This window comes from Acinetobacter portensis, from assembly GCF_009372215.1.
GTDB classification, from domain to species: Bacteria; Pseudomonadota; Gammaproteobacteria; order Pseudomonadales; family Moraxellaceae; genus Acinetobacter; species Acinetobacter portensis.
On the sequence record NZ_LWRV01000002.1, the window covers coordinates 1 to 111943 of the forward strand.

General features: G+C 36.9%; 113 protein-coding genes, 1 tRNA gene and 1 pseudogene. 74 read left to right on the forward strand and 41 right to left on the reverse strand.

Features of this window, described 5'->3' with window-relative positions; translation table 11 throughout:
- Nucleotides 1-140 precede the first annotated feature (140 nt).
- The 5 genes from A6M14_RS00015 to A6M14_RS00035 all read left to right on the forward strand — a co-directional run bounded on the left by A6M14_RS00015 (nucleotide 141) and on the right by A6M14_RS00035 (nucleotide 5445).
- The gene (locus A6M14_RS00015; protein WP_152872732.1) at nucleotides 141-845 is read left to right on the forward strand and encodes a fimbria/pilus periplasmic chaperone; all 705 of its coding nucleotides are present in this window, start codon (nucleotides 141-143) and stop codon (nucleotides 843-845) included.
- A gap of 8 nt (nucleotides 846-853) precedes the next feature.
- Nucleotides 854-3442 (forward strand): fimbria/pilus outer membrane usher protein, encoded by a 2589-nt coding sequence (locus A6M14_RS00020; protein WP_152872830.1) that lies wholly within the window; start codon nucleotides 854-856, stop codon nucleotides 3440-3442.
- Between the two features lie 11 nt (nucleotides 3443-3453).
- The gene (locus tag A6M14_RS00025; protein WP_152872733.1) at nucleotides 3454-4461 is read left to right on the forward strand and encodes a fimbrial protein; all 1008 of its coding nucleotides are present in this window, start codon (nucleotides 3454-3456) and stop codon (nucleotides 4459-4461) included.
- A gap of 13 nt (nucleotides 4462-4474) precedes the next feature.
- Complete coding sequence (locus A6M14_RS00030) at nucleotides 4475-5008, forward strand: fimbrial protein (protein WP_163121154.1); 534 nt, start codon at nucleotides 4475-4477, stop codon at nucleotides 5006-5008.
- Between the two features lie 131 nt (nucleotides 5009-5139).
- On the forward strand, nucleotides 5140-5445 hold the full coding sequence (locus A6M14_RS00035; protein WP_152872735.1) for a hypothetical protein: 306 nt from the start codon (nucleotides 5140-5142) through the stop codon (nucleotides 5443-5445).
- A 65-nt stretch (nucleotides 5446-5510) separates the two neighbouring features.
- Here A6M14_RS00035 and A6M14_RS00040 read toward each other — a convergent pair whose 3' ends face one another.
- Nucleotides 5511-6503 carry a TauD/TfdA family dioxygenase gene (locus A6M14_RS00040; protein WP_152872736.1) on the reverse strand — a complete coding sequence of 331 codons (993 nt, stop codon included), beginning with the start codon at nucleotides 6501-6503 and terminating at the stop codon, nucleotides 5511-5513.
- Between the two features lie 87 nt (nucleotides 6504-6590).
- Entirely contained in the window at nucleotides 6591-7865 is a 1275-nt protein-coding gene (locus A6M14_RS00045; protein WP_152872737.1) for a flavin-containing monooxygenase, read from the reverse strand.
- Between the two features lie 320 nt (nucleotides 7866-8185).
- On the opposite strand from A6M14_RS00045, the gene A6M14_RS00050 reads away from it, so the two are divergent.
- Nucleotides 8186-9301, forward strand: coding sequence for an S-(hydroxymethyl)glutathione dehydrogenase/class III alcohol dehydrogenase (locus tag A6M14_RS00050; protein WP_152872738.1), 1116 nt, complete (start codon nucleotides 8186-8188; stop codon nucleotides 9299-9301).
- Nucleotides 9302-9468: 167 nt separating this feature from the next.
- On the opposite strand, the gene A6M14_RS00055 is transcribed toward A6M14_RS00050, so the two are convergent.
- Complete coding sequence (locus A6M14_RS00055) at nucleotides 9469-10260, reverse strand: phytanoyl-CoA dioxygenase family protein (protein WP_152872739.1); 792 nt, start codon at nucleotides 10258-10260, stop codon at nucleotides 9469-9471.
- A 461-nt stretch (nucleotides 10261-10721) separates the two neighbouring features.
- Between A6M14_RS00055 and A6M14_RS00060 the strand changes: the two genes are divergently transcribed.
- Genes A6M14_RS00060 through A6M14_RS00070 form a run of 3 tightly spaced genes read left to right on the forward strand, consistent with a single transcriptional unit; the run spans nucleotide 10722 to nucleotide 13538 of the window.
- Nucleotides 10722-12035, forward strand: a complete 1314-nt coding sequence (locus tag A6M14_RS00060; protein ID WP_152872740.1) for an MFS transporter — start codon at nucleotides 10722-10724, stop codon at nucleotides 12033-12035.
- Nucleotides 12035-13240 carry an acetyl-CoA C-acetyltransferase gene (locus tag A6M14_RS00065; protein WP_152872741.1) on the forward strand — a complete coding sequence of 402 codons (1206 nt, stop codon included), beginning with the start codon at nucleotides 12035-12037 and terminating at the stop codon, nucleotides 13238-13240. The genes A6M14_RS00060 and A6M14_RS00065 overlap by 1 nt, the downstream gene beginning before the upstream one ends.
- 16 nt (nucleotides 13241-13256) lie before the next feature.
- Complete coding sequence (locus A6M14_RS00070; protein ID WP_152872742.1) at nucleotides 13257-13538, forward strand: muconolactone Delta-isomerase; 282 nt, start codon at nucleotides 13257-13259, stop codon at nucleotides 13536-13538.
- 35 nt (nucleotides 13539-13573) lie between these two features.
- Here A6M14_RS00070 and A6M14_RS00075 read toward each other — a convergent pair whose 3' ends face one another.
- Both A6M14_RS00075 and A6M14_RS14375 read right to left on the reverse strand, forming a co-directional pair.
- The gene (locus tag A6M14_RS00075) at nucleotides 13574-14314 is read right to left on the reverse strand and encodes a LysR family substrate-binding domain-containing protein (protein ID WP_421705703.1); all 741 of its coding nucleotides are present in this window, start codon (nucleotides 14312-14314) and stop codon (nucleotides 13574-13576) included.
- A pseudogene (locus A6M14_RS14375) lies at nucleotides 14291-14392 on the reverse strand (LysR family transcriptional regulator); the annotation flags it as partial. The pseudogene A6M14_RS14375 and the gene A6M14_RS00075, both read right to left, overlap by 24 nt.
- Nucleotides 14393-14576: 184 nt before the next feature.
- On the opposite strand from A6M14_RS14375, the gene pcaD reads away from it, so the two are divergent.
- From pcaD to A6M14_RS00095, 3 genes are read left to right on the forward strand one after another with little or no spacing between them, the layout of a single operon-like run.
- Nucleotides 14577-15326 carry a 3-oxoadipate enol-lactonase gene (pcaD, locus tag A6M14_RS00085; RefSeq protein WP_152872744.1) on the forward strand — a complete coding sequence of 250 codons (750 nt, stop codon included), beginning with the start codon at nucleotides 14577-14579 and terminating at the stop codon, nucleotides 15324-15326.
- Between the two features lie 54 nt (nucleotides 15327-15380).
- A complete protein-coding gene (locus A6M14_RS00090) occupies nucleotides 15381-16067 on the forward strand; it encodes a 3-oxoacid CoA-transferase subunit A (RefSeq protein WP_152872745.1) in 687 nt (228 codons plus the stop codon).
- A complete protein-coding gene (locus A6M14_RS00095; RefSeq protein WP_152872746.1) occupies nucleotides 16064-16705 on the forward strand; it encodes a 3-oxoacid CoA-transferase subunit B in 642 nt (213 codons plus the stop codon). The genes A6M14_RS00090 and A6M14_RS00095 overlap by 4 nt, the downstream gene beginning before the upstream one ends.
- 189 nt (nucleotides 16706-16894) lie before the next feature.
- On the opposite strand, the gene A6M14_RS00100 is transcribed toward A6M14_RS00095, so the two are convergent.
- The 4 genes from A6M14_RS00100 to A6M14_RS00115 are packed head-to-tail and all read right to left on the reverse strand — an operon-like array spanning nucleotide 16895 to nucleotide 20954.
- Nucleotides 16895-18085, reverse strand: coding sequence for a CaiB/BaiF CoA transferase family protein (locus A6M14_RS00100; protein WP_152872747.1), 1191 nt, complete (start codon nucleotides 18083-18085; stop codon nucleotides 16895-16897).
- 1 nt (nucleotide 18086) lies between these two features.
- Nucleotides 18087-18935 carry an HTD2 family dehydratase gene (locus A6M14_RS00105; RefSeq protein ID WP_152872748.1) on the reverse strand — a complete coding sequence of 283 codons (849 nt, stop codon included), beginning with the start codon at nucleotides 18933-18935 and terminating at the stop codon, nucleotides 18087-18089.
- A gap of 29 nt (nucleotides 18936-18964) precedes the next feature.
- Complete coding sequence (locus A6M14_RS00110) at nucleotides 18965-19777, reverse strand: HpcH/HpaI aldolase/citrate lyase family protein (RefSeq protein WP_152872749.1); 813 nt, start codon at nucleotides 19775-19777, stop codon at nucleotides 18965-18967.
- A 16-nt stretch (nucleotides 19778-19793) separates the two neighbouring features.
- On the reverse strand, nucleotides 19794-20954 hold the full coding sequence (locus A6M14_RS00115) for an acyl-CoA dehydrogenase family protein (RefSeq protein WP_152872750.1): 1161 nt from the start codon (nucleotides 20952-20954) through the stop codon (nucleotides 19794-19796).
- Nucleotides 20955-21066: 112 nt separating this feature from the next.
- Between A6M14_RS00115 and A6M14_RS00120 the strand changes: the two genes are divergently transcribed.
- The 4 genes from A6M14_RS00120 (at nucleotide 21067) to A6M14_RS14195 (ending at nucleotide 24264) form a co-directional block, all read left to right on the forward strand.
- Nucleotides 21067-21999: a LysR substrate-binding domain-containing protein gene (locus A6M14_RS00120; protein WP_152872751.1), complete on the forward strand. Its 933-nt coding sequence runs from the start codon at nucleotides 21067-21069 to the stop codon at nucleotides 21997-21999.
- A 256-nt stretch (nucleotides 22000-22255) separates the two neighbouring features.
- A complete protein-coding gene (locus A6M14_RS00125; protein ID WP_152872752.1) occupies nucleotides 22256-23569 on the forward strand; it encodes an MFS transporter in 1314 nt (437 codons plus the stop codon).
- An 82-nt stretch (nucleotides 23570-23651) separates the two neighbouring features.
- On the forward strand, nucleotides 23652-24056 hold the full coding sequence (locus A6M14_RS00130; RefSeq protein ID WP_152872753.1) for a GFA family protein: 405 nt from the start codon (nucleotides 23652-23654) through the stop codon (nucleotides 24054-24056).
- A 97-nt stretch (nucleotides 24057-24153) separates the two neighbouring features.
- On the forward strand, nucleotides 24154-24264 hold the full coding sequence (locus tag A6M14_RS14195; RefSeq protein ID WP_241678013.1) for a hypothetical protein: 111 nt from the start codon (nucleotides 24154-24156) through the stop codon (nucleotides 24262-24264).
- A gap of 58 nt (nucleotides 24265-24322) precedes the next feature.
- Here the strand turns inward: A6M14_RS14195 and A6M14_RS00135 are convergent, their stop codons facing one another.
- The 3 genes from A6M14_RS00135 to A6M14_RS00145 form a co-directional block, all read right to left on the reverse strand.
- Entirely contained in the window at nucleotides 24323-25252 is a 930-nt protein-coding gene (locus A6M14_RS00135) for a tRNA dihydrouridine synthase (protein ID WP_187349127.1), read from the reverse strand.
- A gap of 149 nt (nucleotides 25253-25401) precedes the next feature.
- A complete protein-coding gene (locus A6M14_RS00140; RefSeq protein ID WP_152872754.1) occupies nucleotides 25402-26160 on the reverse strand; it encodes a hypothetical protein in 759 nt (252 codons plus the stop codon).
- Nucleotides 26161-26312: 152 nt separating this feature from the next.
- On the reverse strand, nucleotides 26313-27122 hold the full coding sequence (locus A6M14_RS00145) for a cytochrome C assembly family protein (RefSeq protein WP_152872755.1): 810 nt from the start codon (nucleotides 27120-27122) through the stop codon (nucleotides 26313-26315).
- Between the two features lie 139 nt (nucleotides 27123-27261).
- On the opposite strand from A6M14_RS00145, the gene ffh reads away from it, so the two are divergent.
- Entirely contained in the window at nucleotides 27262-28662 is a 1401-nt protein-coding gene (gene ffh, locus A6M14_RS00150; protein WP_152872756.1) for a signal recognition particle protein, read from the forward strand.
- Nucleotides 28663-28725: 63 nt separating this feature from the next.
- On the opposite strand, the gene A6M14_RS00155 is transcribed toward ffh, so the two are convergent.
- Nucleotides 28726-29463: a type III pantothenate kinase gene (locus tag A6M14_RS00155; protein ID WP_152872757.1), complete on the reverse strand. Its 738-nt coding sequence runs from the start codon at nucleotides 29461-29463 to the stop codon at nucleotides 28726-28728.
- Nucleotides 29464-29473: 10 nt separating this feature from the next.
- The gene (locus tag A6M14_RS00160; RefSeq protein ID WP_152872758.1) at nucleotides 29474-30253 is read right to left on the reverse strand and encodes a biotin--[acetyl-CoA-carboxylase] ligase; all 780 of its coding nucleotides are present in this window, start codon (nucleotides 30251-30253) and stop codon (nucleotides 29474-29476) included.
- A gap of 29 nt (nucleotides 30254-30282) precedes the next feature.
- Between A6M14_RS00160 and A6M14_RS00165 the strand changes: the two genes are divergently transcribed.
- The 7 genes from A6M14_RS00165 (at nucleotide 30283) to ftn (ending at nucleotide 40617) form a co-directional block, all read left to right on the forward strand.
- The gene (locus A6M14_RS00165; RefSeq protein WP_152872759.1) at nucleotides 30283-31092 is read left to right on the forward strand and encodes a sulfite exporter TauE/SafE family protein; all 810 of its coding nucleotides are present in this window, start codon (nucleotides 30283-30285) and stop codon (nucleotides 31090-31092) included.
- A gap of 140 nt (nucleotides 31093-31232) precedes the next feature.
- Nucleotides 31233-31928 (forward strand): GntR family transcriptional regulator, encoded by a 696-nt coding sequence (locus A6M14_RS00170; protein ID WP_152872760.1) that lies wholly within the window; start codon nucleotides 31233-31235, stop codon nucleotides 31926-31928.
- Nucleotides 31929-31938: 10 nt separating this feature from the next.
- Complete coding sequence (smc, locus tag A6M14_RS00175) at nucleotides 31939-35388, forward strand: chromosome segregation protein SMC (protein ID WP_152872761.1); 3450 nt, start codon at nucleotides 31939-31941, stop codon at nucleotides 35386-35388.
- Nucleotide 35389: 1 nt separating this feature from the next.
- Nucleotides 35390-36370, forward strand: a complete 981-nt coding sequence (locus A6M14_RS00180; protein WP_152872762.1) for a cell division protein ZipA C-terminal FtsZ-binding domain-containing protein — start codon at nucleotides 35390-35392, stop codon at nucleotides 36368-36370.
- Nucleotides 36371-36459: 89 nt separating this feature from the next.
- Entirely contained in the window at nucleotides 36460-38499 is a 2040-nt protein-coding gene (gene ligA, locus A6M14_RS00185; RefSeq protein WP_152872763.1) for an NAD-dependent DNA ligase LigA, read from the forward strand.
- 228 nt (nucleotides 38500-38727) lie between these two features.
- On the forward strand, nucleotides 38728-39702 hold the full coding sequence (gene rlmF, locus A6M14_RS00190; protein ID WP_152872764.1) for a 23S rRNA (adenine(1618)-N(6))-methyltransferase RlmF: 975 nt from the start codon (nucleotides 38728-38730) through the stop codon (nucleotides 39700-39702).
- A gap of 450 nt (nucleotides 39703-40152) precedes the next feature.
- Entirely contained in the window at nucleotides 40153-40617 is a 465-nt protein-coding gene (ftn, locus tag A6M14_RS00195; protein ID WP_152872765.1) for a heteropolymeric bacterioferritin subunit Ftn, read from the forward strand.
- Nucleotides 40618-40674: 57 nt separating this feature from the next.
- Here the strand turns inward: ftn and phoA are convergent, their stop codons facing one another.
- Complete coding sequence (gene phoA, locus A6M14_RS00200) at nucleotides 40675-42126, reverse strand: alkaline phosphatase (RefSeq protein WP_152872766.1); 1452 nt, start codon at nucleotides 42124-42126, stop codon at nucleotides 40675-40677.
- Nucleotides 42127-42297: 171 nt separating this feature from the next.
- Between phoA and A6M14_RS00205 the strand changes: the two genes are divergently transcribed.
- The 5 genes from A6M14_RS00205 (at nucleotide 42298) to bioD (ending at nucleotide 46967) form a co-directional block, all read left to right on the forward strand.
- Nucleotides 42298-43029 carry a YqiA/YcfP family alpha/beta fold hydrolase gene (locus A6M14_RS00205; RefSeq protein WP_152872767.1) on the forward strand — a complete coding sequence of 244 codons (732 nt, stop codon included), beginning with the start codon at nucleotides 42298-42300 and terminating at the stop codon, nucleotides 43027-43029.
- A gap of 81 nt (nucleotides 43030-43110) precedes the next feature.
- On the forward strand, nucleotides 43111-44406 hold the full coding sequence (gene bioA / locus A6M14_RS00210; RefSeq protein ID WP_152872768.1) for an adenosylmethionine--8-amino-7-oxononanoate transaminase: 1296 nt from the start codon (nucleotides 43111-43113) through the stop codon (nucleotides 44404-44406).
- Nucleotides 44403-45560: an 8-amino-7-oxononanoate synthase gene (locus tag A6M14_RS00215; protein WP_152872769.1), complete on the forward strand. Its 1158-nt coding sequence runs from the start codon at nucleotides 44403-44405 to the stop codon at nucleotides 45558-45560. Before bioA ends, A6M14_RS00215 begins: the two co-directional genes overlap by 4 nt.
- A gap of 14 nt (nucleotides 45561-45574) precedes the next feature.
- A complete protein-coding gene (gene bioC / locus A6M14_RS00220) occupies nucleotides 45575-46324 on the forward strand; it encodes a malonyl-ACP O-methyltransferase BioC (protein ID WP_152872832.1) in 750 nt (249 codons plus the stop codon).
- A gap of 1 nt (nucleotide 46325) precedes the next feature.
- On the forward strand, nucleotides 46326-46967 hold the full coding sequence (bioD, locus tag A6M14_RS00225; protein WP_152872770.1) for a dethiobiotin synthase: 642 nt from the start codon (nucleotides 46326-46328) through the stop codon (nucleotides 46965-46967).
- A gap of 65 nt (nucleotides 46968-47032) precedes the next feature.
- Here bioD and rluB read toward each other — a convergent pair whose 3' ends face one another.
- From rluB to A6M14_RS00250, 5 genes are all read right to left on the reverse strand, one after another.
- Nucleotides 47033-48028, reverse strand: a complete 996-nt coding sequence (gene rluB / locus A6M14_RS00230) for a 23S rRNA pseudouridine(2605) synthase RluB (protein ID WP_152872771.1) — start codon at nucleotides 48026-48028, stop codon at nucleotides 47033-47035.
- 40 nt (nucleotides 48029-48068) lie between these two features.
- Nucleotides 48069-48659: an SMC-Scp complex subunit ScpB gene (gene scpB, locus A6M14_RS00235; protein ID WP_152872772.1), complete on the reverse strand. Its 591-nt coding sequence runs from the start codon at nucleotides 48657-48659 to the stop codon at nucleotides 48069-48071.
- Nucleotides 48656-49450, reverse strand: coding sequence for a segregation and condensation protein A (locus tag A6M14_RS00240; RefSeq protein WP_152872773.1), 795 nt, complete (start codon nucleotides 49448-49450; stop codon nucleotides 48656-48658). The genes scpB and A6M14_RS00240 overlap by 4 nt, the downstream gene beginning before the upstream one ends.
- 245 nt (nucleotides 49451-49695) lie before the next feature.
- Entirely contained in the window at nucleotides 49696-50313 is a 618-nt protein-coding gene (locus A6M14_RS00245; protein WP_152872774.1) for an L-threonylcarbamoyladenylate synthase, read from the reverse strand.
- Nucleotides 50314-50396: 83 nt separating this feature from the next.
- The gene (locus tag A6M14_RS00250) at nucleotides 50397-51059 is read right to left on the reverse strand and encodes an elongation factor P hydroxylase (RefSeq protein WP_152872775.1); all 663 of its coding nucleotides are present in this window, start codon (nucleotides 51057-51059) and stop codon (nucleotides 50397-50399) included.
- Nucleotides 51060-51156: 97 nt separating this feature from the next.
- On the opposite strand from A6M14_RS00250, the gene A6M14_RS00255 reads away from it, so the two are divergent.
- From A6M14_RS00255 to lysM, 6 genes are all read left to right on the forward strand, one after another.
- Entirely contained in the window at nucleotides 51157-51714 is a 558-nt protein-coding gene (locus A6M14_RS00255; protein WP_152872776.1) for a YceD family protein, read from the forward strand.
- Between the two features lie 76 nt (nucleotides 51715-51790).
- On the forward strand, nucleotides 51791-51973 hold the full coding sequence (gene rpmF, locus A6M14_RS00260) for a 50S ribosomal protein L32 (RefSeq protein WP_152872777.1): 183 nt from the start codon (nucleotides 51791-51793) through the stop codon (nucleotides 51971-51973).
- Between the two features lie 189 nt (nucleotides 51974-52162).
- Nucleotides 52163-53149, forward strand: a complete 987-nt coding sequence (fabD, locus tag A6M14_RS00265) for an ACP S-malonyltransferase (protein ID WP_152872778.1) — start codon at nucleotides 52163-52165, stop codon at nucleotides 53147-53149.
- Complete coding sequence (gene fabG / locus A6M14_RS00270; protein WP_152872779.1) at nucleotides 53146-53880, forward strand: 3-oxoacyl-ACP reductase FabG; 735 nt, start codon at nucleotides 53146-53148, stop codon at nucleotides 53878-53880. The genes fabD and fabG overlap by 4 nt, the downstream gene beginning before the upstream one ends.
- An 86-nt stretch (nucleotides 53881-53966) precedes the next feature.
- Nucleotides 53967-54203 (forward strand): acyl carrier protein, encoded by a 237-nt coding sequence (gene acpP, locus A6M14_RS00275; RefSeq protein ID WP_163121076.1) that lies wholly within the window; start codon nucleotides 53967-53969, stop codon nucleotides 54201-54203.
- 191 nt (nucleotides 54204-54394) lie between these two features.
- Nucleotides 54395-54862: a peptidoglycan-binding protein LysM gene (lysM, locus tag A6M14_RS00280; RefSeq protein ID WP_152872781.1), complete on the forward strand. Its 468-nt coding sequence runs from the start codon at nucleotides 54395-54397 to the stop codon at nucleotides 54860-54862.
- 63 nt (nucleotides 54863-54925) lie between these two features.
- Here lysM and A6M14_RS00285 read toward each other — a convergent pair whose 3' ends face one another.
- Nucleotides 54926-55126, reverse strand: coding sequence for a hypothetical protein (locus A6M14_RS00285; protein ID WP_152872782.1), 201 nt, complete (start codon nucleotides 55124-55126; stop codon nucleotides 54926-54928).
- Between the two features lie 309 nt (nucleotides 55127-55435).
- Here A6M14_RS00285 and sbmA point away from each other — a divergent pair, with 309 nt between their 5' ends.
- Both sbmA and A6M14_RS00295 read left to right on the forward strand, forming a co-directional pair.
- Complete coding sequence (gene sbmA, locus A6M14_RS00290) at nucleotides 55436-56632, forward strand: peptide antibiotic transporter SbmA (protein WP_152872783.1); 1197 nt, start codon at nucleotides 55436-55438, stop codon at nucleotides 56630-56632.
- Between the two features lie 175 nt (nucleotides 56633-56807).
- Nucleotides 56808-57326 carry a hypothetical protein gene (locus A6M14_RS00295; protein ID WP_152872784.1) on the forward strand — a complete coding sequence of 173 codons (519 nt, stop codon included), beginning with the start codon at nucleotides 56808-56810 and terminating at the stop codon, nucleotides 57324-57326.
- A gap of 90 nt (nucleotides 57327-57416) precedes the next feature.
- Here A6M14_RS00295 and A6M14_RS00300 read toward each other — a convergent pair whose 3' ends face one another.
- On the reverse strand, nucleotides 57417-58322 hold the full coding sequence (locus A6M14_RS00300; RefSeq protein ID WP_152872785.1) for an NADP-dependent oxidoreductase: 906 nt from the start codon (nucleotides 58320-58322) through the stop codon (nucleotides 57417-57419).
- Between the two features lie 444 nt (nucleotides 58323-58766).
- Between A6M14_RS00300 and A6M14_RS00305 the strand changes: the two genes are divergently transcribed.
- Nucleotides 58767-59633, forward strand: a complete 867-nt coding sequence (locus A6M14_RS00305; RefSeq protein WP_152872786.1) for an RES domain-containing protein — start codon at nucleotides 58767-58769, stop codon at nucleotides 59631-59633.
- A gap of 31 nt (nucleotides 59634-59664) precedes the next feature.
- Here the strand turns inward: A6M14_RS00305 and gatB are convergent, their stop codons facing one another.
- Genes gatB through gatC form a run of 3 tightly spaced genes read right to left on the reverse strand, consistent with a single transcriptional unit; the run spans nucleotide 59665 to nucleotide 62981 of the window.
- On the reverse strand, nucleotides 59665-61137 hold the full coding sequence (gatB, locus tag A6M14_RS00310; RefSeq protein ID WP_152872787.1) for an Asp-tRNA(Asn)/Glu-tRNA(Gln) amidotransferase subunit GatB: 1473 nt from the start codon (nucleotides 61135-61137) through the stop codon (nucleotides 59665-59667).
- Nucleotides 61137-62615: an Asp-tRNA(Asn)/Glu-tRNA(Gln) amidotransferase subunit GatA gene (gene gatA / locus A6M14_RS00315; RefSeq protein WP_152872788.1), complete on the reverse strand. Its 1479-nt coding sequence runs from the start codon at nucleotides 62613-62615 to the stop codon at nucleotides 61137-61139. Before gatA ends, gatB begins: the two co-directional genes overlap by 1 nt.
- A gap of 51 nt (nucleotides 62616-62666) precedes the next feature.
- Nucleotides 62667-62981 carry an Asp-tRNA(Asn)/Glu-tRNA(Gln) amidotransferase subunit GatC gene (gene gatC, locus A6M14_RS00320; protein WP_152872789.1) on the reverse strand — a complete coding sequence of 105 codons (315 nt, stop codon included), beginning with the start codon at nucleotides 62979-62981 and terminating at the stop codon, nucleotides 62667-62669.
- Nucleotides 62982-63115: 134 nt separating this feature from the next.
- Between gatC and A6M14_RS00325 the strand changes: the two genes are divergently transcribed.
- The 6 genes from A6M14_RS00325 to A6M14_RS14045 all read left to right on the forward strand — a co-directional run bounded on the left by A6M14_RS00325 (nucleotide 63116) and on the right by A6M14_RS14045 (nucleotide 67868).
- The gene (locus A6M14_RS00325) at nucleotides 63116-64162 is read left to right on the forward strand and encodes a rod shape-determining protein (protein ID WP_163121057.1); all 1047 of its coding nucleotides are present in this window, start codon (nucleotides 63116-63118) and stop codon (nucleotides 64160-64162) included.
- A gap of 16 nt (nucleotides 64163-64178) precedes the next feature.
- Complete coding sequence (gene mreC, locus A6M14_RS00330) at nucleotides 64179-65036, forward strand: rod shape-determining protein MreC (RefSeq protein ID WP_163121055.1); 858 nt, start codon at nucleotides 64179-64181, stop codon at nucleotides 65034-65036.
- Nucleotides 65023-65514 carry a rod shape-determining protein MreD gene (mreD, locus tag A6M14_RS00335; RefSeq protein ID WP_152872790.1) on the forward strand — a complete coding sequence of 164 codons (492 nt, stop codon included), beginning with the start codon at nucleotides 65023-65025 and terminating at the stop codon, nucleotides 65512-65514. Before mreC ends, mreD begins: the two co-directional genes overlap by 14 nt.
- Complete coding sequence (locus A6M14_RS00340) at nucleotides 65502-66068, forward strand: Maf family nucleotide pyrophosphatase (RefSeq protein ID WP_152872791.1); 567 nt, start codon at nucleotides 65502-65504, stop codon at nucleotides 66066-66068. The genes mreD and A6M14_RS00340 overlap by 13 nt, the downstream gene beginning before the upstream one ends.
- 38 nt (nucleotides 66069-66106) lie before the next feature.
- The gene (rng, locus tag A6M14_RS00345) at nucleotides 66107-67561 is read left to right on the forward strand and encodes a ribonuclease G (protein ID WP_152872792.1); all 1455 of its coding nucleotides are present in this window, start codon (nucleotides 66107-66109) and stop codon (nucleotides 67559-67561) included.
- 136 nt (nucleotides 67562-67697) lie between these two features.
- Complete coding sequence (locus tag A6M14_RS14045; RefSeq protein WP_171500216.1) at nucleotides 67698-67868, forward strand: PA1571 family protein; 171 nt, start codon at nucleotides 67698-67700, stop codon at nucleotides 67866-67868.
- A gap of 38 nt (nucleotides 67869-67906) precedes the next feature.
- Here the strand turns inward: A6M14_RS14045 and A6M14_RS00350 are convergent, their stop codons facing one another.
- Together A6M14_RS00350 and A6M14_RS00355 are read right to left on the reverse strand one after the other, a co-directional pair.
- A complete protein-coding gene (locus tag A6M14_RS00350) occupies nucleotides 67907-69283 on the reverse strand; it encodes a WS/DGAT/MGAT family O-acyltransferase (RefSeq protein ID WP_152872793.1) in 1377 nt (458 codons plus the stop codon).
- A 176-nt stretch (nucleotides 69284-69459) separates the two neighbouring features.
- Nucleotides 69460-70194: a phosphoadenylyl-sulfate reductase gene (locus A6M14_RS00355; RefSeq protein ID WP_152872794.1), complete on the reverse strand. Its 735-nt coding sequence runs from the start codon at nucleotides 70192-70194 to the stop codon at nucleotides 69460-69462.
- Between the two features lie 198 nt (nucleotides 70195-70392).
- Here A6M14_RS00355 and thrH point away from each other — a divergent pair, with 198 nt between their 5' ends.
- Nucleotides 70393-71010 carry a bifunctional phosphoserine phosphatase/homoserine phosphotransferase ThrH gene (thrH, locus tag A6M14_RS00360; RefSeq protein WP_152872795.1) on the forward strand — a complete coding sequence of 206 codons (618 nt, stop codon included), beginning with the start codon at nucleotides 70393-70395 and terminating at the stop codon, nucleotides 71008-71010.
- A gap of 57 nt (nucleotides 71011-71067) precedes the next feature.
- Here thrH and A6M14_RS00365 read toward each other — a convergent pair whose 3' ends face one another.
- From A6M14_RS00365 to A6M14_RS00390, 6 genes are all read right to left on the reverse strand, one after another.
- Nucleotides 71068-72183 (reverse strand): OmpP1/FadL family transporter, encoded by a 1116-nt coding sequence (locus tag A6M14_RS00365; RefSeq protein ID WP_152872796.1) that lies wholly within the window; start codon nucleotides 72181-72183, stop codon nucleotides 71068-71070.
- 314 nt (nucleotides 72184-72497) lie between these two features.
- Entirely contained in the window at nucleotides 72498-73685 is a 1188-nt protein-coding gene (locus tag A6M14_RS00370) for an OmpP1/FadL family transporter (RefSeq protein WP_152872797.1), read from the reverse strand.
- Between the two features lie 534 nt (nucleotides 73686-74219).
- Nucleotides 74220-74783, reverse strand: a complete 564-nt coding sequence (locus A6M14_RS14290; protein ID WP_152872798.1) for an outer membrane protein transport protein — start codon at nucleotides 74781-74783, stop codon at nucleotides 74220-74222.
- Nucleotides 74741-75355, reverse strand: a complete 615-nt coding sequence (locus A6M14_RS14295; protein WP_152872799.1) for an outer membrane protein transport protein — start codon at nucleotides 75353-75355, stop codon at nucleotides 74741-74743. The genes A6M14_RS14290 and A6M14_RS14295 overlap by 43 nt, the downstream gene beginning before the upstream one ends.
- Before the next feature lie 353 nt (nucleotides 75356-75708).
- Nucleotides 75709-75781, reverse strand: a tRNA-Arg gene (locus A6M14_RS00385).
- Between the two features lie 85 nt (nucleotides 75782-75866).
- Nucleotides 75867-77252 carry an amino acid permease gene (locus A6M14_RS00390; protein ID WP_152872800.1) on the reverse strand — a complete coding sequence of 462 codons (1386 nt, stop codon included), beginning with the start codon at nucleotides 77250-77252 and terminating at the stop codon, nucleotides 75867-75869.
- Between the two features lie 309 nt (nucleotides 77253-77561).
- On the opposite strand from A6M14_RS00390, the gene prpF reads away from it, so the two are divergent.
- Both prpF and A6M14_RS00400 read left to right on the forward strand, forming a co-directional pair.
- A complete protein-coding gene (gene prpF / locus A6M14_RS00395; RefSeq protein ID WP_152872801.1) occupies nucleotides 77562-78752 on the forward strand; it encodes a 2-methylaconitate cis-trans isomerase PrpF in 1191 nt (396 codons plus the stop codon).
- Between the two features lie 208 nt (nucleotides 78753-78960).
- The gene (locus tag A6M14_RS00400) at nucleotides 78961-79869 is read left to right on the forward strand and encodes a farnesyl diphosphate synthase (RefSeq protein WP_188110825.1); all 909 of its coding nucleotides are present in this window, start codon (nucleotides 78961-78963) and stop codon (nucleotides 79867-79869) included.
- Nucleotides 79870-79958: 89 nt separating this feature from the next.
- On the opposite strand, the gene A6M14_RS00405 is transcribed toward A6M14_RS00400, so the two are convergent.
- Nucleotides 79959-80315: a hypothetical protein gene (locus A6M14_RS00405; protein WP_152872802.1), complete on the reverse strand. Its 357-nt coding sequence runs from the start codon at nucleotides 80313-80315 to the stop codon at nucleotides 79959-79961.
- Between the two features lie 476 nt (nucleotides 80316-80791).
- Here A6M14_RS00405 and ndhC point away from each other — a divergent pair, with 476 nt between their 5' ends.
- The 16 genes from ndhC (at nucleotide 80792) to A6M14_RS14300 (ending at nucleotide 97773) form a co-directional block, all read left to right on the forward strand.
- Nucleotides 80792-81340, forward strand: coding sequence for an NADH-quinone oxidoreductase subunit A (gene ndhC, locus A6M14_RS00410; protein ID WP_152872803.1), 549 nt, complete (start codon nucleotides 80792-80794; stop codon nucleotides 81338-81340).
- Nucleotides 81341-81347: 7 nt separating this feature from the next.
- Nucleotides 81348-82025, forward strand: coding sequence for a NuoB/complex I 20 kDa subunit family protein (locus A6M14_RS00415; RefSeq protein WP_152872804.1), 678 nt, complete (start codon nucleotides 81348-81350; stop codon nucleotides 82023-82025).
- An 86-nt stretch (nucleotides 82026-82111) separates the two neighbouring features.
- The gene (gene nuoC / locus A6M14_RS00420) at nucleotides 82112-83899 is read left to right on the forward strand and encodes an NADH-quinone oxidoreductase subunit C/D (protein WP_152872805.1); all 1788 of its coding nucleotides are present in this window, start codon (nucleotides 82112-82114) and stop codon (nucleotides 83897-83899) included.
- 14 nt (nucleotides 83900-83913) lie between these two features.
- Complete coding sequence (gene nuoE, locus A6M14_RS00425; protein WP_152872806.1) at nucleotides 83914-84423, forward strand: NADH-quinone oxidoreductase subunit NuoE; 510 nt, start codon at nucleotides 83914-83916, stop codon at nucleotides 84421-84423.
- Nucleotides 84420-85748 carry an NADH-quinone oxidoreductase subunit NuoF gene (gene nuoF, locus A6M14_RS00430; protein ID WP_152872807.1) on the forward strand — a complete coding sequence of 443 codons (1329 nt, stop codon included), beginning with the start codon at nucleotides 84420-84422 and terminating at the stop codon, nucleotides 85746-85748. The genes nuoE and nuoF overlap by 4 nt, the downstream gene beginning before the upstream one ends.
- An 11-nt stretch (nucleotides 85749-85759) precedes the next feature.
- Complete coding sequence (gene nuoG, locus A6M14_RS00435) at nucleotides 85760-88441, forward strand: NADH-quinone oxidoreductase subunit NuoG (RefSeq protein ID WP_152872808.1); 2682 nt, start codon at nucleotides 85760-85762, stop codon at nucleotides 88439-88441.
- A gap of 3 nt (nucleotides 88442-88444) precedes the next feature.
- Nucleotides 88445-89461, forward strand: coding sequence for an NADH-quinone oxidoreductase subunit NuoH (gene nuoH / locus A6M14_RS00440; RefSeq protein WP_152872809.1), 1017 nt, complete (start codon nucleotides 88445-88447; stop codon nucleotides 89459-89461).
- Nucleotides 89462-89479: 18 nt separating this feature from the next.
- A complete protein-coding gene (gene nuoI / locus A6M14_RS00445) occupies nucleotides 89480-90022 on the forward strand; it encodes an NADH-quinone oxidoreductase subunit NuoI (RefSeq protein WP_152872810.1) in 543 nt (180 codons plus the stop codon).
- Nucleotides 90022-90540 (forward strand): NADH-quinone oxidoreductase subunit J, encoded by a 519-nt coding sequence (gene nuoJ, locus A6M14_RS00450; RefSeq protein WP_171500219.1) that lies wholly within the window; start codon nucleotides 90022-90024, stop codon nucleotides 90538-90540. Before nuoI ends, nuoJ begins: the two co-directional genes overlap by 1 nt.
- Nucleotides 90540-90848: an NADH-quinone oxidoreductase subunit NuoK gene (nuoK, locus tag A6M14_RS00455; RefSeq protein ID WP_005007970.1), complete on the forward strand. Its 309-nt coding sequence runs from the start codon at nucleotides 90540-90542 to the stop codon at nucleotides 90846-90848. The genes nuoJ and nuoK overlap by 1 nt, the downstream gene beginning before the upstream one ends.
- Complete coding sequence (gene nuoL / locus A6M14_RS00460) at nucleotides 90845-92734, forward strand: NADH-quinone oxidoreductase subunit L (RefSeq protein ID WP_152872812.1); 1890 nt, start codon at nucleotides 90845-90847, stop codon at nucleotides 92732-92734. Before nuoK ends, nuoL begins: the two co-directional genes overlap by 4 nt.
- A 7-nt stretch (nucleotides 92735-92741) precedes the next feature.
- Nucleotides 92742-94349, forward strand: coding sequence for an NADH-quinone oxidoreductase subunit M (gene nuoM, locus A6M14_RS00465; RefSeq protein WP_188110828.1), 1608 nt, complete (start codon nucleotides 92742-92744; stop codon nucleotides 94347-94349).
- A 3-nt stretch (nucleotides 94350-94352) separates the two neighbouring features.
- Nucleotides 94353-95846: an NADH-quinone oxidoreductase subunit NuoN gene (gene nuoN, locus A6M14_RS00470; RefSeq protein WP_152872814.1), complete on the forward strand. Its 1494-nt coding sequence runs from the start codon at nucleotides 94353-94355 to the stop codon at nucleotides 95844-95846.
- A gap of 120 nt (nucleotides 95847-95966) precedes the next feature.
- A complete protein-coding gene (gene upp, locus A6M14_RS00475; RefSeq protein ID WP_163121031.1) occupies nucleotides 95967-96602 on the forward strand; it encodes a uracil phosphoribosyltransferase in 636 nt (211 codons plus the stop codon).
- Between the two features lie 82 nt (nucleotides 96603-96684).
- A complete protein-coding gene (locus A6M14_RS00480) occupies nucleotides 96685-96978 on the forward strand; it encodes a cold shock domain-containing protein (protein WP_152872815.1) in 294 nt (97 codons plus the stop codon).
- Nucleotides 96979-97083: 105 nt separating this feature from the next.
- The gene (locus A6M14_RS14300; RefSeq protein WP_152872816.1) at nucleotides 97084-97773 is read left to right on the forward strand and encodes a cold shock domain-containing protein; all 690 of its coding nucleotides are present in this window, start codon (nucleotides 97084-97086) and stop codon (nucleotides 97771-97773) included.
- Nucleotides 97774-98068: 295 nt separating this feature from the next.
- Here A6M14_RS14300 and gigC read toward each other — a convergent pair whose 3' ends face one another.
- Nucleotides 98069-98947: a LysR family transcriptional regulator GigC gene (gene gigC, locus A6M14_RS00490; protein WP_152872817.1), complete on the reverse strand. Its 879-nt coding sequence runs from the start codon at nucleotides 98945-98947 to the stop codon at nucleotides 98069-98071.
- A gap of 84 nt (nucleotides 98948-99031) precedes the next feature.
- Here gigC and A6M14_RS00495 point away from each other — a divergent pair, with 84 nt between their 5' ends.
- Nucleotides 99032-99793, forward strand: coding sequence for a ferredoxin--NADP reductase (locus A6M14_RS00495; protein WP_152872818.1), 762 nt, complete (start codon nucleotides 99032-99034; stop codon nucleotides 99791-99793).
- Nucleotides 99794-99914: 121 nt separating this feature from the next.
- Here the strand turns inward: A6M14_RS00495 and A6M14_RS00500 are convergent, their stop codons facing one another.
- The gene (locus A6M14_RS00500) at nucleotides 99915-100337 is read right to left on the reverse strand and encodes a hypothetical protein (protein WP_152872819.1); all 423 of its coding nucleotides are present in this window, start codon (nucleotides 100335-100337) and stop codon (nucleotides 99915-99917) included.
- 206 nt (nucleotides 100338-100543) lie between these two features.
- Here A6M14_RS00500 and A6M14_RS00505 point away from each other — a divergent pair, with 206 nt between their 5' ends.
- Together A6M14_RS00505 and A6M14_RS14050 are read left to right on the forward strand one after the other, a co-directional pair.
- A complete protein-coding gene (locus A6M14_RS00505) occupies nucleotides 100544-100771 on the forward strand; it encodes a hypothetical protein (protein WP_152872820.1) in 228 nt (75 codons plus the stop codon).
- On the forward strand, nucleotides 100761-100913 hold the full coding sequence (locus A6M14_RS14050) for a hypothetical protein (RefSeq protein ID WP_171500217.1): 153 nt from the start codon (nucleotides 100761-100763) through the stop codon (nucleotides 100911-100913). The genes A6M14_RS00505 and A6M14_RS14050 overlap by 11 nt, the downstream gene beginning before the upstream one ends.
- Nucleotides 100914-100953: 40 nt before the next feature.
- On the opposite strand, the gene A6M14_RS00510 is transcribed toward A6M14_RS14050, so the two are convergent.
- The gene (locus A6M14_RS00510) at nucleotides 100954-102153 is read right to left on the reverse strand and encodes a BaiN/RdsA family NAD(P)/FAD-dependent oxidoreductase (RefSeq protein WP_152872821.1); all 1200 of its coding nucleotides are present in this window, start codon (nucleotides 102151-102153) and stop codon (nucleotides 100954-100956) included.
- A 60-nt stretch (nucleotides 102154-102213) separates the two neighbouring features.
- Nucleotides 102214-103083 (reverse strand): 1-aminocyclopropane-1-carboxylate deaminase/D-cysteine desulfhydrase, encoded by an 870-nt coding sequence (locus A6M14_RS00515; RefSeq protein WP_152872822.1) that lies wholly within the window; start codon nucleotides 103081-103083, stop codon nucleotides 102214-102216.
- Nucleotides 103084-103250: 167 nt separating this feature from the next.
- Here A6M14_RS00515 and A6M14_RS00520 point away from each other — a divergent pair, with 167 nt between their 5' ends.
- The 6 genes from A6M14_RS00520 to A6M14_RS00550 all read left to right on the forward strand — a co-directional run bounded on the left by A6M14_RS00520 (nucleotide 103251) and on the right by A6M14_RS00550 (nucleotide 107410).
- Entirely contained in the window at nucleotides 103251-103433 is a 183-nt protein-coding gene (locus A6M14_RS00520) for an NF038215 family lipoprotein (RefSeq protein WP_152872823.1), read from the forward strand.
- A 133-nt stretch (nucleotides 103434-103566) separates the two neighbouring features.
- Complete coding sequence (locus A6M14_RS00525; protein WP_152872836.1) at nucleotides 103567-104148, forward strand: LysE family translocator; 582 nt, start codon at nucleotides 103567-103569, stop codon at nucleotides 104146-104148.
- A 107-nt stretch (nucleotides 104149-104255) separates the two neighbouring features.
- Entirely contained in the window at nucleotides 104256-104930 is a 675-nt protein-coding gene (locus A6M14_RS00530) for a CsgG/HfaB family protein (RefSeq protein WP_152872824.1), read from the forward strand.
- Between the two features lie 13 nt (nucleotides 104931-104943).
- Entirely contained in the window at nucleotides 104944-105318 is a 375-nt protein-coding gene (locus A6M14_RS00535; RefSeq protein WP_152872825.1) for a DUF4810 domain-containing protein, read from the forward strand.
- Nucleotides 105315-105980: a DUF799 domain-containing protein gene (locus tag A6M14_RS00540; RefSeq protein WP_152872826.1), complete on the forward strand. Its 666-nt coding sequence runs from the start codon at nucleotides 105315-105317 to the stop codon at nucleotides 105978-105980. The genes A6M14_RS00535 and A6M14_RS00540 overlap by 4 nt, the downstream gene beginning before the upstream one ends.
- Before the next feature lie 458 nt (nucleotides 105981-106438).
- A complete protein-coding gene (locus A6M14_RS00550; RefSeq protein WP_152872827.1) occupies nucleotides 106439-107410 on the forward strand; it encodes a DUF3644 domain-containing protein in 972 nt (323 codons plus the stop codon).
- Between the two features lie 285 nt (nucleotides 107411-107695).
- Here the strand turns inward: A6M14_RS00550 and metG are convergent, their stop codons facing one another.
- Complete coding sequence (gene metG / locus A6M14_RS00555; RefSeq protein ID WP_188110826.1) at nucleotides 107696-109753, reverse strand: methionine--tRNA ligase; 2058 nt, start codon at nucleotides 109751-109753, stop codon at nucleotides 107696-107698.
- A gap of 173 nt (nucleotides 109754-109926) precedes the next feature.
- On the opposite strand from metG, the gene A6M14_RS00560 reads away from it, so the two are divergent.
- Complete coding sequence (locus A6M14_RS00560) at nucleotides 109927-110724, forward strand: hypothetical protein (RefSeq protein WP_152872828.1); 798 nt, start codon at nucleotides 109927-109929, stop codon at nucleotides 110722-110724.
- 73 nt (nucleotides 110725-110797) lie between these two features.
- On the opposite strand, the gene A6M14_RS00565 is transcribed toward A6M14_RS00560, so the two are convergent.
- Nucleotides 110798-111019, reverse strand: a complete 222-nt coding sequence (locus A6M14_RS00565; RefSeq protein ID WP_378226831.1) for a DUF6500 family protein — start codon at nucleotides 111017-111019, stop codon at nucleotides 110798-110800.
- 152 nt (nucleotides 111020-111171) lie between these two features.
- On the opposite strand from A6M14_RS00565, the gene A6M14_RS00570 reads away from it, so the two are divergent.
- The gene (locus A6M14_RS00570) at nucleotides 111172-111558 is read left to right on the forward strand and encodes a hypothetical protein (RefSeq protein ID WP_152872829.1); all 387 of its coding nucleotides are present in this window, start codon (nucleotides 111172-111174) and stop codon (nucleotides 111556-111558) included.
- A gap of 119 nt (nucleotides 111559-111677) precedes the next feature.
- Here the strand turns inward: A6M14_RS00570 and A6M14_RS00575 are convergent.
- Nucleotides 111678-111943 (reverse strand): transposase family protein (locus tag A6M14_RS00575; protein ID WP_081310355.1); only part of this gene is annotated, 266 nt, incomplete at its 5' end.

Sequence of the window (111943 nt, forward strand, 5' to 3'; positions counted from 1 at the left end):
AATTGATGACACGCCCTAGAATAATAACTATTTCAAAATAATATAAAAAAACTTTATGGCGATTTATATCGCCGTAAAGTTTTAATAAAAATCTTAATTTTAACGTGTGTAATCTGTAAGCTATTCAAGAGATTAATATAATGTCAAATTTATTTAGAAAAAGCCTTATTGTTTTAGGTTTAATTTTATCATGTCTTACCACTGTTTCTTATGCAAGTAATACGGCTATTGGTGGTGTTTCTTTAGGTGTTACTCGCGTTATTTACCCTATTGATGCAAAACAAGTTTCTTTACCTGTTATTAATCATAGTAAGAATGATCGATATTTAATAAATTCTTGGATAGAAACTGATTATCAAAAAAAATCTAAAGATTTTTTAATTACTCCGCCTTTATTTGTTGCTGAAGCAAATACCGAGAATACTCTTAGGATTGTAAATGTTGCTAATAATTTACCATTCGACCGCGAATCTGTTTTTTGGGTAAATGTAAAATCAATTCCATCAGTAAATAAAGAAGACTTAGAAAGTAAAAATCTTTTACAGCTTGCAGTTTTATCGCGAATTAAATTATTTGTTCGTCCAAATGATTTGCCATATAAATCTGAAAAAGCTTTAGAGATGATTTCTTTCGAGAAAGGTTCTAATGGGATTGTGGTAGATAATAAGTCACCGTACTTTATTTCATTTGTGAATGTTTATATTGGTGATAAAAAGCAACCAAATGTTATGGCAGCACCATTTGAAAAAACTACAATTTCTAGTGTGTTTGGTAAAAACTTTAGTTATCAAACCGTTAATGATTTCGGCGGATTAACACCGAAAACTGAAATTAACTTACATTGATATTTATGATGACTACTCATTTTAAAATACATCAAATCAATATTACATATGTGAAAAGTAAATATTTTACATATCCTGTATCGGTTGTATTGAGTTTATTTATTACGACTAACCTTCATGCCGAGCAGGTATTTAATCCTGCATTTTTGAGTGATGGTTTATCTGGAAGTCAAATTTCTGACTTGTCAAAATTTGAGAATACGACACATCAGTTGCCTGGTATATATCGTGTTGAAGTCTCAGTTAATAATGAATTCATGTTTACACAAGATGTAAATTTTATTGAGAAGCCTGATATTAATGACCCTACAGGATTATTTCCGTGTTTTAATTTAAAAACATTGGAGCAATTTGGCATTAATATAAATCAGTATGAAGAATTAACTATCGCTGGAAATTCGACTTGTATTGATTTTCTTTCTATTATTGAAGACTCTACATCTAACTTTCAATTTGATAAACAAAAATTATCTGTAACTTTTCCTCAAATATCTCTTAAAAACCAGGTTCGTGGATATATTCCACCAGAACAATGGGATAATGGTATTTCAAGTTTATTTACTAACTATAATTTGTCGGGATACAATAATTCAAATGACAAAAGTCAGAGCATTTTTTTAGGCTTAGACAGTGGATTTAATTTGGGTTCTTGGCAATTTCGTAACTCAAGTAGCTTTAGTTATAATTCTAATAAAAATAGCTCATCTAAAAGTTGGACTAATTTAAATACATATGCTCAAAAAACATTAGTACCGATCAGTAGCCAATTAACCATTGGTGATAGTTCATCCAATAATGATATTTTTGATAGCTTTAGCTTTCGTGGTGTTCAGCTATCATCGTTAGATAATATTTATCCAGATAGCCTACAAGGTTATGCTCCTACCGTACGAGGTATTGCAAAAACCAATGCCAAAGTCGTAATCAAACAAAATGGAAATATTGTTCAGCAAGTTACTGTTCCGCCAGGTCCTTTTACAATTAATGATTTAAATCAGACAAATACCAGTGGTGATTTAGACATTACTATTGAAGAAAATGATGGAACTAAGCAGCGCTATATTATCCCATATTCAACATTACCTATTTTTCAACGCGAAGGTAGGACTAAATATAATGTGATTGCTGGACGATTCAGGAGTGGGCATAAATTTCAAGAAAATCCAACTATTGTTCAATCAACCCTAGCACATGGTTTAGGTGGCGGATTCTCTATATATTCTGGAACACAGCTATCCGATAGATATCAAAGTTTTTTATTAGGTCTAGGTAGTAACTTAGGTCAGTATGGTGCTGTGTCTTTTGATATCACGCATGCGAATAGTACATTGGCCGATAATTCTACCCATGATGGTCAGTCAGTCCGATTTTTATATGCAAAATCATTAATTAATACAGGTACAACTTTTAGGTTGTTAGGGTATAGATATTCAACTAGAGGATTCTATACGTTAAATGATACTGCCTATAATAAGATGAGTGATTCAGGATCTACAAACCCGAGTATTACAGATTACTATAATTTAAATAATACAAAAAAAGGGCGTTTTGAGGCGAATATTTCTCACTCTTTCGGTAAAAAGTATGGATCTATATATTTATCTGGCAACCAACAGACATTTTGGGGAACCAAAAACAAAAATACATGGTTTCAAGCTGGTTATGCCAATTCTTGGAATGATTTTAACTTTTCATTGGCTGCAAGTTATGTTCGATCATCTGAAGTTGATCAGAGTGACACACAGTTTACTGCAAATGTATCGTTTCCTTTAGATAAGTTATTTTCTAAGGCGTATAGAGATAAAAATCAACGTAGTAGATCTTATGTTACAGCATCAACAAACCAAGGGCCTCATGGTAATACCTCATATAATACAAGCATTAATGGCACATTATTAGAAGATCGTAATTTAAGCTATAGCCTTAGTCAGGGCTATATTAATGATCGAGATAGTAATGGTTCTGTGAGTGTCGGTTATCAAGGTGGGTATGGTAATGTCGGTGCAAGTTATAGTTATGATAAAGATAATAACCAATTTTCATATAATGCATCTGGTTCAGCGCTTGTCCATGCGAATGGCATTACATTTGGTCAGGTAATAAGTGATACAGCTATTTTAGTAAAAGTTCCTGGTGCTAAAAATATTAAAATTGAAAACTATACTGGTGTAAAAACAGATTGGAGAGGCTATGCGATTGTTCCTTATGCAAGTGCATATAGACAAAACCGTATTGCACTAGATACAAATAGTTTTGGCGACAATGTGGAAATTAATAATAACGTTGAAAATGTAGTTCCAATACAAGGTGCTATTTCCCGAGCGACATTTACAGCAAATGTGGGTGTACGAGCATTGGTTACTTTATCTAAGAATGGTGAGTTTATACCATATGCAAGTAGTGTTATTGAAACTGAAAGTTCTTCACAAGGTTTTGTTGCCGATGAGGGGCGCGTTTATTTAACAGGCTTGCCTCATAAAGGAACCTTAAATGTTACATGGGGAAGTGATAGTAACTCGAGTTGTTCAATTCCTTATGATATTTCTGAAGCTGATCTTTCTCAATCTATCATTCAGTTTGAACTTGAATGTGAATAGGTAAACAAGAAATGAAATTTAACTTTTTAATATTTGCTTTATTGTTCGGTTTTTCTGTTCAAGCGAATGCACATATATGTTGGAATTCAAAAGGACAAGGGGTAGTGGATGAAGTATTTTATGACTTATCAAATACCTTCACTAGCTCAAATAATAAGCCTGGAGAAATCGTAGAGCTTTTAAAACAGTTTAATTATAGAGTTACCGCTGTTTGTCCGAAGCACAGTTCTAGTGAGAGTAATAATAGAACAAGACGTAGCTATGTAACAGAGTTTCCTATTGTAGAGACGCTTGGAGGGTATCAGTATCTTAAACTCAATGATTATTTATTGGGTGCAATGGCGATTACAGACTCTTATGCTGGAACTTTTTATCCTCCTGTTGACCATAAACAAATGGGATCTCATCCAAATGTTTCCAAAGGGACTGCTTTTCCAGTTACAGATTCGAACTTTAGATTTCGCTTAAAAGTGATTAAGCCTTTTATTGATTTTATTCCAATACCTAAACGTACGCTATTTAAGGTGTATGTCACTACTGGATATGATGCGCTAACGACTCCTGTTTATGAAATTTCTTATAGTGGTAGTGTTACTGTGCCTCAAAGCTGCGATATTGGAGTTGGGGACACTCTGGACATTGATTTTGGTAAAATTTCATCTCAGGCTTTTGTTCAAGCTGGTGCTGGTAATAAACCAGTGGGTACAAATGAACAAGTTAGAACTTTAGCTATTCAATGTAAGAATATTAATTCGTATGCTGCTTTAACAATTCGACTAGAAGCAGAATTAGTCTCTGGCGAAATCATGCAAACGAGTAATCCTGATATTGGGGTTAAAATATCAGATAATAAAGGAAAGGTTTTAATACCAAATAATATAAATAGTACTATTCCATTTATATTTAATAATCCTCCTGTAAATGTTGTTATTAAAGCTTGGCCAATTAGTCTTACTGGAAAAGCACCTGAAGTTGGACCTTTTAGAGCTCGTGGTTATCTACGAGTTGATTTTGAATAAGAGGTTTATTTATATGAATTTATTTATAAAAACGGGGCTGTTATTTGTTTGTATAGGTTTTAGCCATATAGGCTATGCCGCTCTGACTGAACTTGCACGAATTAATGTGGAATTATTTGGTGAGGTCACTACATCTACATGTGGTGTATTAGAATCAGAGCAACATAAGTATATTGACTTAGGTGTTCACTCTATTAAGAGTTTGAATGGTGTTGGCACTAAAACAAAACCTGTACCTATTCCTTTTACTTTGAGTAACTGTCATCCTAATAGCCCAATAACATTAACGTTTAGTGGCACTCGAGATGTTTCAAACCCTGAATTTTTAGCACTTGAGAGCTTGCCTAATATGGCGAAAAACGTAGCAATTGAGCTTCTTGATCATGATAAAAAAAGACTTCCTCTTAATACGAAAAGTCAGACTTTAACTGCTGATCAAGATGGTCGGATTGTTACAAACTTTTATGCTAATTATATTGTTACTCGTGATTCAGTAACCCCAGGTGTTGCCAATGCTAATGCACAATTTACAATTCAATATGATTAAATAAAGTATAGCTTCTAAGTGTTCATTTAGTTTTAGCTTTAAACACCGCATAAAGAAATTTATGCGGATTTTTTAGATCTTTAGATGTTAAAATTTTATAATCAATAATTAGAATTAAGCACTTAACAAATATGAAACTAATAGAAATTGAGCCTTATTTCTGGGAGTTATATCAAGATGAAAGTGCAATGTATCTCCGTATTGCTATTCACAATAGTTTTGTGACTTGGGATAAATCTATCTACTTAGATGAGGACGCCATCAATCATTATTTTAAGGAAGGTAAACTTAGTGTTGATGCATTAGCGAAAAGAATTGAAAGTAGTATAATTAGAAAGGATTATGATCTATTCTATTCTTATCAAATTGTAAATAAAGAACAAAAACAAAGAATGGATGGAGCATTTATGGCTTGGAAAAACACTAATCAGGCATAAAGTAAAAAATTATATAAATCTTAGAGTAATAAAAGAGGCATTAAGCCTCTTTTTAAGCAAATAATCTAAGCTGCTTGACCTAATCCTTTTGGAATACCATTACGACCAGGGAAGTCTTTCGCTAGTTTTCGAGCATTTGGCATTTGTAGCCATAAACGTAATAATTTACGACGTTTTTCAACCTCATCATAATCTTCAAAAGAGGAGCGAGAGTGCATAACACAATAATTATTACAGAATTGAATATCACCAGGTTCAAGCATCATATCAAGTCTAAGATCTGATTCTTGGCTGATTTTATCAAAAATATTTAAGGCATCCGTTTGAACTTGTGAAAGCGGAACTTGACGACGATCATGCCCAAGTTCAATGTAATAACGTAAATATCGGCATGCTAATTTTCCCTCAAAATAACTAAAAATAGGGGATAAAGAAGGTTCAACTTCACCTAAATGGTCATACCAAGCAGGATGATAAAAATAGCCTAAGTATTCAGGATATTTTTCTAGAATTCGATTATAAACCGTAGATGAGCTGACAATGCTGCTTAAACCACCTTGTTTAGCTTTACGAATTGAAAGTAAGCCTACAACATCGCTTAGGTCTGCATGGTAAGGCAAATAATCATTGGTTTCATAAACACGCGTCATTTTCTGGGTTTTATCACCAATATTTTCGACATAACCAATAAGATCACCACGTGCATTTTGAGTAACGGAATTACCCATATGCAAACCTAAAATATAATAAATATTTGCCAGTTGGTTTTCATTGTATTTATTGGCATCTAAACCACGAATCACAATGAATCCGTAACCATTTTCGAGTTCATTTGTAATGTAATCAATTTGGAATAAAAATTCAGTATCGTCAATCAATGCATCTTCTTTAACAAAATTGGGTGCAACTAAATTTCGAGCTTCTAGTTTTGCTTGTACAGCATCAAGAACATTTAAAACATGTGGGGTGAGGTGGTAAATCCAATCGGTATTATTTGCGATTTCACTTCCAACCCATGCGCATTTATCGGTAATTTTTTCTTTCAATATTGTATTCATTGTCCCCAATCCTCATGAATGTGTTTGTTTGTCATACATAAACATGCACATATTCCAAAGGTGAATATGTGCATGTTGAGTTAAGATTTAGGCTGTGTTTTTCAGCAGATTTTTATCTGTGGTGTATTCAAGATACTTACGCTGAATGTCGATGTGTTCTGCAATGTGTTTTGCATCGTGCCAAACACCCCAAATGAAGCTTGAACCACGACCTGTTAAATAGGGCAAACCTAAGAAATAAACGCCACGCTCAGGTGAAATTCCTTGTTTATGTTTTGGTTTATTGAACTCATCGAATGCATTCACTTGTAGCCAGTTAAAGTCATAACTAAAGCCTGAAGCCCAAATAACAGAGGTAATATTTGCCTCTGCCATATCCAATTCTAAAATTGGATTAAGCACACATTCTGGGTTTGGGAGTTGATGTCGTGCTTGTGGTTCTGTTGGTAAATCTAAACCATTTTTCGCCACATATGCATCTGCTTCATCATAAAAAGCCATGAGTACAGCATCACCATCTTCTAAATTTTTCTTTAAATCTGCTTTAAATTTAATGATGTTGTTGTCAAAAGATTCAGTCATACCAACAAGAGTAATCCCTTGTTTTTCTAAAGCGCGAAAATCGATATTGATACCGCCATGTGCACCACTAACAGCCAAGCCTTTAAGTGGTCCATTGTCTGTACGCATAAAGTCCCATCCGCCTAAAACACCTAACCACCATACGTTGTCACGGTTACGATAAGTACGCGGTGGACGCTCATGTTGACCAACAGATAGATAGACTTTTTTACCTGAACGATTAATTTCATCTGCAATTTGAACGCCAGATGAACCTGCACCAATTACTAAAACAGCACCTTCAGGAAGTTGTTGTGGGTTTTTATATTGGTCTGAATGAATTTGATAAAAAGATGGATCTTTTGCTGCTACAGGCGGAATGACTGCTTTTTGGAAAGCACCTGTCGCAGAGACAATACGTTGTGTATAAATCGTTCCTTCAGATGTTTCTACGGTAAAACCTAAACGTTTTTCAGATTTATATGCTTTATTTACCGACACACCTGTATGAATTGGTAAGTTAAATTTTTCGGCATACTTTTCAAAATAATCGGCAACTTTATCGTGGTGAACAAAACTATCAGGATCTGCATCAAATTCTAGACCAGGGAAACAATCGTGCCAGCAAGGGCCATTGGCAACAAGTGAATCCCAACGACGTGTACGCCAAGCTTCAGCAATTCTATTTTTCTCAAGCACAACATGTGAAATACCTAAAGTTGTTAGATGTTCACTCATTGCTACGCCCGCTTGACCTGCACCGACTACAACAGTATCGACATTTAAATTATCTAATTTCATTTTATAAATCCTTCTTGCCAAAGCTTGCTATCTAAATTCGCTGTTTTATCTTTTTATATTTTTGAAATATTGAAACTCCAAAAATTAAAAATCTGTTTCGATGGATTCAATATAAGTAGCTCTGTTGAATAGCGAAAATCATATAAGCAGAACGCTTGCATCAAAAAAACCGAATTGCTTAAGGCGCTTGAAGTTCATATAAAAGTGAAGAGATTTTTGAGCTTAAAAATTTATTGTTTGTTCTATTTTTTGTGGTGAATTGGGACTTTTCATTCACAAGTGAATGCATCAATAAAGTCATTTTATAAAAAGGGTATGACATGAAATCACGTGCAGCGGTTGCATTTGCGCCAAACGAACCATTACAAATTGTGGAATTAGATGTTGAAGCACCTAAAAAAGGTGAAGTATTGGTAAAAATTACTCATACAGGCGTTTGCCATACCGATGCTTTTACATTGTCAGGTTCAGATCCTGAAGGAATTTTCCCTGCGGTACTCGGGCATGAAGGTTCAGGTATTGTCGTTGAAGTTGGTGAAGGTGTGACAAGCGTTCAAGTGGGTGATCATGTTATTCCGCTTTATACTGCGGAATGTGGAGAATGCTTGTTCTGTAAATCGGGGAAAACCAATCTTTGTGTGTCTGTTCGTGCTACACAAGGTAAGGGGGTAATGCCCGATGGTACAACACGTTTTTCTTATAATGGTCAGCCAATTTATCACTATATGGGTTGTTCAACTTTTTCTGAATATACCGTTGTTGCAGAAGTTTCTTTAGCAAAAGTAAACCCTGAAGCAAACCCTGAACATGTGTGTTTATTAGGATGTGGTGTAACGACAGGTATTGGTGCTGTACATAACACAGCGAAGGTTCAAGAAGGGGATTCTGTCGCGGTGTTTGGATTGGGCGGAATTGGATTAGCTGTAGTTCAAGGCGCACGTCAGGCAAAAGCAGGACGCATTATTGTGGTAGATACCAATCCTGAAAAATTCAAATTAGCAGAAGAATTTGGCGCAACCGATTTCGTAAATCCAAAAGACTACGACAAACCTGTGCAAGAAGTGATTGTGGAAATGACGAGTTGGGGCGTAGATCATTCATTTGAATGTATTGGCAATGTGAATGTAATGCGTTCTGCGCTTGAATGTGCACACAGAGGTTGGGGACAATCGATTATTATTGGTGTGGCAGGTGCAGGTCAGGAAATTTCAACACGTCCGTTTCAATTAGTGACTGGGCGAACTTGGAAAGGTACTGCATTTGGTGGAGTTAAGGGGCGTACGCAATTACCAAAAATGGTTGAAGATGCAATGAAAGGTGAAATTCAGCTTGAACCATTTGTTACCCATACTATGGGCTTAGATCGAATTAACGAAGCTTTCGATTTAATGCATGAAGGAAAATCAATTCGTACAGTTATTAATTTCAAAGATTAATCATCTCAATAAGAAACTAAAAAAGTCCCATTTATTGGGGCTTTTTTTATAATTGGAATAAATTTTTTAAATGATAGATATAAAAAAACCAATGTTCTAAACGGGTGAACATTGGTGAAAGCAAATTGAGGGAATGTCTGCTTAAAAATTTAAAATGACAATGAGTATTAAGCTACAAATGGAAATTCATCTTCAGGCAATGGATCACCTGTAGACAAAACATCAATTAAATGAGGATATTGTGGGGATGTTTTCCCACCTCTATTCACATAAACAGCTTCATCACCTAACCAACGAAAAGATACTGCACGACGTGAATGTTCTTTTGATAAATTTCCTGGTGCGCCGTGAATGGTTAAATAGTTAAATGCAATTGCATCGCCAGGTTCAAGTTCCCAACCTAAAATATTGTAATCATTTCGGTTGCTGTCGATATCGGGTAAAACCTCTTCTTTAGAACCTGCATGATCGTAATATTCGCCATTAAAACTAAGTGGCTTAAAATGTTTGCCCCATTTATGTGAGCCTGCAATAAATTCAATAGCAGATTCACGAGAAATAGGATCAAGTGGAATCCATAAACTCAGTGTTTGTTTGGCATCTACAGGATAATACGGAGCATCGTGATGCCAAGGTGTGACTTTGGCTGAACCTGTTCCTTTGACAAGCACATGCTCGTGGAACATACGTACAGATTGAGAGCCCATAATAGACTTTACAATTTCAGCAGCAGGACTTTCTTTCACAAAGGTGTTGAAAGCATCAATGCGTTGCCAATTACAATAATCTGCCCAAAAACGACCTTGAGTTTGTCCTGGTGTGTAATCACGGAACCATTGACCGGGTTGTTGTTCATTGGTATTTACACCAGATTCAAGCAGGGGAATCCAATCTTTAAACAATCCACGGATGATGACTACGCCATCACGTTCAAATAATTCGTGTTCAGTTTCCAACATGTCAATCACTCCTTAAAATGAGGTTTGCATCAGGTCTGTTGTTTGATGTTAAAACGACTATAAGGAGAGTTAGGTTTTAGTGAAATACGTGCTTTAGAAAGCTATGATTTTGTTTTTTTGAATTAATACTTTTTTTGTACTGTACAAATGTCTTAATCATATTCAGTGAAGATTAAGATTATTCTGAATAGTAATTAAAAAACAAGGAGAAGTAATCTGAAATAGATACAATTTTATAGAGTTGATGTGAGTATTTATTTCTTAATAATAACAATTATTTATGTTTTTTAAATTAAATTAAATTTCAAAAAAAATATTTGATACAAAAATAGTATAAGCGAAATATTTAAATGGTATTAGACAGATAAGATGGTTTCGATAATTCTAACTCCTGAGATTAATTTAAAAAATCAAGTTTTTCTTATCCATAGGATTTGGGTTTTAAAATTAAGGAATTTAGTATGCAAAAAATAATAGATGAAAAAGCACGGAAAAAAGCCATCACAGCCGCAGGGATTGGCAACTTCGTAGAATGGTTTGATTTTGTATTATATGCACAATTTGCAGCAGTCATTGCGATGCATTTTTTCCCATCAGATAACCCAACGACAGGTTTACTAGCAACATTTGCTGTTTTTGCTTTAGGTTTTTTTGCTCGCCCAATTGGAGGCGTTATTTTTGGTCATTATGGCGATAAACATGGGCGTAAAAAAGCATTATCTGCAGCGGTTTTACTCATGAGCATCGCTACTTTTGCAATTGGTCTAACACCAACATTTGAGTCTATTGGCTTAATGGCACCTATTTTATTAGTTGTTTGGCGTGTTTGTCAGGGATTATCTGCTGGTGGTGAGTATGCAGGTTCAAGTTCATTTGTAATTGAGTTTGCACCTAAGGGTAAAAAAGCACTTTATGGAAGTATTAATCCAATTGCCACAGCGCTTGGGATTATTGGTGGTGCATTAGTTGGCTTATTCATGACACAAGTAATGGATCCTGAAGTGATTAATTCTTGGGGGTGGCGTATTCCATTTATGATTGCTGGACCGCTTGGAATTATTGGTTTGTACCTTCGTAATAAAGTAGAAGAAACACCTGAATTTCAGTCAATTCAAGCACGAGTAAAAGAAGAAAAGCATGCACCATTGGTTGAAGCATTTAAAGCATCGAAAATGAATATGCTGACTTTATTTGGATGGGCTTCATTGAATGGTCTAGGTTTTTATATGCTAACAGGCTATATGCTAACTTTTATGACTAATTCAGCACAAATGGCTAGACCACAAGCTTTGTCTGTGTATGTGATTGCACTTATTCTATTTTCATTTTCATGTTTCTTTGCTGGGAAATTAATTGACCGAATCGGAATCCAAAGAGTAGCAATAACATCTGCAATTGTAATGTCTATTCTAATTGTTCCAGCCTTTAAGCTATTAAGTACTGGTGAAGTTGCAACAGCAATTATTGGCTTAAGTATATTCGGCATTGTTATGGGGTTTATTTGTACTGTAACTCCTTTACTAATGGTTGTTTTATTTCCTGCACATATTCGTTATAGCGCGAGCGCATTGGCTTACAATTTAGCGTATGGTTTATTGGGTGGAACAGCCCCATATATTGCTACCTATTTGATATCAGAAACAGGTAATAATTTATCTCCAGCTTACTATGTTGTAATTGTTACAGTTATTGGTTTAATACTCACGATTAATGGTTTCAGGTTTAATAAAAAAACTGAGCAAGAAAATTCAATTTCTAATCTGGTTAAGTCTTAATGAGTATAAATAAAGTTTATATATGCGATGCTATTCGTACACCAATTGGTAGATTTGGTGGTGTGTTTAAAAACTTGAGCCCATTAGATTTAGCCGTACCTCTTATCCAACATTTGGTTTCTAAAAACTCAGAAATTCCCAAATATTTAGATGAGCTAATTGTTGGACAAGGCTATGGGACACCTGAAGCTGCGAATATTGGTAAGGCTTTGGCTTTAGATGCAGAGCTACCAGATCATGTTTGTGGTTATACCGTAGATCGTCGTTGTGCATCTGGACTTCAAGCAATTATTGATGCGACTATGATGATTCAAACAGGTAAAGCAAATTTAATTATTGCTGGTGGTGCAGAATCATTAAGCCAAGCTCCATTTTATAGTTCAAAAATACGTTGGGGCAGTTTTGGTGATTTGACACTGAAAGACTCATTGAAGTACGGAAGGATTTATGCAAATGGGCAGAAAAATCCAATTCTTGGCGGAATGTTAGAAACGGCTGAAAACTTAAGACGTGAATATCAAATTAGTCGTCAAGAGCAGGATGAACTTGCTTATCAAAGTCATATGAAAGCATGTAAAGCAATTGAACAAGGTAAATTTAAAAAAGAAATTTTACCTATTTCTGTCAAGGGGAGGCTAATTGAACAAGATGAGCACCCAAGACAAGATACAACGCTTGAGCAACTTGCTAAATTAAAACCAATTTTAGAAAAGGACGATGCTGAGGCAACAGTTACAGCTGGTAACTCATCTGGGCAAAATGATGCGGCAGCATTTTGTTTAATTGCTAGTGAAGAGATGGCTAATCAATTAGGTTTACAACCAATTGCTGAAATTATTGATTGGGCTGTTGCTGGTGTACCAAGTGCAGTAATGGGTATTGGACCCGTACCCGCAATTCAAAAAGTGTTAAAAAATACAGGACTAAGCTTATCAGATATAGACCGAATTGAAATCAATGAGGCATTTGCTGTACAGCTAATTGCTTGTACAAAAGCACTTAATTTTAGCGAACGAGAACTGCAAAAATTAAATGTAAATGGATCAGGAATTTCATTAGGTCATCCGATTGGGGCAACAGGTGCTCGTATAATGACCACGCTAATCAATGAATTAAATTCAACAAGTAGTCATTATGGTCTTATTTCAATGTGTATTGGGGGAGGACAAGGAATGGCTGCAATTATTAAGAGCATAAACCACTAAGGAAGAGAGGTATAAAATGTTATATATGGTTCAAATGACGGTTAAAAAACCACATGATATTGATCCAAATGTTTGGGCAGACATTATTGTTAAAGAGCGTGAATATGGGCAAACCTATATGAAAAATGGAAAATTTGTACATATTTGGAGAACTGTAGGGAAGTTCGCCAATGTGAGCATTTTTGATGTTGAATCGAATGATGAATTACATCAAATTTTATCTGGATTTCCATTATTTCCATATATGGACATGGAGGTAACAGCACTTGCCGAACATCCATCAGCATTAAAGAAATAACAAAAAAGCCTATTCAACATGAATAGGCTTTTTTTTTAATTTGAAAATGTAATAGGTGAAAGTGTACTTAATGCATTTTTCAGTAGTATGGAAGGATTACCTTCGCGCCATACAATAGCTAAATCAACATAATGTTCAGATTCTTCTAATGGAATATAGTTAATTGTAGATGGCTGTATATATTCAAGAGATTCAAGTGACAATGTAATTCCAAATCCTGCTGCAACTAAAATTAAAATAGAGTAGGTATCATCTGCCTCTTTGACTATGTTTGGATTGAAGCCCGCTTTTCTACATGCAGATACGAATACTTCACGAATGACAGAACCTTTATATGCATGATTTGTAATAAAATGCTCATTTTTTAATTCGTTTATTGATATAGATGGTCGATGTGCAAGAGGGTGGTTTTTTGGAAGTGCTACGATTAAGCGGTGACGACTAATCAACTTTTGTGAGATACCAAGTGTAGAAATTGGTAGCAAAACAACTCCTGCATCAATATCACCATTTGCAACACTTTCTAAAACCAAATTGGAATTTGCTTTGCGATGAATTTGAAAATCAATATTTGGATATAGTTTTTCAGTTTGTAAAAATAATTCAGGTAAAACAACACTGGGTAAGGCTCCAGAAAAACCAATATTTAAAGTTCCGAGGCTTCCTAAATTTGACTTACTTACAGCTGCAACTGCGTTATCTAAAGAAAGTTTAACTTTTCTTGCTTCAATAACTAATGTTTCACCCTCAGGTGTTAGTTTTAAGCCCTTTGGAATCCGTTCAAAGAGTTGACAGCCTAATTCTTCTTCTAATTGCTGAATTTGTTTAGATAAAGGAGGTTGAGCTATAAATAATCTTTTGGCAGCTCATCCAATATTCAATTCTTCTGCAACAACTAAAAACGAACGTAAGAGTCTAAATTCCATTTCATACACTCTCTAACTATGATGATGATATAAAAAAAGTATTTGAATATATATCACAAAAATTCAAAATCATACTTACAGAATATACCAAAGATCTTTAAGTGAGGAATACATGATTTTTTATAAAACATTTGGAAAACAAGGAAGTAAGGCATTGGTTCTAGGTAGTTCTTTAGGTACGTCTTCAAATATGTGGAATAATATTATTGAGGATTTATCTGAAAAATTTTATGTAATAGCTTTTGATACACGTGGACATGGGAAGTCACAAGAACAAGGTCTTGAATTAAACTCAGTTGAGCAATTTGCACAAGATGTTATTGAAATTGTTGATTCATTAAAAATTGATAAATTCTCATATGCAGGTCTATCACTTGGTGGTGCTATAGGGCAAATGCTTGCAATTAAATATCCAGAGAGAGTTGAAAAACTTATCTTATGTTGTACTGCAGCAAAATTTGGTGAACCTGCTTTCTGGCAAGATCGTGCCAATTTAGTATTAGAAAAAGGTATAGATGCTATATTAGATGCTACAAAAAATCGCTGGTATAACCCAGGTTTTTCGGATGCAAATGAGTTTGCACAAAGTTTATTAGATGAGCTTCTTACATTTAATCCTAAAGGATATGCAAATACATGTAAGGCGGTTGCAGATTTTGATGTACGTAGTCGATTAAAAGAAATCAAATGTCCAACATTAGCTATTGCTGGTACAGAAGATTTGTCCACTCCAGTTGCAGTAATGCAAGAGCTTGTAAATGGAATTCCAAATGCTGAATTGATTGCAGTAAAAGGTGCTGCACATATTGGAAATGTAGAAAAACCGGAAGAGTTTAAAACAGCAATTCTCAATTTTGCATAAATAAAAATAGGGGAAATTAGCTTTTATATTTCCCCACACTCTATGGAAAGATAAATGATTTCTAAAATTGTAGATGATATTAATAAGGCAATATCGGTAATTCAAGATGGCGCAACCATTGCAATTGGTGGATTTGGTGGAGCAGGGCAGCCTGAAGATTTAATAGATGCTTTAATTCAGCATGGTGCTAAAGATTTAACACTTGTGAGTAATAATGCGGGAAATCATGAAGAAGGAATTGCAGCCTTATTAAAAGCAAGACAAGTAAAAAAAATAATATGTTCATTTCCTCGTATGAGTCATTCTTATGTATTTGATGAATTATATAAGGCAGGAGAGTTAGAGTTAGAGCTTGTACCACAAGGAAACTTAGCTGAACGACTGCGTGCTGCAGGGGTTGGATTAGGTGCGATTTATACTCCAACAGGTTATGGAACATTGTTAGCAGAAGGTAAAGAAACGAAAGAAGTTAATGGGCGGAATTATGTATTGGAATATCCTATCCATGTAGATGTTGCTTTGATTAAAGCTGAGAAAGGTGATCGTTGGGGAAATATTACCTACAGAAAAGCTGCACGTAATTTTGGACCAGTTATGGCAATGGCTGCAAAACATACAATTGTGTCGGTGGAAAAAGTTGTTGAGCTTGGGGGGTTAGACCCTGAGTTAGTAATTACACCTGGTATATTTGTGAAATCTATTGTCTGTCGTAACTCTAATTTAGGAGAGTGTACCGTATGAGCTTTCAAGTGCGAGATCAAATTGCGGCACGTGTAGCTAAAGATATTCCAGAAGGTGCATACGTAAATTTAGGAATAGGTTTACCGACAATCGTTGCGAATCATTTTGATCCAGAAAAAGAAGTATTTTTACATACTGAGAATGGAATTCTTGGACGTTGGATTGCTGCAGAGGAAGGAAATGAAGATTGGGATTTAATTAATGCAGGGAAGGAACCTATTCAATTATTACCAGGTGCTTCTTTTTTTCACCATGCTGATTCTTTTGGAATGATGAGAGGTGGTCATTTAGATATTTGTGTTCTTGGTGCTTATCAAGTATCTGAAACTGGTGATTTAGCAAATTGGCATACTGGTTCATCTAATGCGGTTCCAGCTGTTGGTGGTGCAATGGACTTGGCTGTTGGCGCAAAAAAAGTTTTTGTTGTTATGGAGTTACTTAACAAGTCTGGACAGTCAAAGCTTCTTAAAAAATGTACTTATCCTCTTACGGGATTAGGCTGTGTAAGTCGGATTTATACAGATTATGCAACATTTGAGATAACAAAAGAGGGCGTTGTGGTGTTAGAAATTATAAAAGATATAACGTTTAATGAATTGCAAAAATTAATGGATGTAGTGTTAATTCAAAATATATAACGTTACATTTACCGTTTTAAGGGTGCTATTGTTTAGCGCCTTTTTTATAGCGGAAAAATATAGATTTTATATTATGAAATTCAATCTAAAGTTGAGCAAAAAAAGATTTGTGGAGGAGCTAAAAATATATAACAATCAGCATTAGAAGAGGCCCTCTAATGCTGTAAAAGGACATAGTAAAGGGAATGTTTAGATGACTGAGCGATTGGCTAGGTCTTGTATAGCATCCGCGTTATAGCCTAATTCTTTTAAAATTTCTGATGAGTTTTGTCCTAAATCAGGAACTGGCTTAATGATGAAATCCTCTTCTTTCTTTAAACCAACAGGTTTTAGTGTTGGAACTTTTCCAATAGGTGTATCGATTTCTGTCCAGCGGTTACGTGCTTTTAGTTGTGGATGATTCCAAACATCTTGCATTTCATTCACACTTGCATTGGCAATTTTTGCTTGTTCAAGACGTTCAATGATTTCGGTTTGTGTAAGTGAATTGAAAATATTTTCAATAATTTGACGTAAAGGCTCTCTGTTTTTAGAGCGTTGAGTATTGTTTACATACTCATCTTGTTTTGCCAGTTCAGGTTGTTGTAAAACAATTTCGCAGAAAGCTTGCCATTCACGTTCATTCTGAATACCTAGCATCACTTTCTTTTGATCACCTGTTGGAAATGGACCATAAGGATAAATTGTTGCATGAGATGAACCTGTACGTGGTGGCGCAGATTCACCACGAAGCGTGTAATACAGAGGATATCCCATCCATTCCGTCATACTTTCAAGCATGGAAATATCAATACGTTTGCCTTTTCCTGTTTTTTGACGCTCTAATAATGCAGCAAGAATATTAGTATAGGCATACATACCTGCTGCAATATCTGCAATTGAGCAACCTGCTTTTACATAAGAATCTTCTGTACCTGTAATAGACAAAAAGCCAGATTCACTCTGAATAAGTAAGTCATACGCTTTTTTATTACGATATGGACCAGGATTCTCTAAGTCATCGCCATAACCTGAAATATCACAAACAATAATTTTAGGATTAATCTTATTTAATTCCTCATAAGAAAGCCCAATGCGTGAAGCTGCTCCTGGTGCAAGGTTTTGTACTAAAACATCTGCTTTTTCAATAAGCTGTTTTAAAATGTCTTGTGCAGGCTCAGCTTTTACATCTAAGGTTAAGCTTTCTTTCGAGCGATTTGTCCAAACAAAATGCGATGACATACCATCAACACGTTCATCATATTTACGGGCAAAATCACCAACTTTAGGTCGTTCTATTTTAATGACACGCGCACCTAAATCTGCCAACTGACGAGTACAAAAAGGTGCTGCAATTGCATGCTCTAAAGTAACTACAGTAATGCCTTCTAGTGGAAGCATATTATTCTCCTGTAAATGTTACGGTGGCTTTCATTGCAACTAAACCATCTGATTTTTCAATCCACAAGTCACCTTTGTCTGAATGAATATCACCACAAATTGAAAACTCGTTGAAATCGAAAACTGGATTCACTGCTCTAAATTCAAATGATGAAACTGTTTTTGTAGGATTTTCTTGTTCAAAAGTATGCAACAACAAAGTTGCTAGTAATGGACCATGAACAATTAAACCTGGGTATCCTTCAACTTCAGTTGCATATGCACGGTCATAATGAATTTTATGCCCGTTAAATGTGATTGCTGAATATCTAAATAGCGTTACCGTATCAACAGGAAATTGCTTTTTATATGTGTAAGGTCTGCTTTCAATTTTAATTTGTGAACTTTGATTATTTTCTTGTGTTTGAACTCGATTAGAGGCTTCTCTGTAAACGATGTCGTGTTCTTCAATAATGGCAAGCGTGTCGTCTGCATAAATAGAATGACGCACAGTAACAAAATACATGTTGCCACTTTTACCTTGTTTTAGCTCAACCTTTAAAATTTCAGATTCACGTTTAATATTTTGATTAATTTGAATAGGATTTAAAAACTCTAAACGCCCACCAGCCCACATTCTTTTAGGAAAGGGGATAGGGGGAAGGAAATTCCCTTTTTTAGGATGTCCATCTTCAGCAAGTTCTTGACCATCAACTAAAGGTAAAAAATAAAACCAATGATGCAAACTTGGTAAAACTTGTGGTGCTTTATTTTTTTGATTTAATAAAGCTTGCATCATAGATACTGGGCGTATATCACTAAAATCGGCTGTTATTTCTTTTTTACCAATCCATGCATTAAAATTTTCCATATCTGAAAGTCCTAATTTTATTATTTGTTTTAATTTGCTTGTTTTAGAATTTTTTCAGCACGAAGAATGACTGGTAAATCAATCATTTTTCCCTCGAGACTGATAGCTTGACCTTGTGCTTCATTTACAGCATCTAAAACTTTATTTGCCCATGCAATTTCAGCTTCTGTTGGAGTAAATGTAAGATTTACAATATCGACCTGATTGGGATGAATACAAAGCTTGCCTGTAAACCCAAGGTTTTTAGCTTGTTGTGTTTCTAGTTTCACAATTGCTTCATTTTTAAAGTCGACAGTGACACCATCAATAGGAGCTTCTATTCCTGCAAGTTTAGAAGCAAGTACAAACTCATTTCTAAATGAAAGAAGCTCTTCATACCCACCTTGCATATTCATTTCTAGTTGAAAATCTATTGAGCCAAACATTAGGGCATTCACATTTTCAGCTTGTGCAATTTGACGAATATTGGCAAAACCTAAAGGTGTTTCAATAAGAGCATATGTCGCAATTTTTTTGACAGCATGAATTGCTTTAATATCTTCTACAGATTCAGTTTTAGGTAAAATAATAGCAATGACGTTATCTAATTTGGCTAATTGAATATCTTCAGAGAACCATTCGGTATTTATAGCGTTTGTACGAATCATCACCTGATATTGAGGATGTTCAATCAACCATTGTTTTAAGCTTTCTCTTGCCGATATTTTTAAATCTGTAGGAACTGCATCCTCCAAATCTATTATTACTGCATCTGCTTGGGTGTTGAGCGCTTTTTCAAAGCGCTCAACACGATTAGCAGGAACAAATAAGTAAGAACGTGCAGATTTATTTACTTTTTTCATTATTCATTCCTTCTACTTAAAAAGAACGTGGTAAATCAAGTAAATGCTCTGCAACATAACTAAAAATTAAGTTTGTTGATATAGGTGCAACTTGATATAAACGAGTTTCACGGAATTTACGTTCAATATCATATTCATTGGCAAAGCCGAATCCACCATGAAATTGTAGACAGTTGTTAGCGGCTTCCCAACTTGCTTTTGCTGCTAAATATTTCGCCATATTGGCTTCGGCACCACATTTTTCACCACGGTCAAACATTTCACATGCACGGAAGCGCATTAAGTTTGCAGCTTCAATTTCAATGAAATTATCAGCAAGGGGGAATTGAACACCTTGGTTTTGACCAATTGGACGACCAAATACAACACGATCTTTCACATATTGAGTAACACGATCCATAAACCAGTAACCATCACCAATACATTCAGCAGCAATTAAAGTACGTTCGGCATTTAGACCATCTAGAATATATTTAAAGCCTTTACCTTCTTCACCAATCAGGTTTTCTTCCGGAATTTCTAAATTATCGAAGAAAATTTCATTTGTTTCATGGTTCACCATATTGGGAATAGGGCGAACAACCATGCCATTTTTTTCTGCTTCTCGAAGGTCAACCATGAAAATAGACATGCCTTCAGACTTTTTAGTTACTTCAGCTAAAGGTGTTGTACGAGCAAGCAAGATCATCCAATCACTATGCTGAACACGAGAAATAAATACTTTTTGACCATTAATTACATAACGATCACCTTTCTTAACAGCAGTCGTTTTAATTTTTGTGGTATCTGTTCCTGTCGTTGGTTCAGTGACTCCCATTGTCTGTAAACGCCACTCACCTGTCGCAATTTTAGGTAAATACAATTCTTTTTGAGCTTTTGAACCGTGACGAAGCAGTGTACCCATGTTGTACATTTGACCGTGACAAGCACCTGCATTGCCACCACTACGGTTAACTTCTTCCATAATAATAGAAGCTTCTGTTAAGCCTAAACCTGATCCGCCATACTCTTCAGGAATCATTGCTGCCATCCAACCAGCTTGAGTGAGTGCATCTACAAACTCTTCAGGATAGCCTCGCTCTTCGTCAATTTTACGGTGATATTCATTTGGAAATTCTGAACATAAGGCACGAACAGCTTCACGTATTTCTTGATAATTATTAATGGTACTTTTCATGAAAGATATCCTTATCGAACAATATATTTAACTTATGATCAATCATATATTGTTATTTAATATTGATTAAAATAGTATTAAGTGATGGATATAATCTCAAAAAGATATTGATATGGACATTAAACAATTACGATCTTTCGTGACAATTTCGGAAACAAAAAATATTACAAAAGCTGCAGCGCTGCTTAATATTGTACAGCCAGCCGTTTCAAGACAAATTCATTTGCTTGAAGAGGAATTAGGTGTGGAGTTGTTTGAGCGTGGTCGCCATGGTATGAACTTAACCAATGAAGGAAAAGTTTTAGAAGGCTATGCACGTAGAGCTTTGAAAGAGATTGAAGCTGCAAAAATTGAACTGACTTCTTCAGATGGATCTTTAAAAGGTACAATCAATATTGGCATTTTAGCAAGTCTAAGCGAATTACTTTCTGTTTCGCTCATGCGAGTTATTAAGAAAAAATATCCTGATGTGAGTTTAAAAATTTCTGTGGGATATTCAGGACATTTGAAGGAGTGGCTTGAAGCAGGAGATATTGATGTAGCACTTATTTATGGTTCTGTATCATCAAAGTTCTTAGATATTCAGCCCATTGTCCGTGAACAGCTTTGGCTTATTGGACACTATGACTCAGATTTAAAACATGATTGTGCTTTGGAATTAGAGGAGGTGTCTCAGCATCCTTTAATTTTACCGTATGCACCACACAGGTTAAGGACTTTAATTGAGCAAGGTTTTAATCAAGAAAATCTCATTTTAAAAATTGGTGCTGAAATTAATGATCTTAATGTTCAAAAACAATTGGTGAAAGAAGGATTTGGTTTTACGATTTTGCCTCTTGTCTCAGTAAAAAATGATTTGCAAAAAAAATCTGTCAGAGTTGCACCCATTAATCATCCGTATTTCACAAGAGATGTTGCGTTGGCTTTACCAAATACAAGACATATTTCCAAATTGGTCCATACCATTGCACAGGAAATTATATATTGTTCAAAAGTTGCAGTAGAGGTGAAAGCGTGGCTGGGGGGAGAATGGATTAAAAAATAGATGTTATTTGCATAAATTTTAACTATTAGATGGGTATGATCAAAATATTTGATGGAATTTTATTTTGAATTTATTTGATATAATTTATTGATATTATTGTATTTTTTTAATTTTTTTTGTAATGGTTATTTGGCTGCTCACTTATTGAGATTGTTCTTGAAAATTTAATCTGATAACTATAGCGAAAAGTTATAGCAAGAAAAAATTGAATAATTTTAAGACTCAAATGTCTTAAAAATGGCTAAGGAGAAGCCTAATGAGTGAGAGTGTTACAAATACAGAATTCCATGGTGCGCCAGATAAAAAAACACGAATTAAATCTATTATTGGTGGTTCAGCTGGAAACTTAGTCGAATGGTATGACTGGTTTGCATATAGTATGTTCACCTTATATTTTGCTCGTTCATTTTTTCCAGCGGGAAATCAAACTGTAGAATTATTACAGGCAGCTGCAGTCTTTGCTGTAGGTTTTTTAATGCGTCCAATTGGTGCTTGGATGATGGGGATTTTCGCAGATCGTAAAGGGCGAAAAGCGGGTTTAACATTATCTGTCACACTTATGTGTATAGGTTCTTTATTTATTGCATGTGCACCGACATATGAACAAATGGGTATTGTTGCTCCAATTGTATTGATTGTTGCACGGTTACTTCAAGGTTTGAGTGTAGGTGGCGAATATGGTGCTAGTGCAACCTATTTAAGTGAAATGGCGGGTAAAAATCGTCGTGGTTTATTTTCCAGTTTTCAATATATGACCATTCTTGCAGGTCAATTATTGGCTTTATTTACATTGATTGTTTTACAAAATGTATTAACTGAAGAACAATTATATGACTGGGGTTGGCGTGTTCCGTTCTTTATTGGTTCTGGTTTGGCATTACTGATCTTTCTTATCCGTCGTGGTATGGCAGAAACAGAATCATTTAAAAATGCAGACCGTGAAAATGCTCCAAAATCGAGTGCATTATCATTATTTAAAAATCATCCAAAAACAGCATTGGCTGTAATTTTCTTAACTGCAGGTGGAACTTTATCTTTTTATGCATATACAACCTATATGCAAAAATTTTTGGTCAACACATCTGGTTTTACTAAAGAAACGGCAACAATAATTTCAGCGGCATCAATTTTTGTATTAATGTTATTACAACCAATTGTAGGACATATTTCAGACAAAATTGGTCGTAAACCAGTCATGATTTTCTTTGGTGTTGGTGGTGTTCTCTTTACGTATGCAATCTTTACATTAATTTCACAAACAACAAATCCATTTGTTGCATTTGGATTAATTGTATTTGGCATGATGTTTGTTTCGGGATACACGGCAACAGGTGCTGTTATTAAATCTGAAATGTTCCCTGCGCATATTCGAGCTCTTGGTGTAGCTTTGCCATATGCAATTGCAAATACGATTTTTGGTGGAACATCTGAATTAATGGCATTGCAATTTAAGAGCATGGGACATGAAAACTACTACTTCATTTATGTTACCGTTATGGTAGGTATATGTTTGATTTATTTCCTAAGAATGAAGGATCAGAAAAAATATAGTCAAATTTTAGAAGATTAATTTTTCTAAATATGATTTACAAATAAGCCTATATAGGCTTATTTGTATTTTAGAAATGATAAAAATAGATAGGATTAGAAAAATGTATACAGCTTCGTGTTTATGCAATGGTATTCAGCTTAAAATAAGCCAAAATATTTCTAAAATACTAGTTTGTCACTGTAAGCAATGTCAAAAAGCACAAGGTGCAGCATTTGTGGCAATTGCGCCTATTGAAATCAAAAATTTAGATATTATTCAAGGGAAAGAGTTACTTTCGGAATATTATGCAACAGAGAATAAAAAACGTGTGTTCTGTAGTCAATGTGCATCGCCAATTTATAGCGCACGCTTAGATTTGCCCGATGTGATTCGTTTACGTGTTGGAATTATTAATGAAGATATAAATGCAAAAATTTATTCACATGCATTTACTCAATATAAAGCGTGTTGGTTTGATTTACCTGATGATGGTGCTTTAATTTTTGATGAAAAAGTAGTGGTATAAGTTTCTATTGTATAGCTATTAATACTTTTGAATTAAACACTTAAATTAAAAATGCGCTATGATGAAGCAGTTCGTGTTTGACTGTGGGGATATCGATATGAATTTTCTGAAAAAGAAAAACAAAGCAAGTTTTGTGTTTTTTATTCTTGTACTTTATTCATGTATTGGTACTGCATTAGGCTTCTTATTTATAGAGTATCTGATATAAATTTCGATAGACCAAATTTAGAAAAATGAAAGCCGAATCTCGAATTCGGCTTTATATTTTAATTGGCTTTCAGTTTTTCAATAATTTCATCTAAAGGCTTCACACGTTTTACTTCATCCCATAATGCTTTCGCTTCAGGATAATGTTTCGACATCATACCTAACCATTGTTTATAACGACCAACCATATTCATTTCTTTTTTATAAGAACCATTTAAAAAACGAATTTGTAATGCTAATAATTCATTCCATGTTATGAGTGGTTTATCTGTATTTTGACGAATACATTGGGTTAAATCGGGTGTTGTTACTGCACCACGTCCAATCATTAAATCTTCACAGCCCGATTCAATTCGGCACTGTTTAGCATCTGCATTTGTCCAAATTTCACCATTGGCAATGACATTAATTTTTAAAGCTTCACGAATAGGATTTAATTGATCCCAAAAAGCAGGAGGAGTATAGCCATCTGCTTTTGTACGTGCGTGAACTGTTACCCAGGCTGCACCTGCATCTTCAATTGCATGTGCATTTTCAAGCATAAAGTTTCTGTCCATATAACCCAAACGCATTTTAGCAGATACAGGAATATGGCTTGGTACAGCATCTCGAACGGCTTTTACAAGTTCGTGTACCACTTCGGGTTCATCAAGTAAAACAGAACCGCCACGATGTTTATTGACCGTTTTTGCAGGGCAACCAAAGTTCATATCAATGGCAGGAGCACCAAGCTCAGCTGCACGAATGGCATTGGCTGCAAGCATTTCAGGGTCATTACCTAAAAATTGCACATGCACAGGCGTTCCAGCTGCAGTTTTACCATCATTGAGTAATTCTGGGCAGTATTGGTAAAAAATATGGTCGGGTAAAACGGAATTGGTGACACGAATGAATTCGGTTACACACCAGTCGAAACTGCCTACGGATGTAAGCACATCTCGCATAATTGGGTCAGTTAAGCCTTCCATGGGTGCAAGCACAAGTTTCAAAGTGTGTTACCTGATAGTGAAAAAAGGCTGTTATACGGTTTTTTAGAAAACTTGTCTAGTGCAAAGTCATTTGTAACCTGAAGAGAATAAAAATGATGATCTAAAGATTCACACATTTTTATTCCTTCGTTTTTCATATATATGATGAATTAAAAAATAGGTACGTTAAAACCAATAACAGGACCCTTTTCAGTAATATCCCAACGGAAATTGCCAGATGTATAGTCTTGATGGAAGTAGCGATAGCCCGCTCTTAAATTAATAATGCGTTTGAATACAGGAATGTTATATCCAATATAGGTATGAGCAGATAAGGTATTTTCAGCACCAATGGTGACTTCCGATGCTAAATTCCATGGAGAATCAAAATTGTATCTAAGACGAGCACCCCAAAAGAATTCATTCCAATTGATGTCCACTTTTTTTGTTAAGCCTAATGCGGCTACAGTCGCTTCAGCTTCGGTATGGTGAATACCGATGGTTGGTTCAAAAATTAGTTTTGGTCGCTTTAATGAATTTTCAGTCGGAGATTTATAGGCTTGGTAATAAATGCCGTAACTTGTCTGATCTAACTTTGTTTCTAAGGCTAAAGGAATATTGTAAATGCTTTCATCTTTAGATGTTTTAACAAGCTGTTTATCAATGTAAATACCCCAGTCGCCCTTACTAAAATCGAGATATCCCATATAAACTTGATCAAGATTTTTTACGGTATCGCTGAATGGCTGATCGGCGTTATATTTAATATTCCCTTCACTTAATGTTCCATCTATATCTGCTGCAAAAACATAAAAATTAGCATTAATTTTAGGCTTTCCTTTGAATGATTCAGTAAAGCTATTTTCTGCAAAGATTATTTGGCTAGATAGTGCGACTGCTGTGAGTAGAAAAATCTTTTGTATATTCATAAGTATTTGCTCTTTTTATTGGACTTTAGCAGTTTGCATTAAGTAATAAAACAAAATAATTCACAAATAATACTATTGAATAATAACGAGAATTCGCTCGTAAAATAAGGACAAAAAAATTGGGTGGATTGAACGCTATTGGTTGTTGTGTTTTATCGACCCAAAATCATTTCCAATACAAACTTAGAGCCAATAAAACCAAGGGCTAATAAGAAGAACCCCATAATGGTAAAACGAATGGCTTTTTGACCACGCCAACCAAATTTATAATGACCAATGAGTAATGCGCCATAAATAAACCAAGAAATGATACTAAACGCAGTTTTATGCGCTAAATGCTGACCAAAGAAATTCTCAATGGTAAAGAAACCAAAAGCTAAAGCAATGGTCAATAAAGCAAAACCTGCAATCAACATATCAAACAGCAAAGATTCCATAGCTTGATATGAAGGCAATAAACCCACCCAAATACGACGTTTTTGCTTATTCTTTAATTCACGGTTTTGGAACCATAAAATTACTGCTTGAATCGTTGCCATCAACAAAATTGCATAAGCACAAAGCGAAAGAATAATATGAATATCTAAGCCTAAAGAATGCTGTTCAATAAACTGTTTTGGCTGGCTAAATGCAAAACCTAGAATTAAACCACCCGCAGCGACAGGAATACCCAATAAATTCATGGCAGCAACAGGACGATAACTACTAAACAAAGCGCTTAATAACAGCATTAAACCTGAGGTAAATGAAACAAGATTGAACACATCGTAGTTAATGCCCAATGGTGTCAGCATATCGATATATAAAACTGCACTATGCAGAACTAAGCCTAAACCGAGAACAACACCAAAAAACCATTGGTTTGTATCATTTTTTGATATTAAGTGGCTGAACAAATACCAAAAAGCAGTCACATAAGCGACCAAAGCTAAGACTGTATAAACCAGAGGCAGGCTAATCATGACAAACCTTTTTCAGGATGATGGATATTCATTTATATAAATTCTACTCGAACTACAGTATCCTATAGCATTCTATGCATAAATTTTCTATTTTAAAGAAACATTTTTTTGCGACTAGTTATTTTAAGCGGATTTTGCAATGTTTGATACCTTAACAGAACGACTCACGCAGAGTTTAAGAAATGTTACTGGCTCCGGGCAGCTAACCGAAGACAATATTAAAGATACGTTACGTGAAGTGCGTATGGCACTTCTTGAAGCTGATGTTGCATTACCTGTAACTCGTGAATTCATCGCGAAAGTTAAGGAAGAAGCATTGGGTCAAGAGGTGATGACACAGTTATCACCTGGTCAAGCTTTCGTTAAAATTGTACATAACGAATTGACCAAAATGATGGGTGAGGCGAACGAAAGCCTAGACCTAGCAGCAAAACCACCTGTTGTTATTCTTCTTGCAGGTTTGCAAGGTGCGGGTAAAACAACAACGGCTGCAAAACTTGCTCGTTTCTTACAAGAACGCCAAAAGAAAAAAGTGGCGATGGTTTCTGCCGACGTTTACCGTCCAGCGGCAATTAAACAGTTACAAACTGTTGCAGGCGAAGTCGGCGCGATTTTCTTTGAATCGAGCGCAGACGAAAAACCAATTACCATTGCGAACCGTGCAATTGAACAAGCAAAAATTCAATTTGCTGATGTCTTAATTGTCGATACAGCAGGTCGTTTACATGTCGATGATGACATGATGGACGAAATTAAAGAGCTTCACGCTGCAATCAAGCCAACTGAAACACTGTTCGTTGTAGATGCAATGACAGGTCAGGATGCTGCAAATACAGCAAAAGCCTTTAATGATGCATTACCACTTACAGGTGTGATTTTAACGAAAACTGATGGTGATGCACGCGGTGGTGCGGCACTTTCTGTTCGTGCAATTACAGGTAAGCCAATTAAATTCTTAGGTATGGGCGAAAAGCTTGATGCCTTAGAGCCATTCCATCCTGAACGTGTTGCACAACGTATTTTGGGTATGGGTGACGTACTTTCTTTAGTCGAAGAGCTAGAACGCAAAGTCGATAAAGAAAAAGCCGAAAAAATGGCGAAAAAATTGCAAAAAGGCGGAAGCTTCAACTTTGAAGATATGCTGATGCAATTTGAACAAATGAATAAAATGGGCGGCATGATGGGCTTCTTAGACAAGTTGCCTGGTATGAGCAATGCTGGTCTTCAAGATGCACTTGCACAAGCTAACCCAGAAAAACAAGTCAAGAAAATGGAAGCGATTATTCAGTCGATGACACTGAAAGAGCGCCGTAATCCTGATTTGATGAACCCAAGCCGTAAAAAGCGTATTGCAGCAGGTTGTGGTATGGATGTTGTTGAAGTGAATAAACTCATTAAACAACATGCGCAAATGGCGAAAATGATGAAGAAATTTGCTAATCCATCTGGTATGGCAAAAATGATGCGTTCATTGGGTGGCATGCAAAAACAATTTGGTGGTGGCGGTGGTATGGGACCATTATTTGGTAATAAGAAATAATGATCTGATTCATCCAATAAAAAAGGCGCTTCATGCGCCTTTTTTATATTCTCGATTTGGCTTTTAGTTTTTCTCAGCGTGATTTATATAACGTTGTAATCCACGTAGTAACAAATCTGCTTCTATAACAGGATGATACTCTGCTAAAAACTTAGCAAAAAGAGGGGCATCGCCACCTGTTAAAATAAGTTTACGCGGACTTTGCTCAAGCACATTTTTAATAATACTCACTAAGCCTAGCAAAATACCGTGATGTACGGCATCTATGGTATTTCTTCCGGGGCTGAGTTGATCAAAAGCCGCATCTGGTATTTTAATGCCTTTGGTATTTTGAATGAGTGAGTCACGCTGTAAATATAAGTTTGGCAGAATATAGCCGCCTAAATGATTTAATCCATCTGCTAAATCTATGGTTAAAGCTGTACCGCAACTAATCACACAATATTTTTCATCAGGCTTATTTGCTACAGCAAGTACTTGCAACCAACGGTCAATCCCGAGTTGAGTTGTATCATCATAACCACAGTTCAAACCTGCATATTCAGCATGAACTTGTGCGCAAACAACTGGAATTTTCAACTGCTTTATAATTTTTTTGATGCGTTCATTGCTGGTTTTATCTTGAACGGAAGATACGCCAACTTGATGAATGCCTAAATTTTTAAAATGTTGAATAAGCCCTAACAGTAAATCGGCAGGAGACTGTAAATGCAATTCAGCAGCATGTTCTATCACTTGATCATTTTCAGTGACCCAATATTTAAGTCGAGTATTTCCAATATCTAACCATAAATTTTTCATTGCCAATACTCTATTTACTTGGGTTTAACAGGCGCATACGTCCTTGATAATAGGTTGAAGTTGATGTTTCAGATTTTAAAATAATAGCACCATCATTTTGAATTCCTATAAACTCTCCGCATGTTTTCATGCTCTCATGCTTAAATTCTATGGAATGATACTCAAATTCTATAGCTTGATTGATAAATGCCGCATGATGGTTAAAACGAGCTGCCAAATTATAACAATGATGATTAAACCATTGACCTGCTTGTTGAATGGCTAAATAAAGTTCTGCAATTAAAGTTAGGCGATCAATTGGATTTAAACCAATTTCTTTAAGTGATGTAATATCTTGATTAATTTGAGAATCAATCACAGGTGATACATTAATTCCGACACCAACCACCGCTTGATAAGATGAGATCGGCTCTACCAATATCCCACCTAATTTCTGATCTTTATAATAAATATCATTGGGCCATTTTACTTTTAAACCTAGAGCATCAAAACTTGGCATTTGAATAATATTAAGTGCAATTTCAAGTGCTAATCGACCGTCGATGGGTGTTTGTAAATTCAGCAATGTGCTTAAATAGATATTGCCTTCAGGTGAAACCCATGGTCTTTTATTTTGTCCTCGACCTTGAGTTTGCTTGCGACTACAGATTAAAACACTGCTAATTCCTTTTAGTGCCACTTCGCGAACATCATCGTTGGTAGATGTTGTGACGGGTTTTAATATTAAAAGCTCGGGAAGTTGATTCACTTCTGTGAGTTTTTGTTGAAGTAGGCGAGTATCTAAATCCATCAGAATTTTAAAATATGGGAAAGTAAAACATGGAGTTAATCATATATCTGTTGATTGGTGCAATTGCAGGATTTACCGCAGGACTTTTTGGCGTGGGTGGTGGTCTCATTATTGTGCCTATTCTCTATGTGGTATTTACCCATTTAAATTATGATCCAAGTGTCGTTATGCATATGGCAGTAGGAACATCTCTTGCAACTATTATCGTAACTTCAATAAGTTCTGTATCTGCACATCATAAAAAAGGCGCAGTGTTATGGAATGTTGTACGTAACTTGGCACCTGGTTTAGTCGTTGGCTCATTTTTAGGAGCAGGTATTGCAGATTTACTTTCGGGACAAGGTTTGCAGTTACTGATTGGCTTCTTTGCTGTTTGGGTGGCATTTAAGATGTTCACAGGTGCAAATGCAGTCATTGACCCATCTAAAAAATTACCATCTACAGGAATGCAGGTTTTAGCAGGTGGTGGTATTGGTGTGGCATCTGCAATTTTTGGAATTGGTGGCGGTAGTTTAACTGTGCCATTTTTAAATAAATGTGGTGTGGTGATGCAAAAATCTGTAGCAACATCATCGGCATGTGGTTTACCTATTGCTGTTGCAGGAGCTTTAGGTTTTATGTGGTTTGGTCATGTTGCAAAAGTCGAAGTGCCTAATACCATTGGTTATATTCATGTTTATGCCTTTATTGGTATTAGTATAATGAGTTTTATAACGGCAAAACTTGGGGCAAAAGTTGCGCATATATTGTCACCTGCGATGTTAAAAAAATGTTTTGCGGGTTTGCTATCAACAGTTGGTTTGTATTTTATTTTGAAAGGTTTTAGTAGTTTCTTTTGATGTAATAAAATGAAGTTGGCTGTATAGACATAAAATTGTCTAACAATGTCATGGTTAAAATGTGTTTTTATCTTTAAATATAGATGAATAGTTTTTTAAAACTAGTGTTTGCATCTATATAAAAACAAGATAGGCACAGTATGCAACAACATGACAAATATAGTTTATCTGAACAAATTGCACAGCATATTGCCGAGCAAATCATTAGTGGTGAATTGGTTGAGGGGGAGCGTATTCAAGAGATACGCTTTGCTCAAGAGTTGGATGTGAGTCGTGGTTCTATACGTGAAGCATTACTATTGTTAGAGCGCACACATTTAATTGAAATATATCCGCGTCGTGGCGCAGTTGTGTCGGAAATGTCGGCACAACAGGTTTCATCTTTATTTGATATGTCGAGCTTGTTACTGGGGCAAATTGTGCAACGTATTGCAGATATTTTGCAGACACATGAAATTGAAAATTTAAAATATTTATTAGAACAATTATCTGAAGAGTGTCATTTAGGGCATACAGAAAATTTTTACGATTTAATCTTTCAAGGATTATTGAAACATCAAAATAAAGTGAATAATCCATATTTACTTAAATATTATAAAGAGCTATTGCCATCGCTACGTAGAAGTTATTTTTTAACATTAAATACTTCTAAAAGAGAGCTACAAGAATCGTTAGAATTGTTTAAACTTGTGGTGACTGCGATTGTGAGTAGAAATTCGCAACAAGCAGCCATAAATATGGAAGATTTTTGTCGACACTTACGTGATTTAGTGTTGGAATCTCTAACACGAATGAAACAAATAGAACTTGCGTGGGCAAGACGCTCGCGCCGTTGATTAGGACATTATGCGTTTAAGCAGCTTAAAACTTTCCGGCTTTAAATCATTTGCCGATAGTACAACATTAAATTTTAAAGCGAACCGTACTGCAGTTGTGGGGCCAAATGGCTGTGGTAAATCGAATGTAATTGATGCTATTCGTTGGGTAATGGGTGAGTCAAGTGCTCGTCAATTACGTGGTGGTAGTATGCAAGATGTTATTTTTACAGGAACGGCAAAACGTAAACCTGTTGGGGTGGCAAGTGTAGAGCTTCGTTTTGACAACACTTATGGAAAATTAGGTGGAACGTATAACGCATATAACGAATTGGCTGTTCGTCGTCAGGTCAACCGTGATGGTAAGTCTGAATATTTCATTAATGGTACCAAATGTCGTCGTCGTGATATTACCGATATTTTCTTAGGAACAGGTTTAGGACCACGTTCTTATGCGGTCATTGAACAAGGGATGATTAACCGCTTAATTGATGCCAAACCTGAAGAAATGCGGGTATTTCTTGAAGAGGCAGCAGGTGTTTCACGCTATCAAGCACGTCGTCGTGAAACGATGTTGCACTTGGAACATACCACACAAAATTTATCTCGTTTAGATGATATTGCCTCGGAACTTCGCTCACAATTAAAAACCTTAAAGCGTCAATCTGAAGCGGCAGTTCAATATAAAGAATTAGAAACCCAAATTCGTACCATTAAAATTGAAGTTTTATCTTTCCAATGTGAACACAGTACGCGTTTACAAGAAGAATATACAGTTCACATGAATCGTTTGGGCGACACTTTTAAGTTGGTGCGCTCTGAGCTGAATACATTTGAGCATGATTTAACGGCAACAAGTGAATTATTCCAACGTCTTATTCAGCAATCGACACCTTTGCAAAATGAATGGCAACAGGCAGAGAAAAAGCTTTCTGAATTGAAGATGACTTTGGAACAAAAACAAAGTCTGCTACAACAAAATACTTCGACATTATCGCAATTAGAAGAACAGAAAGTTCAAACTAAAGAACGTTTACAACTTATTGAACTGCAATTGGAAACTTTGCAAGAACAGCAAGAAGGGCAAACTGAACAGCTACAAACGCAAGAAAGCCAAAGTCAAAATCAATCACAAGGCTTTAATGATTTAAAAGCACAGCAACAACAAGCTGTTCAACAATTTGAGCAAATTAAAACTCAGGTTGAAAAGCAACAACAGCAAAAAATGCAGATGTTGGCGCAAAGTGAGCAATTAACGAAAAACATTGCCCGTATTGAACAGCAAAAAGAAACCTTACAACAACAAGCTCAACAAATTCAAAACCAATATCAGCAAGATGATATTGAACAGCTTGAGCAAGAAAAGCGTGATTTAACTACACAAATCATGACGATTGAACAAAATATTCAAACACAGAAAATTGAATTAGATGCACGACAAGAACAATATTCCGTTCAAAAGAATGTCGTGAATCAGCTCAAGTCTGAAATTCAGGTTTTACAATCGGAGCAAAAGAATTTAAATCAATTGATGACTAAAAACAGCCCTAAAAAAGAAGTACAGGGTGAGCAATTGATGCAAAGTTTAAAGCTAAATGAAGATGGTAAAGCTCAAGCGAATTTAATTGAAAAGTTCTTGTCGAAATGGTTGTCTGCACAAGTTTTAGATGCTTCAAATACGTTTCAAGAAAGTATTGCACGTCAGCTAAAACCATCGAAAAAACAAGAAAAAATTCAATTGGATGATCTTCCTTGTTTAGCCGATTGGATTGAAAAACCGCAGCATTCATTGTGGCAACAGGTTGCAGTTGCACAAACTTTAGATCAGGCATTAAAGCTTCAAAGTAAGCTGGCTATTGGTCAAAGTATTTTGTCTTTAGATGGTTATCACGTAGGTTCGGATTGGGTGATTGGTCTATTTTATGATGATGCATCTCAGGCGGGGCAAGGGGCGTTAAGTCACCGTATTCGTTTAGATGAAATTGAACAGGCTTTGGCTACACAAACAGCATTATTTCAAGATGCTGAAGTTCAACTTCCTGAAATTTTGCACCATGTTCAACATCAACAAAAAATATTGCAAGATTTACACGATCAGCTGAAACAAGCGCAAAAAGCGTTGCAAACAACCGATGTAAGTTTGGCAAAAGTACAAAGTGCAGCGCAGGCATTTACGGTGCAAAAGCAACAATTGCAAAATCAGCTACAACAGTTAGATGAGCAATTAGAAGAAGATGCAATGCAAAAAGATGACTTAGAAATCGATTTGCATTCATTAAGTTTAAAGCTTGAGCAAGTTTTGCCAAACTATAAAACTATGCAATTTCAGGTCGATGAGCTGAATGAGCGAATTGAAAACTCGCAACAAGATTTACAGCACTCTCAGCAAGAGTTAGAGATTGTGCGTCGTCAAGCGGTACAAACCAAGCAACAAGTTGAACTTCTTGAGAAAGATGCGTCTTTCTTAAAAGCACAATATCAACAAATTTTGGCGCAAATGGAACAAGCGAAAAAGTTTGTAGATCCTGTTCAATTAGAATTACCTGCTTTGCAAAGTCAGTATGCAGAACAGCAAGCATCTACTGAAAAGCTACAGAAAACTTGGAATGAATGGCAAGTTGAATTGAATAGCGTACAAGAAAAACAACAAAGCTTGACTGAAAAGCGTCATCAGCATCAACAACAAGATGAAAAGCTTAGAACTGAGCTTGAAGAGAAGCGTTTAGCTTGGCAATCTGCAAAATCAGATTTACAACACTATTCAGATCAGTTAAAAGAGTTGAATAGTGAAGTAATTTTAGGGCTGAATATTGACTTAGTTGCACATCAGCAAAAGCTTGAAAAAGTTCAACAGCAATTTGAAAAAATTGGTGCGGTAAACTTGGCAGCATCTGCTGAATATGAAGAAGTATCTACACGTTATGCGGAGCTTAGTCATCAAATTGACGACTTAAATAAAACAGTAGATCAACTACAAGCAGCAATGAAAAGCATTGATCAAGAAACGCGTAAATTGTTTATGACGACATTTGATCAGGTCAATAAAGAGCTTCAAGAATTATTTCCAAAAGTATTTAATGGTGGTGAAGCAAGTTTAAGCCTAGAAGATGATTGGCAATCTGGTGTTAAGCTCATGGCACGACCACCGGGTAAAAAGAACAGTTCACTTGCCTTACTTTCAGGTGGTGAAAAGGCATTAACAGCTTTGGCTTTGGTATTTGCAATCTTTAGATTGAACCCTGCGCCATTCTGTGTTCTCGATGAAGTTGATGCTCCATTGGATGATGCAAACGTAGGACGGTTTTGTAATCTTGTAAAAGAGCTTTCCGAACAGGTCCAGTTCATTTACATTACACATAATAAATTGGCAATGACCATGGCAACGGATTTACTGGGTGTAACCATGCCTGAGCCAGGAACATCAAAATTAGTAACCGTAAACTTAGAAGAAGCGGCTGAATACGGCTTGGTGGAGGCATAGAATGGAAATTACAACAATTGTCGGAATTGCAATTGCCGTTATTATTATAGTGATTGGTTTAAAACTTCTTTTGAAGAAACCAAGAGATACAGCGCCATCTTTAGAAAGTGAATTGCAATTTAACGAAGATAGTCAAAAGCCTATTATTCCAAGACATGTTCGTGACCAATTACAACTTGCCGATTCAGAAGAAACAGTTCGTGTTGAACCTACTTTAGATGCTAAACAGGTTCAAACAGAGTTTGAATTCGATAAAGCTGAACCTAAGCTAAATGAAGAAAAATTAGCTGAAAATACATCTAAAGTAACGCAAGAAAAAGCTGAAGTTAAAGTTGAAGAGTCATCTAAAAAAACAGAAGTTGAAGATGGTTTAAGTGCTGAAGTTGAAGTGCCTGCCAATGAGCCTGTTGCAACATCAGAAACAAAAGCAGAATCATCATTTACCTTAAATTCAAATATTGAAAAAGCAGAAATTTCTGAGTTTGAAGAAGAGAGCAGTATTTTAGATGCACATCTTTATGAGCAAAAAGTTGTAGATGATGAATGTGCGCTCGTTACGGCAGAATCGTTTATTGCATTTAACGTTGTCTATAAGGGTCGTGTTCTTTCAGGTGAAAAAACCTTAAAAGTACTTTTAAAGTACGGTTTACGATTTGGCGAAATGAAATGTTTTCATCGTTATAATGAAGATGGTACGAAATTACTCTTTTCCGCGTTGCAAATTACAGACACAGGCACAGAAGGCTTCGATCTAGAAACACTTTCAACTGAAGAAGTGAAAGGGTTGGCGCTGTTTCTTGCATTGCCACATAGCGATGTCCAAAATGCATTTGATACAATGGTGAGTATTGCAGGACTTATTGCACGTGAAATTGATGGAACGGTTTATGATCAAAATGATTTTGAACTTACACCACAATTACGAGAATATTGGCGTCATCAAGCGATTGATTATCGCTCAGATCAAACAGCAAAAGTTTAAGTGAATTGAAAGCTGAGTTTTAGCTTTCTATAATACACATTATGCAAAAATTATAGGGCGGAAATACCGCCCTTTTTTATGGTGGATATATGACACAAAATTCGACTGTCGTTGCGCAAATGCGTCAATTGATTCAATTACTGGCTCAGCATAATCATGCTTATTATGTAATGGATCAACCCACTATTGAAGACAGTGAATATGATCAGTTATTTCACCAACTGAAAGCTTTAGAACAACAACATCCAGATTTAATTCAATTAGATTCACCCGTGAATAAAGTGGGTGGAAAACCATTATCGAAATTTGAAAATATTACTCATGTTGTGCCAATGCTTTCGTTGGGTAATGTTTTTAATCAGGAAGATTTGTTTGCCTTCGCACGTCGTGCGGAAGAACGCTTGCCGAATCAAAAAGTTGAATACGATGTAGAGCTGAAATTTGATGGTTTGGCAATTTCATTGTGGTATGAAAATGGCGTACTTGTACGTGGCGTAACTCGTGGCGATGGTGAAACAGGCGAAGTTATCACTCAAAATGTAAAAACCATTCGTAATTTGCCAAAAGTATTATCTTCAGAAAAAGGTGCAATTCCCGAACTTTTAGAAGTTCGCGGTGAAGTGCTTATGCCAAAATCGGGCTTTGAAAAGCTCAATGCGGAAAATGAAGCCAAAGGTGAAAAGACCTTTGCTAATCCGCGTAATGCGGCAGCAGGAAGTTTGCGTCAATTAGATCCGAATATTGCAGCATCTCGTCCACTCGCATTTTATGCTTATGGTATTGCGCAGTGCGAACCGCATCATGATCAAACCACAATGTCTGCAAGCTTAGAATGGCTTACACAATTTGGCTTTGCAGTAGGTGAACGTCATTTTGTTTGTGAAAGCATTCAAGATGTGCAAAAAGCCTATGAACAAATTAACCAAGAACGTCCCAATTTAAGCGTTGAAATTGATGGCATGGTCATTAAAGTAAATGATCTTAAACAACAAAAACAACTTGGATTTTTAAGTCGTGAGCCACGTTGGGCAACAGCATATAAATTTCCTGCAGTTGCAGCCTTAACGACGGTTGAAAATATTGATTGGCAAGTTGGGCGTACAGGAACACTTACACCTGTAGCACGGTTAAATCCTGTGGCTGTTGGCGGTGTGACTGTTTCCAATGTAACGCTACACAATATTGGTGAAATTCACCGTTTAGATGTGCGTGTAGGCGATACAGTTAGCGTTTATCGTAGTGGCGATGTGATTCCAAAGGTTGAGAAAGTTTGGCCTGAATTTCGTCCTGTAGATACGGTAGAAATTCATCTTCCTGAACAATGTCCTGTATGTTCATCTCCTGTGGTGATGCCTGAAGGTGAAGCACTTGCACGCTGTTCAGGTGGTTTGTATTGTGCGGCTCAACGTATTGAAGCGATTCGTCACTTTGTTTCACGTAAAGCCATGGATATTGAAGGTTTAGGTGATCGATGGGCGGAATCTTTATTACATTTGGATTTACTCAAAGATGTTGCCGATATTTATCATTTGCATGAACATCGTGAGAAATTACTCACCATTGAAAAAATGGGCGAAAAGTCGGTTCAAAACCTGATTGACTCTATTGAAAATAGTAAGAAAACGAGCTTTGCGAGTTTTATTTTTGCACTAGGTATTCGTGGTGTAGGTGAAACAACAGCAAGGATGCTTGCAAATACCTTCCAGACTTTGGAAGCACTTCGTACCGCAGATTTAGAAGCACTCAAGAAAACACCGGATGTAGGTGATATTACTGCTGAATGGATTATCGACTTTTTCCAAGCACCGCATAATTTAGAAGTGGTTGATCGTTTAATTACGGCAGGGATTCATTGGGATGCACCTGTTGCGCCAACACGTCAGCCATTAAATGGTGAAAGTTGGGTTGTGACAGGTACATTGAGTAGCATGGGACGTGATGATGCAACGCAGTTGCTTCAATCTTTAGGCGCACGTGTAAGCGGAAGTGTTTCGGGTAAAACGAAATGTGTAGTTGCAGGTGAAAAAGCGGGTTCTAAACTCGAAAAAGCGGAAAAACTCGGTGTGCCTGTGATCAATGAAGAACAATTCATTGCCTTGATGCAAGAATATGGTCAAATCGAAAGCTGATCATTCTAGAAAATAATGTAAATTAAAAAGACACCGAGGATGATAAGTTTGAGGTGTCTTTTTTTATCGCTGTTACAAAGTAATAAAATTTGCTGAGTGTGATATAGCATAGACACATATCACGATAGGCTCGTCATTGTGAGTTGAATTCACGTACAATATCGATTCATTTGCAGGTATATATCCTGTTTTATTGATTCTGTTCTCCCGTTGATGATTGGCATAAATATGGCGCAAGCAAAGAAATCTTTTCCGCAACAAAAATCGGAATTACATGCACGAAATCTGCATCGCAGTCGTTACGATTTTCCTCAATTAATTAAAAGTTGTCCGGAACTTGCACCTTTTGTCAGCCCAAATCAATATAGCGATCTTTCAATCAACTTTTCTGATCCACAGGCAGTAAAAATGCTCAATAAAGCATTGCTCAAGCATTTTTATGGCATTCAATATTGGGATATTCCTCAAGATTATCTTTGCCCACCTATTCCGGGTAGAGCGGACTATATTCACTATTTGGCTGACCTGTTGAGTCTGAATAATAAAGGTCAAATTCCAACAGGACACGCTGTTCACGTGTTAGATATTGGGGTTGGCGCGAACTGTATTTATCCGATCATTGGTCATCGTAGTTATGGTTGGAAATTTGTCGGTTCAGATATTCATGTTGCATCGGTTAAAAGTGCTCAATTTATTGTGGAGGCAAATCCGAATTTAAAAAAGGGGATTCAGATTCGATTGCAGAAGACACCGAGCAATATTTTCAAAGGTGTGATAAAACCCTCAGATCGTTTTGATTTAACCCTATGTAACCCACCATTTCATGCCTCGCAAGATGAAGCGAACGCCACCGCAACTCAGAAATTAAGAAAACTGGGTAAACCAGTTGACCGCACTAAGGTGGTGTTAAACTTTGGCGGGCAAAAGAACGAATTATGGTGTGATGGTGGCGAAGAACGATTCGTTTGCCAGATGGTACAAGAGAGCACACAATTTGCTGAACAATGTTTGTGGTTTAGTACGCTTGTTTCCAAGAAAACAACATTGCCTATGCTTTTAAGTACCTTGCGTAAGAGCGGTGCAGTGGATGTGAAAACCATTAAAATGACGCAAGGGCAAAAAGAGAGTCGCTTTGTGGCTTGGACTTTTTTAGATTCAAAACAACAGCAAGCGTGGAAAAATGTGCATTGGACTTCAGCGTAGCTTATCTTACTGAGGAAGAGTGAGCTTGTTAGTGCATGAGTGGTTTATGTGAATAAGCAAGCTCTCTTTTGCCTAGATATTCAGTCATGTTGATAGGTGCTTAGCGTTTTTGATTCGTATATGCTGTTTGACTATATGCCACCATGATTTTGCATCTAGTTGCAGAAAACAAATATGCTATTGATACAGATCTCTTGTATTGCGCTTCTTAGAGCATGTGTTATGAGTGTTACAAATTTTAACCAATCTAAAAAGTAAGGATTCTGTTTGCTGAAATAAGCATCATGATTTGCAACATATTGTTTTATAAGCGGGTATTCATTAAATACAACTGCAAATGTAAGTACTTCTCATTTAATTTTATAAAAATCATTAACTTACAAATTAAAAGCTTTGCAAATAGAGTATGAATTGGCCATAATATTTACATAAAGGTATGGAGTATTAAAAATGCGTGGCAATCCAGAAGTCGTAGACTATCTAAATATGTTAATTGGTGGTGAACTGGCTGCTCGTGACCAATACCTAATTCATTCTCGTATGTATGAAGATTGGGGGTTAAGCAAAATCTTCGAACGTATTGATCATGAAATGCAAGAAGAAGCACAACATGCAGATGCAATCATCCGTCGTGTATTGTTCCTAGAAGGAACACCAAACATGAACCGTGAAGATATTGATGTAGGCACAGATGTCGTTTCTTGCTTAAAAGCAGATTTAAAACTTGAATATCATGTACGTGAAAAACTTGCACAAGGCGTAAAACTTTGTGAAGAAAAAGGCGATTACATTACCCGTGATATGTTACGTCAACAAATGGCAGATACAGAAGAAGATCATACCTATTGGTTAGAAAAACAAATTCGCTTAATCGAATTGATTGGTCTACAAAATTATATCCAATCTCAAATGTAAAATTGAGACGAATAAAAAATCCCGCTTGGTGCGGGATTTTTTATTGAAGTTGATTTCTTATTTAATACCTAATGCATTCTTCATAATAAAGAACATATCTGTTTGATCAATTAAACCTGAGATATTTGCAGCATGTGGACCATAAGCGGCTGTATGAACCTGAGCACCTGTGTGTTCTTGGCTTTCAGTGGTTGATGTACCGTAATTGATGGTCATTGGTACATTGTCTTTGGTTATAAGCGAAACTGTTTTACCAGGGCTTTTAGATTCATTTGGAATAATTTGACTGGTATGCGCATGATCGCCCGTCACAATAATTAAAGTGTCAGGATTGTTTTTGGCAAACTCTAAAGCGACCTGAACTGCATTATCTAAAGCAACGGTTTCACCAATTTGACCGCAAGCATCTGCAACGTGATTTGCTTTATCAATTGATCCACTTTCAACTTGTAAGAAAAAGCCTTTTTCATTTTTTTGTAAAAGTTCAATGGCTTTTGCAGTCATCGCTTTCAGGCTTGGGGTGGATGCACTACGTTCAGGATTAATCTTACATTTTTCAGCAGCACGTAAATTACCATTCAGTTCGGCTTGAGGACCAACCCAAGAAACAGGCAAGTTGCCCTCTGCAAATAAGCCGAGAACAGGTTTATTTTGATTTGCTTCTGTTATCGCATTTAAGCCATTTAAATTTTGAACGACTTGATAATTCAATGATTTTGCTTGTTCTAACAGTGTTTTATCTTTGAATTTTCCTGCTTTGGCTTTTTCATTAAATGTGATTGATCCGCCACCCAAAGTCACATCTGCACGTGCTTGTAAAAGCTGTTCAGTGACAGAACCAACACCACCATTTTCTAAAGCGTTTGTTGGACATTTTTCAGATGTTACTTTCGGACCATAACATTTTCGAGAAGTTACATGTGCTACAAGTGCAGCAGGGGTCGCATCTTGAAGCTCTGTTGTGGTGACATTACCTGTCGCATAACCTGCTTTTTTCGCAAGTGAAAGAATCGACTCATGTGGTTTTGCATGAATATCAATACCTAATGCGCCATTATACGTTTTTACACCTGTAGCCCAAGCAGAAGCAGATGCGGCTGAGTCGGTCACATAATTAATTTTTTTATCTTTATCAATAGAATATGTGGTGTATGAACCTGTAAAAGGCAATACATCTAAACCTTTAAAATAACCCGATGCACCTTCTGCATAATTTCGTGCAGAGGTGAGTTCTGAGTCGCTAGTACCATCACCAATAAACAAAATGACATGTTTCACAGGTCGGTTGTTAATAGATTCTTTTAAAGCTTCAGTGCGATCTTCTTTTAAGCGTGTTGCACCACCAAAAGCAGTTAAATCGCCTTTTGCAGATGGCTGAGGGAGTTGACCATTTGAGCTTGATTTTACATTTAAATTTTTAGAGATATTAGAATTTTGAGCAACATTATTCGTGCTACATGCAGACAAACTTGCAATTAAAAAAGGCAATAAAAGGATTTTAAATTTCATATTCGGTTTAACATTTCGTTAGATATTTTCATTTAAGCTAAAAGGTTTATATTTAAAAATAATGACAATCCTCTTTATTCTTTTCTAATCATTGAGCATTTATGTTTTGCTGTTGTTTATATCTATTGAGATAATCAGTAGATAGAACGGTTTTAAGCGTATGGAATTATTTTGAAAAAAAGTATTTTGCTCATAACAGGTTGGGGCGGTGGAACAAAACTTTTACAGCCTTTAAAACAACAATTAGAAACCGAAAATTATACGGTTAAACTCATTAATATTTTTAATGCTTTAGATGTGAATGTTTTAAAAGAACATGTAGAGCTTGCGAAAAATTATGATGTTTTAATGGGATGGTCTTTGGGCGGGCAACTTGCGACAATTTTGGCAAATGAAATTTCAAAACAATATCAGGAGCAAAAAGTTTTAATTACTTTGGCTTCGAATCCTTGCTTTGTTGCGAATGAAACTTGGCAAACTGCGATGGATCAGCCGACATTCCAAACCTTTAAACAATCTTTTAAAGATGATGCGATTTCAACGTTAAAGAAATTTGGTTTTATGGTTTGTCAGGGAACAACCACCACCAAACAAGATTTCTTAACATTGCAAAGTTTAATTCAGCCACAAAATTTAGATGTGTTAAATGCAGGTTTAAGTTGCCTCGAACAGTTAAATAATGTTGATATCTTGAATGATTACACAGGTCATCAATATCATATTTTTGCAAAACAAGATTTTTTAGTTGGTTACAAAGTTCAGCGTAATTTTCAGAAATTCACTGCAAAGTTTTTAGAGCTAGATTTAATTTCAGGTTCGCATGGTTTCCCATTATTTAATTTTGAAGAAGTAAGTTGTAAAATTTTTGAATATTTAAACAAAATAAAACAAATAAATAGATAAGTGGTTTTTATCGCAATTCATTTTTACTTCATGCAGGTTTAATATGCGCCCAATGAAAAAAATATCTGCATGGAGCATGGGATGACCGAATTAACAGATCTAGAATTTGATCAGCAGCATTTATGGCATCCTTATACATCTATGACTCAGCCTTTACCTTGTTTTAAAGTTAAACAAGCTTATGGCGCAACAATTGAACTTGACGATGGTCGAAAACTTGTCGATGGCATGTCTTCTTGGTGGTGCGCCATTCATGGGTATAACCATTCTGAATTGAATCAGGCAGTAAAAGAACAATTAGAAAAAATGTCACACATTATGTTTGGCGGTTTAACGCATGATCCTGCAATTCAACTTGGGCGTTTACTTCTAGAGATTACACCGCCCAATTTAAGCAAAATTTTCTATGCAGATTCAGGTTCGGTGGCAGTTGAAGTTGCCTTAAAAATGGCGGTTCAATATTGGGCTTCAAAAGAGCAACCACAGAAAAATAATTTTATCACCACACGCTCGGGCTATCATGGCGATACGTGGAATGCGATGTCGGTATGTGATCCTGTGACAGGAATGCATCAAATTTTTGGTACAAGTTTGCCGAATCGAATTTTTGTTTCAGCACCCAAAATTGGTTTTTATGATGAATGGAATCAACAAGATATTTCTGAATTAGAACAAGCATTAGCACAGCATCATCAAACTATTGCAGCATTTATTATCGAGCCTATTGTACAAGGTGCAGGAGGTATGCGTTTTTATCATCCTGAATATTTACGCCAAGCAAAATTACTGTGTGAAAAATATGATGTGTTGATGATCTTTGATGAAATTGCCACAGGTTTTGGGCGCACAGGAAAATTGTTTGCATGGGAACATGCGCAAGTTGAACCTGACATTATGTGTATAGGTAAAGCCTTAACAGGTGGATATATGACGCTTTCAGCAACGCTAACGTCTACGGACATTGCTGAAACCATTAGTCAGGGGGAGGCGGGCGTATTTATGCATGGGCCAACTTTTATGGCAAATCCATTGGCATGTGCAGTTGCATTAAAAAGTACCGAGCTTTTATTGTCACAAAATTGGCAAGAAAATATTTTAAGAGTTGAGCGAAAGTTGAGGCAATGTCTTGTGCAATTGGCTGACTTTAATCATGTTCAAAACGTGCGTGTACTTGGTGCAATTGGCGTGATTGAACTTAAAAATAATATTGATATGAAAAGCTTACAACAACAATTTGTAGATCGAGGAATTTGGGTACGACCTTTTGGGAAATTGGTTTATGTCATGCCGCCCTATGTGATTCGTGATGATGAATTGGCTTTTTTGTTGAAAGGTATCGTAGATGTTGTTTCTCACATGCAGGAGCAAGTTGTATGAGCCTTTTAAATCATTATGCGATACAGCTAGATCAGCTTAAAAATAACGGTAATTTTCGACAGTTTAAGTCGAATTTTCAGCAAGATAAATTCATTGAAATTAATCAGCAGAAAATGCTGAATTTATCTTCAAATGATTATTTGGGTTTGGCTTCAAATCAGCAATTACGTGAACAATTTTTTGATGAAACACCCAATGAACATCGAATAATGAGTTCATCATCATCACGTTTATTAACGGGGAATTTTCCTGAATATGAACAATTAGAAGCTTATTTTAGTCAATTGTTTAATGGTCGATCTGCGCTACTTTTAAATAGTGGCTATCACATGAATATTGGTATTTTAGCGGCTTTAAGTGACAGTAAAACACTCATTTTGGCAGATAAACTTATTCATGCCAGTATGATTGATGGCATTCGTTTATCCCCTGCAAAATATGTACGCTATAGACATAACGACTTAGAACATCTCGAAATATTAATCAATCAATATCATGATAATGAAAGTATTGAACGTATTATTGTGGTGACTGAATCTATTTTTAGTATGGATGGTGATGAAACCAATTTAACTGAATTGGTGCGTATTAAAAAAACTTATTCAAAAGTCATGCTTTATGTTGATGAAGCACATGCCATTGGTGTACGTGGACATCTAGGCTTAGGTTGTGCAGAACAATATGGTGTGATAGATGATGTCGATTTTTTAGTGGGTACTTTTGGTAAAGCAATTGCATCGGTTGGTGGTTATTTAATTTGTCATGAAATTATTCGTGATTATTTAATTAACACGATGCGTCCTCTTATTTTTAGTACAGCTCAACCACCAATCTGTATGGCATGGACGCAGTTTATTTTAAATAAAATGGTTGCTATGCAGGCAGAACGTCAATACTTATCGAATATAAGCCAAAACTTACAACAGGCTGTTCGAGAGAAAGGATTTGTCTGTCCATCTAGCTCACATATTGTGCCTGTTATTATTGGAGAGTCGCAAACGACCGTTGAAAGAGCGCAGATCTTACAAAAATCGGGTTTTTATATTATGCCTGTGCGTCCACCAACTGTACCGCAAAATAGTGCTCGATTACGTGTTTCTTTAACGGCAAAAATCACACAAAATGAAATACAGAATTTGGTGGAATTATTGTGATTTCATCTCATAAAATGAATAAAGATGATGTTTCTAAGCGGTTTTCAAAAGCGCAAAAGAGTTATGTAGATCATGCAGTTGTACAGAAGAAAATATGTACGCAATTATTTATGTATATGCAGAACCAAAATTTCTTAGAAACTCAAAATCGTATTTTTGAAATTGGTTGTGGTACGGGAAATTTTAGTCAAATCATCTTAAATAATTTTAAATATGAGCAATATTTTTTAAATGATATTTACAGTGATGTACGTGAAAATTTTGTTCATTATTCCAATTTAAACTGGTGTATTGGGGATGTGGAGAAATTAGAGTTCCCACAACAACTCGATTTAATTGTATCGAGTTCAGCTTTGCAATGGATGGATGATTTAAATCATATATTTAGAAAAGCACATTCGGCATTAAATAAAGGTGGATATCTTTGTTTTTCTAGCTTTGGTCAAATGAACTTAAAAGAAATAAAAATGCTGACAGGGCGTGGCTTAGATTATTTATCCTTAGATGAAATGAAAAAAATACTTGAGCAGATAGGTTTTGAAATTGAAATTTTAACCGAAGCAATAGAGCCACTTTTGTTTGATGAACCTCAACAGATCTTAAAGCATTTAAAAGCGACAGGTGTGACTGCAACGTCGAATCAATTTCGTTGGAATAAACAAAGTTTGGCAAATTTTTACGAAAATTATGAGCAATTTAAGTCAGAAAATCAGCAATATTCGCTGACGTATCATCCTATTTATTGTATCGCTCGGAGAAAGTGAAATGACGAATGTTTTTTTTGTGAGCGGAATAGATACAGGAATTGGGAAAACATATACCACGGGTTATTTGGCAAAATTATGGAATGAGCAAGGTATTCAGACCATCACGCAAAAATTGGTTCAAACAGGCAATGTGGATGTTTCTGAAGATATTGAAAAGCATCGAGAAATTATGGGTATGGGGTGGTTTCCTGAAGATAAAACCAAACTTACCATGCCTGAAATTTTCACTTATCCTGCATCACCGCATTTAGCGACAAAAATTGATGACCGAGATATTGATTTCGATAAAATTAATACAGCGACTGAGCAATTATCTAAAAAATATCAACGGGTTTTACTTGAGGGTGCGGGCGGTTTAATGGTGCCTTTAACGCAAAATTTACTGAGTATTGATTATATTCAGGCACAGAAACTACCTGTAATTTTGGTCAGTTCTGGGCGCTTAGGGAGTATTAATCATACCTTGTTGAGTTTAGAGGCTTTAAAAATTCGAAATATTGAGCTTTATGCTTTGGCTTATAATTTAAGTGATGAATCGCAGGATGAAATTATTTCTAAAGATACAGCAGAATATTTAAAAAATTATTTATCTAAACAATTTCCTCAGGCACTTTGGATTGATATTCCTGTCATTTCTTAGAAGTTGAGCATAAAAAAACCACTCAGTTGAGTGGTTTTTTTATGTTTGAAATAGAAGCTTAGAAATTAAAATTTCTTGAAGCCTTTATTCATGCCATAAGGTTTACGCGGTGCATTTTCATCACGACGTTCACGGTTTCCATAGCTGTCATCACGACCACGTTTAGCCGTGTTATCGCCACGACGATCAGTATTAGATGATTCAACTTCATCTGTATCACGACGTTGCTGACGTAAATAACCACCACGACGTGCTGCCATAGGTTTGTCTTGCATACGCTCGTTACGACGTTTAGCCATACCAAATAAGCCAGTACCTTGACGTGGTTTAAGCTCTACAGATTTCGTTAAATTGTCGATATCTTGTTTATCAAGTTCAATCCAACGACCTGTACGTAATTCACGCGGAAGAATAACTGTACCGTAACGCGTACGTAATAAGCGGCTTACTTTAAGACCTTGTGATTCGAAAATACGACGAACCTCACGGTTACGACCTTCTTTTACAACCACTTGATACCAACGGTTAATACCTTCACCGCCAATTTCAGAGAATGACTCGAATTTAGCAGGACCATCATCCAACACAACACCTGTTGTCATAGTTTTGATGATTTTAGGTGTTACTTCACCCATCACACGAACAGCATATTCACGTTCAATTTCATTTGATGGATGCATTAAACGGTTTGCAAGTTCACCATCATTTGTGAAAAGTAATAAACCTGTAGAGTTAATATCTAGACGACCAACCATAACCCAACGATCACCAGGAATTTGTGGTAATTGTTCAAATACAGTAGGACGGTTTTCAGGGTCATTACGCGAACAAATTTCACCTTCAGGTTTGTAATAAATAATGACGCGACGACGAATTTCATCTTCAATTTGGAACTGCACTTTGCGACCATCGATGCGAAGCTCATCAGTTGGCTCGATACGTTCACCCACTTGGGCTACTTGACCGTTGACACTTACACGTCCAGCAGCAATGACTTCTTCCATATAACGGCGAGAACCCAAACCAACGCGTGCAAGCACCTTTTGCAATTTTTCACTCATGACAGCATAACCTTAGAAATAATCATAACAGTTCACCTATTTACGACTTCGGTGCATTAGCATCGAGCGCCATAAAAGCTTCCTTGGCATCCTGTAAGGGAGGCAATTGACCAATTGATGACAGGCCAAAAGCATTTAAAAATTGTGACGTTGTGACTAACAACGCAGGTCTTCCAGGGAGTTCACGAAAACCAGATTCCTTAATCCAGTTCCAGTCAAATAATGTACGCAAAATTTGACTATTTACCGTTACTCCACGAATTTGTTCAATATCTGCACGCGTCACGGGTTGGTGATAGGCAATAACAGATAAAGTCTCCAACATGGTTGGAGATAAGCGCACAGGGCGTTCAGGCCAAGTTTGAGCAATTAAGTTTCTATACTTTGCTCTCACCTGAAAACGATAACCTTGTGCGGTTTCAATCAGTTCAATTGAGCGACCATGTTGCAACATTGCAAGTTGTTGTAAAAATTGGCGCAATTGTTGTTTATTAAATTGGTCTTGAAATGCTTCTTTTAATCTTGCTAAAGATACAGGCGCTTCACTTGCAAAAATGATGGCTTCGAGTTGCATTAATATTTCATGATGATTTTCACCTTCGCTTAACGGTGTAATTTGTTCATCATTCATACTTTTGCTCCTTGAATTGCAAGCGGTGCATCTATGCCTGTTGAGATAATTGAAATCTTTTGTTGACGTGTTAACTCTAAAATCGCCATAAATGTAACGACCATGCCCATACGACCTTGGCTTGGTTTTAATAATGCTTCAAACTGCAAAACTTCACCCGATTGAATTTTATATTCGATATAAGCAATACGTTCTTCGAGGGCAACAGGTTCTTGTAAAATTTGATGTGTTGCAGGTTCGGGACGATTAAACACACAAAGCAATGCATCACGTAGTTGGTCGGCTGCATAGCCCACATTATTTACGGTAACTTGTCCAAAATTAACATTGGTATTAAATGTATCTCTATCTAAAACAGGCATTTGCCCTAAGCGTTCAGCCGCTTGCTTAATGCGTAAATAGGTTTCTAAGCGATCAATTAATTCTTGTTTTGGGTCTTTTTCAATTGCAGATATTGATGGAGGTTTTGGAAGAAGCAAACGAGATTTTAAATCTGCGAGTAATGCTGCCATCACCATATAATCTGCGGTCAATTCAATATTTAGGGTTTTCATTGCATCCATATAAGATAAATATTGAGATGCAATTGGGGCGATATCAAGCTGTAATAAGTCGAAACCACTTTTTTGAATAAGATAAATTAAGAAATCGAGTGGTCCTTCGAAATGCTCTAAGAGAATTTCAAATGCTGCAGGAGGGATGTATAAATCCTCAGGAATCGTATCTTGCCACTCATCCAATACACGGATTTGTTGTGGTTGTTCCATAGGGTTATGGACGGTTTGATTCATTACAGTTATAGGCCACGCGAATTTTCAAAGGCATGAAAGCTATTTTTTCGGCTTAAAGAGAGAGTGCCAAAATAAATAGCGGAGAAATAAAACACATGCAGTTTAATAGATTTTTGTTTTTAAATAAATCAAATTAGACGAACATTTGTATAAAAATTAGAAATAAATATAAAGTATTTATTTCCGTGATGATCTGAACTTTTGTTTTTACTATAGATTTTTAAGTGATTTGATTTAAGAGATACTTATTCAAAAGCACTCACATCACCCACACCTCGACGGAGAATTTCTGGATTGTCACCAGATAAATCAATAATGCTTGTTGTATTTAAAGTACCTAAACCACCATCAATTAAAACATCAATTCTTTTTGATAGTTGTAAGTCTATATCATAAGGATCATCAATTGGGTCAGTTTGATTGGGGAGAATAAGTGTACTGGTAATTAATGGTTCACCAAGTTCTTTTAATAGCATTTGGCAAATAGGGTTGCTTGGAATACGCAAACCAATGGTTTTCTTTTTAGGATGCATCAAGCGACGTGGAACTTCACTGGTTGCAGGCAAAATAAAAGTAGTTACAGCAGGCGTATTATTTTTAAGTAAACGATACATCGCATTATCAACTTTTGCATAGGTCGAAATGTCAGATAAATCTGCACAAATAATGGCGTATTGGTGTTTAGGGCCTAAACCACGAATTTGAGAAATACGTTCCATGGCATTTTTATTACCAATTTGGCATCCAATTGCGTAGGCGGCATCGGTTGGATAGACAATAACATCGCCTGCACGAATACGTTCTACAGCTTGGCTAATAAGCCTTGCTTGAGGATCTTCAGGATGGATTCTTAAATGAAGCATAATTATTTTCTCCTGATGCCTTTTTGCTCATTATCACTTGAGTTTAGAATATCTTTCAATAGTGAAATGTTGGATTAAATAAATTAATCTAACATTTCACGAATAAACTCATTACTTTGTAATCTTTTGCCACTTCGCGTACACGCACAAATACAATCAATAAAGCGAGCAGCATCGCGTGGAAGTTTGGCTTCACCAGAAAAATAACGTTGAACTTGAGTATAGACATTATCTTTAAAACTAGCGCCATTTCCGCCTTCGCCCGTTAAGTTATCTAAAGATACACGAAACTTTCTTCCAAAAGATTGGGCAAATAGCCATTCAATGGCTTGCGGTTTAATTTCCACTTGTTCAAATAAAGCTTGTTGCTCTGCGGTACGACCATCTGGGGCATACCAATAACCCAAGTCGGGAAGTAGACGACGTTTATCGCCTGCAATGCTCCAATGGCTTATTTCATGTAATGCACTATTAAAGAAACCATGTGCAAATTGAATACGTGCGGGACTATTTTCATTCACAGGAAAATATTCAGGTTCAAAATCACCTTTAACCAATATTACATTAAGATGGGAAAACCAATGATTAAAGTGTAAGATGAGCCAATCAACGTGTTCTGTTTCTGATGATAAATTCGCCCATGAAGAAAGTTGCACTTGTTCGAGTGAAGTGTCAGAATTAGAAGTTGGAAGTGTGCTAACAAGTGATGAAATATTCACTTCTGTTTGCGGCTGCAACAGATGCATGACTGAAATTACCCAAATGGTCTGTCTAAATAAGTACAAAATTGTATCTTAATCTTTGACAGAGTACTTATGAATTTGTAGAATTGCCGCCTTAATTATGTCAGCAAATACCTTTCCGGCACAGATTGAGCCGTTTAAATGGGCCGAACAAGGCTTTGTATGGGCAGGAACTCTGCCATTATCTCGCTTTGTTCGCATATCCCGTGAAGCTGTTGGATCAATTGATGATCAATTGATTAACATAGACTGTAAGCTATCAATGGATGCATATCATCGTATTGTGTGGCTAAGTGGTCATGTTGAAACGAAAGTTTCAGTAGAATGCCAACGTTGTTTGGATCCTGTTGAAATTGAACTCGTTTTAGATTTTCATTTAGCTCTTGTAGATGATGAGTCACTGATAGAGCGCTTGGATGAGGATGCTGATTTCATCGTATTAGGTGAAAGTGAAGCAACGACGAAAGGTAGCTTTGATGCGCCTGCAACCGCTGATTTACTCTCACTCATAGAAGATGAGTTGTTATTGTTGATGCCGTTGTCTCCAAGACATGAGTTTTGTGAACATAAGCATCAACCTGCCGTAGAAGAACTTGTTGAAGAAAAACGAGATAATCCGTTTGAAATTTTGGCAGGTTTGAAGGGTAAACTTAACTAATTTTTGTGTTATACTGTGAAGTATAAGACAACTGAATTTGTTCTGATCCATTTTTCGATATTTGTAAGGAGCCATCATGGCCGTTCAGCAAAACCGTAAAAGTCGCTCTCGCCGTGACATGCGCCGTTCACATGACGCTTTAACTGAGAATGCATTAACTGTAGACCAAGCTACTGGTGAAACTCATCGTCGTCACCACGTATCTAAAGACGGTATCTACCGTGGTCGTCAATTATTCTCTAAAGCATCTGCTGAATAATTGATGATGTATTAAGCGTTAAGCTTAATGAGAAAAAGGGAGCGAAAGCTCCCTTTTTTTGTTGCATTTGGCAATTACCAAAACAAAAATTAAGTGTTAAATTCCTTTCCGAAAATTGGCTTTCATAAGAGTTTGTTGATTATTTAATCGGTTGTTAAATAATAATAGCTCTTCATTCAAGGATTTTTTATGTCTGCTAACCAACTAGAACAAGCGGCTCAAGCGACAAAAACTGCATTTGTGTTTCCTGGTCAAGGTTCACAAAAAGTAGGGATGCTTGCTGAAATCGCAGAACAATTTAGTAGTGTGCAAGAAACTTTTGCTGAAGCATCGGCTGCAGTGGGTTTCGATTTATGGCACATTGCGCAAACTGGTGAAGGCTTAGATCAGACAGAATTCACACAGCCTGTATTATTAACTGCAAGCGTTGCATTGTGGCGTGTATGGTTAGAGTTAGGCGGTGTTGTACCCAAATATCTAGCAGGTCATTCACTTGGTGAGTACAGTGCACTTGTTGCTGCTGGTGCTTTAAGCTTGGGTGATGCTGCAAAGCTTGTAAACTTACGTGGTAAGTTAATGCAAAGTGCTGTACCGCAAGGTCAAGGTGCTATGGCAGCTATTCTGGGTTTAGATGATGCTAAAGTCATTGAGCTGTGCGAACAAGTAAATGTACAAGGTCGTGGCTCTGTTGAAGCAGCAAACTACAATGCCAAAGGGCAAGTGGTTATTGCAGGTGATAAAACTTTAGTTGAAGCCGTTATGGAATCTGCTAAAGAAAATGGCGGTAAAGCCATTGGTTTACCTGTTTCAGTACCATCACATTGTTCACTTATGAAACCTGCGGCAGAACAGTTTGCAGAAGCATTGGAACAAACTGCCATTGAGCTACCAGGTATTCCTGTAATACAAAATGTAAATGCTGCAATTGCGACAGATGTGACTCAATTACGTCAAGCATTAACTGCGCAATTATACCAATCTGTACAATGGACTAAAACATTGCAATACCTTCAAGACGAAGGCGTTGAGTACATTGTGGAGTGCGGTCCGGGTAATGTTTTAGCAAACTTAGCGAAGCGTTTACCAAATATTGAGAAAGCATTCCCACTCGACACAAAAGGTCGTTTGGAAGATGCACTAAATGCCATTTTAGTGGCTGAAGGGAAAATTGCATGACACAGGAACGCAAAGTTGCATTAGTGACAGGTGCAAGCCGAGGAATTGGCGCAGCCATTGCTCAGCAACTTATTCAAGACGGTTATTTTGTTGTTGGTACAGCAACATCTGAAGCGGGTGCAGAAAAACTTTCTGCTGCTTTTGCTGAAAATGGTGCAGGAAAATTACTTGATGTACGTGATGGTACTGCTATTGATGCATTGGTAACAGATATCGAACAAAATTATGGTCCAGTCCTTGTTTTAATTAATAACGCTGGTATTACCAAAGATAACCTATTATTACGCATGTCTGAAGATGATTGGGATGATATCCTAAACATTCATTTGAAAGCCGTTTATCGATTATCAAAACGTGTTTTAAAAGGCATGACAAAGGCACGCTTTGGTCGCATTGTAAATATTAGCTCGGTTGTGGCGCATTTTGCGAACCCAGGTCAAGCGAATTATTCTGCTGCAAAGGCGGGTATAGAAGCATTTGGTCGTAGTCTTGCAAAAGAAATGGGTAGCCGTCAAATTACAGTGAATGCTGTTGCACCTGGTTTTATTGCAACAGAAATGACTGAGCAATTAAGCGAAGAAATTCGTAAAAAAATGAGTGATCAAGTGGCATTGAACCGTTTAGGTGATCCACAAGATATCGCGAATGCAGTGAGCTTCCTTGCAAGTGAAAAGGCAAGTTATATCACTGGAACTGTTTTACATGTAAATGGCGGTTTATACATGAGCTAATTGGCTGATGTATAAACTTTCAATATTTTATAGATTCAATTAAACTAACGGCATTAAAAACGCCACAAGCAATGAGGAGAATTCCTGTGAGCGATATCGAACTACGTGTTAAGCAAGCAGTTGCAGAACAACTTGGTCTTAAAGCAGAAGAGATTAAAAACGAAGCATCTTTCATGGATGACTTAGGTGCAGACTCTCTTGATCTAGTAGAATTAGTAATGTCTTTCGAAAACGATTTCGACATTACTATTCCAGATGAAGATTCTAACGAAATCACAACTGTTCAATCTGCTGTTGACTATGTTTCTAAGAAACTAGGTTAATTGCCGATTTCAGCTTTGCTGAATGAAAAAGCCACCTTTTAGGTGGTTTTTTTGTTTTTAAACTAATTAATTTACATAAAGTTACTTTTCTCTATGGAATGCTTATATCCAAATACTTGTTTTAAAGTTATAAAAATAGAGCAATAAAACAACTCAATAGAGTTACTTAATAAAATTATAAGGAGAAAAAAATGGGGCTTTTTGATTTTGTAAAAGGCATTGGTAAGAAAAATACAGCACCTGCAGAACCACAGGCTGCACCATCAGCAGAACCAACCGCACAAGAAGTTGCAAATAAATTATTAGGTCATATTAAGGCTTTAGGTTTACCTATTACAGGTTTAAGTGTGTCTTATAATGGTACAACTGACTTAGCAACGGTAAAAGGGCAGGTTCAGAGCCAAGCAGATCGGGAAAAAATTATTTTAGCTGTGGGTAATATTGATCATGTTGCACAAGTAGATGATCAACTTACAGTAGCTACACCAGAGCCTGAAAGTAAATTTTATACGGTAAAATCGGGTGATAATCTTTCTAAAATTTCAAAAGAATTTTATGGAGATGCAAATAAATACAATAAAATTTTTGAAGCAAACAGACCTTTGCTAAAAAATGCAGATGATATTTTTCCAGGGCAAGTTCTGCGGATTCCTGAATAAAATAATGATGTTTTAATGAATGTAATTAAAAAGGCGCATATTGCGCCTTTTTCTTGAATGTTTTTATTCTTTAAAGATTTTCCATATTGTGTCTTTATCTGCCACTTTAATAGTGAAATTAAAGTCTGAATCTGAACTTACAATAAGAACAGCAGGTGCTTCCATGATGACTTTTAGAATTGTGCCTTTTTCATAAGTAATAGTTGGGCAGTTTTCTTTAGTAAGAACAATAGGTTCTAATAATTCTATAAGATATGGTTCCATGAAGACCTCTAAGCTCTCGAGTGGAAATTTATATTTTAATTTCAACAAGATCATGTTTGTGTGGAGGATCTTGTTAGCAAATGTAAAAAAATGTACGTGTATATTTTATTTTATAAGTTGTTTAAAATATTCACTTATTTAAATTAATGGATTAATTTTATACAGAAATACAAATAAAACAATCATCTTAAATTGAGCAATTGAAATGTCATATACAAATAAAAATAATTAACAGCAAAATAAATGTTGTTTTTTGGCAGTATGATGCGTAGGTTACTGAAATAAATAATAAAGGTTTATTTATATTAAATGTTTAAATCATTTTTTCCAAATCCCAAGTGGTTTTTCGGATCACTCATTCTGTGGTTTATTATTAACTGTGTACTGTGGTACTCGGGTGGCAACACTTGGGGGCAATATATAGGCTTTGCGCAAGGCTATTATGAGGCGGAATTGCCTATTAGTATTACGCGTTTCTGGTCGGCACAATTTTTGTGGTTTTATCTTTGGTTTTTTATATCGACTGCAATTTTTGCCATATTTTGGAAGCTAAAATCGAATAATCCTTGGCAAAGATGGTCTGTTTGGGGATCGGCATTTATTTTATTCAATATTTGGTTTTCGGTTCAAACCAGTTTGGTTTTAAATGCATGGTATAGCCCATTTTATGATTTGATTCAAAAAATGCTGGGTAGTGGTGGTGGAGATATTCATCAGCTATATGGTGAAATGACTTCGGTTATGTATATTTTGATGGTTTACGTTACCATTGCCGTATTAAATTTATACTTTGTTAATCATTACGTTTTCCGCTGGCGTATGGCAATGAATGATTACTATGCTGCACATTGGGAACGCTTACGCCATATAGAAGGTGCTTCACAACGTATTCAAGAAGATACGATGCGTTTTGCTAAAACGACAGAAACTTTGGGTGTGAGCTTAATTGAAGCGTTAATGACATTAATGGCATTTTTACCTGTTTTATATCAACTTTCAAATCATGTAAAAGTGTTACCAATAGTAGGTGAAATCCCTCATGCCTTAATGTGGGCAGCAGTGCTTTGGTCTGTATTTGGTACAATTGTTTTAATTGCAGTTGGTTATAAATTGCCTGGCTTGGAATTTAATAATCAAAAGGTTGAAGCTGCATATCGTAAAGAATTGGTTTATGGTGAAGATGATGCAAATAGAGCCGATCCGAAGACTTTAACCGAATTATTTACTCATGTTCGTGTGAATTATTTCCGTTTATATTTTCATTATGCATATTTTAATTTAGTGCGTATTTGGTATATGCAGTTAGATAATTTATTTGGTTTATTTGTTTTATTCCCAAGTATTGCCACAGGTGCCATTACTTTAGGTTTATTAATGCAAATTAACAATGTATTTGGAAAAGTGCGTGAATCTTTCCAATATTTAATTCAGGCTTGGCCAACGATTATTGAATTACTTTCAATCTATAAGCGTTTACGTGCTTTTGAAGCCACTTTGGATGATTAATAATTTATGGATTATTCATAATTAATATCATTCAAAATTGAACATTTTTAAAATAAGTTAAGATTTGGGTCTTAGCTTATTTTTTTGCTTAAATTTTTCATAGGTTACATAGTCATAATAGGTATTTCGTTTGCCTTTGTGATACAAAGAAGTTAAATATTTTGGAATTAAAATAATGTCATCTCCTTTAAAAAATACGATTTGTAGAAAATTTTCTCGTGTGGGTTCATCTGCATTAATGGCAGTGGCTTTGTTGGGTTCGGCTCAAGTTGCAATGGCAAGTACAACTGTAGATAAGCTGAGTGATTGTTTGGTGAAATCTACGACCGATGCAGATAAGAAAACGGTTCTACAATGGACGTTTGTTGCGTTGTCTGCGCATCCAGATTTGCAAAGCTTTAGTCAAGTTACGCCTGAACAGAAAGATGGTTTAGATAAAAACTTGGCGCAAGTTTTACAGCGTATTTTGGTGGAGCAATGTTCTGCTGAAACAAAAGCGGTTATTCAAACTGATGGTTTGCAAGCGGTAGGCGATAGCTTTCAAAAATTAGGACAGGAAACAGGTGAGAAAATTTTAAAAACACCTGAAATTAAAGATCAATATAAAGGTTTAGTTCGTTATTTAGATTTGAGTAAGTTGGTAACGACTTTTTTAACGCCTGAATTGTTTAATAAGTTGGGCGTTTTACGTTAATTATTGTATTGAATAAACAGAAAAGATGATGCGTTGTTTGATCTATCTTTTCTGTTTATCTTAAATTACAAACAATGTTATCTAAGCCAATTAATCGTTAAATATTAATACGCTTTTTCCTTTGGTATGACCCTCTAGAATATCCGCATAGGCTTGTGGAGCTTGCTCAAATGGATACTGACGACTTACAGCCCATTTAATTTTCCCTTCTGCTACACCGTTTACAACATATTTTAAATTTGCAGGATTGCGTTTGACCCAAACGGGTTGAATTTTATTAGAACTTACTTTACGACCTGCAATCGTCCCCATAAATCCACCTGATTTTACGGTTTTAAGTGAGGCTTGCGTTGCATTTTCATTGCCAATCATGTCAATGGAAACATCAAATTTTTCAGGATGTATTGCTGTTAATCTTTCAACTAAGCCATCACCATAAACAACGGCTTTTGCGCCCAATTGTTGAATATATTCTTGGTTTTTTGCAGAGGCTGTGGCGACGACGTTAATACCTTTATTCACTGCAAGTTGAATAAGAATAGAGCCGACACCACCTGAACCACCGTGAATCAGTAGTGATTGAGCAGGACCCATTTCATTTAAAATGGTCATTGCTGTTTGTGAAACGCCTGCCAAAGTTCCTGCAATTGCCCAATCGATATTGTTTGGTTTTTGAATGAGATTTTCGACAGGAACATCAATTACGGTCGCGTGGGTAAATGCGCCACCTGAACCGAGCACTTCATCGCCTACTTTCCATTGTGTTTGGTTGTCTGCAACTTCTGTAATGATACCTGCATATTCTGTTCCAAAGGTTTGGGGAAGTGCTGCGTGTTTGAATTCGCCTGTCATGCGACGTGCATCGATGGGGTTAATGCCTGATGCTTTTACTTGAATGCGAGCCATGCCTTTTGCTAGTTTTGGAAGTGTGTGGTTTTCTAATTCGAGTACGTCTGATTGTCCGTATGCATGCGCAAGAAGGATTGTTGTGTTCATGAGTTTTGCCTAATTCTTGAGTTATGTTTGTGATTATAGAAAGGCGTTTTGTGCAACTACAGTGCTAAAAATGGGACAGTGTTTTCTTGTTTTTTTTATCTCTTTAATTGTTAATCCTCTCCCTAGCCCTCTCCTTTAAAAAGGAGAGGGAACTACGCGTATCAAATGGATGATGTGACAAGTCTCCCTTTTTAAAGGGAGATTTAGAGGGATTTGGAAGTCACACATAAAGAAAGACCTTGAACGTTGAATACGTCCTAAGTCTTCGAATTTGATGATTGAGGATATTTTTTTGATGGTCATATTGTTTCTAATAAGAGCTTTTTTTGATTAATTATATATTAGAATTTAGATGTTTTACTTCTTCTCAAATTGATGTTTGTAATATTACAAAAGATAAAGAAATTTTTGAAAGCCTGCTGCGATTAAAATATAGGATGGATAATGGTTAATAATTTAGATCTGATAAAATCAGATATTAATGAATACTTAGATAAGATAAATTTAAAAGAACTTAAGACTAGGATTAGAAATTTTAGATCTTTACCTAGGCATAAGCTTTCTGATAAAGAGTTAATGGATGAAGTATATAAAGTTCTTGAGATAGATAATCATTTTATATTACAGCCTCATTTTCGTACCTATCCTGTAGGAAGCTATTTTTATAGAATTAGGAAGCTCTCACAACCTAATATTTCAGAATTGCGATCTGAAAATGACTTTTGGAATGTGCCAAAAGATTTAATTACTTATTATCAAAGGTTGAATCAGCCGAAAGAAAGTTTGCTGTATACAGCGTTGGATGTTGAAACAGCGATAGTTGAAACTCGCTTGAAAGAAAATGATTTTTTCTGCTTAATGATTTATGAAAATATTAAACCTATTAAAGCTGTTTGTATTGGTACAAGTTTTAGTGAAGATTTAAGGTTAATAGAAATTGAAGATTTTTTAGCAGAAGAATTTTGTAAACCTGTTGGTATTGGTATAGAGCATTTTTACAGAACATCTGAATTAATAGCAAAAAACTTTTTTGATTTACCGCCAGAAGAAGTTCAAGATGCGTGGGAATATCCTTCTGTGCAAGATAGAAAGAAATTTAACATTTGTTTTAGACCTCAATTAGGAAAAAAACTTTTGAAGTTAAATGGCTCACTAATTTGCAAATATGGTAGAGAAAACACTTTTGCACCACTTGCTGTTCAAGATGGATTTGGGGAAGATTTAACACCAAATATTTATCATTTTGATGAAAATTTAGTAAAAAAAATTGCTCCTAAGTTTACTTGTGAATATCGGAAAAACCCGCTTTAAAGCGGGTTTTTTATTTCAAAATTAATCAGTCTTAACCAATCAATTTCTTCATCAATTCATTTACTTGAGCAGGGTTAGCCTTACCACGTGACGCTTTCATTACTTGACCAACAAGACCGTTGAAAGCTTTCTCTTTACCCGCTTTAAACTCTTCAACCATCTTCTCGTTAGCCGCAAGAACTTCCTTAATAATCGCTTCAATTGCGCCTGTATCAGTTTCCTGTTTCAAGCCTTTTTCGGCAATAATTTCGTCCGCAGTTTTGCCTTCTTCCCACATAAAGCCGAAAACTTGTTTCGCGATTTTACCGCTGATTGTATTGTCCACAATACGCGCGATCATACCGCCAAGTTTTTCCGCAGAAACAGGAGAATCTGCCAAATCTAAGCCTGCTTTATTTAAAGCACCTGAGAATTCACCCATCACCCAGTTTGCAGCAACTTTACCTTGAGCAGCACCGCCTGAAGCTTTCACAACAACTTCATAAAAGTCCGATAACTCTCGAGTTAAAGTTAAAACGTGTGCATCGTACTCAGTTACACCAAAGTCCGCTACAAAACGCTCACGACGCGCTTTAGGTAACTCAGGTAACGCAGCACGAGCAGCTTCAACTTGCGCATCTGCAATAATTACAGGCAATAAGTCAGGGTCTGGGAAGTAGCGGTAATCGTTCGCTTCTTCTTTAGAACGCATAGAACGCGTTTCCATTTTCACAGGGTCGAACAAACGCGTTTCTTGGTCGATTTTACCGCCATCTTCCAAAATATCCATTTGACGTTCAATTTCAACATTGATCGCTTGTTCAATGAAACGGAATGAGTTCAAGTTTTTCAACTCGCAACGCGTACCAAACTCATTACCCGGACGACGTAACGACACGTTACAGTCACAACGGAATGAACCTTCCGCCATGTTACCGTCAGAAATACCTAACCAACGCACTAAAGTGTGAATCGCTTTAATATAAGCAACTGCTTCTTCAACAGAGCGCATATCGGGTTCAGATACGATTTCTAAAAGTGGCGTACCTGCACGGTTTAAATCGATACCTGACATACCTTCAAATTGGTCATGAATCGATTTACCTGCATCTTCCTCAAGGTGTGCACGTGTTACGCCAATGCGTTTAATGCCATCTTCAAGTTGAATGTCGATATGACCCAAGCCCACAATTGGGTTGTCCATTTGGCTAATTTGGTAGCCTTTTGGCGAGTCAGGGTAGAAATAGTTTTTACGTGCAAACACAGAAGCTTGGTCAATGTAAGCATCAATACCCAAACCAAAGCGAATCGCTAAATCTACAACTTCTTTGTTCAATACAGGAAGTACGCCCGGCATTGCTAAATCTACAAGGCTCGCTTGTGTATTTGGATCATTACCAAAAATAGTCGATGAACCTGAGAAAATTTTAGTATTGGTTGCAAGCTGAGTGTGAATCTCGATACCAATAACCACTTCCCAACCATCAATTAAGTTAGATTTTGGTTTAGCAGCGTTCTTAGACATTATGCATTCTCCTCAGCAATTGCCGCGCGTTTTGTATGCCAATCGGTTGCTTGTTGGTACTGATGCACCACAGACAACAATTGAGATTCTGACCAGTAGTTACCAATCAGCTGTAAGCCAACAGGTAGGTTATCTTTGTCAAAACCAACAGGCGCGTTAATTGCAGGTAAGCCTGCTAGGTTCACTGCGATGGTGTAGATGTCACCCAAGTACATTTCAACTTGAGATAAATTTGCACCAATTTTATAAGCCGTAGTTGGTGCCGCAGGAGCTGCAATCACATCTACAGATTCAAATGCTTTTAAGAAGTCTTGTTGAATTAAACGACGTACTTTTTGTGCTTTTACATAGTACGCATCGTAATAACCCGCAGAAAGTGCATAAGTACCAATAAGGATACGTTGCTGAACTTCCTTACCAAAACCTTCTGAACGTGAACGTTTGTATAAGTCCATGAGGTCTACAGGGTTTTCACAGCGGTAGCCATAACGAACACCGTCAAAACGCTGTAAGTTAGAAGATGCTTCAGCAGGAGCGATGAGGTAATAAGTTGGAACATAAGCATCTGTCATGGTGAGATCAATCTCAACCAATGTTGCGCCCATTTCTTCTAACTTTTTAAGTGATTCTTCAACACGTGCTTTAACGTCTGCATCTAAACCTTGAACATTGAAGTACTGTTTAGGAATACCAATGCGTAAACCTTTAACCGATGTACCGTTCAAGTTCGCAACGTAGTTATCTACATCTTTTTGAATTGATGTTGAATCTTTAGCGTCATGACCTGCCATTACGTTCATGAGGTACGCACAGTCTTCAGCCGAACGCGCCATAGGACCACCTTGGTCTAAAGATGATGCATAAGCAATCATACCAAAACGTGACACACGACCATAAGTTGGTTTAAGCCCTGTAAGACCACAGAATGATGCAGGTTGGCGAATTGAACCACCTGTATCTGTACCTGTAGAAATTGGTGCTAAATCGGCAGCAACGGCAGCAGCAGAACCGCCAGATGAACCACCTGGAACACGATCAAGCGCCCAAGGGTTTTTGGTTGCGCCAAAGTAAGATGATTCACTTGTAGAACCCATGGCAAATTCGTCCATGTTTACTTTACCAAGTGTCACTAAGCCCGCAGCTTTACCTTTCGCTACAACGGTTGCGTCGTAAGGAGAGATAAAATTGTCCAGCATTTTAGAACCAGCAGTGGTTTTAATGCCTTGGGTACAAAAAATATCTTTATGTGCAATGGGCACACCTGTTAATGCTGTTGCATGACCCGCTTTAAGTGCAGCATCGGCAGCATCGGCTTGAGCCAAAGCTTGTTCAGGCGTAACCGTTACATAAGATTGAACTTGCGTATCAATTTTTGCGATACGTTTTAAATAATGTTCGGTAAGTTCTCGTGAAGAGAATTTGGCTTGTGCTAAACCCTCTGAAAGTTCACGAATCGATAAGCGATGTAAATCTGACATAAGAAGTATTCTTTACGTATATATGAAATAAATGGTTAGACTGAATAAAAATTATTCGATCACACGAGGAACTAAATACAAGCCTTCCTGAACAGCAGGAGCAACGGCTTGATATTCATCACGGTGATTATTTTCAGTCACCACGTCTTCACGTAATGGTTGAGGATTGTCAAATGGGCTCTTTAATGGCTCTACACCGTCAGTGTTGATGCTCTTTAAAGTGTCCATCATTCCTAGAATTTTATTTAAACTTTCCGCGTATTCAGTAGATTGTGCGTCATTTAAAGAAAGACGCGCAAGGTGTGCAATCTGTGATACGGTTTGTGCATTTAAATCTTCAGAATGCTGTGCATCTGATGTAGACATAACATCACCTAAAATCAGTATTAAAAAAAAATCAAAATATCATGCGATATAATAAGCGATTGACTTGTTCAAATCATCACATTTAGTTAAAGTTGTCGCTTGCGCTCACATAACGATTAATAGAGAACGACTCCGTGATTCTAAAACGACTAATTGGCTTGTTTTCACCAGACTTAGCCATAGACTTAGGTACAGCAAATACACTTATTTATGCACCAGGAAGAGGCATTATATTAAATGAGCCCACGGTTGTGGCGATTCGTCATAGTGGTTCTCAAAAAATCGTTGCCGCTGTAGGTCTTGATGCTAAACAAATGTTAGGTCGTACACCTGCTAACATTTCTGCAATTCGCCCAATGAAAGATGGTGTAATTGCTGACTTCGAAGTCACAGAAACAATGTTGAACCAATTTATTAGTAAAGTACATGAAAAACGCTTATTTCCACCAGCACCTCGTGTTGTGGTTTGTGTTCCATGTAAATCGACTTTAGTTGAACGCCGTGCAATTCGTGAAGCAGTATACAATGCTGGTGCCCGTGATGTACGTTTAATTGAAGAACCAATGGCTGCTGCTATTGGTGCAGGTATGCCTGTTGAACAAGCTTGTGGTTCTATGGTTGTAGATGTTGGTGGTGGTACCACTGAAATTGCAATTATTTCATTACAAGGTTGTGTTTACGCAGATTCACTACGTATTGGTGGTGATGTATTCGATGAACAAATTATTAACTATGTTCGTAAAGCGCATGGTTGTGTAATTGGTGAAACGACTGCAGAAAATATTAAAAAAGAAGTGGGTATGGCATTACCAGACGAAGGTGCAAAACCACTAGAAATTGAAGTTCGTGGTCGTAACCTTGCAGAAGGTGTACCTCGTTCAATTACTGTAACTTCTGACGAAATTTCACAAGCCATTTCAGATCCATTACAAAGCATTATTCAAGCTGTAAAATCTGCACTTGAACAAACGCCTCCTGAATTATCTTCAGATATTGCAGAGCGCGGTATTGTATTAACAGGTGGTGGTGCATTACTTCGTAACTTAGACAAACTTCTTGCACAAGAAACAGGTTTGCCTGTAGTTGTTGCAGAAGAGCCTCTTACATGTGTTACTCGTGGTGGTGGTAAAGTATTAGAATTATTCGATAATCCAAACCATGACATGTTATTTGTAGGCTAATAAAAGGAAAAGGCGGGTGCAAGCAAATCTGTTTTCAAGACAACCGCCATCTTTTCGCTCTTTTATCATTGCGGTAATAACGTGTTTGGTGGTGCTATTTTTTAACTGGCGTATGCCACACCTTGTTAAACCCGCAAGAGATGTCTTGTATACGGCATATAATCCTATATATGCCGTTGCAAGCTATCCCGTTTTGTCGAGCGAATGGCTAAGTCGACAAAGTAAGTCTGAGGCTCAATTGCGCCGTGAAAATACCGCGATGCAAGCTGAACTTTTACAGGCAAATGTACGCTTACAAAAACTTTCTGAACTTTCTGCTGAAAATACGCGTTTACGTGGCTTGTTAGATACACCACTTATTATTGATGGTCGTATGGAAATTTCAGAAGTGATTGGAACAGATGTAGATCCTTTACGTCATATTATTGTGATTAATCGGGGTTCAAGTAATCAACTTAAAGTTGGTCAAACGGTTCTCGATGATAAAGGCATAATGGGGCAAATTATTTCTGTATTGCCTCGTAGTAGTCGTATCATGTTGTTATCAGATAAAGAACACTCATTGTCGGTGCGTTTAGAACGTAGCGGTATGCGTGCAATTGTGTCTGGTACAGGTGATTTAGGGCTATTAAAAATGGAATATGTACCAACAAGCGCAGACATTAAAGTAGGCGAAAAAGTATACAGTTCAGGTTTGGGTGAGCATTTTCCAGCAGGATATTTAGTGGGAACAGTTGCAAAAGTGAGTCGACATAATACGGGAGAGTTTGCCCATATTGATGTTACACCTGCAGCACAATTGGCGGGTGGTCATCACGTTGTTGTGTTGTTTTCTAATTCTTTAGCGAAGGAGCAACCAGATGCCATTCGCTAAGTTATCAACGAAAAAGCCAACAGATCCATTATTTCCTATTATATTTTCAGTTGTTATCGCCTCTGTATTGACCGTTTATCCATTATCTTATGATATTTCAGGTTGGCGCCCTGCATTTATGTTTATGGTGATGCTGTTTTGGGTGATGTGCCAACCAACATGGTGTGGCGTGTGGTTTGCCTTTGCGACAGGTTTATTTGTTGATTTATTAATAGATGCACCTTTAGGTTTAAATGCTTTAAGTTTTGTATCTGTTACATTTTTTGCGCGTTACTTTACGCGTGAAAGGCGTGTACTTACATTTGCTAATTTATGGGTCATTGTAATATTGGCAATTACTGTACATATTGCATTTATCTTTATTCTGCAAATTTTATGGGGAATGAATTTCCAACTTGCACGTCATTGGCAGCCACTATTGAGTACAATTTTAGTTTGGCCAATTTTGTATTATCTACTGAAAAAATGGCGAATTTAATTTTAGCATCAAGCTCACCACGTCGACGTGAGCTATTACAACAACTCGGTTTGGACTTTCAGATTAATAGTCCAAATATCGATGAATCTATCTATTTAAATGAATCTGTTGAGCATTATGTCGAGCGTTTAGCTTGTAGCAAAGCAGATGCAATATTCGAAGAATTTCCAAATGCCATCATTATTGCGGCAGACACAAGTGTTGCAGTAGATCATCATATTTTAGGAAAGCCTGAGTCTAAACAACATGCCTTTGAAATGTGGCATTTAATTTCAGGTCGTAGGCATGATGTTCTTTCTGGTGTGTGTGTACGTACAAAGCATAAAAAATTAAGTATAGTGGTACGTACAGAAGTTGAATTTCAAGAATTAACGCCACAAGAGATGGATGATTATTGGAATACAGGCGAGCCATTAGGTAAGGCTGGAGGGTATGCGATACAAGGGATTGCAGCTCGTTTTATTCCCAATATTATGGGTAGTTATACCAATGTTGTAGGCCTACCACTACATGAAACAGTACAGTTATTGCAGACAGTTAAGGTACTAAATTAACTGCTGAAAAAGAATTTTATAATGTTTTGAGTGTTGTTATGTCTGAAGAACTGTTGATTAACGTCACCCCCATGGAATGTAGGGTCGCTTTAATCCAAAATGGGACAGTCAATGAGCTGTTTGTTGAACGAGATGCTAAACGTGGTTTAGTTGGAAATATTTATAAAGGCAAGGTCGTGCGTGTACTTCCAGGTATGCAAGCTGCTTTTATTGAAATCGGGTTGTCTCGTACCGCATTTTTACATATCAATGATATGATTTGGCCTAAAAATCAGCCTGCTCCAAATGTCTTTGACCTTTTACACGTTGGACAAGTGCTAACAGTTCAAGTAATGAAAGATATGTTGGGCACTAAAGGCGCGCGTTTAAGTACAGATCTTTCTATTCCTTCACGATATTTAGTGCTGATGCCTTACGGTAATCATACTGGTGTTTCACAGCGAATAGAGTCGAGTGAAGAGCGTGATCGTTTAAGAACAATGATTGAGCGTATTCAAGAGATACATCAACTTCCGGGTTCTGTCATTGTCCGTACCGCTGCAGACGGAGTCGAAGAAGAAGCTATTGCACAAGATATGGCTTATCTTGCAAAGCTTTGGGAGCATATTCAACGAAAGCAAAAAAGTATTACAGTTCCATCTTTAATTTTTGAAGAACTACCACTTCCTCAGCGTGTGATTCGTGATTTAGCCAATGAAAATACGTCTAAAATTCATGTAGATTCAAGAGAAGTCTTCTCTAAGTTACAAGAATTTGTTGAAGAATTTGTGCCGAACATGCAGGATCATCTACTTCATTATCCAGGCGAACGCCCAATTTTCGATTTGTATAATGTTGAAGAAGATATTCAAAAAGCGCTTCAAACTCGAGTTGCATTGAAGTCTGGTGGCTATTTGATGATTGATCAGACAGAAGCCATGACCACAATTGATGTCAATACCGGTTCTTATGTGGGTGGTCGTTCATTAGAAGACACCGTATTTAAAACCAATATGGAAGCGACGCAAGTGATTGTGCGTCAATTGCGCCTGCGAAATTTGGGCGGCATTATTATTATCGACTTTATTGATATGCAAGAAGCACATCATAGAGATGAAGTGCTTTCTCAGTTTGAACGTATGTTAGAACGTGATCATGCCAAAACTAAAATTACTCAAGTTTCTGAGCTTGGTTTGGTTGAAATGACACGTAAACGCACACGTGAATCGCTTGAACATTTGCTTTGTGAATCTTGTCCTACCTGTCAAGGTCGAGGATATGTTAAAACAGCGGAGTCAATTTGTTACGAGATATTTCGAGAAATCATGAGATATGCTCGAGCATTTGAATCTCAGAGTGGCTTTACTGTCGTTGCGCATCCATCGGTGATTGATCGACTTTTAACGGCAGAAGCGACAGCAGTCGCAGATTTAGAGCATTTCGTGAATCGTGTTATAAAATTCCAAGTTGAAAATTTATATACGCAAGAGCAATACGATATCATTTTAAGTTGAAATTGTAACAAAATATCGTTAAACAGTTGTTACATCTCTGATTTTACTTTTAATTGTGAATTCTCAATACTTAACACATGTAATAGCCAAAGCTATTTCAGCTATTTGAAATAGCTCTAGCAAGTGAGATAGAAAAATGAGTATGAGCAAAGCAATTGTGAAACAAGGCTTAAAAGTTTTAGATTCAACAACGAAAAATCATTCGTATTTAGTCGATGCTGAAGGAAAAGAAGTACAAATTACTTCGACTATGGTTCGTAATGTATGTCATCAGTTGTTAAATCAATGTCGAAAAATTAAAAACTAAAAAAAGGGCTTAGATGGCCCTTTTTTTATCATCTGTGATTATTCAGTATCTGTTAAATTTTCTGTACTATTAATAAGAGATTCAAAGCGTTGAATTTCATCTTCTAAATGCGTCAGTAAATTTTGCATTTTAGGTAATGCGTTGCGACAGGCAGTTAAACCGACTTCTAACTTATCTAAATAGCTCGTCATTGTAATATTCAGTGCTTGACCATCTAATACAATAGAAGCAGGGTAGAGCGCATCTAATTTTGCGCCATTCCAATATAAAGGTTCAGATGGCCCCGGCACATTTGAAATTACAAGGTTGAAAGCTTGGCGTTTTGGCATCAGTCCTGATGCGATATTTAAACCTGCTGCGCCATAAACAAATGCGCTGTAATTTAAAATTTGACTTGAGTTCATTCGCTTAAATTTTTTCTTCGCATTTAACATACTTCGGCGAATGATTTTTAAGCGCTCTAAAGGTTCTTCTTTATGCGTGCCTAAATTTGCCAGAATCATGGTAATTCGGTTAGAAAGCTCTGAATTATCATCACGTACTGATGCTGGTACCATTGCGATCAGTGGCTTCTTTGGTAAAGCATTTTGTGTAATGAGGTATTCTCTTAATGCACCTGAGCACACAGCAAGAACGATATCGTTAATGGTTACATTGAGTGCCTTTGCAATGGCAGTTAAGCGTGAAAACTCATAAGATTGTGCAGCAAAACGACGTGAAGAACTGACACGTTGATTTAAAATACTGCTAGGTGCTTGAAAGCTAGAAACGTAATCTGGATTACGTCCAATATCTTTGGTAATGGTTTGAGATAACTCGTAAAGGACACCAGGAGTAGATTCTAACTGGTTTTTAACAGTCGAAATAAAACCTTTAATTTTACTTGCTTTAGGTTGTTTTAAACGTTTTGCACGAGGTCCTTCTACACACCAAGGCGGTACAATACTTTTTGCATCTGGATCATGTGATAAAGACTTTTCAACAAGTCGCATACCTGCAATACCATCTACCATTGCATGGTGGATTTTGAAGTACATCGCAAAACGATTGCCTTCAATTCCTTCAATAATATGGCAAGTCCACAAAGGTTTTGCACGGTCAATTAAAGCGCTGTGTTCTTGCGAAATATAGGTGAGTAATTCACGAATACGTCCTGGTTTTGGAAGAGCAATATGTCGGAAGTGATGATCTAAATCGAATTCCTGATCTTCATCCCAAAACAAACCATTTAGCTTATTATTAAATGGTGGAATAGGAATGGATTTTGAAGTACGAATATCTGCAACCAAATCTTGAATAAAAGATGCGGGAGCATTTTCAGGAATTTGAAATAAAAAAAGACCACCTACATGCATAGGCTGTTGACGTTTTTCTAAAGAAAGAAAAATGAAGTCAATGGGGTGTAATGGACGCATATTGCTGGTTGCCTCACTGCAATGCTAACGCTACTCCTGTATGAGCGGCCTTATTAGTATTTTAAATAGAAAGAAATTATAGCTGTTATTTGATAAAAAAGAATGAATTAATATGTATTCATAAGTCTAAAAAGAAACCACGATAAACGTGGTTTTTGAATTGAATTTATTGAAGATTATTTTTTTAAATTACCTGAGTGTAAACCACATTCTTTGTGGGTTGCTTCTTCCCACCACCAACGACCTTCACGTTCATGTTGGTTTGGTAAAACAGGGCGTGTACAAGGCTCGCATCCAATAGAAGTAAAACCACGTTCATGTAGTGGATTATATGGAATTTCCATCATACGAATATAGTTCCAAACATCTGTACTTGACCAGTTCGCAAGCGGATTGTATTTAATAAGCTGTTTCCCTACACCTGAAAAGCCGACATCTGCTTGTACAACAGGAATTTCATTACGTGTTCCCGGGCTTTGATCTTTACGTTGACCTGTAATCCAACCATCTAAAGTAGCTAATTTTTTACGAAGCGGTTGAACTTTACGAATACCGCAACATTCTTTGTGATCATCTTGATAAAAACTAAAGAAGCCTTTTTCAGTTACAAGCGCTTGTACTGCTTCAGATTCGGGAAAACAAATTTCAATATCAATTTTATAATGTTTACGAACTTGGTCGATAAATTGATATGTTTCAGCATGAAGGCGACCTGTATCTAAACTAAAGACGCGAAATGGCTTACCTAAATGCGATGCCATATCTATAAGAACAACATCTTCAGCCCCTGAAAATGAAATAGCAATTTCACCTTCTTGGCTAAGTGCAAGTTCTAAAATTTCATTAGGAGATTTATCTGCATATTCCGATGCAAGTGCATCGACAAGATCAATGGTGGGAATAATTGTCATGAGTGTCCTGGCTATAGGCTTGGCTACATCTAAACCTATATTAATTTATTTCACATGTATTTTAATAGAAATGAAATAGTAGACTTATCACTAAAAAATAAATACTTATGAATAAAATAGATTTAAAAAACAGCACTGAGTTTAAATGCTTCAGTTATGATGATGCAAAATTTTTCATATACAAAAAAGGGGAATGCCATGGAAGTTGTTTGTCTTGATTTAGAAGGAGTTTTAGTTCCAGAAATTTGGATTAACTTTGCCAAAAAAACTGGAATTAAAGAACTAGAAGCGACAACACGAGATATTCCTGATTATGATGTTTTGATGACTCAGCGTTTAAATATTTTAAAAGAACATGGTTTGGGCTTAAATGATATTCAAGCCGTAATTGCTGAAATGGGACCTTTTGAAGGCGCTAAAGAGTTTGTTGAATGGGTGCGTACGCATTTTCAATTGATTATTTTGTCTGATACTTTCTATGAATTTGCGCATCCATTGATGAAGCAATTGGGTTGGCCAACTATTTTTTGCCATAAATTAGAAACAGATGAAAATGGTGTCATCACAGATTATAAACTTCGCCAACCCGATCAAAAACGTAAAGCTGTACAAGCATTACATGGTTTAAATTTCCGAGTGATTGCAGCAGGTGATTCTTATAACGATACAACAATGCTTGGTGAGGCAGATGCAGGTTTCTTATTTGATGCACCTGAAAATGTAATTTCAGAATTTCCACAATTCCCATCAATAAATGGCTATGCAGCACTTAAAGAAGCAATTCGTAATGCTTCAGTTCGTGATATTTCTGCTTAGTTGTGATTGATTAAGTAAGAAAAAAGGCGCATTAAGCGCCTTTTTATATTCTAAATATCAGAATTTATAACCAATTTTCATACCATAACCAATTGCATGGTTATCAGTGAATTCGCCAACAGGTTTTCCACCTGTTTGAGCTGTAGCATCGCCTAACCAGAAGTATTTAACACCGGCTTGAATGAAGTAGTTTTCAGCAGGGCTATATTGAGCACCTAAACCAAGACTCCAATAGCCTTCAGTTGGGCCAAGTGTTGTTACAGGGTTTCCTGCACCTGAGTCGTAACCTACAGCAGCCGTTGCAGCCCACTTGCTGTTAAATTTATGAGATGTACCAACAGTTGCAGAATATTGATCATCTGAATAAGAAATTAGATCTTGACCTAGTTGGCCTAAGTGAGTCGGTGATACAACGAATTGATCCCAGTGTACCCAACGTAAATTTGCGAAAACTAAAGTATTTAGGGAAATGCCAGTTTGTAAATCAATATTTACAGACTGAGGTGTTACGGCTTGAATTTCATTAACAAGGATGTTTCCTCGAGTGTAAGCAGAGCTTTCATGAGAAGTAGCATTATGTTTAATTTCAGAACGATAAGTTACAGCTGCTTTTAATGCGATCTCTGGTTTTGAATAAGCAAACCCAGCAGCCCATCCGTATGCTTCTTTTTGATCGACTTGGATGTTGTAATTAGAGCGACTATAAGCAGCACCACGTAATGAGATGTCAGCCTCTACTGTTTGCCATACAGGCCCTGCATAAAAATTCCAGTTTTCTGTCGGTTGGTAACCAAGTAAAGTAGTAATATTATTTGTTTTAACTTTTACGCTTGTACCTTCAGTTGAAGATGCAAAGTCTGAACCATCTACTGCGTATTGAGCATCGGCACCATAAGGTTGGTCATAGATAAGACCTAGTGAAATTTTGTCTGTTGCTTGAATTTTTACAGCTGCAGTTGCGAAAACATAGTTATCACCCATGTCTCCCACTTTATTGTTATTATTGTCTTTACCTTTTACCGTAGGGTCTAAAATAGAAATGCCTGCTTCAGCATAGTTACCTGATTGTAAAAATGCAGAAATAGATTGACCAGAACGATCAAGACCAGCAGCCATTGTGCACAATGGAAGTGTTGTTAGTGTAAGTGCAATATAAAGTTTGTTGAGCTTCATGGTCTTTCCCTGATGCTATTTGTAACTAAAAGTGGTGGAAAAGTAACACAAATAAAAAAAGAGTAAATACTCAACTATATAAAATACATTGACTTGTAAGGTGAAAATATAAATTAACTAGAGTAAAAGACCTAAAAAATAAACTTATGTGAATGATTCCTAAATGAAAAATAAAAGTATGGATGTATTTAATACAAAAAGTTTAAATGTTTATAAAAAGAACAATTAAAATATGGGGGATAAATATTATTTTTTAAGCAATTAAAAAAGACCACTTAAAGTGGTCTTTTTATTTTAACTAAGAACTTAAGTTCTTAGAATTTATAGCCGATTTTCATACCATAACCAATTGCATGGTTGTCTTTAAATTGACCAACATTGTTGCTACCAGCTGTTAATGCCTGTGCATCACCTAGCCAGAAGTATTTAACACCACCTTGAATAAAGTAGTTAGAAGCAGGGCTGTATTGAGCACCTAAGCCAAGGCTCCAATAACCTTCAGTTGGACCAAGAGTGGATACAGGGTTACCAGCACCAGAATCCCAACCTACAGATACGTTAGCACCCCATTTTTCTGAGAATTTACGACCCACACCAGCATTAATTGTCCATTGGTCTTTGTCATATTGAACGAGTGTATCTGCTACTCGTGCTGGATTCCCTTTTAAAGCCTGCCCAAAATAGTTTGGTGTGATAGAAAAGCCATCCCAATTAACCCAGCGTACATTTGCAAATGCAACTGTGTTAGTCGCAATGCCTGTTTGGAAATCTAAGTTAACAGATTGTGGCGTTGTAACCTCAGTTTTTCCAGGTGTGAAAGCTGGGTTTTGGCTAAAAATTACTGTTCCAAATCCACCTGTTTCTGTAGCATCTAATTTGTGTTTGATTTCAGAGCGGTAAGTTAAAGATGTTTTAAGTGCAATTTCAGGAATTTGGTATGCAACACCCGCTGCCCAGCCCCATGCATCAGCACTTTTCATAGTCGCATCATATGAACCAAATTGCGTATTTCCGCCATATGCTTGACCACGTAAATGTACTTCTCCCTTAGCTTGTTGCCATACTGGACCTGCGTAGAAGTTCCAATTTGCATTAGGCTGGAAGCCAACTAAAAGTGTTAAGTTTTCTGTAGTTACTTCAGCTGATGTGCCTTCACGACCTGTAGGTGTTTGTGTTGCAAACATATGATTATCAGAATTATATTGAGCTTTAGCACCAAAAGGTTGATCAAATAATAAACCTACTGAAATATTGTCTGTAGCTTGTATTTTTAATGCGGCAGAAGCTGAGTGATAACTTGCAGCCATATCGCCTGTATTATTACCTAAAGCATCTTTACCAGATACATCCGCATCTAAAACTGAAAGACCAGCTTCTGCATAGTTACCTGGTTGTAAGAAAGCTGAAATTGATTGACCTGTACGGTCCATTGCCGCAGCGAAAGCACCAGTCATTGGTACAGTTGCAAGAATCATTGCTACGCTAAGCGTTTTTAATTTCATTGTTCATTGTCCCTTGAATATAAGTCTTTATCACTTTTTAATTTAGTTTGTGGTGATTGGAGGTAACGGCTTTACAAACCATAATCAAAAGTTACTCCATGCGACAAAAATATCACAATTAAAATAAGAGTAAATACTCTAGAAAAAAAATATTGAGAATTTTGTGGTTTTAATAGAGTTTAAACTCTATTTTATATATCATTTTTACATATTAATTGTTGAATTTTAATAAGTTGTTTTTTGAACTAAATGGTCTAAAAAAAATATTTTTTTTGTAACTAGTGCCTTTTTTTGATACACATAATTGATATATATGTCACATATTAATGCATTGTATGAAAATATTGATTAGTTATAGCGCGAAAAGTGGCTTAAATAAAAAAAGACTATTCAATGAATAGTCTTTTTTATTGGTTAAATATTTAGAATTTGTAACCGATTTTAAAGTTATAGCTTAAAGCATGATTGTTATTAAACTCTGTATCATATTGGTCTGAATTTAGGGCTATTTGTTTAGAGTGCTGACCTTTAACATCATCTAACCAAATATATTTGATACCTGTATTGAACAAAATAATTTGATGCAGGGCTATATTGAACACCTAAGCCAGTACTCCATGAACCATTAATTGGGGTGTAGTGACTGATATGATCACCGACACCAGAATCCCAGCCTAAAGAACCGTTCACTTGCCATTTGTCTGATAGTTTTTGTATTACACCTAAGTCAAGAGACCACTGATCTTTTTTATATGTAATAGGGTCATAGCCACCCTGTAATCCAGCAGATGTGGAGGGGGTTGATGAGAAGTTAGCCATCCTGTGTTTGTAGTCTAGAAGATTCATTTCAAAATTCTTCCAGTTTATCCAACGTACATTAGCAAGTAGGGTGGTTTTTGAATTAATTTGACTATTTGTTTCTATATTTACAGATTGTGGAGTGGTAAGTGAATCATCCCCAGTTGGTCTCGATGCTAAGTTTGTAAAGGCTGGTGTGCTCTGTAATTCTTCGGCAGAGAACTTATGTTTTATTTTAGACCTGTAGGTTATGGATGCTAAATGCTTGCTATCATTTGTTTTGAAGGATAACCCACCCAACCATATGCTTCATCATTAAATTTTGCAGCATAAGTAGATTGCTCGATTATTTGATTACCTGTGCTGTGTGTGCCTCGTGGCGTAAAATTACCGTTTAAATATTGATATGAAGGACCTAAGAATACATTCCAATTATTATTGGGTTGATAGCCAAATAGTATAGTAATATTTTTCGTATCAATTTTAAACTGAGTTTTTGTACTGGGAAGTCCTAAGTACAGTAATGCTTGTTCGTAATTGGTGTCTATTCCAAAAGGTTCATCATAAATTAAGCCCATAGAAATTTTTTCGTTTATTTGAGCTTTTATTGTTAAGTCGGGAACTAGGAATGTGCTGTTTAAGTCACCTAAGTTCAGATTTTGGTAAGAAGAGGCAACAACACGGCCCATAATATTGTTGGTGGTTTTGGCAGAAATACTCTGATCTGTAACATTAAATCCTGCTTCAAAATAGTTACCAGGTTCTAAAAAGGCAGAAACTGATTGATTTGAGCGTTCTAAAGCAGCAGCAAAGATACTAGTTGCTGGCAATGTTGCTATTAAAGTAGCAATATAAAGTTGGTTTAATTTCATAGTAATTCCCTTGGTTTTTATGGTGATGCAATGTGCAGTTGTTGTTTAAAGTGTGAAATGTGTTGTTTTATTGTTTGAAATTTATCATTAAAAATTATATTTGTGTAGTTGTTTTGTTTTACTAATTATGTGAATTTGTAAGAATTAATACATTTTTTAAATCTAATTATTAGCTATATTTATGCCTGAACCTTTTAAGTAAAGATTGTAGTTGAATGTTGATCTAGTTTATTGATATGAAAAAAGTCTAAATAAAGTAATTTTTTTTGAGTTTTTTTGAAATATATCTATATTTATCAGTGTTTAATTTTTTTTAATATATATATAAGTGTATTTTAAAATAATATGGTTTGTGCGCCCTGCGGGACTCGAACCCACGTCGGTCGCTTAGGAGGCAACTGCTCTATCCAGTTAAGCTAAGGGCACAAAGAATGTTGCCTAATTTAGCTGAAAATAGGTCAAAAAAAAAGGTTATCACCGAAGTAATAACCTTTTAATTTAACGCGAATTTCTAAATTTCGTCACTTTCAACTTTTACATCACTTAAATCTTTCGGATTTAATCGATCAAAAAGAACCAACATTAGTGTGATCCAAATAGGAATCATCACCACAGACTCTTTAAAACCTTGATCCCACATGATGTATAGAACAATAGCAATAAAAATTAAAACAATATAATTACTTACTGGTGCCCAAAGCGCAGGATAAGATGTTTTAAAATTCAAAACACGCTTCGCACGTCTAAATTGTAAATGGGTGAGGGTAATCATCGCCCAGTTAAGAACCAATGCACCAACGACCACATACATTAAATGACCAAGTGCTTCTTCTGGTACAAAGTAGTTTAAAAGTACACAGCCAAAAATTAACAATGCAGAAAGCAAAACAGCTGGAATTGGTACACCTTGTTTATTTACTTTAGCAAATACTTTTGGTGCATTTCCTTGTTTTGCTAAGCTGTAAAGCATACGGCTATTGGCATACATACCACTGTTATAAACAGATAATGCAGCAGTTAAAATAATAAAGTTGAGTAAATGTGCAGCCCAATTAATGCCAAGTTGACTAAAAATCATCACAAATGGGCTTTTATCTAAACCGCCAAGTTCTAATTGATTCCAAGGCACTAAAGATAAAAGAATTGCAAGAGAGCCGATATAGAAAATCAAAATTCGGAAAACAACTTGGTTGATTGCTTTAGGAATGGTTTTCTTTGGATTGTCTGCTTCGGCAGCTGCCATTCCAATAAGCTCGATACCACCAAATGCGAACATAATGAAAGCGAGCATAAAGAATAGACCTTCAAATCCATTCGGAAAGAATCCACCTTGGCTCCAAAGGTTGCTAAAAGATGCTGTTGAGTTTGAATCTGCGGTTAGTAATAAAAATAGACCGAAAATAATCATAGAGACAACAGCGGCTACCTTAATGATAGACAGCCAGAATTCAGATTCGCCATAAAATTTTACATTGCCTAAGTTAACGGCTGTAATGATAACGAAAAAGAACAGTACAGATGCCCATGCAGGAATAAAGGGCCACCAATAGTTAATATATTTAGCAACAGCAGTCAGTTCTGTCATTGCCACTAAAATATATAAAATCCAATAGTTCCAGCCAGTTAAAAAGCCTGGAAACTTACCCCAATATTTATATGCAAAGTGACTAAATGAACCTGCTACAGGTTCATGAACAATCATTTCGCCTAATTGACGCATAATTAAAAAAGCAATTAAGCCACCAATCGCATAACCCAAAATAATAGATGGACCTGCGGATTGAATGACTTGAGCGGAACCTAAGAATAAGCCCGTACCAATTGCACCACCCATGGCAATTAATTGGATATGACGGTTCTTTAAGCCACGCTGAAGTTCAGTAGTATTTTTATTCAAGTTTTTCAGCCCGACGATGAATAAGTATCAAGATTGTAATAGATCGATTGCAATTAGCCTAGAGAAACGCTAAAAGGCAACGAATATCATGATATTTGTAAAAAATATTTATAAATAAAATATATATAAATATTAGTACAATCAAGCAAATAAATTAAACAAATAGTGTAAAAAAGTTGAAAAATATTTTTTGGGGTGTGTTGTTTTTTTATACTTAAGTCATGTATGCATACAGCGAGATTAAAAACACAGTATGCTAGATTTGGTTATTAGAAAATATTGTAAATATAAAGACAAAGGGATGTCTAAATGAGCTTTGCAGCACAAGTTAAAATTCAAGCAACTTATATGCGTGGTGGTACAAGTAAAGGTGTATTTTTTAAATTAGATGATTTACCTCAAGAAGCTCAAGTTGCAGGAAAAATAAGAGATCAAATTTTACTTCGTGTAATTGGAAGCCCAGATCCGTATGGAAAACAAATAGATGGAATGGGTGGGGCAACGTCAAGTACAAGTAAAACGGTTATTTTATCTAAAAGTTTACAGCTAAATCATGATGTGGATTATCTGTTTGGGCAGGTTGCAATAGATAAGCCTTTTGTAGATTGGAGTGGAAATTGTGGCAATCTAACTGCGGCAGTTGGTGCTTTTGCTATCAATAATGGCTTGGTAGATTTAGACAGAATTCCTGAAAATGGGATTTGCACTGTTCGTATTTGGCAAAAGAATATTGAAAAAACCATTATTGCACACGTGCCGATTACGCAGGGGCAAGTTCAGGAAACAGGAAATTTTGAACTTGATGGAGTGACATTTCCTGCAGCGGAAGTTCAAATTGAATTTTTAGACCCTGCAGATGATGGTGAAGATGGAGGGGCAATGTTTCCAACGGGAAATGTTGTCGATACTTTAGATGTGCCAAATGTTGGAACATATCAGGCGACATTTATAAATGCGGGTATCCCTACTATATTCTTAAATGCAGAAGAGCTTGGTTTTGATGGTACTGAGTTACAAGATGTAATTAACGGTGATGCTAAAATTTTAGAAAAATTTGAAACCATTCGTGCCTATGGTGCAAAGCAGATGGGGTTAATTCAAGATATTTCCGAAGCAGTAAATCGTCAACATACACCTAAAATTGCATTTGTAGCATCATCGAAAGCATATACATCTTCAAGTGGTAAACTCATTTCAGAGCAAGACACCGATTTATTGGTTCGCGCACTTTCTATGGGAAAACTTCATCATGCCATGATGGGGACTGCTGCTGTTGCTATAGGTACGGCGGCTGCAATTCCGGGAACATTGGTGAATTTGGCGGCAGGAGGTGGCGAGCGCGAAGCTGTGCGTTTTGGTCATCCATCGGGGACTTTGCGTGTTGGTGCGCAAGCATTAAAAGAAAATGGTCAATGGGTAGTGAAAAAAGCAGTAATGAGTCGCAGTGCTCGAATTTTGATGGAAGGTTGGGTGCGAATTCCTGCTGATCATTTGAGATAATTAATCTTCAGCTGATGGATAAAACGCCTCTATAATTAGAGGTGTTTTTGTTTATTTTACTTATATAAAAATAATAAAAGTTGATGTGGGTTTATACATCAAAAAAAAAGTATGAATATCTATTTATATGTACAATAGCCAACAGTTAAATTGACCATCTTTAAATGGCTAATTTTAATTTGGAATTTATAAAATTATAGAGGCTCACGTGTCATCATCAGCAGACATACAAAATAATGTACTTTCCGCAGCGCAACAGCGTATTCAACAAGATTTGTTGACCGCTTTAGATGCATTTGCGATTCCTGAACCTTTAAAAGGCGCGGTGCATCATGCGGTTATGTTGGGTGGTAAGCGTGTTAGACCTGCATTGGCATATGCAACAGCATCTATAAAGCCGAACTTAAATTATGCGGCAGTACGTCGTGCCGCAGTTGCGATTGAGCTTATTCATTGTTATTCGTTAGCACATGATGATTTGCCTTGTATGGATAATGACTTATTGCGTCGTGGTCAACCGACTTGTCACGTCGCTTTTGGTGAAGATACTGCACTTTTAGCGGGAGATATTCTTCAATCGATGGCATTTGAAATTTTAGGAAGTCGTTTGTTTGATCAGGGTGCTGCGGTCGATGCTTCAATTGTCTTGAAACAAATGCAAATTTTAGCGACAGCTTCATCAAAAATGGTATGTGGTCAAGTTTTAGATTTGCAGGCAGAAGGCAAGCGTGTTGATCAAGAAGCATTGGAAAATATTCATCGTAATAAAACAGGTGCACTTATTTCTGCGGCTGTCATGATGTCTGCGGTTGCTATTTTTGATGGGGTGGATGTTGCAATTCCTAAATTACGCGAATATGCACAAGCCATTGGTTTAGCATTTCAAGTTCAAGATGATATTTTGGATATTACTGCTGAAACGGAAGTTTTGGGTAAAACAGCAGGTAAAGATGAGTTGGTAGAGAAATCGACCTATCCTGCATTAATGGGCTTAGATAAAGCTATTGAGTATGCACAAGAATTACATGATCAGGCATTTTTAACTTTAGAATATTTTGGTGGTTCTGCTGAAGAATTGGTTTTAATTTCTCAGTTTTTACTTCACCGTAAAAAATAGCTTTTAAAATTAGAAGCAATTTTTCTTTAGTAAAGAATGAAATAAAAAAAGCGTGCAATAAAGGCACGCTTTTTTTTAGTTTTTAAAAACTATTCTGTAATGGTTGCATCAGGAACAATAATTTTTTTCCCATTTTTGATGGCTTGTAGTGCATCAGCATCAAAGTCAATGAGTAGTGAGTTGTTTGCAACATTAATTGAATATTTGCTAATGAGTTTTTTATCACCATTCAGTGTTTCCACTTTGTATTCATCGGCAATGTTGAGAATGCCATCTAAATTTGTGGTTGCAGACGCTTTGTCATGGCGAAATAATTCATAGATGTCACGTAAATCAAAAATAGCATTTTCAGCATCTGGGTGCTTACTGATGTAGTTCTCAACATGGCGAATAATAAGTTGTGCGTATAAGAAATAATTGGGTTTATGAGTAATATCTAAATTCATATATTTGCGCCCTTATTGTTTAATTTTTGATTGGATAACATAGAAATAGCACACTTAAAGAGAATATTTAAATAGCTTTATGTATTGTTTTTCAAATTTTTTACAAAAACAAATAATTACATAAATGTTAATTTGGGGGAAAAATACAATAAAACAAATAGATAAATTAATTTTTATGAGATTAATAATCATTTATGGGTAAATATTCGATTAAATTATTATGTTTTTTATGTTGATTAAATTTTTACATTTTATTTTTTTGATGGCCTAAAACGATTAAATCCTGAGTTGTGTGCTTAAAATGTAAAAAATATCGAAAATGATGAAAAAATCATCCAAAAGACTAGGGCTTATAAACTAGCAAGATACATCATCAATCAGGTACAATTGGAAGGATTAATTTTGTGTTTGGTGTATTTGAAGGCCAATACATACATTCTTTGTTAATAAATAGGCCTGCCAGGAGTTATCCCCGCATGAGTGCCATTACTCCATACGAATGGGCAATTATTGCCTTCGTGATCGGCGTTACATTTTTATGCGCTTTTATGCTCACTGTCCCGTTACTCCTTGGGGGTAAGTCGTGGGGGCGAGCTAAGCAAGAACAATTCGAGTCGGGTGTTGTAGGTGCCGGTGGCGCACGTATTCGCTTGTCCGCTAAATTTTATTTAGTGGCAATTTTCTTTGTTGTCTTCGACTTAGAGGCTCTTTATCTATACGCATGGGCTGCTTCAGTTCGTGAAGTAGGATGGGTTGGTTTTGCTACAGCTGCTGTATTTATTTTAGTTTTACTCGTTGGTTTGGTTTATGAGCTATCAACAGGAGCACTTAATTGGGCACCTTCAGATAAGCGTAAAGCAGCAGGGATTAAACCTAAAATCGGTTCTCCAAATATGGATATAGCTGAAATTACGCGCTTTAACTCAATTGAAGAGTTGGTTATGGACCCTACAGGTCAAATTCCAGCGCAATCTTCTGGTCGTGTGAAACCAAAAACACCGACTGCATCATCTGACAAGGAGTAAATACGGGATGAAATACACCTTAACCCGTGCGAATCCGGATGCTGATCAATATCCACTTCAAGAGCGTCAAATCGTTACAGATCCGCTTGAAGATGAAGTGAATAAAAATGTGTTTATGACTCGTTTAGAGGATTTAGCACATACAGCAGTAAACTGGGGTCGTAAAAACTCAGTTTGGCCGTTTAACTTTGGTACATCTTGCTGCTACGTAGAGTATGCAACGACTTTAACAGGCGTGCATGACTTGTCACGTTTCGGTGCCGAAGTAATTCGTGCTTCGCCACGTCAAGCAGACTTGATGATTGTTGCAGGGACTTGCTTTGTTAAGATGGCACCTGTAATTCAACGTTTGTACGAGCAAATGCTTGAGCCTAAATGGGTTATCTCAATGGGTGCATGTGCAAACTCAGGCGGTATGTACGACATTTACTCGGTTGTACAAGGCGTGGACAAAATTATTCCTGTCGACGTTTATGTGCCGGGTTGCCCGCCACGTCCTGAAGCATTAATTCAAGCATTAATGTTGCTACAAGACCAAATTCAACTCGAGCGCCGTCCACTTTCAGCGGTGATTGGTGATGATCTTAAGCCAGTGTATAAGCCAAAGATGCAGCCAGAACGTGATCGTAAGAATGCACAGCGTATTGCAGTGAAAAACTTACGCTCGATGGATGAAATTAAATAATTTAAGTGACAAATTTTTGATGCACCCGAATGGGTGTAGTTGTCGTTTAAGTTGACTGAATTTGTATTAAATAGGAAGCCAAGCCAATGGCTGAAACTGAAATTGCTATGCCAGAGTCAACGCCTGTTGATTCACGCCCTGCATTTGCAATTGTAGAAGAGCTCAAAACCAAATTTGGTGAGAACTTCTATGTGCAAACGACTTTTGAAGATTTTCCAACGGTCTGGGTTGAGCGCGCACGTGTACAAGACGTTTTAATGTTCTTGCGCAAAGTCGAACGTCCTTACGTGATGTTGTTCGACTTATCTGCTACAGATGAGCGTTTACGTACCCATCGTGACGGTTTGCCTGCATCTGACTTTACAGTGTTCTATCACTTGTTATCGTTAGAGCGAAATAGTGATATTCGTATTAAAGTTGCTTTGTCTGAGAATGATGTAAATCTTCCTACGGCAACGAACATTTGGCCAAATGCCAACTGGTACGAGCGTGAAGCTTACGATATGTTCGGGATCAATTTCGAAGGGCATCCAATGCTCCGTCGTATTTTGTTACCTACATATTGGGAAGGTCACCCACTTCGTAAAGAATATTCTGCACGTGCGACTGAATATACGCCGTACATGCAAAACCAAGCGAAACAAGATTTCGAACAAGAACATTTACGTTTTGTACCTGAAGATTGGGGGCTAAAACGTGGAAATGATGATGAAGATTTCATGTTCTTGAACTTGGGTCCTAACCATCCATCTGCGCACGGTGCATTCCGTATTATTTTGCAGTTAGATGGCGAAGAAGTGAAAGACTGTGTGCCTGATATCGGTTATCACCACCGTGGTGTGGAAAAGATGGCTGAACGTCAAACTTGGCATTCATTCATTCCGTATACAGACCGTGTCGATTACCTAGGTGGCTGTGCACAGAACATGCCTTATGTAATGGGTGTGGAGCAAATGGCAGGAATTACAGTTCCTGACCGTGCACAATGTATCCGTGTCATGATGTCTGAATTGTTCCGTATTAATAACCACTTATTGTTTATTGGTACAGCGATTCAAGATGCGGGTGGTATGACCCCTGTATTCTATATGTTTGCAGATCGTCAAAAAATCTATGATGCGATTGAAGCAATCACAGGTTACCGTATGCACCCAGCGTGGTTCCGTATTGGCGGTACAGCGCATGACCTTCCAAACAACTGGCAACATCTCATTCGCGAAATCCTAGATTGGATGCCGAAGCGTATGAACGAATACTACACAGCAGCATTGAAAAACTCAGTGTTTGTTGGTCGTACGCGTAACGTTGCTCAGTATGATGCGAAATCTGCATTGGCTTGGGGTGTGACTGGTACAGGCTTACGTGCAACAGGTATCGATTTCGACGTTCGTAAATATCGTCCGTATAGCGGTTACGAAAACTACGACTTCGATGTGCCATTAGAGTATGAAGGCGATGCTTATGCACGTGTCATGGTTCACTTCCGAGAAATTGAAGAATCATTGAAAATCGTGAAGCAATGTTTAGACAACATGCCTTCTGGTGCATATAAAGCAGATCATCCATTGGCTGTTCCGCCACCAAAAGATAAAACATTACAAGATATTGAGACGCTAATTACGCACTTCTTGAGCGTATCTTGGGGTCCTGTAATGCCTGCTGGTGAAGCATCTGTAATGGCTGAAGTGGTAAAAGGTGCGTCTAACTACTACTTGACTTCAGATAAGTCAACGATGAGTTACCGTACTCGTATTCGTACACCAACTTTCACGCATTTACAGCAAATGCCTTCTGTGATTAACGGCAGCTTAATGTCTGACTTGATCATTTATTTAGCGACAATTGACGTCGTAATGGCTGACGTGGATCGCTAAGGGGTAAACGCATTATGATGATTTTGACAGATAAAAAACCACGTGTGACGGTTGAAGGAATTTTAACTTCGGAAGAAATTCATGAAATTGAACATCACATTGGTCACTATCCGTATCCACGCGCTGCATGTTTAGATGCATTGAAGTGTGTACAACGCCGTAATGGTTGGGTAGATGATGCGCAAATGAATGCAATTGCTCAAATGTTAAGTATGACAGTTGCAGATTTAGAAGGTGTTGCTACTTTCTATAATCGTATTTATCGCCAACCTGTAGGTCGCAACGTAATTTTATTATGTGATTCAATTGCATGCTTCTTAATGGGCGCGGAAACTTTAGCAGAAGCTTTCCAACGTGAATTAGGTATTCAATTTGGTCAAACGACAGCTGATGGTCGTTTCACTATTTTGCCAATTTGCTGTTTGGGTAACTGCGATAAAGGTCCAACCTTAATGATTAATGAAGATACTCACGGTTTAGTGGAAGTGTCTTCAGTTAAACAGTTATTGGAGAAGTATGTATGAATACTGAACCAAAACCAATTTATGGCGACGGCAACCCAGAAACTCATCCGCTAACATGGCGTTTGAGCAAACAGGAAAACGTGCGCAGTGCAGATGATTACGAAACACTTGAAGGTTATGCAGGCTTTAAAAAAGCATTAGGTATGAAACCTGCTGAAGTGTTAGATGTCATTAAAGCTGCAACTGTAAAAGGCCGTGGTGGTGCAGGTTTCCCAGCAGGGATTAAGTGGTCATTGATGGCGCCAAATGATGGTGGCCCTCGTTACCTCATCTGTAATGCCGATGAAATGGAACCAGGTACTTTCAAAGACCGTTTGTTGATGGAAAAACTTCCACATCAATTGATCGAAGGTATGTTGATTGCAGGCTATACGCTTGAAGCAACACAAGGTTATATCTTCATCCGTGGTGAATACATTGAAGCTGCTCAATACTTAAATGAAGCATTAGAGCAAGTTCGTGCGAAAGGTTACTTAGGTGAAAACATCCTAGGTACAGGTTGGAACTTCGATTTACACGTACATACGGGTGCGGGTCGTTATATTTGTGGTGAAGAAACTGCATTGATTAACTCGCTTGAAGGTCGTCGTGCAAACCCTCGTACTAAACCACCATTCCCGCAAGTTGCAGGTGCTTGGGGTCGTCCTACAATTGTCAACAACGTAGAGACCTACAACAACTTACCAGCAATCATGCTTCGTGGTCCTGAATGGTATATCGGTTTATCTGAAGGTAAGTCGAAAGATCCAGGTACGAAAATTTACGGTGCTTCAGGTAAAGTGAAATTCCCTGGTTTATGGGAACTTCCATTTGGTACAACTGCTCGCGAAGTGATCGAAGATCATGCTGGTGGTATGCGTGATGGCTTAACGCTGAAAGCATGGTTACCAGGTGGTGCATCTACAGACTTCTTGGCTGCTGAACACATTGACTTGCCTATGGATGCTGAAAGCATCATGAAAGCAGGTTCACGTTTAGGTACGTGCTTGTTGATGGTTGTTGACCAAACTCAATGTATGGTTTCTGCAACACGTAACTTAGAAGAATTCTTTGCACGTGAATCTTGTGGTTTCTGTACACCATGTCGTGATGGTTTACCTTGGGCTGTTAAAGCGCTTAAAGCACTTGAAGATGGTACAGGTAAGAAAGAAGATATCGATCACTTACAAGAACTTACTCGTAAGCTTTGGATTGGTAAAACTTTCTGTGCTCACGCACCTGGTGCGATGGAACCGCTTATGGGCGCACTCAAACATTTCCGTGGCGAATTTGAAGCAAAAGTAGTTGATGCTGCTGCTCAAATTAGCAACGTAGAACAAGCTTAAGGAATTCGACTATGGCTACAATTCATGTCGATGGCAAATCGTATGAAGTCGATGGTTCAGAGAACTTGCTACAAGCATGTTTATCTTTGGGTATTGATATTCCGTACTTTTGTTGGCATCCATCCTTAGGTTCTGTCGGTTCTTGCCGTCAATGTGCTGTGACCCAATATGCGAATCCGGAAGATACCCGTGGTCGCTTGGTTATGTCATGTATGACGCCTGCGTCTGACAATACCTATATTTCTATTGAAGACAACGAAGCAAAGACATTCCGTGCTTCAATCGTTGAATTCTTAATGACGAATCACCCACACGACTGTCCAGTGTGTGAAGAAGGTGGTCATTGTCATTTACAAGATATGACTGTGATGACACAGCATGATCGTCGTCGTTACCGTTTCACAAAACGTACGCATTATAACCAAGAGCTAGGCTCATTCATTTCTCACGAAATGAACCGTTGTATCGCATGTTACCGTTGTGTTCGTTACTACAAAGATTATGCTGGTGGTACAGACTTTGGTGTGTATGCAAGTGCATCACGTGTTTACTTCGGTCGTCCTGAATCAGGTACTTTGGAATCTGAATTCTCAGGTAACTTGACTGAAGTATGTCCAACAGGTGTATTCACTGATAAAACGCATTCTGAGCGTTATAACCGTAAATGGGACATGCAGTATGCGCCAAGCGTATGCCAAGGCTGTTCTTCAGGTTGTAATATTTCTCCGGGTGAGCGTTATGGCGAATTGCGTCGTGTAGAAAACCGTTTCAACGGTGAAGTAAACCAATACTTCCTATGTGATAAAGGTCGTTTCGGTACAGGTTATGTGAATAACGCTGATCGTCCACGTCAACCACAATTCCGTTCAGGTGATAACGTAACTACAGTTTCTGTAGACAAAGCACTTGATACAGTAATTGAAAATATCCAAGGCAAAAAAGTATTGGGTATTGGTTCACCACGTGCATCTCTTGAATCTAACTTCGCGCTTCGTGAATTGGTGGGTCAAGAAAATTATTCAACAGGTTTGTCTCAAAAAGAACAAAGCCTTGTTGAATTAGCGGCTTCAATCATGCAAACAGAGGGTGTTTATAACCCGAATATGCGTGAAATTGAAAGCTACGATGCTGTGTTGATTTTGGGTGAAGACTTAACTCAAACTGCGCCTCGTATGGCTTTATCTGTTCGCCAAGCTGCGAAAAATAAAGGCAAAGAGATGGCAGCTGAGCGTCGTACTCAAGAATGGTTGGCTGAACCTGTTCAACGTATTGCACAAGATGCGAAATCTCCAATCTACATTCTAGCTGCAACGCAAACACGTTTAGCTGATGTTGCGACAGGCGAAGTTGTTGCTTCTCCAAACGATATCGCGCGTTTAGGTTTTGCAATTGCTGCAGGCGTGAAAGGCGAAAGCATTCTTGGTTTAGATGATGATGCGAAAGCATTTGCTCAAACTATTGCTGATACTTTAAAAGCTGCGAAAAAGCCACTGATCATCTCGGGTACTAGCTTACAAGATGCTGCAATCATGGAAGCTGCTGCACAAGTTGCACAGAACCTTGGTAATGCAGGTCTGACATTGACTGTTCCTGAAGTGAACTCAATGGGCTTGGCAATTTTAGGTGGTCAAAGCTTAGAACAAGCTTTTGCACAAGATTACGATGCAATCATTGTGGTTGAAAATGACCTTTACCGTCGTTTACCTGCAAAACAAGTTGATGCTGCTTTAGCGAAAGTGAAAGATGTGATTGTTCTTGATCATGCTGAAACTGAAACTGTTAAGAAAGCCTCTGTGGTTCTTTCTGCTGCAAGCTTCGCTGAAGGTGATGGTACTGTTGTATCTCAAGAAGGCCGTGCACAACGTTTTTACCAAGTGTATGACCCAAGCTACTACAAACCAGAACTTGCAATTAAAGAATCTTGGCGCTGGTTACACGCTTTAGAAACAGGCGTAAAAGGTCAAGCAATCTCTTGGAGTGTTCTTGATGATGTGATTGAATCAGTTGCGAAAAACGTACCTGCTTTAGAAGCAATTCAAGATGTAGCGCCAGATGCAGGCTTCCGTGTTCATGGTCTTAAAGTTGCGCGTGAACCACGTCGTTACTCAGGTCGTACGTCTATGCGTGCACCATTGTCTATTCATGAGCCGAAACAACCTACAGATAAAGATTCTGCATTAACATTCTCTATGGAAGGTTATGTAGGTAATCAAACGCCATCTCCACTTGTACCATTTGCATGGTCTGCAGGTTGGAATTCTCCGCAAGCTTGGAATAAATTCCAAGATAAAGTGGGTGGTTCATTAAAAGGTGGTGATTCTGGTATTCGTCTGTTTGATCGTTTAGCGAAGCGTCCTGCGCGTACTTTCGTTGCTCCAGCACCTGTACTTGTGAATGCTGAAAGCTTCCGTCTTGTACCTATGCATCATATCTTTGGTTCTGGTGAATTTACTGTGAAAACACCTGCAATGGAATCGCGTATTCCTGAAGCGGTATTTGCAGTAGGCGAACAAGATGCTGCACGCTTGAATGTTCAAGATGGTCAAACAATTACGGTTAAAGCAGGGGAAACTTCAATTGTTCTTCCTGTACTCGTAATTGAATACTTACCAACAGGTTATATTGGTTACCCAATTGGTTTAGCACCAACGGTATCACTTGCAGAGCCTGTTTCAGTCGCGGTAGGAGTGTAATTCATGGAACAAGAATTAATCCGTCAAACGCCGATGTGGGCTGAAAATTGGCCAATTGCCTATTCAGTCATTCAAGCGATTGTGATCTTACTTGTTGTGGTTTTGATTGCAGCTTTGATGTCTTTTATTGAACGTCGTTTACTTGGCTTATGGCAAGACCGTTATGGTCCGAACCGTGTAGGTCCAGGTGGTATGTTCCAGATTGTTGCCGACATGCTTAAAATCATGTTCAAAGAAGACTGGACACCAAAATTCGCTGACAAATTAACATTCCGTATGGCTCCAGCAGTTGCGATGGCAACTGCGGTGCTATCGTTCATGGTTATTCCTGTTTCACCTTATTTAGGTGTTGCAGACATGAGCATTGGCTTATTGTTCTTTATGGCAATGGCAGGTATTGCAGTATATGCAGTACTTTTCGGTGGTTGGTCATCAAATAACAAATATGCGTTATTGGGTGGTTTACGTTCTGCAGCTCAAACTATTTCTTATGAAGTGTTCTTGGGTATTTCCCTCATGGGTGTGGTGGCAATTGCTGGCTCATTTAACATGCGTGAAATTGTAGAAGCACAGAAAGATGTTTGGTTTGTTATTCCACAATTCTTAGGTTTCTTAATTTTCGTGGTTGCGGGTGTTGCGGTAACGCATCGTCATCCATTTGACCAACCAGAAGCTGAACAAGAATTGGCAGAGGGTTACCACGTCGAGTATGGCGGTATGAAGTGGGGTATGTTCTTCGTTGCGGAATACGTAAACGTTGTACTTATTTCAGCACTTATCGTGACTTTGTTCTTTGGTGGTTGGTTAGCGCCATTCAACTTAGATATTCCATTCCTTCCAGCTGCATTCTGGTTCATTATTAAAACAGCATTCTTTGTAATGATGTTTGTATTGGCGCGTGGTTCATTAATGCGTCCACGTTATGACCAAGTAATGAATTTTGGTTGGAAAATTTGCTTGCCATTGGCATTGGTGAACCTTTTGGTGACTGGTGCTGTGATTCTGATGAATCAGGCCTAAGACAGCAGGGAGAATAAAATGTTTAAGTTTCTAGCTGGATTTGGGTCAATTATACGTTCACTGTGGATGGTTTTCTCACACGTGACACGTAAACGTGACACCATTTTATATCCGGAAGTGAAAGCCGAAGACATCGTGCCACCACGTTTCCGTGGTCGTATCGTGTTAACTCGTGACCCAGATGGTGAAGAGCGCTGTGTTGCTTGTAACCTATGTGCGGTTGCCTGCCCAGTAGGTTGTATTTCACTACAAAAAGCAGAAAAAGAAGATGGTCGTTGGTATCCGGAATTCTTCCGTATCAACTTCTCACGTTGTATTTTCTGCGGTATGTGTGAAGAAGCATGTCCAACGACTGCAATTCAAATGACACCTGATTTCGAGTTAGGTGAGTATGTGCGTCAAGACCTTGTATATGAGAAAGAAAACTTACTTATCTCAGGTCCTGGTAAATATCCTGACTATAATTTCTACCGTGTAACAGGTATGGCAGTTGCAGGTAAAGATAAAGGTCAAGCGCAACGTGAAAGTGCGCCAGTTGATGTACGGAGTCTATTACCATGATGTGGCCATTTTATTTGATGGCACTTGTGGCCATTGTCTCTACAGTTCGTGTTGTAACAAACACGAACCCTGTACACGCTTTATTAAGCTTGATCGTGTCATTACTTGCTGTTGCAGGTATGTTCATGATCGTTGGTGCGCCATTCGCTGGTGCGCTTGAAATTATTGTTTATGCTGGCGCGATCATGGTGTTATTCGTGTTCGTTGTAATGATGCTAAATCTTGGTGAACATACAGTTGAACAAGAAAGCAAATGGTTAACATCATCTGCATGGGCATATCCAGCATTAATGAGTTTCTTAATGGGCTTATTGCTTGTTTGGATGCTTGGATCAGATTACACGCACAGTGTGGCGCTTATGGGACAAGAAATTGTAGGTCCTAAAGTAGTTGGTCAAGCACTCTTTACTCACTATTTATTATTGGTTGAAGTAGCCGCAATGTTATTGCTCGCAGCACTTGTTGCAGCATTCCACATTGGTAAACGTGAACCAAGTGCTGAAGAGGAAAAAGAATAATGGGCAACATCCCTTTAGAACATGGTTTGATCGTTGCGACCATTCTTTTTGCACTTGGTTTTTACGGTGTAATGGTTCGACGCAACCTATTATTTATTTTAATGAGCCTTGAAATCATGATGAACGCTGCTGCTTTAGCGTTTGTATTGGCAGGTAGTGCATGGGCACAACCAGATGGCCAAATCATGTTCATCTTGATCTTAACGCTTGCTGCGGCAGAGGCGTGTATCGGTCTTGCGATCGTGCTTCAGTTTTACCATCGCTTCCATCATTTGGATGTGGATGCTGCTAGTGAGATGCGCGGATGAGTTATTTATATTTAACAGTATTGTTTCCGCTCATTGGTTTTATCCTTTTAGCGGCAGGACGTACAAAGCTTCCTGAAAATGTTGCGGCAATTATTGGTGTAGGTTCTGTTGGACTTTCAGCTTTATTTGCATTAATTGCAGGTTTCGATTTCGTTAATAACGGATCGGTTGCAACAACTCAACATCTTTGGACTTGGTTTAATGTTGGCGGTTTTTCTCCAGCATTTAGCTTACATTTAGATGGTCTATCATTATTGATGATGGGCATGATCACAGGTGTGGGTTTCTTAATTCATATCTTTGCATCATGGTATATGCGTGGTGAAGAAGATTTCGCGCGTTTCTTCTCTTATTTCAACTTATTCGTAACAAGCATGTTGCTTCTTGTTTTAGGCGACAACTTAGCATTGTTATTCTTAGGTTGGGAAGGCGTTGGTCTTTGCTCATACTTGCTCATTGGTTACTACTACCAAACACCAGCAAATGGTTTTGCAGCAATTAAAGCATTTACAGTAACGCGTATTGGTGATGTATTTTTACTGATCGCACTGTTCTTGATTTACCAACAATTCGGCACATTACACATTGCAGAAGTTGTAGCTGCTGCGCCAACAGTTTTGGCTCAGAGTTCTTCAATTGCAATTTGGACAGCTTTAATGTTGTTCTTGGGTGCTGCAGGTAAATCTGCGCAAATTCCATTGCAAACTTGGTTAGCAGATGCAATGGCAGGTCCTACACCTGTTTCTGCATTGATCCATGCTGCAACAATGGTGACAGCGGGTATTTACCTATGCTGCCGTATGTTCTCTGTATTTGAACAAGCACCTGAAGTGATGGTGTTTATCTCAATTACAGGTGCGGTGACATTGATTGTTGCTGGTTTTGCTGCATTGGTTCAAACAGACATCAAACGTATTTTGGCTTACTCAACAATGAGTCAGTTGGGCTACATGTTTATGGCTGTGGGTGCTGAAGCTTACCAAGCTGGTCTGTTCCACATGTTGGCACATGCCTTCTTTAAAGCGTTATTGTTCCTTTCTTCTGGTGCTGTGATTCTTGCTTACCATCACGAACAAAACATCTTCAAAATGGGTGGCTTGTTTAAACATAACAAATTCCTATTTGCATGTTTCGCGATTGGTGGCGGTGCCTTAGCTGCAATTCCATTCTTAACTGTAGGTTTCTTCTCTAAAGATGCAATCCTTGGTGCAGTTTGGGTTCAGGGTCAATCAATTGCAATTTATGATTGCTTGTATTGGACAGGTGTTGCTGGTGCGTTCTTAACATCAATTTATACATTCCGTTTAATTTGGGTTGTATTCTTTGGTAAAGAAAACACGCCTTACCACGCAATTAAAGGTGCATCTTACTGGTTACCTTTAGGTATTCTTGCAGTGCTTTCAACTTTTGTAGGTGCAGCATTAAAAGCACCTGTAGAAGGTATTCTAAACGCAGCGCGTATTCCTGCATTCAATGTGCCTGAAGCACTTGAACATGGTATGCATTCTGCTGAATACACAGCGGTAGGTATTGCACTTGTAGGTCTTGTGATTGGTGTCGTGTTGTTTGCTTTTGCTTACAAAGCGGTTAAATCATTTGCAACAACTTGTTTTGGTGCTGGTCTTGTAAATATCTGTCGTAACGCACTTGGTTTCGATGCGCTGTATAACCTAGTATTTGTAAAACCATACTTGTTTATTGCGAAGATTCTAGGTCGTGACCCAATTGATAGCTTGTGGTTAGTTCTACCTGCTATTGTGAAAGGTGGTCATAGCTTTACAAGTTCACGTCAAACAGGTTCATTACGCGATTACGCATCAAGCATGGCTTTGGGCATTATTGTGTTATTGATGATTTTGATCGTGACTCAGGTTGTGGGGAAATAAGATGGAAATCACAAACAATTGGATTTTACCCGCACTGATCCTTGTACCGTTCATTGCAGGTTTTGCATGTTGGTTAGTCGATAAGGTTGACCAACACTTACCACGTTACATCGCACTTATTGGTATGCTTGTTACTTTAGGGCTTACTGTTGTGCTTTGGGCTCAGGGTGGATATGACTATTCTTTACAGTCAACACCAGTATGGGCAGCAGAATTCCATCTTGAATGGATTAGATCTTTAGGGATTAACATTCACTTAGCGGTGGATGGTTTATCACTTCTTATGGTTGGCTTAACTGCATTACTGGGTGTACTTGCAGTTGGCTGTTCATGGGGTGAAATTCAGAAGAATGTTGGCTTCTTCCACTTAAACCTTTTATGGTCTTTAGGTGGTGTAATTGGCGTATTCTTAGCAATTGACTTGTTCTTGTTCTTCTTCTTCTGGGAGATGATGCTAGTACCTATCTACTTCTTGATCGCACTTTGGGGTCATAAAGGGGCAGATGGTAAGTCACGCGTTTATGCTGCAACTAAGTTCTTCATTTACACGCAAGTTGCTGGTTTAATCATGCTCATTGGTATTTTAGGTCTTGTGATCTTTAATGCGATTGCGGTAACAGGTCAAATTAGCTTTGCTTATAATGATTTATTACTTGCTGCTCACCAATTAGAAGCTTCATATCCTGCATTTGCTTATGGCTTAATGATCTGTTTATTCATCGGTTTTGCGGTAAAACTTCCAGTTTTCCCATTACACGGTTGGTTACCAGATGCACATGCTCAAGCGCCTACAGCAGGTTCTGTCGACCTTGCAGGTATCTTAATTAAGACTGCTGCTTATGGTTTACTACGTTTTGTTATTCCATTCTTCCCAGCGGCTTCTGCACAATTTGCAGATATTGCGATTATTTTAGGTTTAATTGGTATTTTCTACGGTGCTTGGTGTGCATTCCAGCAAACAGATATGAAACGCTTACTTGCGTACACATCTATTTCGCACATGGGCTTCGTATTACTTGCAATTTATGCAGGTAACATCCTGACATTCCAAGGCTTAATGATCATGATGTTGGCACATGGCTTGTCATCTGCTGCATTGTTCATTATGTGTGGTCAAGTGTATGAACGTTTACATACACGTGATTTACGTTTGATGGGTGGTATTCGTGGTCAATTCCAATATTTACCATTTTTCTTAATGTTCTTCGTTGCTGCGCTTGTGGGTATTCCAGGTTTGGGTAACTTTATTGGTGAATTCCTGATTCTGATGGGTTCATTCGGTAAATTCCCAGCATTCACAATTATTGCTGCTGTAAGTTTAGTGTTTGCAGGTTTATACGGTTTAATCCTGATTCACAAAACATTATTTGGTACGCCAAATGAAGAGCAAAAACAACATTATGCAAGTCCGTTAAAAGACTTAAATGCGCGTGAAGTTGTTATTCTTCTAGTATGTGCTCTTGGTCTTGTATGGCTTGGTCTATATCCACAATCATTCCTTGATATTTCTAATTCAAGTATGGCGTGGTTGGCTCATAGCTACATCCCAGTTCAAGAAGTCGTTGAAGTTGTTCAACAAGCAACTATTCAACCTGAAAATGTGGGGATCCAATAAGTCATGAACTTCACAATGTCGTTTTCTGAGCTTATGCCATTGGCTCCTGTGATGATCGTAGCGTTGACTATGGTTGTCGTGATGATTCTCACCGCAATTAAACGTAATCATAATTTAATTGCGACAGCTTCAGTGGTTGGTTTAAACCTTGCTGTAATCTTAATTTTAATCACAATGTTTGGTGGTAATTTTGTACCATCAAGCGTGATGGGCATGTTTATGGTTGATCCATTTACCATGCTTTATCAGTTAATTATTTTGATTGCATCTCTTGCTTGTTGTACTTTGTCTCATGCTTATATTGAGTCATATAAAGACAACCGCGAAGAATTATATATTTTAATGTTGGGTTCGGTTACGGGCGCAATGTTAATGGTTGCAAGTTCACATTATGCTTCTTTCTTTATCAGCCTTGAGTTGATGTCGATTCCTGTATATGGCTTATTGGCATATACGCATCAGCGTTCTAAATCTTTAGAAGCAGGTGTGAAGTATCTTGTACTTTCAGCGACTGCATCTGCAATGTTATTAATGGGTATGGCGTATATCTACGCTTACACAGGTTCATTATCATTCTATGATTCTGTTCAAACATTGTTGCAAAGCTTAGATCAACCGCTTGTGTTGATTGGTATTGCATTCATTATCTTTGCCGTAGCATTTAAATTATCTCTTGCGCCATTTCATAAATGGACACCAGATGTTTATGCAGGTGCGCCAGCGCCAATCGCAACATTCTTAGCAACAGCTGCGAAAGTTGCAACCATTGGTTTGTTTGTACGTTATTTACTTTCTTCAGGTGCAATTGCAATTCAATCGGTAGTAACAACTTTAACTGTTATTGCTGTGTTATCTATTCTTGTAGGTAACTTCCTTGCAGTTCGTCAAGTGAACTTAAAACGTATTTTGGCTTACTCTTCAATTGCTCATTTTGGTTATTTGTTAATTGGTTTAATTAGCTTAACGTTCGCTAGCCTTGGTAATGTATCTGTTTATGTTATTACTTATGTATTAACGACAATTGGTGCATTTGGTGCAGTAGCGCTTATGTCTAGCCCATATAACAATACAGATGAAGCAGAGAGTCTGGCTGAGTACCGTGGTTTATTCTGGCGTCGTCCAGTATTAACTGCCGTATTAACAGTGATGATGTTATCTCTTGCGGGTATTCCATTAACTGCGGGCTTTATTGGTAAGTTCTTAGTGGTAATGGCTGCTGTAACAGCTCAACATTGGTTCCTTGCTGCAATGATCGTTGTGGGTTCGGGTATTGGTTTGTACTACTACTTACGTGTAATTATCGTAATGTACATGACTCCACCAGAGAATCCACGTATCGACGCTGTAGATCATTGGGGTCAAAAAGTGGGTGGTATCATGGTATTGTTAGCTGCTTTAGCTGTATTGGTGATTGGTGTTTATCCAGATCCAATTATTAGCTTGGCTGTACAATCTGAGATTCTTTCTCCGCTACATATGATGATGAGTTCACGTTAATCTAGATAAAAGATCGACGTAATTTAAAAAAGCCTCCAAATTGGGGGCTTTTTTATTTTTTCAAAATGCAAAATGCATTTATAATGGTGAAAATTTATTTACCCTTTTAGGTGTTCTCCCGTGGCTATCCATGAAATTCAACATCCATTAATTCGACATAAACTTGGTTTACTCCGTCGCGCTGAGATTAGTACTAAAAACTTCCGTGAGCTTGCTCAAGAAGTAACGATGTTGCTGACTTATGAAGCGACTAAAGATTTACCTGTATGTGACCATGAAATTGATGGTTGGGCTGGAAAAGTAACAACTCAGCGTATCGCGGGTAAAAAAATTACAGTTGTGCCAATTTTACGTGCGGGTATTGGCATGTTAGATGGTTTCTTAAATCTAATTCCAAGTGCAAAAGTTTCTGTACTTGGTTTAGAACGTGATGAAGAAACTTTAGAAGCACGTACTTATTACAAAAAATTAGTACCAGATGTACAAAACCGTATTGCAATGATTATTGATCCAATGCTTGCAACAGGTTCATCTTTAGTTGCTGCAATTGATGTATTAAAAGCAAGTGGCTGTAAAGATATTCGCGTTATGGTTTTGGTTGCAGCGCCTGAAGGTATTAAACGTGTTGAAGCAGCACATCCTGACGTTGTTATGTTTACAGCATCTATTGATGATGGCTTAAACGAAAGTGGTTATATTGTTCCTGGTCTTGGCGATGCAGGCGACAAAATTTTTGGTTCAGTTCAAAAAGATTAATTTTGATTTGAACAAAAAAGAGGCTTCTACAGCCTCTTTTTTATATACTGTACAAATAGCATTTCTAGAATAGGGTAGCATCATGAAAGATGAATTATTGCAGGGTAAAATTAAACAGTACGATCCTGCAAAAGGTTTTGGATTTATTGGAACAACAGATGGTGACGTATTTTTCCATATTTCAGATTTCCCTGTGGCAGAAGGCGAACCTAAACGTAATGAACGCGTAAAATTTTTAGCTGTGGAAAATGGCGATAAGTTTAAAGCTGTGCGTATAGAGCGCGTTGAAGATAAGTCTGCGAAAGCGAAAAAAACAAAGGTTGTGACCCACAATAAGTCGATTACAACATCGTTATTATCAAACTTCCGTAAATAATACTGACGTTATTGAAGTATATTTAGATAGATAATAAATATAAAAAAAGAGGCATTTATGTCTCTTTTTTTATTAGAATAATAAACTATAAAAATAGGGGGATTTATGTTTTCTGAGGGGAAAGTTAAGACTTATAATGCCGATAGAGGCTTTGGTTTTATTCAAATTGATGGGGAGAAGAAAGATGTATTCTTTCATATAAAAGACTTTCCAAATAAAAATACTCCACCTGAAATTGGTGAAACTTTGAAGTTTCGAATTGTCGACGATAGTGGAAAGTTTAAAGCTGATAATATTGTTCGAGTAGATTTTAGCGATTCGAATCAAGTTGCAATGAATGTAATGCATCAAGAATATCATCAATATAGAGCAAGAGAACCCAAAGAGTCTAAAGGTTATTGGGGTAAAGTAATTACAATAGTTGGTTTAGCTATTATTGCTGTATTAGGTTTTAAAGTGTATGAAAAATATCAGTTTTACCAAGCGAGCCAGCAATCAAAATTTGAATATTTCAAAGAAATTCAGCTTAAAGCAACAGAAAAAATTAAAGAAAGTTTAGGAAGTTTACCTGATGTTGTGCCGTTGCCTCAAAAAGAAGAACGAAGAGTTCAGACAATTTACAGTGACAGACAAAATACAGCTGACGTGAATCAGTCATTTAGCTGTGATGGTCGCCAACATTGTTCACAAATGCATTCTTATGAAGAAGCGGTATACTTTTTAAGAAATTGTCCAAATGTAAAAATGGATGGAAACCATGATGGGGTTCCTTGCGAACGTCAATTTGGGCGTTGAATTTAAGATTTCTTGGTTATATATCTGAAGTTAATTAATAGAGTTTTTTTATAAGTTAATTTTTGAGCACCAATAAACTCACAATGGAAGTTCCCTCTCTTAATAGGAGAGGGTTAGGGAGAGGTTTTTATGCAAAAATTCCCTCATCTTCTTGTGGAATATATTTCTAATCCTAGAGGGAGAAGGAACTTTTACTTTGTAGGTTAAATAATGATGAGTGATTATTTTTCGATTTATGAAAGAAGTTTAATAAAAAAAGCGCCTTTAGGCGCTTTTTTTATTATGCGTAACTTACTTATTTATCGCAAAATTTCATAAATGCTTTTAAACCAGGACCTTGATACTTTTGACGATGCACGAGCATAAATAATGGACGAGCTAGCTGCCAAAATGGCGTATCTAAAATAACTAAATGTTCTTTTTCAAGTAAAGGTTCAATGGCAAGTTTAGAAATACATGACATACCTAAACCACCTGCTACAATTTTCAAAATAGCTTCGTTATGCCCAAGGGTTAAACGAATATTGGCATCTGGTACATCTTTCAGAATAGCATTATCAAAGACTTCACGCGTACCTGAACCTTCTTCACGTAATATCCATTCGACATCTTTAAAATCATTGATTGTTAAAGCACGATTTAATTTCGCAAGAGGATGATCTGGTGAGCAACATACTGCTAACTCATCATCACGCCAATGAATACACTGTAATTGTGGTAGATGACATGAGCCTTCGATGAGCGCTAAATCGAGTTGAAATTGATTTACAGCTTCAATCATTTGACGCGTATTACCAACTTGAAGTTGTAAGTGAGCTTGAGGCTGAACTTTTAAAAAGTCAGCCATAAGATCAGGCATCAAATAGTCGCTGATGGTGAGCGTTGCACCAAGTCGTAAATCTATACTTTGAAGTTCGCCTTTTGCAGCTTGTTCAAAGGAATCGCAACGACCTAAAATTTCGAGTGCTTGAGGAAGTAGGAAACGACCTAAGTCATTGAGTTGCAGTCTTTTACCTAAACGGTCGAAGAGAGGAGCACCTAAGCCATCTTCTAGATCTGCTAAAGCCATACTTGCAGCACTTTGGGTGAGCTTAACGGCATCGCTTGCTTTAGTTACCGTACCTTCCTGAGCGACTGCTACAAAAACAGCCAATTGGCGTAATGTCATGCGCATGGGTTGAGCCTTAACATATAAAGTTATTCACAAATTATAACGCCATGCTAACATGAGCTTAGTCTTTCATGCCACGTACAAATCATGTCAATTGAGAAATTTAGTCTAGAAAAAGTTTTATCTGTACATCGTTGGACCAATACACTCTTTAGTTTTACCATGACGCGTCCATCTCATTTTAAATTTACAGCAGGTCAATTTGCGCGTATTGGTTTAAAAGTGGGAGATGAATTGGTGGTTCGAGCGTATTCAGTTGTATCTTCCCCATTTGATGAAACTCTAGAATTCTTTTCAATTGTCGTACCTGATGGTGCTTTTACATCGAACTTACAACATTTAAAAGTGGGCGATGAGCTTTATTTAGAAAAGATTCCATATGGTTATTTAACCCTTGCTCGTTATCAATTACCTTTGCCAAAAGATTTATGGTTATTGGGAACAGGAACGGGTTTAGCACCCTTTATTTCTATGCTTCAAGATTTTGAAACATGGTCAAATTATAAAAATATTCATTTGGTTTATAGCGTAAGAACAGCATCTGAATTGGCTTATGCAGATCGTATTCAAGAAATTGCTGAAACATTTGGTGAAGGGCATACAGGTTTTAAATTCACGCCAATTATTACCCGTGACCCAGAAGCGCCATTGCATGATCGTTTGCCTGTTCTGATTAAAAATGGTGAATTAGAAAAAGCTGTTGGATTAGAGTTAAACCCTAAAACTACACATATTATGCTTTGTGGTAATCCACAAATGGTTGAAGATACAAAAGAAGCATTAAAAGCACGTGGTTTAACGATGAACCGTCGTGGTGAAGGAAATATTGCTGTAGAGAATTATTGGTAACGTCCTTTACTCCATCTCCCTTCGGGAGAGGGTAAATCCCTCCCAACTTCCCTTTTTAAAAGGGGGGAGCAGAAGGCACAAAAAAACCTCCATTTTGGAGGTTTTTTATTGAATACATATTTTAATGAACGAACATATCCATAAACTCACGAAGTTCATGAATTGCAGTTTCGACATCCGTCGTTAACCATGTTGGTTCAAAGATCCCCATATAATGTTCTAAGCGATCATAAGGAACGACCAAGCGGATAGGACACTCTTCCTCAAGCAATCGCCAAGGAATAATAGGTACTTCATTATCTAGAAACGACACAATATTACGAATGTCGATGACCATTGCATTAATACATTCGGGGAATGGCATCACCGAAAGTTCTTCTGTACGACGACGAAAATATTCTAAGTCGCCCCATTTAAGAACAAAAGAAGGCTTATTAAACTCAATGATACCAATAAGATGTTGGTCACGAGTGTAGTGCAAGGAACATTGATGTGTGACGTCAGTGTCTAGATCAAGCGTTACACTTTGCTGACGATACGCCATATAACTCTTAAAGTGCATAAATTGGGCGCATAGTATAACTCAAATTTAAGCTTAACAGGCACATATCTATTGAGCGATCTATTCTGCATTTGAATGAAACTAAAAGATGAAAAATATTTAAGCAAAAATATATAAATATCATTGAAATTATGGCAGTGTATTTATTATACAAAATAAGTCGATAAAAATAATTCAAGGAAGGGAACATGACAAAGAACACCAAGAAAAAAACAAATAATTATTTCGCACCTATTGCCATTGCAGGAATCACAGTCGGATTACTTGCAAGTGCATATAAATTTGTTTTTGCAGAGAAACAAGATAAATCGAATGAAATACAGAAAACAGTCAATGAAAAAAAGATTGAAAAAGATGATCAAAATAGAAATTTTGACAAGGAATTTAACGATGGAGATTTTAAAAATGATGAATAATTTATTTAAAAATGAAAATGTTACAAATCAAAAAAAACAGCCTGTACATATTGTAGAAGCTGTAGAAAAAATGGATAAAACCATTGCACGTGTAGAATTTGGGAAAAACGTACGTTTATTTCAAACCGATTATTTAGAGTGATCTAAAAAAGGGAAGAATCACTCTAAAAAAGTATGATCTTTTATACATATTCCGATGCGGCATGTGCAGAAGACCATGCCCATTGAAAGTTAAAACCACCTAAATGACCCGTTACATCTAGAATTTCACCCACGAAAAATAAGCCTTTTTGCTTTTTACTTTCCATTGTTTTTGATGAAACTTCTGTTGTATCCACACCGCCTAAAGTAACTTCTGCCGTTCTATAACCTTCAGTTCCTGATGGTTTAACTTCAAATGCATGCAAACGTGATGCAATGTGTTCAAGTTTTTCATCGCTGATATTGGCAATAGATATTTCTGCTTGTTCTACCCAAATGAGTTGCTGTAATTCCGCAACTACACTTTTAGGGAAATATTCAGACAACAGGGTACGTAATAAAACTTTCGGTTGGCTTTGTTTTTTTGCTTTGAAGAAATCTTTTAAATCTACAGCGGGTAAGAAGTCAATTTTAAAGCTTTGACCTGCATCCCAATAGTTTGAAAGTTGCAGTGAACTTGGACCGCTTAATCCACGATGTGTAAATAATAACGCTTCTGTAAAGCTGTTTAAGTCATTTGAAAGTGTTGCTTCAACGGCATTACCGCTTAAACGAGTGGTTACTTCTTTAAAGCCATCTGTGAATGTAAATGGCACAAGCCCTGCACGTGTAGGATAAACATGATGACCAAATTGTTTGGCAATATCATAACCAATCGCAGAACCGCCTAATGTTGGAATAGATAAACCACCTGAAGCAACCACAACAGATTCTGCATGGAAATAGCCAATATTTGTCGCAACTTGAAAACCTTGATCATCTAAGGCATTTATAGCTTTCACTTCGCAGTTGGTTTTAATATCGACCAAACCTGTTTTTTCACATTCTGCCAAAAGCATCGCTAAAATTTCTTTTGCGCCATTGAGGGTAAATAATTGACCGTGTTTGCGTTCTTCATATTCAATGCCGTATTCGCAAACCATGCCTATAAAGTCCCAGTTTGTATAACGCGACAAAGCAGAAATTACAAAATGCGGATTATGAGATATAAAGTTAGATGGCTCTACATATAGATTGGTGAAGTTACATTTACCACCACCAGACATTAGAATTTTTTTGCCCACTTTATTGGCTTTTTCAACCACAACAACTTTACGACCACGTTGAGCCGCCATATAGGCTGTCATCAAACCAGATGCACCAGCACCTAAAACTAAAACATCGTACTGATTTGCAGACATGACAAACTCACAGGAGATAAAAGCAGGGCATTATAGACAATTTTACGCTGTTTTTCAGACTTATTCTGTTTTAAGGCGACCTTGTAAACCACCTGTATGAATTGCCAAAATACGTGTAGATGGTTTGATCTCTTGTCGTTGAATCATTTGGGAAAGTCCAAACAACATTTTTGCGGTATAAACTTGCTCTAAAGGAATTGCAAATTCATGTTCAAAATTTTGCATAAATTGTAAAAGTTCAGGTGTGGTTTTTGCGTAACCGCCACAGCAAAATTCATCTGTGATTTTCCAATTATATTTATGCGTAAGCTGTTGAACATCTTTCGTTAAAAAATCACCTTTTAAAGCAGAAAAACCAAGCACATTTTGATGTTTTGCACTTGATTCAATCAGTCCTGAAATGGTTCCGCCTGTTCCTACTGCACAACAAATTAAGTTGAAATTCGCTTTATTCGATTCAGTTAAAATTTCTTTACAGCCTTGAATGGCTAAATCATTGGTTCCGCCTTCGGGAATAATGTAATAGTCAGGATATTTTTCTTTTAATTGCGCTAAAAAATGAGCTGAATCTTTTAAGCGATAATGTTCACGGGAAATGAACTCTAATTGCATGCCAAATTGTTGAGCAGTAAATAAAGTATGATTTAAAGATTGATGAGCAAGTTCTTCACCACGAATTATTCCGATACTCTTGAAACCAAATTGATGACTTGCAAAAGCTGTTGCAGCAATGTGATTTGAAAAAGCACCGCCAAAGCTTAAAACACCTAAATAGCCTAAGCTTTTTGCCTCTAGAAAATTATATTTGAGTTTAAAAAACTTATTACCCGAAATCGCAGGATGAACTAAATCTAGACGTTTTATGGTGATGTTTACGCCATGCAATTGAATAGATTGTTCAGGAATATTTTCAGCAATATCATCAAACATAAAATTATAAAAACATTCGGTTATGTGTCTGTTTGATGATTTTAACGCTAAATATAAGATTGAGATATTCATTTAAATTTTGATGAATCATTTATAAGAAAATAATATGTATGTTTTTTATTCAGTAATGCTATGCTGATATTGAAAATAAGGAAGAGGGATTTGCTATGAAAAATACAGCCCTAGTTTTAATTATATTCGGAAGCTTTAGTTTAGTGGCATGTGATACACAAACAGCAACGGAACAGCCTCAATTAGAAGCACGTACCATGATTATTGGTGGCGTTCCTGTTCACGATAAAGATTATAAAATAGATGAAACATTGAATAATCGAATTCAGCAAAAATAACAGCTACATTTCATTAAATTTTTAAAGCAAATTTTTACGTGAAAGCGTAAACTTGCACAGAATTTTTTGCTCATATTTCCAAGGTGTTTTTGTGGAATCATTCTTAATTTTATGCTCGATTGCATTTGCCCTAATGTTGGGTGCGGTAAGTCCTGGTCCTGCATTTATTTATGTAGCAAAAAATTCGATAGGTGTTTCACGTAAACATGGTTTATTTACAGCTTTAGGTACAGGTACAGGCGCAGCCTTATTTGGTTTGTTAGCTGTATTGGGCTTACAAGCCATCTTGTTGGCTGTGCCATCTGCATATTTAATATTAAAGATTTGCGGTGGTATTTACTTACTTTGGCTTGCGTTCAAAATCATTCGTCATGCAAAAGAACCCATGAGCATGGGAAGCGATGAAGCAAAACAAATGACATTTGCACAAGCATATCGTTCGGGTTTGGTGGTGCAACTTAGCAATCCTAAAATTGCGATTATTTTAGCCAGTGTATTTACAGCATTATTACCAAAAGAAATTCCAACTTATTATTATTTTGTTTTGCCTATTTTGTGCTTCTTTATCGATGCTGGTTGGTATTCATTAGTGGCAATGGCACTTTCAGCCGAAAAGCCACGTAAAGTTTATTTAAAGTTTAAAAAAGTATTTGACCGAATTGCAGGCGGTGTAATGACGGTTTTAGGCATTAAACTTATTTTTGGTATGAAATAGCTTTTAAATCAAAATGTAAACTAGAACACAAAATAAACATTAAAATCGAAATTGGCTTGATATTATACGCGCTCTAAAAATAGCCAGTGATAAAACTAGGGGAAATTATGCTAAATAAATCATTACTTGTAACGGTTTTGGGTTGTTTGTTTTTAACTGCATGCTCAACTGTTGAAACATCTAAAACACTTCAATCTCCACAAGTTACTGCTGCAACATCTGCGGTACGTTATAACGGAGTGAAAACACCTGTATCTATTGGTAAGTTTGATAACCGTTCAAGCTACATGCGTGGTATTTTTTCTGACAATGTTGACCGTTTAGGTGGTCAGGCAAAAACAATTTTAGAAACGCACTTACAGCAAACAGGTTATTTCTCTGTTTTAAACCGTGACAATTTGTCTGAATTACAACAAGAAGCAGGTTTCTCTAAATCAAGCCAAGCGATTAAAGGCGCACGTTATGTATTAACGGGTGATGTTTCTGAGTTTGGTCGTAAAGAAGTAGGCGATCATCAATTATTTGGTATTTTAGGTCGTGGTAAAACACAAATTGCTTATGCAAAAGTGAACCTAAATGTCGTAGATGTAAAAACTGCTGAAGTGATTCATTCTGTACAAGGTGCAGGCGAGTACGCATTAAGCGAACGTGAAATTTTAGGCTTTGGTACAAATGCATCTTACGATTCTACATTGAATGGAAAAGTACTCGATTTAGCAGTTCGTGAAGCTGTAAATAATCTTGTTTTAGATGTTCAATCGGGTAAATGGTCAATTCGATAATAGGTTTTAGCTGATGAAAAAAACAGTTTTAGCACTTATCGGACTCAGCCTTATTTTGGTTGGATGTGGTGGCGGAGCAACATCTTTGTACCGTTGGGGGGCATTTCCTCAACAAACTTATAATTATATGAGTGAGAAGTCGAAGACATCTCCTTTAGAGCAAATTGCACATCTTGAAAAAGATCTTGAAAAATCTAAAGCAGAAAATCGTGCTGTACCACCAGGTTTATATGCACATTTGGGTCTATTGAATTTAGATATTCAAAATGCGCAACAAGCTGCTATGTATTTTCAGCTAGAAAAGCAGGTTTATCCTGAATCTACTGTATTGATGAACCGTTTGCTACAACGCATGGGTGCTAAAAATTCAAATGGAGTGAAAAAATGAAAAAATTCAGTCTTTTCACTTCTATGGCTTTGAGTTTAAGTTTATTTTCTACTTATGCATTGGCAGATCAAGTTGAAGATCGTGCTGCTTATATGGCACATGTACCTGCTTCTATTTTGGTTTTACCACCAATTAATGAATCGCCAGATACGCGCGCAACCAATAGCTTTTGGGCTACGGTAACACCGCCACTTGCAGAGGCAGGTTACTATGTATTTCCTGTGACTGTTGTTGATACCATGCTTAAAGAAAATGGTGTGACCAATGGTTTCGATGCACAAAGTATTCCTTTGAAAAAGCTCAAAGAAATTTTTGGTGCAGATGCAGTGATGTATTTGAAAGTGAAGCAATATGGTTCGCAATATCAGTTGATCGATTCGGTTGTTACGGTTGAAGTTGAAGCGAAGTTGGTTGATTTGAATACAGGTGCTTTGCTTTGGGAAGGTCGTAATAAGCAACGCCAAGGTAGTAATGACAACAATAATTCTTTAACGGGCATGTTGGTTTCTGCTTTGATTAATCAGGTTTCGAATCAAGTGAGTGATACGGGGTATGATGTTTCTCGTATTGTGAGTTCGAATTTGTTTTATGTGAATCAGAAGAAGAATAAGGGTTTGTTGTATGGACCTCGTTCACCGAAAGCAGTTCAGAATGCAAATTAAGATGTAAAAAATCCCCTCGAGTAGGGGATTTTTTTAATTCAGTAATTACTGTAAGAGCAAATGTTAAAAATAAATTAATTTGTTCCATTGAATAGGGCTGTGATTTGGGTATTGCCGATTTGGTGATGGTAGTACCCGCGATTTTTTTACATTGGGATGGTTGTTGGTTTAACTGCTTGGGTTGTGAGGGCTTTGGTGCTTAGGGCGAATGTGAGGAATAAGGGTTTTAATGTTTTCATAGGTTTCTTTTAGGTTTTAAAGTATTGTATCATTTTTATCATTTTTATCATTTTTATCATTTTTATCATTTTTATCATTTTTATCATTTTTATCATTTTTATCATTTTTATCATTTTTATCATTTTTATCATTTTTATCATTTTTATCATTTCTTGGATATGTTTTAAATTTAACATTATAGTAAGCAGTATCAAATAAAATTGAATAAAAGTAACTATATGGCGAAGAATAGGCAAATTGGCTCCATTAGGAATGAGTTGGTTAAGAAATCTAGAGAATCGGCTTTAGCTGCTGTCCAAATATTTAATAATCCTAGTATGAGTTTTAAATCGGAATCTTTTATTGTCTTAATGAATATTGCGTGGACATACTTAATGCATGCTTATTTCCGGAAAGAAAATATTGAATATCGATATTTTAAAATTATTAATGGAAGAAAGAGATTTGATAAAACGTCTAAGGGTGCTTATAAACATTGGGAATTAGAGCGATGTTTAAATGATGCCAGTAGTCCGATTGATCGAGATTCGGCAAATAATTTAAGATTTTTGATAGGACTCAGGCACGAAATTGAGCATCAAATGACAAGTCGAATTGACGACTTATTAAGTGCTAGATTTCAAGCTTGCTGTTTAAATTATAATACTTACTTAAAACATTTTTTTGGTGATAACTTAGGCATTGAAAATCATCTTGCATTTAGTTTGCAATTTTCAACTATTAATACAGAACAAAAAGAATTATTGATCGATCAGGAAAATCTACCTAAAAATATCGCATCTTATATATTGGATTTTGATGAATCCTTAGCTCAGGAGGAGTTTTCAAGTCAAAAGTATGCTTACAGAATCCTATTTGTGCCTAAGACAGCAAATCGTAAAGGTCAAGCTGATAGAGTGATTGAATTCGTCAAATCTGATTCACCGTTGGCTGAAGGTATTAATAAAGAATATGCTGTCATTAAAGAGACTGAAAAAGCCAAATTTTTACCTAAACAAATTGTACAATTAATGCAAAAAGAAGGATTTAAAGCCTTTAATATGTATAAGCATACTATTTTAGTTAAACAACATAATGCAAAAGATCCAAAAAATGGTTACGGAACTTTTGTTGCTGAAAAGCATTGGCACTATTATGAAAATTGGCTGCAAATAGTTAGATTATATTGTCAAAAAAATTTAACTTCGTAATTTTATTTGAGGTTGTGGAGGCGACATGGATGTCGCCGTTCACTTGTGGTACAGGGATGTATCATGAAGTGAACAAGAGCTTTTTGTTACCTTGCAAAGTTGCACTTTTCATCTTTCAAAAGTAAAGCAATGCCTACGCAAGGAAAATATGTTTTATAAATTCAAAATGAGGCAGTGATTCAATAAATCCTCTCCCTAACCCTCTCCTTTAAAAAAGGAGAGGGAACTTTAAGGCATAAAAAAGCCCCTACAATGTAGAGGCTTTTTCTAATCTTAATCCAACAATCAAGAAACTTTGTCACCAGCTTTAGCACCAGTTTCAGGAGAAATCACCCAAACACCTTCGCCATTACCCGCAGCTAAAACCATACCGTTAGAAATACCAAAACGCATCTTACGTGGTGCAAGGTTAGCAACCATTACCACCAATTTGCCTTTTAAGTCTTCAGGTTGGTAAAACTCACGAATACCGCTAAACACATTACGTGGTTCAGCTTCACCGACATTTAAAGTCAATTGAAGAAGCTTGTCAGAACCTTCTACAGTAGAAGCTTCTAAAACTTCAGCCACACGAAGGTCAACTTTCATAAAATCATCAATATTAATGATTTCAGCTTCGCCTACTTTAGGTTCAGGTTTCTTTTCTACCTTCTTCTCTTTTTTCTTTTCCACTTTTGGCGCTTCAGCAGGAGCCGCTAAAGAATCTTTAGAAGCATCTACCATGGCAGCAACAGCTTTCGGGTCAACACGTTGCATCAATGGTTGGAACAATGCAATTTCATGACCCACAAGAATCGTTTCACGAGAAGCGAAGTCAAACGCATCTAACTGTAAGAATGCTTGAACTTGTTCAGCCAAAGTCGGCAACACAGGCGCAAGGTAAACAGCCAATTGACGGAATAAGTTAATACCTACAGAACAAACGTCATGAACTTGTTGTTCTTCGCCTTCAATTTTCGCGAGTGCCCAAGGCTTTTTCTCATCGATATATTGGTTGGCTTTATCCGCAAGTGCCATGATTTCACGAATAGCAGCAGAGAACTCACGCGCTTCATATTGAGAAGCAATAGAAGCACCTGCATCAATAAAGCTTTGAACCAATTCAGGCTCTGCACATGTTGCACTTAACTTATTATCAAATTTAGTATTGATGAATTTTGCACAACGGCTTGCGATGTTTACCACTTTACCAACAAGGTCAGAATTCACTTTTTGAACGAAATCATCAAGGTTCAAGTCAGAATCTTCAACTTTGTCAGAAAGTTTAGACGCAAAGTAATAACGTAAATATTCAGGGTTTAAATGCTCTAAATACGTTTCCGCTTTAATGAATGTACCGCGAGATTTCGACATTTTCTGACCATTTACAGTCAAGAAACCATTTACGAATAGACCTGATGGCGTACGGTAGTTTGCACCTTCAAGCATTGCAGGCCAGAACAATGCGTGGAAATAAACGATGTCTTTACCAATGAAGTGATACACCTCATTTTTAGAATCTTTTTTCCAATAATCGTCAAAGCTCAGTTCAGGACGTTTGGTTTTAATGTAGTTTTCAAAGCTCGACATGTAGCCAATTGGTGCATCTACCCAAACGTAGAAATATTTGTTTGGCGCATCTGGAATTTCAAAACCAAAATATGGCGCATCACGTGAAATATCCCAATCATTTAAGCCATTTTCAAACCATTCATCTAACTTATTCGCAATTGAAACAGGTAAACGACCTTCATCACGTGTCCATTTTTGTAAGTATTCTGCAAAGTTTGGAAGTTTAAAGAAGTAATGATCTGAAGATTTTTCTACAGGAGCAGCACCGCTTAATGTCGATTTTGGATTTAACAGTTCAGTTGCGTTATACGTTGTACCGCAAACTTCGCATGAATCGCCGTACTGATCTTCCGCTTTACATTTAGGGCATGTGCCTTTAATGAAACGATCTGACAAGAACATGCCTTTTTCAGGATCGAATAACTGAGAAACAGGACGTACAGCAATATTGCCTGCTTCACGGTTTTTAATATAAATTTCAGATGAACGTGCTTTGTTTTCATCGCTATTTGTAGAGTCATAATGGTCAAAATGAACACCAAAACCATCAAAATCACGTACATGTTCTTTTTGAACATTGGCAATTTGTGCTTCAGGTGAAATGCCATTTGCTTCGGCACGTAGCATAATTGCAGTACCGTGAGCATCATCCGCACATACATAAGTCACGTTATGACCCATTGCACGCATGGCACGAACCCAAATATCTGCTTGGATATAACCGAGTAAGTGACCCATATGGATTGGACCATTGGCGTATGGAAGGGCGTTAGTAACTAAAATATTACGCACGGATATAACTCTCTCATTCGTATTTTATGCAATGGGCATAATTTTACATGAGATATCGCGCAGATGCACAAAGGTTTCAGTGAAATCTTTTCATAAAGTAAATATTTATATATTGCGAAGCCAATAACAGTGATAATAGTCTATTAAAGTAATGCCGAAAGAGTGATAAACCCATGATCGATGATGATTTTGATTTCGACCAACCTGTAACGCGTATTCCGCAAAATGAGCAGCGTAATAAACAGCTGGGTAATCATATTTTAAAAGAGGCAGAACAATATTTAGAAGCCATTTCTGCAGATGAACATACTTTTTTAGTTCAAACGCTTCAATCATTATCGAAAAATGAAGAATATTTTAATGTTTTGGCAGATCAGCTCAATCAACCTTTGGGTGAGAAAGTTGCCAATGATGCGTTAAATTTACTGTATTTTTGGCGTGAAAACCAAAATTTTGAAAATGCATCTGAATTTAAATTATTAGATGTGATTAACGGTGAACATTTTCAAACAGAAATGTTGAAAGCTTTTGATGCGCTTGAAATTGGTGACAATAAAGCACAACGCAGACTTGTGATTTTAGAAGCTTTAAAACTGTATAAACTCGGTTTTCATGCAGGTTGTATCCCTGTTTTATATGCACAGTTAGAAGGGATTTTGACAGAAGTTTTAGTTCAAACAGGTTTCTTAAAGCAGAACGGAACAAAATTTGTTGATGTTTATAAAATTGTTCCGGGCTTAAAAGGTAATGAAATTAAAAGCTTGTGGCATAAGTCGAAAATTGCAGTTGAATTAAACCGTTATTTTGCAGAATTAGCGGCTTATAAAATGGATAGCAGCTCTGTGGTAACGGCAACGCGTCATAATATGTTGCATGGTACAGATGTTGAGCATTTTAACCAAGAACGAAGCTTTATTTTATTTATTTGGTTGTTTAGCGCAGTGAGTTTTATCAGTACCGTTCGTGCTTAAATAATTATTTCGTTACCATCCAATTTTTTCATAAGTCACTTTTAGATTTATGAAAGAAGTCGAATAAAGCAGTTTATTTTTCTTGTGAAATAAGCTGCTTTATTTTTGTCGCTTTCTCGAAATGATCAAGCTGATGTATTTGAATCCACCACGTTGCAACTTGCATTAAAGTTTCAGGATCATCATTTTTATTGGCAAAGAATGCATAAAAAGATAAGCCGACATTTTCACCTTTATTTTTAATTTTTTTATCACAAATATTGATGATTTTTTCTTTTAGTAAATGATTCAGCATGTTAGTCGCTTTAATATAAATAAGAATGAAAGAGAGACTATACGCAATTTTATGTATCTACTTTGTTTCTATTTGATGAATTAATTTTTTTTTAAGACATTTATCTGTATAAATAATAGTTAAGTCCATTTAATAACAATGAGGGAAAAATAATGTCGAATACGAATAATTTAGATGATTTAAAGAATAAAGCTGCTGAACTTGGTGAAGATGTAAAACTAAAAGCCAAAGAAGTACAACTTGAAGGCGAAAAACTTGTAGATGATGTAAAGCATTCTGCAAAAGAAGCGAAGCTTGAAGGTGAAAAAGCTTTAAATGATTTGAAAAAAGATGCGAATGAACACAATGGTGATTTAAAAGATAAATTAGATCATCTAAAAACGGAAGCAACTCAAAAGTTAGATGAAGCGAAGCTAAAAGCCAATGAGCTCAAGCAAGATGCTTCTGAAAAATTTGATGATTTTAAAGCGCAAGCGACTGAAAAACTCGATGAGCTTCAGAAAAAAGCATCGGATATTCTAAATAAGTTTAAAGGCTAATTTATTTCATCTTTCAAAATTTTATTTTAATCAAAGCGAGAGTCATTTAAATGGCTCTCGCTTTTTTAATGTTTCAAATAAGCAAATACAATAGACTTCCTTCATAAATCATTTTTCAATCAATTTAATTGTTTATCTTTCACCCAATCTAAATTGTATATGCCAGCAAGTAAATTAAACCGCAGGTTTAATCTTTTACGACGATTTCTATATACACAAGATAAAATCTTAAAACATTTCATCCTTCCAAATACATGCTCTACTTGAATTCGTCTACGACCAATCTCTCTATTTAACTTTTTTAATTCAGAATCTAATTTTTCAGTTTTCTTTGCTTTAGATGGCATGAGGCATCCAAAACCCAATTTTTTTATCCCTAAATACC

Coding starts and splice junctions, on each gene's coding strand:
- A6M14_RS00015 (WP_152872732.1), top strand. CDS start 141: ATGTCAAATTTATTTAGAAAAAGCCTTATTGTTTTAGGTTTAATTTTA.
- A6M14_RS00020 (WP_152872830.1), top strand. CDS start 854: ATGACTACTCATTTTAAAATACATCAAATCAATATTACATATGTGAAA.
- A6M14_RS00025 (WP_152872733.1), top strand. CDS start 3,454: ATGAAATTTAACTTTTTAATATTTGCTTTATTGTTCGGTTTTTCTGTT.
- A6M14_RS00030 (WP_163121154.1), top strand. CDS start 4,475: ATGAATTTATTTATAAAAACGGGGCTGTTATTTGTTTGTATAGGTTTT.
- A6M14_RS00035 (WP_152872735.1), top strand. CDS start 5,140: ATGAAACTAATAGAAATTGAGCCTTATTTCTGGGAGTTATATCAAGAT.
- A6M14_RS00040 (WP_152872736.1), bottom strand. CDS start 6,503: ATGAATACAATATTGAAAGAAAAAATTACCGATAAATGCGCATGGGTT.
- A6M14_RS00045 (WP_152872737.1), bottom strand. CDS start 7,865: ATGAAATTAGATAATTTAAATGTCGATACTGTTGTAGTCGGTGCAGGT.
- A6M14_RS00050 (WP_152872738.1), top strand. CDS start 8,186: ATGAAATCACGTGCAGCGGTTGCATTTGCGCCAAACGAACCATTACAA.
- A6M14_RS00055 (WP_152872739.1), bottom strand. CDS start 10,260: ATGTTGGAAACTGAACACGAATTATTTGAACGTGATGGCGTAGTCATC.
- A6M14_RS00060 (WP_152872740.1), top strand. CDS start 10,722: ATGCAAAAAATAATAGATGAAAAAGCACGGAAAAAAGCCATCACAGCC.
- A6M14_RS00065 (WP_152872741.1), top strand. CDS start 12,035: ATGAGTATAAATAAAGTTTATATATGCGATGCTATTCGTACACCAATT.
- A6M14_RS00070 (WP_152872742.1), top strand. CDS start 13,257: ATGTTATATATGGTTCAAATGACGGTTAAAAAACCACATGATATTGAT.
- pcaD (WP_152872744.1), top strand. CDS start 14,577: ATGATTTTTTATAAAACATTTGGAAAACAAGGAAGTAAGGCATTGGTT.
- A6M14_RS00090 (WP_152872745.1), top strand. CDS start 15,381: ATGATTTCTAAAATTGTAGATGATATTAATAAGGCAATATCGGTAATT.
- A6M14_RS00095 (WP_152872746.1), top strand. CDS start 16,064: ATGAGCTTTCAAGTGCGAGATCAAATTGCGGCACGTGTAGCTAAAGAT.
- A6M14_RS00100 (WP_152872747.1), bottom strand. CDS start 18,085: ATGCTTCCACTAGAAGGCATTACTGTAGTTACTTTAGAGCATGCAATT.
- A6M14_RS00105 (WP_152872748.1), bottom strand. CDS start 18,935: ATGGAAAATTTTAATGCATGGATTGGTAAAAAAGAAATAACAGCCGAT.
- A6M14_RS00110 (WP_152872749.1), bottom strand. CDS start 19,777: ATGAAAAAAGTAAATAAATCTGCACGTTCTTACTTATTTGTTCCTGCT.
- A6M14_RS00115 (WP_152872750.1), bottom strand. CDS start 20,954: ATGAAAAGTACCATTAATAATTATCAAGAAATACGTGAAGCTGTTCGT.
- A6M14_RS00120 (WP_152872751.1), top strand. CDS start 21,067: ATGGACATTAAACAATTACGATCTTTCGTGACAATTTCGGAAACAAAA.
- A6M14_RS00125 (WP_152872752.1), top strand. CDS start 22,256: ATGAGTGAGAGTGTTACAAATACAGAATTCCATGGTGCGCCAGATAAA.
- A6M14_RS00130 (WP_152872753.1), top strand. CDS start 23,652: ATGTATACAGCTTCGTGTTTATGCAATGGTATTCAGCTTAAAATAAGC.
- A6M14_RS14195 (WP_241678013.1), top strand. CDS start 24,154: ATGAATTTTCTGAAAAAGAAAAACAAAGCAAGTTTTGTGTTTTTTATT.
- A6M14_RS00140 (WP_152872754.1), bottom strand. CDS start 26,160: ATGAATATACAAAAGATTTTTCTACTCACAGCAGTCGCACTATCTAGC.
- A6M14_RS00145 (WP_152872755.1), bottom strand. CDS start 27,122: ATGATTAGCCTGCCTCTGGTTTATACAGTCTTAGCTTTGGTCGCTTAT.
- ffh (WP_152872756.1), top strand. CDS start 27,262: ATGTTTGATACCTTAACAGAACGACTCACGCAGAGTTTAAGAAATGTT.
- A6M14_RS00155 (WP_152872757.1), bottom strand. CDS start 29,463: ATGAAAAATTTATGGTTAGATATTGGAAATACTCGACTTAAATATTGG.
- A6M14_RS00160 (WP_152872758.1), bottom strand. CDS start 30,253: ATGGATTTAGATACTCGCCTACTTCAACAAAAACTCACAGAAGTGAAT.
- A6M14_RS00165 (WP_152872759.1), top strand. CDS start 30,283: ATGGAGTTAATCATATATCTGTTGATTGGTGCAATTGCAGGATTTACC.
- A6M14_RS00170 (WP_152872760.1), top strand. CDS start 31,233: ATGCAACAACATGACAAATATAGTTTATCTGAACAAATTGCACAGCAT.
- smc (WP_152872761.1), top strand. CDS start 31,939: ATGCGTTTAAGCAGCTTAAAACTTTCCGGCTTTAAATCATTTGCCGAT.
- A6M14_RS00180 (WP_152872762.1), top strand. CDS start 35,390: ATGGAAATTACAACAATTGTCGGAATTGCAATTGCCGTTATTATTATA.
- ligA (WP_152872763.1), top strand. CDS start 36,460: ATGACACAAAATTCGACTGTCGTTGCGCAAATGCGTCAATTGATTCAA.
- rlmF (WP_152872764.1), top strand. CDS start 38,728: ATGGCGCAAGCAAAGAAATCTTTTCCGCAACAAAAATCGGAATTACAT.
- ftn (WP_152872765.1), top strand. CDS start 40,153: ATGCGTGGCAATCCAGAAGTCGTAGACTATCTAAATATGTTAATTGGT.
- phoA (WP_152872766.1), bottom strand. CDS start 42,126: ATGAAATTTAAAATCCTTTTATTGCCTTTTTTAATTGCAAGTTTGTCT.
- bioA (WP_152872768.1), top strand. CDS start 43,111: ATGACCGAATTAACAGATCTAGAATTTGATCAGCAGCATTTATGGCAT.
- A6M14_RS00215 (WP_152872769.1), top strand. CDS start 44,403: ATGAGCCTTTTAAATCATTATGCGATACAGCTAGATCAGCTTAAAAAT.
- bioC (WP_152872832.1), top strand. CDS start 45,575: ATGAATAAAGATGATGTTTCTAAGCGGTTTTCAAAAGCGCAAAAGAGT.
- bioD (WP_152872770.1), top strand. CDS start 46,326: ATGACGAATGTTTTTTTTGTGAGCGGAATAGATACAGGAATTGGGAAA.
- rluB (WP_152872771.1), bottom strand. CDS start 48,028: ATGAGTGAAAAATTGCAAAAGGTGCTTGCACGCGTTGGTTTGGGTTCT.
- scpB (WP_152872772.1), bottom strand. CDS start 48,659: ATGAATGATGAACAAATTACACCGTTAAGCGAAGGTGAAAATCATCAT.
- A6M14_RS00240 (WP_152872773.1), bottom strand. CDS start 49,450: ATGAATCAAACCGTCCATAACCCTATGGAACAACCACAACAAATCCGT.
- A6M14_RS00245 (WP_152872774.1), bottom strand. CDS start 50,313: ATGCTTCATTTAAGAATCCATCCTGAAGATCCTCAAGCAAGGCTTATT.
- A6M14_RS00250 (WP_152872775.1), bottom strand. CDS start 51,059: ATGCATCTGTTGCAGCCGCAAACAGAAGTGAATATTTCATCACTTGTT.
- A6M14_RS00255 (WP_152872776.1), top strand. CDS start 51,157: ATGTCAGCAAATACCTTTCCGGCACAGATTGAGCCGTTTAAATGGGCC.
- rpmF (WP_152872777.1), top strand. CDS start 51,791: ATGGCCGTTCAGCAAAACCGTAAAAGTCGCTCTCGCCGTGACATGCGC.
- fabD (WP_152872778.1), top strand. CDS start 52,163: ATGTCTGCTAACCAACTAGAACAAGCGGCTCAAGCGACAAAAACTGCA.
- fabG (WP_152872779.1), top strand. CDS start 53,146: ATGACACAGGAACGCAAAGTTGCATTAGTGACAGGTGCAAGCCGAGGA.
- lysM (WP_152872781.1), top strand. CDS start 54,395: ATGGGGCTTTTTGATTTTGTAAAAGGCATTGGTAAGAAAAATACAGCA.
- A6M14_RS00285 (WP_152872782.1), bottom strand. CDS start 55,126: ATGGAACCATATCTTATAGAATTATTAGAACCTATTGTTCTTACTAAA.
- sbmA (WP_152872783.1), top strand. CDS start 55,436: ATGTTTAAATCATTTTTTCCAAATCCCAAGTGGTTTTTCGGATCACTC.
- A6M14_RS00295 (WP_152872784.1), top strand. CDS start 56,808: ATGTCATCTCCTTTAAAAAATACGATTTGTAGAAAATTTTCTCGTGTG.
- A6M14_RS00300 (WP_152872785.1), bottom strand. CDS start 58,322: ATGAACACAACAATCCTTCTTGCGCATGCATACGGACAATCAGACGTA.
- A6M14_RS00305 (WP_152872786.1), top strand. CDS start 58,767: ATGGTTAATAATTTAGATCTGATAAAATCAGATATTAATGAATACTTA.
- gatB (WP_152872787.1), bottom strand. CDS start 61,137: ATGTCTAAGAACGCTGCTAAACCAAAATCTAACTTAATTGATGGTTGG.
- gatA (WP_152872788.1), bottom strand. CDS start 62,615: ATGTCAGATTTACATCGCTTATCGATTCGTGAACTTTCAGAGGGTTTA.
- gatC (WP_152872789.1), bottom strand. CDS start 62,981: ATGTCTACATCAGATGCACAGCATTCTGAAGATTTAAATGCACAAACC.
- mreD (WP_152872790.1), top strand. CDS start 65,023: ATGCCATTCGCTAAGTTATCAACGAAAAAGCCAACAGATCCATTATTT.
- A6M14_RS00340 (WP_152872791.1), top strand. CDS start 65,502: ATGGCGAATTTAATTTTAGCATCAAGCTCACCACGTCGACGTGAGCTA.
- rng (WP_152872792.1), top strand. CDS start 66,107: ATGTCTGAAGAACTGTTGATTAACGTCACCCCCATGGAATGTAGGGTC.
- A6M14_RS14045 (WP_171500216.1), top strand. CDS start 67,698: ATGAGTATGAGCAAAGCAATTGTGAAACAAGGCTTAAAAGTTTTAGAT.
- A6M14_RS00350 (WP_152872793.1), bottom strand. CDS start 69,283: ATGCGTCCATTACACCCCATTGACTTCATTTTTCTTTCTTTAGAAAAA.
- A6M14_RS00355 (WP_152872794.1), bottom strand. CDS start 70,194: ATGACAATTATTCCCACCATTGATCTTGTCGATGCACTTGCATCGGAA.
- thrH (WP_152872795.1), top strand. CDS start 70,393: ATGGAAGTTGTTTGTCTTGATTTAGAAGGAGTTTTAGTTCCAGAAATT.
- A6M14_RS00365 (WP_152872796.1), bottom strand. CDS start 72,183: ATGAAGCTCAACAAACTTTATATTGCACTTACACTAACAACACTTCCA.
- A6M14_RS00370 (WP_152872797.1), bottom strand. CDS start 73,685: ATGAAATTAAAAACGCTTAGCGTAGCAATGATTCTTGCAACTGTACCA.
- A6M14_RS14295 (WP_152872799.1), bottom strand. CDS start 75,355: ATGAAATTAAACCAACTTTATATTGCTACTTTAATAGCAACATTGCCA.
- prpF (WP_152872801.1), top strand. CDS start 77,562: ATGAGCTTTGCAGCACAAGTTAAAATTCAAGCAACTTATATGCGTGGT.
- A6M14_RS00405 (WP_152872802.1), bottom strand. CDS start 80,315: ATGAATTTAGATATTACTCATAAACCCAATTATTTCTTATACGCACAA.
- ndhC (WP_152872803.1), top strand. CDS start 80,792: ATGAGTGCCATTACTCCATACGAATGGGCAATTATTGCCTTCGTGATC.
- A6M14_RS00415 (WP_152872804.1), top strand. CDS start 81,348: ATGAAATACACCTTAACCCGTGCGAATCCGGATGCTGATCAATATCCA.
- nuoC (WP_152872805.1), top strand. CDS start 82,112: ATGGCTGAAACTGAAATTGCTATGCCAGAGTCAACGCCTGTTGATTCA.
- nuoE (WP_152872806.1), top strand. CDS start 83,914: ATGATGATTTTGACAGATAAAAAACCACGTGTGACGGTTGAAGGAATT.
- nuoF (WP_152872807.1), top strand. CDS start 84,420: ATGAATACTGAACCAAAACCAATTTATGGCGACGGCAACCCAGAAACT.
- nuoG (WP_152872808.1), top strand. CDS start 85,760: ATGGCTACAATTCATGTCGATGGCAAATCGTATGAAGTCGATGGTTCA.
- nuoH (WP_152872809.1), top strand. CDS start 88,445: ATGGAACAAGAATTAATCCGTCAAACGCCGATGTGGGCTGAAAATTGG.
- nuoI (WP_152872810.1), top strand. CDS start 89,480: ATGTTTAAGTTTCTAGCTGGATTTGGGTCAATTATACGTTCACTGTGG.
- nuoJ (WP_171500219.1), top strand. CDS start 90,022: ATGTGGCCATTTTATTTGATGGCACTTGTGGCCATTGTCTCTACAGTT.
- nuoK (WP_005007970.1), top strand. CDS start 90,540: ATGGGCAACATCCCTTTAGAACATGGTTTGATCGTTGCGACCATTCTT.
- nuoL (WP_152872812.1), top strand. CDS start 90,845: ATGAGTTATTTATATTTAACAGTATTGTTTCCGCTCATTGGTTTTATC.
- nuoN (WP_152872814.1), top strand. CDS start 94,353: ATGAACTTCACAATGTCGTTTTCTGAGCTTATGCCATTGGCTCCTGTG.
- A6M14_RS00480 (WP_152872815.1), top strand. CDS start 96,685: ATGAAAGATGAATTATTGCAGGGTAAAATTAAACAGTACGATCCTGCA.
- A6M14_RS14300 (WP_152872816.1), top strand. CDS start 97,084: ATGTTTTCTGAGGGGAAAGTTAAGACTTATAATGCCGATAGAGGCTTT.
- gigC (WP_152872817.1), bottom strand. CDS start 98,947: ATGCGCATGACATTACGCCAATTGGCTGTTTTTGTAGCAGTCGCTCAG.
- A6M14_RS00495 (WP_152872818.1), top strand. CDS start 99,032: ATGTCAATTGAGAAATTTAGTCTAGAAAAAGTTTTATCTGTACATCGT.
- A6M14_RS00500 (WP_152872819.1), bottom strand. CDS start 100,337: ATGGCGTATCGTCAGCAAAGTGTAACGCTTGATCTAGACACTGACGTC.
- A6M14_RS00505 (WP_152872820.1), top strand. CDS start 100,544: ATGACAAAGAACACCAAGAAAAAAACAAATAATTATTTCGCACCTATT.
- A6M14_RS14050 (WP_171500217.1), top strand. CDS start 100,761: ATGATGAATAATTTATTTAAAAATGAAAATGTTACAAATCAAAAAAAA.
- A6M14_RS00510 (WP_152872821.1), bottom strand. CDS start 102,153: ATGTCTGCAAATCAGTACGATGTTTTAGTTTTAGGTGCTGGTGCATCT.
- A6M14_RS00515 (WP_152872822.1), bottom strand. CDS start 103,083: ATGTTTGATGATATTGCTGAAAATATTCCTGAACAATCTATTCAATTG.
- A6M14_RS00520 (WP_152872823.1), top strand. CDS start 103,251: ATGAAAAATACAGCCCTAGTTTTAATTATATTCGGAAGCTTTAGTTTA.
- A6M14_RS00525 (WP_152872836.1), top strand. CDS start 103,567: ATGTTGGGTGCGGTAAGTCCTGGTCCTGCATTTATTTATGTAGCAAAA.
- A6M14_RS00530 (WP_152872824.1), top strand. CDS start 104,256: ATGCTAAATAAATCATTACTTGTAACGGTTTTGGGTTGTTTGTTTTTA.
- A6M14_RS00535 (WP_152872825.1), top strand. CDS start 104,944: ATGAAAAAAACAGTTTTAGCACTTATCGGACTCAGCCTTATTTTGGTT.
- A6M14_RS00540 (WP_152872826.1), top strand. CDS start 105,315: ATGAAAAAATTCAGTCTTTTCACTTCTATGGCTTTGAGTTTAAGTTTA.
- A6M14_RS00550 (WP_152872827.1), top strand. CDS start 106,439: ATGGCGAAGAATAGGCAAATTGGCTCCATTAGGAATGAGTTGGTTAAG.
- A6M14_RS00560 (WP_152872828.1), top strand. CDS start 109,927: ATGATCGATGATGATTTTGATTTCGACCAACCTGTAACGCGTATTCCG.
- A6M14_RS00565 (WP_378226831.1), bottom strand. CDS start 111,019: ATGCTGAATCATTTACTAAAAGAAAAAATCATCAATATTTGTGATAAA.
- A6M14_RS00570 (WP_152872829.1), top strand. CDS start 111,172: ATGTCGAATACGAATAATTTAGATGATTTAAAGAATAAAGCTGCTGAA.